The following is a 115,343-nucleotide window of genomic DNA, read 5'->3' on the forward strand; positions in this document are numbered from 1 at the left end:
TAGGACGAAAGAGGGGGACGTATTTGGTTTTTAATTATTTAATAATACATTCACTTAGAGTATCTATAATTGTACTTTTATCTATTTTTTTTCTAATTATGCTAATGGTTTTTTTATTAGATCGTAAGGTATATTTAGGTATGTGGGCTGGAGGATTAGGTTTATTTTTGGCAAATATCATACTGCTTGTGAGTGTTAATCATGGTTATGGAAATGAATTTGTAATATTATTCCAAAGAACTTTTAGTTCATTAGGAGCTTTTCTTATGGCAGAAGGATGCATGAAGCTCTTAAATAAAAAAATTAATCGTAGTACACTTGTCTTTTTATGCCTTAACATAATAGCTGCAACAAATTATGCACTAGGCTTAATGCCGATTAGATTCCTTTTGTTTATTCACTTCACTTTTTTAACCTCTATTAATATATACGTAGCTATTGAACTAATTAGATCTAAACAGGCTATTATGTTTAACAAATATGTATTAGGATTTGCCTTTTTAGCCTGGGGGATGTCATACGCTGTTAAGGGTATTGTCTTTATAATAAAGCCACAATTTAGATTATGGGGAGTTGTTACCACTCTTATAATAACCTTATTCTTTTTAATCTACTCTATTTTTGCTTTTTATAGGCACAAAACCAATCTATTATATGAAAAAGAAATGTGTTTTGATGATACTTTTAATTATTCAGCAATTGGTATGGCGGTGATTGGAATAGATGGCGGAATTATACGTGGTAATCAATCTTTTAGTAAAATATTAGGATATTCTTGTGACGAATTGAAAGGGCTATATTCTAAGGATGTTACATATAAAGAGGATATGGATATGACCTTGAAGGGAGTAGAGGAACTTTTATCAGGACAAAAGAATTCTTTTCAATTAGAAAAAAGATATTGTAATAAAGATAGACATATTGTATGGGGGATTGTAAACATTTCGTTAATTAGAAACAAGAAACGGAAGCCTCTTTATTTTGTTTTGCAAGTTCAAGATGTAACCAGTTATAAAACGCTGCAAAATGAGCTTATAAAAAGTAACGAAAAGTATAAGACATTACTAAACTCCTATGACAATTCGATAGCAGTATTTGACAAAGAGTACAGATATGTAGTAGCAAATCAGCATGTTGTAGATAAAATAAATTATCAAACAGGTAAATGCCTTACACTCAGCACTATTATTGGACAAAAGGTTAAAGATATATACCCTAATATATGTAATAGCGAGGTATTTAAAATATATAAGTATGTAATGAACACGAGAAAATCTAAACATGATATCATTGAATTTATTAATCCTAAGGGTTATACAGGATGGTATGAGCTCAATGTTACACCATCACCTGAGGGTATTCTTGTTATTGCAAATGATATTACTGATAGAGTTAAAGATCATCAAATAGTAAAGGAAACTATAGAGCTAGATAGATTGAGAACGGAATTTTTTGCAAATCTTTCACATGAATTTAGAACCCCTTTAAATATTATATTAAGCTCTAATAAAATGCTTTTAGATGCTGTAAATAATCAAGAAGGACTGACAAAAGAATATACAGCAAAATACTTACGAGCATCGAAACAGAATTGCTATAGATTGCTTCGCCTAATTAATAATATAATGGATATTTCAAAATTTGATTCTGGTTTTTTACATTCAAACCTTCAATGCTGGAATATTATAAACGTAGTTGAAGAGATAGCACAATCTATTGTAGAATATGCAAAAAATAAGAATATAGATATGATATTTGACACCGATGTTGAAGAAAAATATATTATGTGTGATGCGGATAAAATTGAAAGGGTAATGTTAAATCTACTTTCAAATGCAATTAAATTTACACATGATGGAGGAACTATTGAGGTTAAAATCTTTGATAAGAACGATTCTATAGAAATCATAGTAAAAGATAATGGAATTGGAATACCAGAAGATAAACTAAACTTGATATTTGATAGATTTAGACAAGTGGATAAGTCTCTTACAAGAAATCAAGAGGGAAGCGGGATAGGTCTATCACTTGCTAAGGTATTTGTGGAAATGCATAAAGGAACAATTGAAGTTTTCAGCACTAAAGACAAAGGAACGACTTTTTTAGTAAAACTGCCGACAAATAATTTCTGCAGCTTGGATGAGGTGGCTGCAACCAAACAAATATGTGATAGCAAAATAGAAAAAGTAAATGTGGAGTTTTCAGATATATATTTTTAGAATCTCAAGAGAATGAAAGTATTTTTCATTCTCTATTATTTTTATTATTTATCAATAATAACACTTTAGAATAAATGAATATCTATATGATTTGTGTTTCAAATAATTGTTTAAATTTAACAAAAATAAAGACTTTTACTACTGTTCTTATTGAAATGTTGATATTAAGCAATTTCTATAAGTCTTGTTTCTATGAATTCTAAATAGAAAACAAAATCTATATTTTGAGAATGTTGACTCAAAATGAAATTATAAATTTTTTATTAAATAGTGGAAAAAATCATTAAAGCCTATACCTTTTTCTATGGAAATAACTATAATATTCAGTGGGAGAGAAATCGTAAAATATAAGTTGTTTTACGCTCAAATATGTTAAAAAATGTTATTTGTTAAAGGAGAAAAGGTGTGTATGAGTTGGGAAAAGTTTACAACATATGTTTTAATGGGGTTAATATTAATTCCTATTATTGTTTGTCCATTTATAGTATTAAAGAATCCTAGTTTTAAATCGTATAATAGTTTTAACGTTCTGAAAAGTACAGTGGTACGCAATTATACGGATGCAGATATGAGATTTAATGATTTCAAAGGTATGGTTGAAAGCGGTAAAGTACAAAAGGTTTATTACAACGAAGTAGACTCTGTTCTTGAGGCAGAGGATAAGTCAGGAAAAACTTTTACTTTTGAGAATCCTAAGAACTCACAATTTAGACAGTATTTGTTGGAGCATAAAGTAATAATTAAAGAATCTTCTAGTGTTTATTCAACTATACTAAATTTTATATTATTCAGCATAATTATATCTTTTGTAATAAGATTAATAGCTAGATATAGAAAAAAAGAGGCTTTTCCAGCAGGAATAGGAGGAGCAAATTCAGAGAACTTCAGTGAGTCCAAAGATGTTAATGTTAGGTTTACTGATGTAGCCGGCAATTCAGAAGCTAAGGATAATATGCAGGATATAATTGAATTTTTAAAGGATCCAGATAGATTTAAAAAATTTGGAGTAAAGATTCCTAAAGGAATAATATTATATGGACCTCCAGGAACAGGAAAAACCCTTTTAGCAAAAGCTTTAGCAGGTGAAGCAGGTGCCTCCTTTATTGCAACAAGTGGATCTAACTTTGTAGAGAAATATGTAGGAGTAGGGGCATCTAGAATAAGAAAATTATTTACAGAAGCTAGAAAGAAGACTCCAGCTATAATATTTATTGATGAAATAGATGCAGTTGGTGGCAAAAGGGGATCAGAAGGCACAAGCACCAGTGAAGATGCTAAAACACTAAACCAACTTCTTGTAGAAATGGACGGCTTTAAAGATGATGAAAACATTATAGTTGTAGCTGCAACAAATAGGCTTGATATGTTAGATGATGCGTTAATTCGTGCAGGAAGATTTGATAGACACGTAATGGTAGGGCTTCCAGATTTAAATGCGAGACATGAAATTTTAAAAGTTCATTCAAAGAATAAGCCTTTATCAAAGGAAGTTGATTTATTGCAGATAGCTAAGCAAACAGTTTATATGAGTGGAGCTGATTTATCAGGAGTAATGAATGAAGCTGCTATATATGCTATTAAGGAAAATAGTGCAGAAATTACTCTAAGACATATTGACAGAGCAATAAACAAAATTGTTGCAGGAGATGAGAAGAAAGATAGATCAAATATATCTGATCTAGAAAAGAAAATAACGGCATACCATGAAGCCGGTCATGCTATAATAGCAAAACTATTAAATAAAGAAAGTGTACCAAAAGTTTCTATCATTCCAACAACAAAAGGAGCAGCTGGATATACTTTAATAAATCCAGGTGAAAAAATGTTCCAAACTAAAGAAGAAATATTAAATAAAATAAGTGGATTGTTAGGTGGAAGAGCAGCTGAAGAAATAATATTTGGAAAGCAAAATATAACAGGCGGCGCATCGAATGATCTACAAAGGGCTACAAAAATGGCTCTAACATTAATAACAAAATACGGGATGAGCGAAAAATTAGGCCTTGTAAGTTTTGATGACAGAGAAATTTCTCTTCAAAATGAATTATTATTAAGTGAAACTAAACAAATATTAGATAAAATCTATAAAAGAACCTTAGATTATATACTAGTAAATAAAGATAAACTAGAAGCTGTAGCACAGAGATTATTAAGCTATGAGATAATAGATGAAAATGACTTAGATATGCTGCTTGTAGGTTAGATATACATTGAACAAAATGTTTTTTAAAATTAAGAATTTTAAAAAACATTTTGTTTTTTTGTGAATAATTATGAAGTATTGTGAAGTATTTTGTAGTCAAGCTAGTATAGTCAAGTATATAAATACAACTAACTTTTAAAATAACTACCTTTTTATAAACCAACAAAAGGAGAATAGTGAATATGAATTGGGAAAAATTTACAACATATTTTTTAATGGGGTTAATATTACTTCCTATTATTGTTTGTCCATTTATAGTATTAAAGAATCCTAGTTATAAACCGTATAATAGCTTTAGCTTTATGAAAAGTACAGTGGCGCGCAATTATACGGATGCAGATATGAGATTTAATGATTTCAAAGGTATGGTTGAAAGCGGTAAAGTACAAAAGGTTTATTACAACGAAGTGGACTCTGTTCTTGAGGCAGAGGATAAGTCAGGAAAAACTTTTACTTTTGAAAATCCTAAGAACTCACAGTTCAGACAGTATTTGTTGGAGCATAAAGTAATAATTAAAGAATCTTCTAGTGTTTATTCAACTATACTAAATTTTATATTATTCAGCATAATTATATCTTTTATAATAAAATTAATAGCTGGATATAGAAAAAAAGAGGCTTTTCCAGCAGGAATAGGAGGAGCAAATTCAGAGGACTTCAGTGAGTCCAAAGATGTTAATGTTAGGTTTACTGATGTAGCCGGTAATTCAGAAGCTAAGGATAATATGCAGGATATAATTGAATTTTTAAAGGATCCAGATAGATTTAAAAAATTTGGAGTGAAGATTCCTAAAGGAATAATATTATATGGACCTCCAGGAACAGGAAAAACCCTTTTAGCAAAAGCTTTAGCAGGTGAAGCAGGTGCCTCCTTTATTGCAACAAGTGGATCTAACTTTGTGGAGAAATATGTAGGAGTAGGGGCATCTAGAATAAGAAAATTATTTACAGAAGCTAGAAAGAAGACTCCAGCTATAATATTTATTGATGAAATAGATGCAGTTGGTGGTAAAAGGGGATCAGAAGGCACAAGCACCAGTGAAGATGCTAAAACACTAAATCAACTTCTTGTAGAAATGGACGGCTTTAAAGATGATGAAAACATTATAGTTGTAGCTGCGACAAATAGACTTGATATGCTAGATGATGCGTTAATTCGTGCAGGAAGATTTGATAGACACGTAATGGTAGGCCTTCCAGATTTAAATGCGAGACATGAAATTTTAAAAGTTCATTCAAAAAACAAGCCTTTATCAAAGGAAGTTGATTTATTACAGATAGCTAAGCAAACGGTTTATATGAGCGGAGCTGATTTATCAGGAGTAATGAATGAAGCTGCTATATATGCTATTAAGGGAAATAGTGCAGAAATTACTCTAAGACATATTGATAGAGCAATAAACAAAATTGTTGCAGGAGATGAGAAGAAAGACAGATCAAATATATCTGATTTAGAAAAGAAAATAACGGCATATCATGAAGCCGGACATGCTATAATAGCAAAACTGTTAAATAAAGAAAGTGTACCAAAAGTTTCTATCATTCCAACAACAAAAGGAGCAGCTGGATATACTTTAATAAATCCAGGTGAAAAAATGTTTCAAACTAAAGAAGAAATATTAAATAAAATAAGCGGATTGTTAGGTGGAAGAGCAGCTGAAGAAATAATATTTGGAAAGCAAAATATAACAGGCGGTGCATCTAATGATCTACAAAGAGCTACAAAAATGGCTTTAACATTAATAACAAAATATGGGATGAGCGAAAAATTAGGCCTTGTAAGCTTCGATGACAGAGAAATTTCTCTTCAAAATGAATTATTATTAAGTGAAACTAAACAAATATTAGATAAAATCTATAAAAGAACCTTAGATTATATACTAGTAAATAAAGATAAATTAGAAGTTGTAGCACAAAGATTATTAAGCTATGAAATAATGGACGAAAATGATCTAGATATGCTTCTTGTAGGGTAAACCTATATAGGGTTTCTAGGCCAAAAGTTAACTTTCGGCCTAGAAACCCTATACTATTCCTCTACAAAGTTATTTTCCAAATGTTCATCACAGGTATGTGACTTTAAGCGCTTATATAAATCTATCAGATTCATGTGATTTGTACTTTGAGAATCGTATTTTCCCAATTTGAAGGCAAGTTGTACAGAAAAGCCTATGCAGCCAGCGAGGATTATTGTTCCAATTCCAGCAGGGCCACCTAAAAAATATCCAATAATTAAGACAGTAATTTCAATGATTCCTCTAATCATCCAGACAGGCTTATTTAGCCTTTTTACAAGACCCTCCATTAAACCATCTCTAGGACCAGCACCTAAGTTTACTCTAAGATAAAAAAAGGTTGCCCAACCTATTATAAAAATTCCTAAAATAAGCAATAGTATTTGTCCTAATAAACTACCTGGAGTGCTAAAAAAATTAAATTTTTCTATGATATCTATAAATAATCCTATAAATATCATATTAAATACACTTCCAAGACCAGGAACAACTCCAATAAAATAACATGCGATTAATATCAATAAGCCAGTCAATTCAGACACTTGTCCTAAGGTGAGAGAACTATGGTAAACAATTCCCATATGTAGAACATCCCATGGACTCATTCCAAGCTTAGAATATAAAGTACATAATATGCCTACAGAATATAAAAAAAGACCAAACATCAACGATGGCATTTTTTTTAGAAGCTCAATTAAAATTACCTTACATCTTTTTTTCAATTTTGGTTCTCCTCTCTTTAAATAAAGAAACTTTCTATCTAATTCTACAACTATAGGAGTGCAGAGGCAATAATTACCTTTAAGTAACTTAGAATATATATGGGTACTGTATAGCGAAACTAAGAATGCAGAACAGATAGTCGTCAAACATACTATATCCTTGTATTTAACAATCGTTATTGTTAAATATAAATTTTTTATTGATAACTTATTGACAAATAGAAAGAAAAGGTTTATATTAAAACTATACAAAACAAGTATACTTTATATAAATTTAGTAATATATTATTGGGCATTAGTATGCCTTAATTTTAAAAATAAAAGTATACCAATAAGGTAAACAATAAGGAGGAATTTATTGTGTCAATGTGTGGAAACTGTACAACTTGTCAATCAGCAGATAAGGTTTTAGAAGGATTTATAGGTTCTATGGATATGGAAACTTCTCACCATAGAGTTGAAAGCCAAAAGATAAAGTGTGGATTTGGACAACAGGGTGTGTGCTGTAAATTGTGTGCTAATGGACCATGTAGAATAACTCCAAAATCACCTAGAGGAATATGTGGAGCTAATGCAGACACAATAGTAGCTAGAAATTTCCTAAGAGCGGTGTCATCAGGAGCAGCTTGCTATTTACATGTAATTGAGAATACAGCAAGAAACTTAAAATCTATAGGAGAAACAAAGGGAACAATAAAAGGCATTAATGCTTTAAATAAAGTATCAGCAATATTTGGGATAGAAGAGGAAGATAACCATAAGAAAGCGATAATGATAGCTGATAAAGTTATTGCTGATTTATATAAGCCTAGATTTGAAAAGATGGAAATTGTAGAAAAAATGGCATATAAGCCTAGAGTGGAAAATTGGAAGAAGCTTAATATAATGCCTGGTGGAGCTAAATCAGAGGTTTTTGATGCTATAGTTAAGACTTCAACAAACTTAAATAGTGATCCAGTAGATATGCTATTAAACTGTTTAAATCTTGGAATATCTACAGGACTTTATGGATTAACTCTTACAAACTTATTAAACGATATCATGCTTGGAGAACCTGTTATAAGAGCAGCTAAGGTAGGCTTCAAGGTTGTAGATACAGATTATATAAATATTATGATTACTGGACACCAACATTCAACAATATCACATCTTCAAGATGCTCTAATAGATGATAAGGTAATAGAAAAGGCTAAGAAAGCTGGAGCTAAAGGCTTCAAACTTGTGGGATGTACTTGTGTAGGACAGGATCTACAGTTAAGAGGAGAACATTATAAAGAAGTATTCTCAGGGCATGCTGGTAATAACTTTACAAGTGAAGCATTAATAGCTACTGGAGGAGTGGATTTAATAGTCTCAGAGTTTAACTGTACACTTCCAGGTATTGAGCCTATTGCTGATAAATTTAAGGTTAAGATGATATGCTTAGATGATGTAGCAAAGAAAGCAAATGCTGAATATGTTGAATATTCCTTTGAAAATAGAGAAGAAATAAGCAATTATGTAATTGATGAAGCTATTAATAGCTATAGCGAAAGAAGAGGCAATGTTGTTACAGATGCAAAACAATTGTTGGACCGTATGATGCAAATGATAAGTGAAAACAGAGATGCTGTTCCTATAAATATACCAATGGATCATGGTCATGATGATGTAATAACTGGAGTTAGCGAAGAGTCTCTTAAAGCTTTCTTAGGTGGAACATGGAAACCATTAGTAGACTTAATTGCAGCTGGAAAAATTAAAGGGGTAGCTGGAGTTGTAGGATGTTCAAATCTTACTGCTAAAGGTCATGATGTATTTACAGTAGAACTTACTAAGGAACTTATAAAGAGAGATATAATTGTACTTTCAGCTGGATGTTCAAGCGGCGGACTTGAAAATGTAGGCTTAATGTCACCTGGTGCAGCAGAGCTTGCTGGGGAAAATTTAAAAGAAGTATGTAAGAGCCTAGGAATTCCTCCTGTATTAAACTTTGGACCATGTCTAGCTATAGGAAGATTAGAATTAGTTGCTACAGAGCTTGCAGAGTATTTGGGAATAGATATTCCACAGCTTCCATTAGTACTTTCTGCTCCACAATGGTTAGAAGAACAAGCTTTAGCTGACGGAGCTTTTGGGTTAGCGTTAGGACTTCCACTTCACCTTGCAATACCTCCATTCATAACGGGAAGTAAGGTAGTAACAAAGGTATTGACAGAGGACCTTGAAACTTTAACTGGTGGAAAACTTATACTTGAAGATGATGTAATAAAAGCAGCAGATAAGCTTGAAGAAATCGTACTTAATAGAAGACAAAAACTAGGCCTTAAATAATTTGATTGGTGGTGTGCTCCTATGAAAAGAATCATGATAAATAAGGATTTGTGCAGCGCATGTTTAAATTGTTATATGGCATGCATGGCAGAGCATAACGAAAAGGGTAAATCTATATTTGATGTAGATCTTGAAAATATTGAAAATGAAGGAAGAAACTATATAACTCTAGATAAAGAAGGTAAACCAATCCCTATATTCTGTCGTCATTGTGATGACCCAGAATGTGTTAACACTTGTATGAGTGGCGCTATGACTAAGGATAAGGAAAGTGGAATAGTATCTTATGATGAAGAAAAATGTGCTTCTTGCTTCATGTGTGTTATGTCCTGTCCTTATGGAGTATTAAAGCCCGATACAAAAACAAAAAAGGTTGTAGTTAAATGTGACTTATGTAATGGTAGAGAAATACCAAGATGTGTAGAAAACTGTCCAACTGGTGCAATATATCTTGAGGAGGTGGACTGCTAATGAGATATGTAATAATAGGAGCTAGTGCTGCAGGAATTAATGCTGCAAAAACTCTAAGAGAATTAGATAATTTAAGTGAAATTGTTATCATATCAAAGGACACCGATGTATATTCAAGATGTATGCTTCATCATGTTATTAGCGGCAATAGAGATTTGGAGAAAATTGCCTTTGTAGATAAGGACTTTTTCTCTAAGAATAATATAAAATGGGTAAAAGGTATTGAGGTTATAGATATAAATACTGATGAAAAGCAAGTTGTATTAGAAAATAATACAATAGAAAAGTATGATAAATTACTAATTGCGACCGGAGCCTCCTCATTTGTTCCACCTGTTAGGAATTTAAGAGAAGCTAAAGGTGTATATTCCTTAAGAAATTACGATGATGTGTTAAATATAGAAGAAGGAATAAAAAAATCAAAGAAAGCTGTAATACTAGGAGCTGGTCTTGTTGGCATAGACTCAGCTATAGGGCTTATGGAGAGAGGAATAAAGCTTTCTATTGTAGAGATGGGAAACAGAATACTTCCTCTTCAGCTAGATCAAAAAGGAGCTGATAGATATCAAAAGCTTTTTAAGGATAAGGACGTAGATATTTATACTTCAGTAAGCTTAGAAGAAGTAATTCTAAAAGAAGATGGATATGTGAGCAAGGCTAAATTAAGCGATGGGACGTTGATAGACTGTGATATGATAGTTGTAGCTGCAGGAGTTAGACCTAATATAGATTTTATAAAAAATACTACTATAAATGTGAATAAAGGAATTGTAATTGATAAAAACTGTAGAACTTCTGTAAAAGACGTATACGCTGCTGGAGATGTTACTTTTACTGCTCCAATTTGGCCAATTGCTGTGAAACAAGGTATAGCAACTGCATATAATATGTACGGAAAAGAAAAGGTTTTTGAGGATACCTTTGCATTAAGAAATTCTATGAATTTTTTAGGATTAGAAACTGTATCTTTAGGTATAGTAGAAGCCCCAGACAATAGCTATACTGTAGACATTATTGAAACAAAGAATGTCTATAAAAAAGTAATTCATAAAGATGGAATAATATATGGAGCAATTCTTTTAGGTGATATATCTTATTGTGGAGTACTGCATCAGCTTATAAAAAATAAAATAAATATATCTAATATAAATAAAAATATATTCAAAATTGATTACGCAGACTTTTTTAATGTACAGAAAGATGGTCAATATAAATATGAATTTGTATAAAGCTCATCTGATTCCTAGTTAGAAGGACAAAAAACTTGTGCCACTAATACTAACGCTCAAAGTAGCGGTAGTATTAGTGGTATTTTTAGTATAGGTTTTATTTACTTGTTATACTAAAAAATGTATAATGTATATTAAGGAAACTCCTGCTCTTCTTATTTCGCAGGAGTAAGCGACCATCTCAAAATCAGCACCCTGTGTAAGTGGCTATCACCAAATCAGCACTCTGTGTAAGTGATCATCTCAAAATCATAGATTTTGGATGCCTACTTAAGATTTGGGATATCTACTTAAGATTTTGGATGTATGCTTAAGGAGGGGGATAGGATATATGAAAGCTTTAAAAAACTTTAAAAGCTTGCTGAGCTTCTTGATTTGCTATATGTTACTTGTAACATTATTGCCAACAAGTGTCTTAGCAGCAGCTAATTCAGACAGCAAGGTAATAAACAACAATAGCTTACTGGTTAAAGAAGGTGAGTGGCTATATTATAGAAACTCAAGCGATGGAGGTGCTATATATAAAATAAAAACAGATGGCACAGAAAATACAAAAATAAATGATGTAAGTAGCTCAAATATAAGTATTTACGGGGACTGGATTTATTTCAAAGTTATTGACCCTAAGGATGACAGCAAAAACTATGAAATGTTTAGAATTAAGAAAAGTGATTCTCAAGGAGCTGCCCAAGACTTGAAATTTAGCAGCAATAATGAAGTTTTTATAGGTGACTATATTTATTATGTAAAAAATAATGATGGTATATATAAAGTAAGGGCTGATGGCAGTGAAAAATCCCAAAAGATAGTAGATTGTAAACATGGTGGAATAAGAAAAAACTATATTTTTTATAGTAAACCAGATGCTAATGGCGGAGCTGTAGAAACTTATTTTATATCAAATTTAGATGGTAAAAATCAAACCGAAGTTGGAAGTGCTAATGACATAGTTAAATTTACAGATAACTGGATTTACTATGGAATATATAAAGACGGTTTGTATAAAATGAAGACTGATGGAAGTGAAAAAAGCAAGGTCAGTAATGATTCCTTTGCTTATGTACTAAATGATCAATGGATCTACGACTATAATAATGGTACGTCTTTATTTAAAAATATAGATGGATCAAAAAATATAAAAGAGTCAGGTGCTGGGTCTTTTAAAATGTATACTGGAGATGTGTGGACAGGCATAAACATGGTAGACAACTGGATTTATTTCCATGATTCAAATTATAAATGCTTAAGTATGGTAAATACAGATAATAGTCAAAAGATCAAATTGTATAGTCCTATATCAAAAGATTCTTTTGGTTATGATTCAAATCTAATGTCTTGCTTAAAAGATGGGGATTATGTTTATTATATAAACGACTTTAGTGATAGTGAAAAGTTTTTATATAAGTATGATATAAATTCAGGCAATTCACAAAGACTATCTCCTTTGGAAGATATACAAAAGGTTTCCGAGAACAAGAAGTGGGAAGTGAAGTTTGGAAAAGAGATTGATGAAAGTACAATAAACAGTAAAAATATTGTAGTTACTGATGGTGATAATCAAATAGTAAAAGTGGCTATAGCTCTCAACCCAGATAAAAAATCGCTGACTATAAGCAAAGAGAATGAGGGAAATTCTAAGTCTAATAATTGGGAAAAACAGCGTACTTTAGAAGGAAGGCAAATTTACAATTTGAAAATAAGTAAAGATGTAAAAAGTAAAGACGGAAAAGAATTAAATAAAAATATTGTAAAAATGTTTGAAGTAAATTAAATCAATAAAGCAGAGCTCTCTCTGCTTTATTATTTTAACACTGATGAAAGGAAAACAATAGCTATGAGGTATTTACTACTTATTGCAGCAATATTACTTATTCCGTATAATTTACTGCCTGTTAGTGTATGCGGAGCAATACTGTTATTAATATGCAGCATATATTTATTAAAAATAGAAAAGAACTTAATAGTTAACCAATATATATTTTATTCAATATTATTCTTAAATGTTATAGCAATACTATCCTTAATATACAGCAAAAATATAAATCTATTTTTTGATGGCTTCATTACATATCTAGCTGTTCTGCTGTTCTATTTATTATTTACGAATCTACATATGCCTAAAGTATTAGATTATTTTGCCTATATTACATCAATATCAGCTTTTATATTTATAATATTTCAAGGGCTTATATTAAATAAAAGAATAGATGGTACTTTTGGATATGCCAATACATATGGACTATTGCTGTTAATTGGTTTATATATGAATGAAATAAGAACAGAACAAAAGTTTAAGTCATCAATTCAATGGGTACTAATACTAGGGATACTACTTACTGAGTCAAGAAATACATTTATATATTTATTTATTTTTGCATTAATATGCTATTTTGCAGAATATAAAGAAAAGAACTATAGAATAGCAATAAATTTTTTTACGACGATTATATTTTATGGATTAGTTAAATATTTTGGACTAGGAACAGCCTTTGTTATACCAGTTTTTTATATACCCTTATATCATTTTTACAACAAGTCTGGTGTTAAAATAAAAAAACAGATATCTTTATTTTTTGCGATTGCTATAGTTGTATCTCTTTCTTTGTTGGTATTTGGAAAATTTAATTTTAACACTAGAGTGAGCAATATCAGTTTAGATTCAGGATCTCTTCAAGAAAGATTTATATATTATGAAGACTGTTTTCAAAGTATAATAAAAAATCCTTTGGGTTCTGGTATTAACTCATTTGTGTATAAACAGTATAAAAATCAATCCGCCTTTTATGACATAAAATACATTCACAATTCACTTCTGCAAGTTTGTTATGATATGGGAATACTAGGGCTAGCAGCCTTTATGTTTATATTCATATATGGAGTATATATGATACTAAAATCTGAGAAGGATAGATTAAAAGTTTTAAAGTTGGCTATGTTTTTAACGATCTATTTTCATAGTTTGCTAGATTTTGATTTTTCTTTTACTTCAATTTTTATAATAGTAGTAATGATAATGAGTTTTTTAGATAAACGAAGCAGCTTTACTATAAGAAAATCAGTTAAAATGTCTATGATAATTTTAGGATTGATAATTTCAGTATATATTTTAATAATTAATTCTTTAGTTTTCCTAGGAAATATATATGCAAAAAATGATATAAACAAATCCGTTGCTTTTTATCGAGCTAATAAAGCAATAACTATTAGAAATCCAGATATATACGTGCTTATGGCTCAGGCTTATAGAGGCAATAATATGTATAAAGAATGTCTAGCAAACTTAAAATTAGCAGAACAAGTTAATAATGAAGATCCTAGAATAAAGATGAATATTGCTTTTACCTATGAAAGACTTGGAGATATAGAGAATACAATAAAGTATTTTGATATAGTTTTAAGTTATGAAAGATATTATCCTGAAATATATAAAAGTTACTATTTGTACCTAGATAGTATTTATAAAAATACAAAGAATCATAGTTATAAAGTAAAAATGGATAATTTAAGAGAGCTTTACTATAAAAATTATTGTTCATTAAATAAGAAATCTATATTTTTAAGAAATCAGCTAGAGAATAATCTTAATTATGATATAAAAAATTAAAGAAAATAGTATAGTCAACATATTAATAAATTTTTATTTTTGTTTTCTTTTTATTTAATATGTTTCCTTTACAATAAGGCTATGGAAATAAATTAGAATATTGAAAGGGGAACTAAAAAATGAAAAAAATATTCATGTCGGTTCTAACAGCATCTGTAATATTAGGAGCTTCAACAGTAGCCTTTGCTGCAGGGGATACAACGATAACTAGTTCGGATAACACACAGGTTACTCAAACTCAAACACAAGATCAAACCACACAAAGTACGACATCATCATCTATAACATCGGATCAATTCTATTCAACAGTATATATGGACAAGATGACTACAATAGTAGATTTAAGAGCTCAGACTAAGGTTGCCTTAGATGCAAACAAAGCTATTGAAGAACAAATTAAAAATGGCATTAAAGCCTATAATACTTCTGGAGATATAGGGGGACAAGTTAAAACAGAAAGAGAAAAAGTTAAAAATGATATTACACAAACAAGAATGTTGGTTCAACAAAGGAATACATTACGCAAACAATTTCAAGCTGCAATAAAAGCTAATGATTCTGCAACTATGAAGAGTATAGAGCCTCAAATTCAAGCATTAACCTCTCAAATAGATTCTGAGAAAAAACAAGTAGATGCAGATAAAGCAGCGCTACAACCTCTAGTAGACCAATTAAAAACTGCTAACAATGCAAGAAAACAAAAACTTCAGCAATTGCAGCCTTTAATACAACAGAACAAAGATTTACATCAAAAAATTGTTCAAGAGGAAACAGCTAAAAATCAATTATGGAAATCCTATAGTGATCAAATTAAAGCAAGGGACTTTACTTCAGCAGGAAACACTTTGCAAAGTATTATAGATGCTAAGACACAAATTATTAAAGATATCAAGGCTAATGGAGATATATTAAACCAGTTGCTTAATGCTATAAATTCTCTTAATGGAACACAGCAATCTACAAATACAACTCAGCAGTAATATAGAGTTATGATAACTGGAGGAAGAAAAAATATGATTAATAAGAAGAGTGCTATAATGTTTTCTGTTGTATCCTTAATGGTATTAGCCATGTCTAACATAAAAGTTTCAGCACAAGGGACATCAAATAGGTTATGGGGAACAGATAGATATGAAACATCATCTCAGATATGCAGTAATGGCTGGACAAAAAGTGAATATGCAGTTATAGCTTCTGGAGAAAACTTTCCTGATGCTTTAGGAGCAGCTAGTTTAGCGAAGAAATATAATGCGCCTATTCTTTTAACAGAAAAAAATGGTCTTAATGAAAATACATCTAATCAGTTAGCAAAATTAGGAGTTAAACATGCTTTTATAGTTGGGGGACCTGGGGTAGTTTCATCTACTGTTGAGAGTCAAATAAAAAGTAAGGGAATAGCTGTAGATAGGTTTTATGGTGCAGATCGTTATGAAACATCTATAAGCATTGCTAAACAAATGGGAAATACTAGTGAAGTAGCAGTAGTAACAGGAGAAGACTTCTCAGATGGATTAAGTATAGGACCTATAGCAGCTAAAAAAGGAATCCCTGTAATATTAGTACCTAAAACTAATTTGCCTGCTGTAATTAAAAACTATATATCAGATAAAAATATATCTAAGACCTATATCATAGGGGAAAATGATATGATAAGTGATGAGGTCGCAGCTCAGTTTCCTAATGTAGAAAGAATAACAGGCAGCAACAGATATGATAGAAACATTAATATAATAAATAGATTTGAAGATGACATTAATTTCGATAAAGTTTGTATAGCTTCTGGAGAAAACTTTCCTGATGCTTTATCTGGTACAGCTTATGCTGCACTAAATTCATCGCCTATATTTCTAGTATCTTCAAATTTAAATGCAAATGCAAAAACATTTATATCATCAAAACTTGCTAAAATAAATACAGTAAATATTTTAGGCGGAGAAGCTGTTGTTTCTCAATCAATTTTAAATAACATAACTAATTCATCAGTTAACATACCAAAGTCTCCAACAACGGAAGATGACTCTGCCAATATACAAGAAGATGGAATAGATTTAAATAATCCTACACTAAATAACAGCACAAACACTGATGGAACTGAATATAACTTAAATGATTCAGAATTGAAATAGGGTATAAAAATGGAGTTAGAAAGTTCATCTGACTCCATTTTTATGTTGTAGAATCAAGGAGTTAAATATTAGCACACAGATAACGATAATAGAGTGTAAATATATAAAGATAATAAATTTCTAAAAGAGGTGCTGATATGGATAAAGAAAAAATATTGATTGTTGATGATGATAAGGATATTGTTAACCTTATAAGTGATATATTAGAAGATGAAAAATATGAAATAGACAAGGCTTATAATGGAACAGAATCTATTAATAAGGTGTTAGACAAAAATTTTAATTTGATTATTTTAGATATAATGCTTCCAGATATAGATGGTATAGAAGTGTGTAGAAAAATAAGAGATAAGTTTTTTGGACCAATAATATTCTTAACTGCTAAGAACAGAAATATAGATAAAATAATAGGTTTGGAAATGGGAGCAGATGACTATATAACTAAGCCTTTTGATGATGGAGAACTATGTGCTAGAGTAAAAGCACATTTAAGAAGACAAAAAAGAATTGAAAACCCTCACTTAATTGAAAATGAAACAATTAAATATAATTACATAGAAGTTAACAAAAATTCCTTTGAAGCAGTTGTAGATGGAAGAAAGGTAGATTTATCTACTAGGGAATTTCAAATACTATGCTTCCTCATGGAAAACCCTAAAAGAGTACTAACTAGAGAACAAATATATAATGGAGTTTGGGGCTATGACGAATTTGGTGATATAAGCACTGTCACTGTACACATAAAAAAATTAAGAGAAAAAATTAATGATTGTGATAGATTCATAAAAACTATATGGGGGGCAGGATATAAGTTTATAGGTGAAAAAGAATAGTTTACTTAATAATTAAAAAGGTGAATCGAAATGAAAACTTTATATCAAAAAATAGGTGTAGTGTTGACACTAGGCTTTATACTACAAATTATAAGTTTCGGAGTTTTTTATAAACATGTAGTTACTAATAGAGTAATTTCCGAAATAAATTACCAGGAAAAAAAGAGACAAACTGTCATGCAAGAAGCAATAGCTGATGTACAGAAGGTTCATAAAAGGCAGGATAAGCTAGAAAAATCTGTTGAGGACATTTCTAAAAAATATAAGGTTTATTTTATTATTAAAGATGAGAATGGAGGCACCATTTATTCGACCAAGAGTTTAAAGAACCAAAGTGATAGTATACAGGAACAAGGCTATGTAAAAGTTTCAGGAAAGATTTCTTATGTGATTTATGGATATTTTCCGGAGACCGTTATAAATAATGGATTCCAGCTAAAAGGTCAAACTGGTAGGATTTTGATAGCTACTATTATAATAACTGTTTCTATAATAATACTTATTATAATATACAGATTTATAGCTGATCCATTAAAGAAGTTAAGTAAAGCAGTTAATGACATACAATACGGTAATACAGTAATTGAAATACCTTACTATGGGGATGATGAATTAGGGGTTCTGTGTAGAAATTTTGAAGAGATGGGGAAAAGATTGAAAAAATCTGAAGATAACCAGCAGGAGCTTATTCAGGCTATATCTCATGATATTAAAACACCTCTTACGTCTATTATAGGTTATTCTAAAAGGTTAGTAGAGGGCAAGGTAAAAGATGATAAGCAAATTCAGTATCATAATATTATTTATAACAAAGCTATTGAGTTAAAGCTTCTTTTAGAAGAGTTAGAAGACTATTCAAATATAAATTCTGTAAGCAAATATAGCAAAGAGCCTGTAAATTGTAGAAAGATGTTTGAGCAGTTAAATTTAGAGTTAGAAGAAGAAATTGAGGGAAAAGAAGCTCAATTACATTACTTAAATAGGATAGATGAAAATATAATTTTAAATTTTGATGTTAAAAAAATGAAAAGAGTATTTATTAATTTGATACATAACTCTCTAAAATATGCTGGTGATAACTGCATTATAAATATAACAGGTATTAGCAAAGATACAGTTTTAAGATTTGAAATAAGTGATAATGGAGAAGGAGTGCCAAAGGAACACTTAAATAAGATTTTTGATAGATTTTACAGGATAGATTCCTCAAGGTCTAGAGAAAAAGGAGGAACCGGCTTAGGACTTGCTATATGTAAAGATATTGTAGAAAACCATGGAGGACAAATAAGAGCAGAGAACCTTCCGACAAAAGGTTTTTCAATAATTATAGAATTTAAAATATAATAAGATATTACAAAATGTTAATAATTAATTTATTGAGTTTTAAAATATTAAGGGTATAATAAATTTATAAGCATATATAATGCTGAATAAAATATTAAGTGGTATTGAGAACTGTAAAATGAGAAAAGGTAGGTGAAGTTGTTACTAATTATTAAGATAAATTCTTATAATTTGGTAACATAAAGTCGATATGAATATAGCATTTTTTTTAACACCTAAAGAAGAAATAGTATATGAAAATGTCAATTCGACTATGAGGCAAGCATTAGAGAAAATGGAATACCATAGATATACGGCTATTCCTTTATTAGATGACCAAGGAAAGTATGTTGGAACACTTACAGAGGGTGATTTGCTTTGGAAACTAAAAAATACCTCAGGTTTAGATTTAAAAAGTACAAGCAAGATAAAATTAAATGATATACCTAGAAGAATGGTAAATAAGCCTATTCATATTAACTCAAACATAGAGGATTTACTTTATACTTCTGTAAGTCAAAACTTTATACCGGTAGTAGATGATAAGGAAATATTTATTGGAATAATAAAGAGAAGTGACATATTAAACTATTGTTATAAAAGTTTTGTTGAAGCACAATTAAAAGCATTAGTTGTAGATTAGAAATTGAATATATTTATTGCAAAGAAACTTAGTTTATAGATATTTATAATTATCATAACTAAGTTTCTTTCTTTTAAAAATAAGAAGGATTATTTTTATAATTTAAAGAAAAAATAAAGTATAGGAAAATCCTTAGATAATTAATATGTATTAAGGAGGAATTCAAGTGAAAAACGAAAATTGCGTAAGAGTTATCCCTTTGGGGGGACTTGGAGAAATTGGCAAAAACATAACTGCAATTGAATATAAAGACGAAATCATGGTAATAGACTGCGGAATATCTTTTCCTGAGGAAGACATGTATGGTGTAGATTTAGTAATACCTGATATATCATATCTGTTAGATAACAAAGAAAAAGTTAAAGGAATATTTTTAACTCATGGGCACGAAGATCACATAGGCTCAATACCATATTTTTTAAAACAGCTTAATGTACCTATTTATGGCACAAGATTGACTTTAGGAATAGTTGAAATAAAATTAAAAGAGCATGGTTTACTCAATAGCTCTGAGCTTCATGCGGTAGAACCTGGCGATACAGTGGAGCTAGAAAACTTTAAGGTTGAATTTATAAGAAACAATCACAGTATATCAGATTCCTGCTGTCTTGCTATCTTCACACCGGTGGGAGTTATACTACATACTGGAGATTTTAAAGTAGATTATACACCTATAGATGATAAAGTTATGGATTTAAAGCGCATATCTAATCTTGGAAGTAGCGGAGTATTATTGCTTATGGCGGATAGCACAAATGTTGAGCGTTCTGGTCATACAATTTCAGAAAGTTCTATAGGAGAAACATTGATTAAAATTTTCTCGAAAGCTGAAGGAAGGGTAATCGTGGCTACATTTGCCTCGAATATTCAAAGAATGCAGCAAATAGTCAATGCTTCTGTACAATATGGAAGAAAGATAGCCTTTAGTGGAAGAAGTATGGAAAACATATCTAAGGTTGCAATGGAACTAGGATACTTGCATATACCAGAACATTATATGATTTCTGTAGATGAGATTCGCAATTACCCGAATGAGCAGATAACTATCATAACTACAGGTAGTCAAGGAGAGCCTATGTCAGCTCTTGCCAGAATAGCCTTCTCTACTCATAAAATAATTAAACTTGAACCTAATGACTTAATTATTATATCTGCATCACCAATACCTGGCAATGGAAAGTTTATATCAAGAGTAATTAATGAACTATTTAAAAAAGGAGCAGAGGTTATTTATGAAGCATTAGAGGAAGTACACGTATCCGGCCATGCTTATAGAGAAGAGTTGAAATTAATTCATACACTAGTACATCCTAAGTATTTTATGCCAGTTCATGGTGAATATAGACATCTTAGACATCATTCAATATTAGCACAAAAGCTTGGTATGGAAAGTTCAAACACTTTTATTATGGAAACTGGTCAGGTTTTAGAGCTATCAGAAAATGAAGCTAAAATTTCTGGTAGAGTTCCGACTGGTATTGTTCTTGTAGACGGACTTGGAGTTGGAGATGTTGGGAATATAGTGCTTAGAGATAGAAGGCATTTAGCTGAAGACGGTATTTTAACAGTAGTTGTAACTATAGAAAAAGAAACCTACAATATCATTGCAGGACCAGATATAATCACCAGAGGCTTCATTTACGTAAAGGAATCAGAACCTCTAATTAATGAAGCAAAAGAAATCGTAAAAAAAGAATTGGATAATTGCTTAGAAAATAAAGTAATTGAATGGTACGTATTAAAATCTAACATGAAAAAATCTTTAGAAAAATTTTTATATGAAAAAACAAAAAGAAGACCGGTTATACTTCCAATAATAATGGAAATTTAACTTGTATTTCAAAACATAAAACTCCCCCAATGATATGAAGATAGCATTGGGGGAATTTTATAATGCAATTTTTTATAAATTCACTTAATATGATTACATATAATTACATTTATAGAGTGTAAAACAAGTGTTAATGATGTGAATTATAAATGAACATTAAATATAAATTATTTTATATAAAAATTTATTGCTATTTTTATCTATATATTTTAACATAAAAATGTTATAACAAAATAACTAAGGAGGCTAAAAAATGAGCATAACCGAAATATCAGTAAAAAGGCCTGCTGCTATCACCATGATAATAGCATTGCTGGTTGGTCTGGGTATATTAGGGTATACAAATCTAGGAGCGGATTTATTACCATCTATGACTATACCTGTTATTACCGTATCAACTCCATACAATGGTGCTAGCGCAGATGACGTAAAAAAAGATATTGTAAAACCTATGGAAGATGCCGTTTCTGGAGTAGCTGGAGTTGACACTATTAACTCTACCTCTAGAGAAGGTAGCGGAACCGTTATAATTCAATTTAAACAAAATGTTGACATGAACACAGCATTTTTAGATGTTCAAAAGTCAGTGTCTAAGGCTCAAGGGAAACTGCCTAACGATGCAGGAACTCCAGTAATCAATAAAATAGACATTAATGCTATGTCTGTAATGACACTTGCCGTTTCAGGAACTGCCTCTTTTGATGAAATATATAATCAGGCAGACAAAATAAAAACAGAGTTAGAAAAAGTGCCCGGTGTAGGACAAGTATCCCTTGGGGGGCAGACAAAAAACAATTAATTATAAAACTTGATAAAACTGCAGTTGAATACTATGGAATAACTATCAATTCAATATTAAGTAGGCTGAAGAGCGATAATGTCAGCATGCCTGCTGGGCAAATTAAGCAGGATAAGATAAGCCAATCAATAAGAGTTGTTGGAGAATTTCAAAACATTGATGAGGTAAAGAATGTACTTATACAAACCAATAATGGGGGAAAAGTACGTTTAGGGGAAATATCGGATATTAAACTAGAATATCCGGAGGCCACTTCCTTAACTAAATTAAATGGTAAAAAAACTATATCTATTGATATTCAAAAGCAGAGTGATGCAAATGTAGTCGAAGTTGTAAATAATATAAAAGATAAAATGACTGAAATACAAAAAACTACGCCTAAAAATATGAATATAATAACTGCTAGTGATACTACTGTATTCATAAAGGATTCATTAAATCAAATAAATCACAGCCTTATAGAAGGGGTTATAACAACCGCAATAGTACTATTATTCTTCCTTAAGAGCTGGAGATCTTCTTTAGTAGTTTTAGTAGCAATACCTACATCACTTATTTCTACATTCTTTATGATGTATGAATTAAAGTTTACGCTAAACATGATGAGTTTGATGGCGTTATCCTTATGTATAGGTATTCTAGTAGATGACTCTATAGTTGTATTGGAAAACATACAAAGACACTTAGCGCAGGGCAAAAACCCTATAAAAGCTGCTATCGAGGGAAGAAAAGAAATTGGAATGGCAGCAGTTGCAATTACTCTTTGTGATGTAGTTGTATTCTTGCCAATTGCATTTATGTCCGGTGTAATAGGCCAGTACTTTAAGCAGTTTGGACTAACTATAGTTTTTGCAACTTTATTCTCGCTGTTTGTATCCTTTACTATTACACCTATGCTTGCTTCTCGTCTTCTTAAAAGTAATGATAAAGACAAGAAAAATGCTGGCACAAAGCGTAAAAAACCTCTATTTGGAAAAGTATCTAGCGTAATTAATAGGTTTATGGATACTGCTACTGAGTCTTATAAAAAAATGCTTATTTGGTCTCTAAATAATAGACTTAAAGTATTAAGTGGTTTAATCATATGTATTATAGCAAGTATTGCACTAGTTCCATTAGGATTTATAGGTACAGAGTTTATGTCAAATTCTGACCAAAGTGCATTTTCAATTTCAATGACACTCACTCCAGGAACGAATTTAAAACAAACAGATGAAAAAGCTGCTCAGGTTGACAATTATTTAAAAACTATTAAAGAGGTTAAATATTACTATACACAAGTAAGTGATGCATCTGTAAAAATTAACGTTACATTATTTCCTAAAGCAGAACGTAAAAAAAGCCAGACCCAGCTTGCATCACAAGTACGTAGTTGGGGAAAGAAACAACTTACTGGAGTAAACTTTTTCGTATCTGAGTCTCAAATGGGAGGCGGCGGAGGTGGTGGTTCAAACTCTGCTATAAATATTAAAGTATCTGGTGATAATGCAGATACACTGAAAGACCTATCGAAAAAGGTTGAAGAGGAAGTTAAATCTGTTAAAGGTACTGTAGATGTAACTAATTCATTAGATGCAAATGATAGTGAACTTAGAGTGAAAATTGACAGACTTGCAGCAGCTCAGTATGGAGTTTCTGTTTCAGATGTAGCATCAGCCCTAAGAACAGGTATACAAGGTTCCTCAGCAGGTACATATAGAGGCGATGATGATGAATATGATATGACCTTAAAATTCATGGATGGACAAATTAAAAGTCCTTCAGATGTAGGGGCCATAAAAATACAAAATTCTTTATCCCAACAAATTTCCTTAGATCAAGTTGCGTCTATAGTGGAAGCGGATAGCCCTAAATCAATCAGGAGAGAAAATAGACAAGATGTAGTTACAGTATCAGCAAGTCTTGATGGTAGAGATTTAGGAAGTGTTAATAAAGATATTAGAAGCAAAATTGCAGCAATGTCTATACCAGTTGGATATTCAGTATCCTATGGAGGAAGCCAAAAGCAAATGGCAGATACCTTTGGTACCTTAGCAAAGGCAATAGTCGCATCCGTAGTTCTTGTATATATGATACTGGTAGTATTATATGAATCATTCTTAACTCCACTGGTAAGAATGTTGGCATTACCTTGTGCTGTAATAGGAGCTTTACTCATTTTAGCTGTAACCCACAATAGCATAAATATGATGTCTCTGATAGGCTTTATAATGTTGGACGGATTAGCATCTAAAAATGGTACATTGTTAATCGACTATACTAATACGCTGATGAAGCAGGGTATGAACTTAAAAGAAGCGCTTATTTCTGCGGGTACAACTAGACTAAGGCCAATTATTATGACTTCTTTAACAATGATTGTCGGAATGCTGCCATCGGCATTAGCTTTAGGTGAGGGAAGTGAAACTAGATCAGGTATGGCATGGGTTATAATAGGCGGAATGATAGCCTCTACAATATTATCACCTATTATTCTTCCTGTAGTTTACACATTAATGGACGATTTTAAAGATAAAATTTTAAAACATCGTAATAAGAAATCATATGTTACGGAGGCAAATTAATATGAAATTTAAAAAATTAAACAAAAAGTGGATTATTGTAGTGATTATTATTGTTGCCATTGTAGGAGTTGTTGTATCCAAACATGGAAAGAAACAAGTTCCTCAAGTAAAAAAAGAAATACCGAATGTTAAGGTGCAAAAGATAACTACACAGAATATATCCTCAGAAGTTCAATATGCAGGTAAGCTAGAAGCTGTGAAATCTGTTACTGTAAGCCCTAAAAATCCAGGAAAAGTTGTATCAGTAAATATTAATGTTGGTGATAAAGTGACTGCTGGACAAAGTCTCTTTACACTTGATACAGCATCAGTTTCTGCAACTCTTCAATCACAGCAGGCCGCCCTTAACTCAGCAAAAGCTGGTGTAAGTGATGCAATATTAAAATATCAACAGAGCATTGATAAATCACAAATTACATATAATGATGCCAGTAGTTATTATGAGAAAGAAAAACAGCTATATGATGCTGGAGCAATATCAAAACAGGAATTAGATAAAGCAAAACTAGCTGTTGATAACGCTTCTGTAGATTTAAAGAATGCTCAAGAGAACCTAAATCTTTTACAGCAGAATTCAGGATCTACTCAGGCTGTTGCGTCAGTTGCACAAGCAGAAGCTAATATTAATTCTACACAAGTTCAACTAAATGATTCCAATATAACAGCGCCTATATCTGGAGTTGTATCCGTTAAAAATGTTGAAGTTGGAACAATTGCTTCAGGAACAGCAGGAACTGTTACTATAATAGATACATCTTCACTTATTTCACAAATAACTGTTCCAGACAAAATTGTAGGCAAGCTTCAAGTTGGTGAGAATGTGCCAGTAGTAATTAACGCATTAGGTGATAAAGCTATCACAGCAGTTGTAGACAGTATAAGCCCTGATGTAGATAGTAAAAATAATTCTTATATAATAAAGGTAAAAATAGATAACTCTAATGGGGAACTAAAGGCTGGTATGTTTGCAAAGGTATCAATACCAGATCAGAATAGAGATAACGCTGTAATTGTTCCAAATGAGGCAATAAAAGTAGAGAATGGAGTTAAATATCTATATACCGTAGAAAACAGTAAGATTAAAAGAATAGTTGTGGAAACAGGTATAGCTAATGATAAAATCACTGAAATAACAACAGGAACAGTGAAGGCTGGAATTGAAATTATTACGGAAGGACAAAGTCTTCTAAGTGATGGTCAAAAAGTAAACATAGTTAAATAGTAATTTGAAACTTTATAAATACAGTCATAAGGTAATTCCTTATGACTGTATTTATTTTTATAGAAAAGGAATAATAAGTTAAGTAAAATTATATTCTACAAATGCTGGAGGGAAAAATATGAAAGATATAAATGATGTATTAAAAGATATAAAACAAATTGATGGTCAAGCGGATAGATTAAAGGATATGATATCAAATGCTTACGAAGGTTATGAATATAATGGAGCATCTGAAGTTATTATAAATAGAGATAAAGGATTAGATAGAATAAATTCAAGTGCTTATAGGGTACAGGTCAACAGTCCTAGTTCTCCTACAATAATAGCTATGGTTGATGAAGGAAAAGATCATTATGTGGCTACTGTTGTGGATGCCTACATAGAAAATCAGTAGAAATTAATACAACAAAGGTTATTTTTCTTGTATAAGAAAGGTAGCCTTTATTGTATTAATTGAAAAATACAACATGCTATGGTAGTATATAGTTAAAAATTTGGTTCTTGTAAACGTTGTAACTGAATTAAAAAAGTAATAAACGGAACAGGTCAAATAGATTATGTAATATATGAGGGGAAATAAGAAACATTGGCAAAATGGGAGGGTTTAAATATGTCAAAGTTAGATTTCACTAAAGAATATTTTACTATGAAAGAAAGTGATGTTGTAGAATATACTAAAACTGTTTTAAAGCTTTTTAAGGAGGATGCAGTTTTAACTTGCAAGGAAATTGGAGATGGAAACCTTAATTATGTCTTTAGAGTGGTTGATGAGAAAAATAATAAATCTATAATAATAAAACAAGCTGGTCCTGTAGCGAGAATATCTGATGAATTTAAACTTTCACCGGATCGCAATAGAATAGAAAGCGAAATACTAAAGCTTCAACATTCACTTGCTAAAGGGTTAGTTCCAGAGGTTTATCACTATGATCCTATTATGAATTGCTGTGTAATGGAGGATTTATCTGATCATACAATACTGCGTACAGCATTATTACAGCATAGAAAGTTTCCAATGCTAGTAGATCATATAACAACCTACATGGTAAATACTCTATTACTTACTTCAGATATTGTTATGTGTCATAAAGGGAAGAAAGCTCTTGTTAAGAGTTTTATAAATCCTGAGCTTTGTGAAATTAGTGAAGATTTAGTTTATACTGAGCCATTCTTTAATTGTCAAAGAAACGATATATTCGAGCCAACAAAGGCTGTAGCACAAGAGCTTTTGTGGAATGATAAAAAGTTTATATTAGAAACAGCAAAATTAAAATTTGAATTCATGACAAATTCTCAGTGTTTAATACATGGTGATCTTCACAGTGGTTCCATATTTGTTAAAGAAAATTCCACAAAAGTTATAGATCCTGAATTTGCATTCTATGGTCCAGCGGGGTATGATGTTGGTAATGTTGTAGCACACTTTATATTTGCACTCATAAATGCTGAAGCTACAATGGAAGAAGGAGCAGAAAAAGATAATTACATATCTTGGATTAAAGAAAGCATTTTAAATACAGTTGATATGTTTAAAGAGAAATTCAATAAAGCATATGATGAAAATGTAACTGAAAGAGTTGCTAAATATGAAGGTTTTAAAGAATATTACTTAAATAACATTTTAAGAGACACAGCAGCGGTTACTGGTTTAGAATTATGTAGAAGAATTTTAGGAATAGCCCATGTAAAGGATATAACAACAATTAAAGATATTGAAAAAAGAGCAGTAGCTGAAAAGTTCTGTTTAACTTTTGGTAAAGAAGTTGTTATGAATAGGGAAAATATGATAGATGGCAAGAACTATTTAGAACTAATAGAGCACTGCAAGAAGTTAGGAGGAACATTATGTTAGAAAATGGACAACTTAATAGTACTATAATTCAGTCGGTAGTACTAGATGACGATAGCAATGCTTTGATAGTATTAGATCAAACTTTGCTTCCTAATGAAAAGATATTTTTAAGATTAACTAGCCAAAATCAAATATGGGAGGCTATATATTCATTAAGAGTTAGGGGAGCACCGGCCATAGGTATCGCAGCTGGCTATGGTGCTTATCTTGGAACAAAGGAATCACAAGCAGAAAGCTATGATGAGCTATATGAGGATTTCAAAAAAGTAAAAGAGTATCTTGCATCTTCAAGGCCTACAGCAGTAAATCTGTTTTGGGCTCTTGATCGAATGGAAAATAGATTTAAGAGAGAAAAAGGAAAGTCTGTACAGGAAGTTAAAAGAGCTCTTAAAGAAGAATCAGAAAATATAAGAGCAGAAGACGAGGTAGTTTGTAAAAACATAGGAGAGAATGCACTATCTCTATTAAAGAGTGGAATGGGAATATTAACTCACTGTAATGCAGGAACAGTTGCCACTGCAAAGTATGGAACAGCACTAGCCCCTATATACCTTGGTAAAGAACGAGGTTATGATTTTAAAGTGTATGCAGATGAAACAAGACCTCTTCTTCAAGGAGCAAGGTTAACGACATGGGAGCTTAAGGAAGCTGGAATTGATGTTACATTAATATGTGACAATATGGCTTCAATAGTGATGAAAGAAGAGAAAATTCAAGCAGTTTTGGTTGGCTGTGATAGAGTTGCTGAAAATGGAGATACTGCTAATAAGATTGGAACTTCAGGGGTGGCGATTTTAGCTAAGCACTATGGAATACCTTTTTATGTTTGTGCACCATTATCTACTATTGATTTAAAATGTAGTACTGGTGAGGATATTCACATAGAACTAAGAGCTGATGAAGAAATAACATCAAAGTGGTATGAAAGACCAATGGCTCCAGCAGGAGTAAAAGCCTATAACCCATGTTTTGATGTTACAGATAACTCACTAATAACTGCTATAGTAACAGAAAATGGTATAGCATATCCACCATATAGTGAGAGTCTTCCAATACTTTTTAAGTAGATAGGAGTGGTCTTATGAAGGTTATCGTTATTGGCGGAGTTGCAGCAGGAATGTCTGCTGCTTCTAAAATGAAGAGAGTTGATAGTAGTGCTGAAATTGTAGTTTATGAGAAGGGTCCATTTGTATCTTATGGTGCTTGCGGACTTCCTTACTATGTATCTGGTATAAATGAAGACTATACTAAGATGATAGCAAGAACTAAAGAAGAGTTTGAAAAGACAGGAATGAAAATAAATCTTAAACATGAAGTTGTAAAAGTTGAACCAGAAAGTAAGCAGATTTTAGTTAAGGATTTGGAGAATGATAGGCTGTTTATGGATTCCTATGACAAACTTATGATAGCTACAGGTACTGTACCAGTAGTTCCCCCTCTAAAGGGAAAGGACTTAAAAGGAGTATATGTGCTTAAAACCTTGGAAGATGGAATGATACTTAAAAAGGCAGTAGAAGCTCCAGATGTGAAGAATGTAGTAATTGTTGGTGGAGGATACATAGGAATAGAATTGGCAGAAACCTTATTATATGCCGGCAAAAATATTAGGGTTGTAGAACTAGCCCCGAGGATATTACAACCTTTTGATTCTGAATTAACAGAAATGGCAACTAATATTATGATGGAAGCTGGAGTTAAATTTAATTTAAATGAAAAGGTTGAAGAACTTGTAGGCACAGATAAGGTTACAGGGATAAAAACTGATAAGGAAAGCTATGAAGCAGATTTGGTTATTTTAGCTATAGGTGTAAGACCTGCTACTAGTTTTTTAAAAGATTCAGGAATAGCCCTTGCTAGAAATGGTGCAGTAGTAATTGACAGAGAAATGAGAACTAATATTGCTGACATATACTCAGCGGGAGATTGTGCTGAAGTATACAATAAAGTAAAGGAAGAGAACTCCTTTATACCATTGGGAACCACTGCTAACAAGTGCGGAAGGCTGGCAGGTGAAAACATTATAGGTAAGCATAATAAGTATGTGGGGACCCTTGGAAGTTCTGCAATTAAAATTTTAGATTATGAATTAGGCAGAACTGGACTATCTGAAAGTGAAGCTAAGGCTTTAGCTATAAACTATAAAACAGTTTTTGTTAAGGCATATGACCACCCAGGATATTATCCAGATCCAACGCCTATATGGATTAAGCTTATATATGAAGAAAGAACCAATAGAATTTTAGGTGCTCAAGCTATGGGGAAAAAAGGGGCTGTATTAAGAGTTGATATGTTTGCTATAGCAATTCATAACAATATGACTACCATGGATTTAGGTATGACGGATTTATGTTATGCGCCTCCTTTTGCAGGAGTGTGGGATGCAGTTCATATAGCTTGTAATGCAGCTAAATAATGATAGAATTGATAAACTGGCAATAAAAGACGCAATCAAATATATATTGTGATGATGAATAAAATAAGTAATAAAAGGAGTATTTATAGTAATAAGATCTATGAATAGTCCTTTTTCTATTTCAAGGAAGTAATAAAAATACTCATTAGGGTAACAATGGGTAGTTGATTTAGTTGCATTAATTATAACAGTAAATTAATAGAGCTAGTTTAATTTAGTCTAGCTCTATTAACTTTACACTATAAATTCTAAACTATTTATGTTATGCAACCTAGATTACATTTTCCATAACTAAACTGATCTTACATAGGTGTATACATACTTAAAATATAATATTTTTAAATTAATCTTAATATCAATCTTTTTTATTTGTTTTTTTATTATGTTTAGTTCCAGAGTTATTTTCTTTCTTTTCCTTTTCTTGTTGGCTTGCACAAGAAGAACAATGTTTTTCACCCATAGTATTTATCCCTCCTAAATAAGAATTTAACCATAGTATTACTCTACTATTTTGTTCAATATACAAATTATAATTCTATGAAATTGATAGAAAAAAGAAGCACATCATAGTAAAAATTAATATGCGAAGTCTTCTTAAAAAGCGTACTACGTACAATTATAAAAGTATCGCAGATTTTATAGTTCATTAGGCTAATAATACGTAGTTAATGTATTTACTATAAGTGCAAATATTTTTACAATTAGTATCCTAGTAGTCTATATTGGCTAAATGTGATAAAATTGAATTGATATTAATTATTTAATAATATATATTTAAAAAGCCAATTTAGGAGGTCATACGAATGAAAACTGATTTATTAGAAAAAGGAGCAATATTACAAAGAGATAAAGAAACATATGCAATAGCACCACATTTAACTGCTGGAATTGTAACTCCAGATATTTTGAGAACTATTGCAGATGTAGCTGAAAAATATAATGCAGCAGCTATTAAAGTTACTGGAGCTCAAAGAATTGCATTAGTTGGATTACAAGAAGAGGATTTAGATAATGCTTGGAAAGACTTAGATATGGATCCAGGTGCAGCAATAGGTTTATGTGTAAGAAGTGTAAAAGTATGTCCAGGCACTACTTTTTGTAAAAGAGGTCTTCAAGATTCAGTAGCAGTTGGATCGAAAATAGATAGTTTATATCATGGTAAAAAGTTACCTAATAAATTAAAAATAGGTGTAAGTGGTTGTCCTAATAGCTGTTCAGATAGTGCATTTAAGGATATAGGATTAATAGGAGGCGGAAAAGGATGGATGTTCTATGTTGGCGGAAAAGGTGGAGCCAAGCCAAGAATAGCAGATAGAATAGCACTTTGTGTACCAGAAGAAAACATATATGACTTAACAGAAAAAATTATTCAAGTATATAATGAAAATGCAACTAATAGAGAAAGATTAGGAGATTATATAGACAGAGTAGGATTGGATTCTTTCAAAGAGCAAATAGATCTTAATAGTTATTTATAAAATAAAAATTAAATGTCATGGACATGCAAAAGTTTGCTATAAAAATTTAGCGATTTTGCATATAGCCCATGACATTTTTTAAATTATATAGATAAATAACCTTGATAATTGACTTATATAGAGAGATGTTTCCAAAGCTGAAGCTTGGAAACATAGACCGGAGTATAAGTTAACTTTCGACTTAGCCCTCTATACTATTTTGCTAAATTAATTCTTAAAGTTTCTCCAATTACTCCTGACCCACCAAAAATAATTTGATTTACAAAGCTTTTTCCGTCAATATAAGCTTTTTGATTTTTAATATCTCCATTTATAAGAATAACAGGAGAACCATATTTCGCAGCATACACACTGCCAGCTAAAGCATCTGGGAAATTCTCACCAGAGGCAAAGGTTACAGTATTACTAGCTAAATCAAAATATTTAGCTATATTTAAGGATGTCTCATATCTGTCGCTTCCCCAAATTCTAGCTATACTACCTTCAGAAAGATTAGCTATGCTTTTAATTTGTTCTTTTATACTATCAGATATAGCGCCAGTTCCTCCTATGATATATACCTTAGAAGGTTTAACCTTTTTAATAGTTTCTATAGCAGAATCTGATAAAGAATTACTGTCTGATAAAACAATTGGATATCCTTTTGAAGCAGCTACTGTTGAAATACTTAGACCATCTGCAAATACATTTCCACCAGCTATAACTAAAGGAGTATCTTCTTTTGCATTTATTTCATCATTTATAATTTTTATAGTTTCATATTTTGAGCTACCACTAAGTCTTTTTACGTTTGAGTAGCCTAAATTATTTAAGCTATTTACTATATCGTTATTTACTTCCTTTTCATCGCCTAAAATACATACTGTACCATCCTTAGTCAAATGATTCTTTATATATTCTATAGTTTTCGTATTTTCAGAAGCAGAGTTACCACTTAAAAGTATAGGAGCATCTAGTTTTTTAGCTAAAACACTTCCGCTTAGGGCATTTGGGAAGTTATAGCCTGAAGTGATAACTACACTGTTGACACTTCCGTTATTAACGCCTTCTGCAATTTTCATAGCTGTTTCAAATCTATCTTGTCCACTTAACCTTGTACTTGAATATTTTTTGCCACTAGCAGGTGTCCAGTTGTTTATCAAAGATTGGGCAACATTTTCATCATTAATAATTTGTCCACTGTATTCCTGTGAACAAGCTTTCCATTCGTTAAAAGTTAATGTCTTATCGTATCTGTTTGTTACTATTCCATTAACCTTATAGTAGGTATTATTATCAAAAGAGTTATCTATTGAGCTTTCATCAGATAACTGAATATTATAGTTGCTGTATCTGCTTAAAAATAGGTTATTTCTAAAGTAATTTTTAACGGCACCTTCTAACATGTATATGTCGTCAAAAGCATTTCCATAAAATACATTATTATATATGTAATTGTTAGTAGCATTGCTGCCGATGGCTATACCATAAGCATGATTATTATATAAAAAGTTATTTGTAATTGTGCAATCACTGCCGCCATTAGGGGCTCCGTACATTTGTATAGCAGCTCCTGCATTATCATGAATCTTGTTTCCGCTAAAAGTCCAGTTTGAAACGCCATAACCTATGTATATTCCATGATCCTTTGGCTTATTTATTTTTAAACCTACATTATATATTTCACAGTTCTTAACAGTACAATTATTTGAGTTATTCTCTCCATATATTCCAGAGGTTCCAACAGGTCTATATTCAGGATAATCTAAGTCATGTATTTTTAAGTTACTTAGTTCAATATTACTTGAGTTGTATACATATACTCCTGCACCTGTATAATCTTTCATTTCTATACCTTCAACTCTCCAATAAGAAACTCCGTTAAAAGTTATTGCATCTACACCATCTTTGCCAAACATAATCTTAGCATTGTTTCCACTCATTACAACAGTTTCACCAGGATAATTTTTTATTGTATACCAGGCGGTACTTGAACCAGGTTTCTTATTTTTACTTAATACATCTGTAGTTTCGACATAAGTTCCTTCTCTTATTAAAAGAGTGTCACCAGGTTCCATAGCATATATGCCTTCTTGAATACTTGGAAAAGGATTATCTATACTTCCCCAAGGCGCTTGTTTATTTCCCTTAGTTTGAGATACATAATAGGTTTTGCCAGTTCCTTCAGCATGAACATTAAAAGAAGTAACTTGTAAACATATAAAGAATAAAGTTACTGTAATAAAAGTAGAAAGTTTTCGCATAATTATTCCCCCTCATATAATGCAAAGTATTTAATGATAATATAATTTTACTAAGCTTTTCATAAATTCACAAGTTTTTACGAAAAAGGTGGTGAATATACTTATTTCACCACCTGAAATTTTATTTGATTTTAACAAGCATATAGAACTCGATTCCTTTAGCATCAACATTTCCAGTTGATGGGTTTTTATTGCCAGATATGTTTAAGAATATAAATTTAACTTTAATTTTTTCATTTTCCTCAATTAAAGTCATTTCTTCAGAAGACAGTGAATTTTCCTTTGAAAATAGTCCATGTTTATCAATGAGATTCTTTACAAAAGAATTTAAATTTTTGCTATAAGCCTCAATTCCTTTGTAATTAACTTTTACAACTGCGGTTTCATAATTATATGAAGCTGTCAAAGGATAACTTGATGCGTTAACGCGATTATTAAGAGTTCTTGTATCAAAGAGGTAATCATATCCACTTATATCTAGTGCATTTTCTGATTGATTTCTCATAAAAGTGAAGTATTCTCCAGTAGGACCGTAGCTTGGGGCTACAAAAGAAAATCCAAATACCTTATCCATATCATCTAATTTGAAATTTTGTGGAAGATATTTAACATCTTTAAAGCTGTGATTCCTATTAAAATAATCAAGTATACTACTTATTTCAGCTTTATCTTCCTTAGGAATATCAGGAGAACTTTGCAGTTTTCCATCTTTAAGTATGTTATCTTTTATAAGAATTTTTTCAAGTCTGTTATTTTGACTCATCTTTGAAATGGAATAGCTGCTAAGAGGACCAAATACAGAAATTAAAGTGACTATAGAAAGTGTAAGAGGAATTATTATATTCCTATGTTTTTTAGTAAAGGATAAATAAAGCATCATTGAAAATAACCATACTCCTAAAATAACAACAAAATATCTTCTTTCTGTTACGCCATAAGCATTTATTCTTATACCTATGGAATTAAACATCATTATAAGAAGTGGCAGAATGATTTTAGGAGAAAACTTTAAAAATTTGTTTTGCCATGGATTTTCATCCTTTATAGGGGTAATAGAGAATAATACTATTGTAACAATAACTGAATACCACAGAACCAGATGAGAAACTATGCCAATTGGCCAATGTGCTGTTATTATTATTTTTCCAAAGTATATATATAGTATTATTGTGTATGCTGTCAAAAGTGGCATTACAATATATAAAAGCAGTATCCTCAGAAGCTTTGGATAAGATTTTATAGTTAGTTCTTGATTCTTAAGTGGTATTCCAGAAAGAAAATATGATACTGCAAAGATAAAAACTACAAAAAGCCATGTATAGTAGTAGACTTTACCTAAAATTTTTATCCCAAGAAGTTTATCTATTGTAAATAAAATTGCAGAAAGCCCTAAGTATAATACAATTGAATAGATTATAGTGATAAAAAATCCTGTAAATACAGTTATAATGTACATTTCAAATTGTTCTTTTTTAAGAAGATGTGGTATAAAAAGAAACCATAGATATAGTGCAAGACTTACAGCAATGTATCTAGTAATAGGCACCATTTCTCTAGTTTTTAGAAATAAGAAGTAATAAAGAATTAGAAATAAAGAGCCACCTATATAAGCTAGAAGGAGCTTATAAATACTTTTTTCCTCTTTTTCTCAAAGAAAAGCTTTATACAAAGTGAAAGGGGAATTCCAAGAGCAAGGGTCATAGCTATTCTAGCTAAGGTGTCCTCTTTTAAATTAGTTTCTGATATTACTATAAGTACAGCAGCAACAGATGCTGAAAATAATATGGCAAATGGAAATCTCTTAATACTTAAATATAATCCAGATAAGATATTTCTGATATATTTTACAATCTTCATAAAGACCTCCTATTAAGTGATTTTTAGGCTCAGATGGTTTGCCTATAAGGATTACTTTCTTCATCTGAGCCTTAGAAGAACTTATCTAGAGATATATTATACGTTATTTCCCATCACAGGGTGTGATGGGAGTGTTACAGATGGTATCTATCGGACAATTATAGTTTTAGGTTAATTTTTATATTAGATTTAGCATTAATACAATATTATATGGAAATCACATTTACTGCAATATAATTTTATTCATCACTGTTTTCAGAATCTGTAGTAAGTTCACCACAGTCTTTAATAGTGCCCTGAGGAATATAAGCCCTGTAAAAATACCTGCTCTGTGTTTTTAACACCTTGTTTTTATCTTCTTTAGTATAGGTTCTTGTATAGGCTTTAACAGTTCCAGGTTTTTCAGTAGAATTATTTGATGAAACATAAACTATTTCGATCTCCTTTTCGGGCACATCTACGTTATTTGATTTTTCACCATTCTTTTCTGCTTGAAAAATATAGTGAACCTCGCCTTTTAGCACACCTTTCCCGAGATAAAAGCCTTCAACAGAAACTAAGTTGCAGCTGTCAACTAACTTCTCATTTTTTAGTGTGTAGCCTACAAGATTTTCGTCATCCTTTTTTTCTTTAGATTGCTTAACTGTATATATTCCTATAGCAATGAATATAGCTAAAAAAAATATTGCTACTTTTTTAATTGTCCTTATGGAACCATCTAGTTCAGCTGATTTTGATCTTGATAATGTAACATTACTTAAAGGTTTATCTTTTTTACTCATAAAAATCTCCTCATGCTATTCTAAAAATATTGGTGTATATATACAAGAATTTGTAGTAATTAATTCCCCAAGTCTAGTATACACTCCACAAAACTTATCGCCAGATATATAAGTTCCTATTATTGGATATAATAGCTTCTTATCTTCACCTGTAGTACAATAACTAACATAGTCTAGAGGTCTAATATCTTCTCTTTTTGAAATACAAAATCATATTCAGGTTCTTCAAAAACATCACAACCAAGCAGAACTCCATTACCTTCTCTATCCAGTAGAGGTTTTAGGCATATATCAACAGTGTTTAAGTTTTCTACATCAAAGGATGTTTGAGTTATATACTTATCAATTAAATTAGCATCTTCTTCGGAGAAGAAGCCTTGTGATTTTAGTTCGAAAATTAGTGCTAGAAATGCCTTAGACTGGGTTATTATAGTATGTGGAGGATTTATACTTAAGGTATTAAACTCCAGAGCTTTAAGTATTTGTTCATTTCCATCTTTTAAAAACCAATCTAAAGGGTAATATCTAAATACAGCATCCATAGGTTCACCATATAAATATAGTTTATCCGCATGGACTTTAACATCAAAAATGTTTCCCATCGTGATATTATAAGGCAGACTTTTAACTAAGTTATATATAACACTGGTATTATACCAATCCTCATAATAGGTACTGGATAGAATAGCTATATTGTTTATTTTCTTCACCTTTTCATAATCTTTTATTATTTTATGGAATTCATTCTTTAATAGATATTCCATATTTTCATTTGGATTTTCATATTTGATATTTAACTCTTCTTTTATAATTTTGCTTATGTTTATACTTTCTACCAGACCAGCTGGGGTTTCTGAATTAAACTCTAAAAGTTTCCACTGTCCTCTGCTGTTAAGGCACCAATCCATTCTTCCTAGAAAAGCAAGAGAGTCTGTATAGTTCTGAACAGCTAAGTTATCTAAACCGTAAATTCCTAATATAGGTGAAAAAGTATCAATATTATCAATAACTAATTTTTGAGCCTTTTTAAAAATATGACAAAGGGCTTCTGATGCATTTTTTAATTCTAAAAATTTATTTTTATCTATTAAAAGACTATCTAATCCAATATATTCCTTATCTCTAAAATACCTTCCTGTAAAGCCAGATTCCATCATAGACCTATCTGTTATTCTGTCCCATACTTTTTTTCTGCACAGAAGGTTTGGTTTAACAATTTTTAAAGGATTTTCGGCTAACCCTATAGGAGTTATCCAAGTACTTTCGTCGCAAGTGAGATAGCTTTCATTCCATCTTGTACAAAAGCCTTTAACCTTTCCTTCTATGAGGTAAACTCCAAAGTTTCCAAAGGCTTCTTTAGGTATAAGGCGATGTTTGGAAGCAGCAGTTATTGAATCTTTATGAATAGGACAGAATTCTTGTAATATAAAATTATTGCTTTTCTCCAGTACATAGTTTATAATCTCCAGCCATTCTTCTCCGCTATAAAGAACCCCTATAAATACATCTTCACTATATCTTCCGTATACTGGTTTTAATACGTATTTATCCTTATCATTTATAACTTCATTGACATACTCTTTTTTGAAAGGCACAGTATAAGGAATAGTTTTTTGTATTACTTCTTTTTCAATATTTGTTAACCTATTATCGTTAGTTGAAACAAGGTTCCATAAAAAAGAGAATAAATTTTTACATTGACCTACAATAATTCTTGGATCATTTAATATAAGTATTTTTTCTTTATCATATAAATCTAGTATAGCTTCTATATCTGTTACTTCATCTAAATGCTCTGTAGGGAATTGCCTTAGTATTATATCTATCTTTTCTTTGCCAAAGGCAAGAAGTTTGTCATTTACTACTTTCAAGTTTTTAGGCCCAACAGCTATGAAATGAAAATTACTATCCTCTAGCAGTTCATTGTATAAATAGGAAAGTCTAGATTCTTCTAGGTGGCAAGGGTCTATTAATATAGCAGTATTAAATGTTCTTTTTTCTTTAAAGAACTGAGAGGATATACTTTTATAGGAGTTGATAAAGCTTTCCTTAAAACCTTTATTAATATTATTTTCGGCATATAGATATTCGCTTGCTAGTATTTCTCTTTGAGCACAGGGTTTATCATAATTAAATTCGGAGAAAAAGATGCCACCATCTTCTCTTATAAAACCATCAAATCGAGTCCAAAATACAGGACTTAAAGGAACCTTTAGATTTAAAATATCTCTTCTATAATTGAAGTCAGGTATAAAATCTATAAAGTCACTAAAGCTAGTATTAATATTTGCAACTATCCTTTGTATTAAAATATCCAGTATTTCCGCTGAGTCTTTCATACTTTGTGCAATTTCCTTTTCTAAATAAAAGGGAGCAGGAGAAAATATACTATCTTTTCTTCTGCTATCTATCATATAATAATCAAATAATAATTTATCCGTTAAAGATTCATACATAATTCATCATCTCCTGTTATAATTAGCCTGCTACACTACCAGCATGTACTCCTGAATATCCTCCTGAAGAAGAGGGAGTTGTCCACGCATGCCAGCCGCTAGAAGATTCATTCGACACAGTAGAGTTTCCACTGCTGCTTTTGTTAGATGAATTAAATATAAAAGGAGAGGAACTGTGATAGTAACCGCCTCCACCACCGCCAGTATAACCACTTTGCTGCTCTTTTTCTTCATCCTTATCCTTATCCTTGTTAACATTCTGATTTTGATTTGTAGAGTTTTTTACTGTATTGTTAGAAGAACTGCAGCCTGATAAGGCTATAGGGTTAACCATAACCATAGATACAGCTAAGGTTAACGCAGCAGATTTCTGTTTCCATGAATTGTTCTTATCCATAATATTAACATTCTCCAATCTTACACTTGCTTACTTTAATATCAAAATGCTCCAGATAATCAAGATAACAATTTATATCTTCTTTTATTTTATCAGAGTAAATATAAACGGCCTTTGAATAACAAAGTTCTTTTAACAATTCTACATTTGGCATATCTTCTTCTGTAGTTTCGTATTGGTTGTTAAATGAATTTTTCTCAGTACCATCAGATTCCAATAAGTATCTTCCACTATCTAATATGAAGATATATCCCTTAGAATCAATACTATTTAATTTATCCCCGCAAAGAAGTAAATTACCTATAAGTTTCTTGCTGCCTATTAATCCATACGGATGAAAAAGCAGATTGAGCGTTAGTATAGGTTTAATATTTAAATTATTTTGAAGTAAATATCCTAATAATACACTTTGATGTCCTGGTATATCTAAAAGAAAAATGGTATCTGATGTATTATTTGAAGCTATTATTGCCTTAATCTTATCATACATTATATTTTCTTCTAGAGAAATAGAAGGATACTCTAATTCAAAATCTGGATAATTCTTCAAAGATACAAAGGTTGTTGATTTAAGGAAACATTCGAAGGCATTTGTACCTTCCCTCCATTTTAAATATACAGGATATAATTCTAAATCCTTTAAAAAACTCAATTTTAATTTGCCCTCCTAGTAAACTACCGCTACGAATTTATTTACATTTATTATATGAGTATAATTGTTAGAATCCTTTATTACTAAAAAACCTTCTCTCTGAGTTTCAATACTCACATCTTCAATTACTATATCTGGTTCAGAGTTGTTATAAGATTCTATGCTTGTATAAAGATTTAGTGTTTTCTTTTCATTAAACATTTTCTATGTCCCTCCAGTTATATTAAAGTATTACACAATGTTACTATCTTTTATTTATATTATCAATTCTAAATTAATGTTAAATTACTATGAAGAACTGCATAGTTCTATATTTAGAACAGTTTGTATAACACAAGCTAATAGTTGCTTCTATTATTTTAAACTCTCTTTAGTTTTATTTTATATTTTAACTCTATTTAACTAATATTTTAAAAGGCTTGGATAAAATTTGCTATTTACTTTGCATAACTTCTTTTGGTAAAATTAAGTATGATATTTGGTGAAATGTGTCGGTTTTTGAATAAAAGTTTTTGATTAGAATCATTAGCCAAAAGAAAAATAAACATATTATCACGATAATTAGTTGCATTAAACTATTGATAAGTTAGAAAATGGATAGGTGATAAATATAATGACTAAAACAATACTTATAGCTGATGATACAAAATTAAATTTAAGAATTCTCATAGATATATTATCAAAAGAGGGATATGCTGTATTTGCATGTACTAATGGGTTAAAAGCATTAGAGTTAACTAGTAAAATTAATCCAGACGTAATATTATTAGATATAGTTATGCCCGAGATTGATGGCTTTGAAGTCTGTAAATTATTAAAAGAAAAGGATGAAAGTAAGGATATACCTATAATAATGGTTACCTCAGAAACTAAAAGTCAAAATATAAAGAAAGCTTTGGAGCTTGGAGCTTTTGATTATATAAGAAAACCTATAGATGAAGTTGAGGTATTAGCTAGGGTAAACTCTGCATTACGTTTTAAAACTCATCAAGATAAATTGAAAGAATTAGCCACGAAGGATGGGCTTACTGAGGTTTATAATCATAGAGGACTAATAGAACTATTTGTAAAGGAATATGAGAAGCAATTGGAACTTAAAAAAGGAATTTGTTTTGCAATGCTTGATATTGATTTTTATAAAAAAATTAACGATAACTTTGGACATATATCTGGAGACATGGTTTTGAGGGAAATTTCATCTATTATAAAAAATTCTGTTAGGCGTTGTGATATAGTTGGTAGATATGGAGGAGAAGAATTTGGTATAGTTTTTCCGGATATAGAATTAGGTGAAGCTTTAAGGTTATGTGAAATGATAAGAAAAAATATTGAGAAATATGAATTTAATGTACGTAATAAATCTATTAGAGTCACAATAAGCATAGGAATATGTTACAAATCAGCAAAAGAGCATATAAAATATAATGAAATGATAGAAACAGCGGATAAAGCTCTTTATAAGGCCAAAAATAGCGGCCGCAATAAAGTTGAGATTGGAATGCATACAGAAATATAACAAGGCATAGAATTAAATTCTATGCCTTGTTAGTTATAATCCTAAAATTGAATCAATTTTATCTTTATCAAATCCAAGGATTTCTTCGCTATCAATTACAATTAAAGGAACGGATCTATAGCCTTTCTTCATAAGTTCTTTTCTAGCTTCAGAATTTGATGAGATGTTATGCTCAGTAAACTGAACATTATTCTGATTAAAATAGTCTTTGGCATCATGACAGTAGCCACAAGTATCGCTAGTGTATATCTCAACTTTTTTCATAAAAATCACCTCATTTATATAATTTAAGATTATAATGTAAGTTTTGCAATTATGTCTATATTATTATTATATAATATTTTCTCGTAAAGTAAAGTAATTATTCATAAATTAATGTTTTCCTTAAGCAAGCTTTTTGCTTAAGTGATTTTTAGTTCACTAAAGAGACCTATAGTTTAAATATTTTACCCAATTATGGTGTTAGCTTATTCTATGTATGATAAAATAATAAATATTGATGAACTACACAGGGGGATATACAATTGAGAAAAAAAGATTTTACATTATTCCTAGTTGCCGGTGCATTTATGGGGATTAGCCAAAGCATTGATTCTTCAGCTTTTAATAATTTTTTTAGTGATGTTTTTCATGTTACTGTTACACAAAGAACTTTAATGGAGCTGCCAAGAGAGTTCCCAGGGATTATGGTAGTGTTTGTTTTAGGAATGTTGTTATTCTTAGGTGATATAAGAATAGCATTTGTAGCCAATATACTTTCTGCATTGGGGATGCTTGCTATAGGCTGTTTATCAAAAAATTTTGAAATAACCATGTTGTGGATGATTGTATACAGTATGGGACAGCACCTTTTAATGCCAGTACAAAATAGTATAGGGATGAAACTGGCAGAGGAAGGAGATGTAGGGAAAATACTTGGAAAGATAAATGGGCTTAATACTGCCGCTTTTCTTGTAACAAGTATTATAACTGCCATTGTATTAAGATATGTAAAATTAGATTATAGAGTTGCCTTTTCAATAGGAGCAATAGCTTATATGGCTTCTGCAGTATTAATATTTAAAATGACACCCTATAAAAGCGAGAGTAAAGTAAAGAAGCTGTTTGTAAAAAGAGAATATAGTTTATTTTATTATCTTAGTATATTAAATGGTGCAAGAAAACAGATATTTATAACCTTTGGTCCATGGGTACTTATTAAGATATTTAATCAAGGAGTTAGTACTTTTGCATTATTAGGATTTTTAACTGCAGGGATTGGAATATTCTTTAAGCCCTATGTTGGTTATCTTATTGATAGTATGGGAGAAAAGTTTGTACTAACAGCTGAGGCACTGCTGCTTATTTTAGTATGTACAGGTTATGCTTTTGCGAAAAGTATTCCAGGAACCAGTTTGCTCACGAATATTGCTTTATATATAACTTGCGCTTGTTTTGTAGTAGACCAGCTTCTTACGGCAGCTACCATGGCTAGAGCTACTTATTTGAAAAAAATTGCTGTAAACAGTGAAGATATATCACCTACTTTATCCATGGGAATCAGTATGGATCATGTAGTGTCCATGTTTATTCCATGGTTAGGAAGTTTAATTTGGAATGCTTTTGGTTATGAGTATGTATTCATTGCGGGAGCATGTATAGCTATAATGAATTTTACATTAGCAATGAAAATTAAGATACCTATGCAAAAAAGTATATCAGTATAAGAAGGGGTTATATAAGTACGATATTTTTTATAGTAAAAGGAGAAATGGATGAAATGAAATATATAGAAAAAGCTTTAATTAGTATTGGAAAAGAGGATATGCTGACATCCCTTGAAGAAATAACAGCAAGTTGTTTTGAATTAATGCAGCCAACTTTACTAGAATATGTGCCAAATGAAAAGCTTAAAATAAAGTTTCCTGTATTACAGATGTATTTAAACCCGGTGAAGTCCATGCAGGGAGGGTTTATTTCCGCAGCCTTTGATAACGCTTTTGGCATGTTATGTTTTCTTTCTACAGAAAATAAGGCAGTTTCATTAGACTTGAATACTAATTATCATAAACCGATTTATGAAAATGACCAGCTTGTGATTAATGTGCATTTAAAATATAAGGGAAATACTTTAATAAATATGTATGCTGAGGCTTTTAATAGCAATGATGAACTTGTCGCTACAGCTGATAGTAAAATGATGTTTATAAAAAACCAATAATCTCTATAACAATAGCCTTAATTATATGACATTAGTGGTTCAGATAATTAAGGCTATTATTATAGTCAAAAAACATGTAATCTATTTGATTTTGTAATAGAGTTAAAACTGGTTATTTTAAAATTTAATATAGAGGTAGTATATATTTACTTATTAATTAAGTGATAGTAAACTCTATAATTAGGGACTATAAAGCTTATAAAAACTAAGGATATCTAGGAGGGAATAATCTTGAAAAAAAGTACTAAATTATTAGGTATACTTTTAACCTTGTCTCTTTCCATGACAGTATTAGCTGCATGTGGAAGTAAACAAGAAGTTAAAGAAGATGGAAAAGCTAAAACTATTACTGCTAAAGATCTTAAAGACAAAATTGGGAAAAGCGATTGGGTAGTAGTAGATACAAGGGAAAATGACGCTTTTAATGGATGGACACTAGATGGCGCAAAAGAGGAGGACACATTAAAGGGGCAACAGATTTCTCAGCTGCTTGGCTAAAAGCAGATAATAAGGATAAAGACAAGCGTTTAGATGATGCTCTAAAGACTAAGGGAATATCAGCAGAAAAAAATGTAGTTCTTTATGATGCCAATGGAAAAGATGCAAAAGAAGTTGGAGATTATTTATCTAAAAAGGGATATAAAAATATATATACATATGACGTAAAAGAGTGGGCTAAAGACGAAAGTATGCCAATGGAAGCATATACAAACTATCAAATGTTAGTGCCAGCGTCATGGGTAAAAGATTTAATCGATGGTAAAAAACCAGAAACTTATAAAGGTAAAGAATATAAGATTTTTGAAGTTTCCTGGGGAGATGAAACAAAGTCACCAGACTATTTAAAAGAAGGTCATATTAAGGGAGCAGTGCATATCAATACTGATGAAGTTGAAGAAGGACCACTTTGGAATCGCCTTTCTGATGATAGACTTCAAAAATTTGCAGAAAATAATGGAATAACAACAGATACTACAGTTGTATTATATGGAGCAGATTCAATGCCATCCTTCAGAGTTGCTGCAATACTAAAATATATGGGAGTAAAAGATGTTAGAGTATTAAATGGTGGAACTGCAAAATGGAAAAATGCAGGTTATGAGTTAGAGAAAACATCTAATAAGAAAACTGCTGTAGCTTCTTTTGGAACAACAGTTCCTGCAAACAAAGGCTACATTATTGATTTACCACAAGCTAAAGAAATAATAGCAGACAAGCAAGGAAGTAGATTAGTTGATATCAGAAGCTGGGATGAACATATTGGTAAAACATCAGGATATGATTATATAAAACCAAAGGGACGTCCAGCTGGCTCAGTATGGGGACATGCAGGTACAGATAATTCAAATTTAGATGACTATAGAAATGTAGATAATACAATGCGTAATAAAGATGAAATAATTGCTATGTGGAAAGAATGGGGTATTACTCCAGAGCAAAGATTATCTTTCTTCTGTGGAACAGGTTGGAGAGCAGCAGAAGTTTTAACTTATGCAGATGTTATGGGATTAAAAAACATATCACTTTATGATGGCGGTTGGAATGAATGGAGTGGAAACACTGGAAATCCAGCAAATCCTATAGAAACAGGCGAACCTAAGAAACAACAATAGAGACTAATACTAACGGAGTAAGTTTAATGAGGATAAAAAAATTTTTAAATTGGTTAGGTACTATTATTCAAGCCTGTTTAGCGATGTTTGCTCTGATTATTTACTATCTATCTGATAAAAAGATGGGATTAATGCGCTCTTTAACATATAGAAATGATGTGTATAATAAGTTATCTTTAAAAGTTTGGATAATTTATAGTTTACTCTTTATACTATTACTATTTATTATTACTATGGTTAGAGCATATAAAGAATCAGATAAGTTTAAATGCTGTTTAGCGTATATAGTAGTTAACCTACTGTCAATTATATTTGCAGTTAAACTAAATTCTGAAATAGTATTATCATATTACGTTTTAGTTATCTCCCTTTCGGTTTTATTGTGTATAGAGCTGATAAAATTTAATTTTCTTAAGATAAAAAAGTAGGCAGAATTTTTCTGCCTACTTTTTTTTATGTATTTGAATAATATAAATCGAAAATTCTATAATTTATAAATTATTTTAGTTATAATATTTAGTAGGTAATGTAATGAAGTGAATTCAAGGGGGTATAAAAAATGAATAATAAATTATGGGAAAAGTGTATAGAGTTTCACGGACACGAATGTCCTGGACTAGCTATAGGATACAAGGTAAGTGAAGCAGCAAAGGAAAAGATGGGATTGAGCTTTTCAAAGGATGAAGAAATAGTATGTGTAGTTGAGAATGATGCTTGTTGTGTAGATGCAGTACAGGTTTTAACAGGTTGCTCTATAGGGAAAGGAAATTTAATACATAAAGACTCAGGAAAAATGGCCTTTACATTTTTTAATAGAAAAAATGGTGATGGGATTAGGATTGTGCTTAAATCTCGAAAGAAAGGCGAAGACAGACAAAAGGAAATGGAGCGCATACTGAATGCTTCTTGTGACGAATTATTTGAATTTAAAAAACCTAATTTTCAGCTTCCAGAAAAAGCACGAATATTTACAAGTGTAGTTTGTGAAGAATGCGGAGAATCTGCTGCAGAACACAAAATAAGACTTATGAATGGAAAAAAGGTTTGCATTGATTGTTTTACAGATTACACAAGGCATATTTAATAAGTTCAAGATATTTCTGTAGGGAAAAAGTCCGAAAGTCAACTTATACGCCGTGATATGTTTCCAAGCTTCAGCACGTTAAGCAGAGAGCCAAAATCTATGATTTTGTGCGAGTCGCTTACTCCTCTGACGTAAGGAAGAGGAGTTTCATATAACATTAAGCCGCTATGCTCAAACAAATCTAAAGTTCTAAGGTTCTCTTAAAACCCTTTACTAAGACTGGCACAAAGTTTTTAAATCTACTTCAGCTTTGGAAACATATCCCTCTGTATAAGTCAAACACTCAGGTTGAATATCTATATTTACTTGCTATAAAGCATCATCAACTTATTATTCAGCATTGGGTCAGTATTAAATCTTCCTCTTAGTGTAACTGATACTGTTTTAGTACCAGGCTTTTTTACACCTCTGGTAGTCATACATCCATGTTCGCCTTCTATAATAACAGCTACATCATTTGAATCAGTTATTTTTTCAATAATTTCAGCTATATCTGTACCTATTCTTTCTTGTAATTGAAGTCTTCGTCCTACCATTTCAGCTATTCTGGCAATTTTACTTAAGCCAATAACCTTTTTATTAGGTATGTAAGCTACTGCGACCTTCATGTTATACATTAATGCTAGGTGATGCTCACAATGGCTGAATATTTCTATGTCTTTCATAATAACTATGTCATTAGTATCAGCACTTTCTTTTAAAGATAAATCATCTTCAAAGGTTTTGTTAAACATTTCCGCAATTTCATCATTAGTATATCGCATTCCTTCAAATATTTCTTCGTACATTTTAGCTACACGCTTAGGAGTATCCTTAAGACCTTCTCTGTCAGGATTATCGCCTAATGCTATAAAAATGCCTCTAATATGTTTCTCAATTGCATCTGTATCGATTGGCATTAGATTATACACCTCTCTTGTCTGGGGACCATATAACCTTATGAAGCTGCATTTGCAAGTTTACCCCATTCATTTTATTATCTTTCATAAATTCTACAATTTCGCTCATATCAATTTTTCCGTATACCGGACTAATATATACATTAGTTTTATCTACAAGTTTATATTTATCTATTATATATTTAACTTTTTGTAAATCTTCAATACTTCCGGATACAAACTTAACTGTATCTTTAGAACTTAAGTATTTGAAGTTATCTAATAGCATTTTATCCTCCATTCCACTTGAAGGAAGCTTATAATCCATAGTAAAGGTTGGTGGATTTTCTATATGAAAAAATTTACTTAGCAACACGCTGCCATTAGTCTCTATTTCAATATTGAGCGTTTCATCACTGCAGAGTTTCTCTAATAATTCTATTATGTCTTTCTGAAGAAGAGGCTCGCCTCCAGTTAGAGTTATATTTCTGATTTCAGTGGATTTTATATATTCATATATAGCATCACTAGTCATTAGGTCATAAGTTACATCATCTTTATTTGCCCATTCTGTATCGCAGTAACTGCATTTTAGGTTACAGCCTGCAAATCTTATAAATACTGCTAGCTGGCCGGATAAAGCCCCCTCGCCATTTATACTAATAAATTTTTCAACTACTTTAAAACTCATTAGATTTCATCTCACTTTCTTCATATATAGCACTATTAGTAGGAGTTTCGTAAACAATAGATCTTTTTACATTATAGCCCTTATTTTTTATTGCTTTGAAGAAAAAAGCTGAAAAATTCTCTGCTGTAGGTCTAAAGTTAACTGTTATTACCTTAAATCCATCTTGAAGAATACAGTTCAGTGTTTCTTGTCGCATAGTTCCTTCTTGTATAATTAATGCATGATCATAATAATCTATCATATCTTTGACATCTTTTTTTAGGTCACCAAAATCCACTACCATACCGTCAAGCTGGCCACCTTTTACTAATGTTTCAGATTGTACCTCAATTTCCACTCGCCATCTATGCCCATGAATATTCCCACATTTACCTACATATTGAGCAAGAAAATGGGCACTATCAAAACTGTGTTCTGTTTTTAAAATATACATGTAAATTCCTCCTAAAATAAAAAAGGGCAGAAACTGCCCTTAAACAAAAAACTACCTAAGCCGGTAGTTACGTCCTAGTTTTGTTTATAGACAGGATGGTTACGAACTGTCTTTTGTATGTTTTTGTACTTATATATTTTAATATATGTTGAAAAGTAAGTCAAATCAATGTTTCTGGAAATTGACGCCAGGTCTCAGAGGAATTATTTAAGTTTTATATTTACATCAGCTATCTTCTGTGGAATTTAATAAATATAGAATAATCTTTAGAATTTTTTGTTTTAGTTTTCTAAGTTATCCATTTTCGATGAAAATACAAATAATTTTGGCCTTTGATAAATAAATATATAAATTATTGCAGCAAGAATAACTCCACCAACAACATCTATAATTGAATGTTGTTTTATAAGTACTGTAGAGGCACATATTGATAGTGACGCTACAAATGATAAACTTTTGAGTAATGTTTTATTCTTTAATTTATAGCAATTGATTAGTGCTATATGAACTCCAATGGCATTGCAAACATGAATGCTTGGAAATACATTATTTGTTCCATCATGATCATAAATAAAATTAACTAACCAAGAAAAAACATCATTGCCTGGTACATTTGGTCTGGGGAATTGAGCGTTTGGATATAGCATAAATATTATAAAGGAAATAATCATGCCTAATGAAAGAAAAAGCTCCATTTTATAAAAATCTATTTTTGATACAAACCCAAGATATACAAATCCAATAGCCATATACGCAAACCAAAAGTAATAGGCTAAAACAAACTCTTTAACAAAAGGTATTTGAGAATCAAGATAAGAATACATAATATGCCTAGGAATTATAGTTTTCTTTAGATAAGCAAACCATAAGGTTAAAAATAGAAATATAGTTAAGGATAAAAAGTGCTTATATTTTTTATAAGTGTTTCTTATTAATAACATTATTTTCTCCGTTTCTGCGATAAACATTTTTTAAACTATTTTTACTTTATTACAATTATTATGTACCCTTGAAGTTTTTATTATAATTTTTGACAGAAAGATTATATGTTATTCACAAGTATGAATAATATAAGTTTATTCTGGATAGCTTAACATTAGAAGAGGTGAAAGCTATGGGTGAAAAAATAAGAGACTTAGATAATTTCGAGAATGCTTTTCAAAATGCTGTTGCACAAGCAGCTAATATAGGAGTGTTCAATTTTGCAACAACAACAGTAACGGATTTTACTCAGATTAATCCAAATGGAATAGAATTAAATAATAATCTTGCTGAGAAAAGAGAGTCAATAAAAAATAAATAAGAATAAATATAAAGTATAAAAGGCAGTGATGCCTTTTTTTATTCGTATAATTTAAGATATTAAGCTAGTATTTTGGAAAATTGAGCAAAATATTAGATATATTTAGATATTGAGAGCTTAAGCTTAATAATAAAGGATAAATAGTCGAAAGTAAATGAAAATGAGTTTTAATTAATGTTGTTAAATAGTATATATAACTATATAATAGGATTATAGTTTTTGAACAAGAAATTAAAAAATAATCTTTAGGAGGATATTTTTATGGGAATGATTAAAAGAATATCAAATATTTTTAGGGCAAAGGTTAACAACGCTTTAGATGAGGTAGAAAATCCAATAGAGCTTTTAGATCAAAAGATAAGAGATATGGAAGAAAGCTTAAATCAAGCAAAACTTTCATCTGCACAAATCTTAGGTAATGTTCGTGAGAATGAAAAGAAAATGAATACTGCTAAAAAAGAATCTGAAGAATATGATGAAAAAGTAAAGCTTGCAATGAGCAAAGGTAATGAAGAGTTAGCTAAAAAAGCCTTAGCTAAAAAGCTTGAGGCAGATAAGAGCTACAATTCATTAAAAACAAGTTATGAGGATGCAGTAAAAAAAGGCGAGGCTATTAAGAAAAAACTAAGAGATTTAGAAGAAGAAGTTAATAAAACAAGAACCTATAGAGATGAAGCTGCTGCAAGATATAACAATGCTGAGGCAAGTAAAAAGGTTAATGAAATCTTAGCAAATGTAGACGATGGAAACAATAGGATAAACTTAGATGATATAGAAAGAAAAATCCAGAAAAAAGAAGCCTTTGCAGAGGGATTACAAGATCTAAAACAAGAAGATACTTTAGATAAAGAACTTGCAAAGCTACAAGAAGTTGATTTGGATTCAGAATTACAAAAATATAAACAAAGCTAAAGTATATAATATTAACAAATAGTTTGTTATGGTGTAATATTATGTTAGTGGATAATTTTACACCTAACTATTCTTTAAAACTATTAATAAAAAGATAAATTTTATTTGGTCCAAATTTCAATTTATCCGATGACTACATGCTCTAATACTTATTTCTAAATGGAAGTAAAGAGTGGTTACGTCCTTGGATGACGAGTTCTAAGCATCAAATGGATTCAAGACTCCATAGAATGCCAAAAACTCTGTTTATGGGTAAAAGGTATATTTTGAGAGGTTATGGTCAGTGTTCATTAATATTATATAAGGGGGAATGTAGAAATGTTTTTAAGTGAATTTAATAAAAAAGAAGCCGTTGCATTTGTTAATCTAGTTGAAGTTTTAGCTAATATAGACCAAGTATTTGCTGAAAATGAAAAGGAATTATTAGAAGAATATATCGAAGAACTTTCTTTATCTAAAGAGGAGATAAAAAAGCTGGATTTTGAATCAGCTATTAAGGAATTAGAGGGATCTACAGATAGAATTAAAAATATAATATACTTTGAATTGCTTGGGTTGGCTTTATCAGATGGATCATATGATGAAAAAGAGATACAGTTTTTAATGGGACTTGCAGCAAGATTTAATATAACTATAGAGAAGCAGCAGGAATTTATAAACTATTTTAAAATGGTTAAAGAAGCATATGACTCTACTTTTATTAACTATGAAAGTAAATTAGAGCATTTAAAAAAAATAGCTTTAGATATAATATAGGGTTATTAGACAGTCAGTTAACTTATACCCCGGGCTATGTTTCCAAATATGAATATCTAACTATAGAGTAAGCTAAGGAGGAGTTAAAATGCCATACATAAATTCAACGTTAACTATTAAGCTGTCCGATGAAAAGAAGGAATTAATAAAAGCAAAGCTTGGTGAGATAATATGTGAAGTACCAGGGAAAAGTGAACAATGGCTTATGGTAGGTTTCAATGATAACTATCCATTGTATTTTAGAGGTGAGAGAAAAGAAAAAGCTGCTTTTGTTGAAGTAAAAATAATGGGAGAAACAGATAAAAAATATAAAGAGGTAATTACGTCAAGAATATGTAATTTATTTGAGAATGAACTTTCAATACCTTCAACTGAAATCTTTATAACTTTTCAGGATATAAATGACTGGGGTTGGAATGGAAGTATGTTTTAAATATAGTAAAGATAAAACAGTTTGCTTATATGTAAACTGTTTTTTTATACAATAATAAAAAAGATTATTTCAATATTACTATTGAAATAGTATTTTGTCTATTTTTTGCTCAATAAATGAAGAAGAATGTTATAATTAGTAGAATAATGGCCGAAATTTTGGTAAAATATCTTTAGAAGTTATAAATATGAATTATGAGGAGATTTTTATGCGGAAGTTAAAGCCTGCTATTGTTAGAGTAGTTTTAATATGTACAGCTCTAGCTATATGTTTAATATTACTTTTAATGTTTATTAATAAAAACACTGGAACTTTTAAAGCACAGCCAATAGCTAAGGATGGAGTTTTAGATTTAAAAAATTGGAGTTTTAAAAATCAAGGTATTGTTAAATTAGACGGGCAATGGCAATTTTATTATAATCAACTTTTAACTCCAGAGGATTTTAAAAAGAAAAGTGATTTAATGAAAACAGGAGTAATTAATGTTCCAGGAAATTTTTCTAAATATGAATATTTAGGAAAACAATTAAAAGGCCAAGGGTATGCTACTTACCATTTAAAAGTTCTTACTAATAAAGCAGAGGACTTGTATGCTATAAAAACAGAATTTATTCAAACAGCACATAAAATATGGATTAATGGTAAACTTGTAGCGGGGTCTGGAGTTGTAGGAGCATCTAAAGCAGAAATGATCCCAAAGGTTGCTACAAGCACTGGTGCTTTTTATAACAATACTGGAGAATTTGATATAGTCCTTCAAACAAGTAATTTTTATTATGGCACAGGACAAATTGACAGTATTTTATTGGGAACGGAATCACAAATTAGCAGATATAATGCTAAAAAATTAGGATTCGATTTATTCCTTTTTGGCAGCACTATAGTAGCTGTTATATATCATTTTGCCATGTTTCTAAGAAGAAAAAAGAACAAGGCTCCTTTGTATTTTGCTATAGTATGTGCCTTAGTAGGACTAAGAACTATTTTAGTTGGAGAAAGATTAATCTATAGTATATTTCCTAATATGAACTATGTTTTAAATACAAAACTTCTTCTGTGGACATTCTTTCTTTATATACCTATGCTTGTACTTTTTATAGATAGCTTTTACCCTAAAATCATATCTAAAGCAATAGTTAAATTTTCAAATACTGTAGGAATAGCTTACTTTCTTATAATATTGCTTTTACCTGTTGTAAACTATAACAATTTATTATTTCCTTTTGAAATAATAGCACTCTTTCTATTATTATACATTTTGTGTAACTTATCTTATAGATATTTTACACAAGGTGAAGGGTATCCAATGGTCATAGTTGCTGTATTTATATTGTTTATAACAAGACTTAATGATATTTTATATGAATATTCAATAATTCAGACTGATTCCTATGCGCCACTAGGAATGCTTATTTTTATTTTAGCTCAATCTTATGTATTAGCAGATAGATTTTCAACGGCATTTTCTAGTGTTGAAGAAATGACAGAAAAACTAAAATCTGTGGATAGACTAAAGGATGATTTTTTAGCTAATACATCCCATGAATTGAAGACGCCGTTAAATGGCATTATTGGATTATCTCAAAGCTTGTCTTCAGAATTGCCAGGGTCTCTAAGTAAGAGGAATAAAGAAACTTTAAATTTAATAGAGGCTAGTGCTAAGCGATTATCTAATTTAGTAAATGATATTTTGGATTTCTCAAAGCTTAAAAATAATGATATAAACCTTGAAATGAAAGCTGTGGATATTAGACAGCTTACTAATGTTGTCATAAAGTTTTGTGAACCGTTTATTGGCAATAAGGATTTAAAAATCATTAATAACATAGATTGCAACACTCCTCCTATCTACGGAGATGAGAATAGAATTGAACAAGTTCTGTATAATTTAATAGGAAATGCGGTAAAGTTTACTGAGGCCGGAGAGATAGTAGTATCAACGGAGGAAAGTGGAGATTACATAGAAATTACTGTATCCGATACAGGTATAGGAATACCATCGGAACAGATTAATAAAATTTTTGATCCCTATGAACAATGTGAAGGAATAAATAGAAGATACGGAGGAACAGGTTTAGGCCTGAATATAGCAAGAAAGCTAGTGAGGCTTCACAGTGGAGAAATAAAGGTTAAATCTGTGGTAGGCCAAGGTTCAAAATTTACTTTTATATTACCAAAACATAATTCCTGCGGCCATGAGATAGGTAACTTATCAATAGATACAGATAAAGAAGAGTTAAATGAAATATGGGACCACAAAGAAAATACTGAATGTAGTAAAGAAGTACCTAAAAACGGTAAAAGAATATTAATTGTAGATGATGAGCCGATAAACATAAGGGTTTTAAAACATTCTTTAGAGCAACGAGAATATACAGTTGTTACAGCTGCTAATGGCAGAGAGGCAATAGAAAAGGTGGCTAATGATAAGGATTTAGATCTTGTCATCCTAGATATAATGCTTCCTGATATGCTTGGGTTTGAAGTATGTACTCTATTAAGAGAAAAATACTCTTTACTTGAACTACCAGTTTTAATAATGACAGCAGATAATCGTGCTGAAAGTTTAGTTGTTTCCTTTGAATGTGGTGCCAATGATTATTTAAAAAAGCCTTTTGAGCGTTCTGAGCTTTTAACTAGAGTAAAAACTCTTATAGATTTAAAGCATTCAGTTAAAGAAGCTATAAAATTGCAGTTCCAGGTTGAAAATACAACAAAACAGGTAGAAGAGCTAAGTGAAAACTTTGAAGAAAACAAAAGAATGCTTACTGAAGTATTAGAGTATGATAAACTTAAAACTGAGTTTTTTGCCAATGTCTCTCATGAACTCCGAACTCCATTAAATGTAATATGGAGTACAACTCAGTTACTTCAATCAATAAAATTAACTAGCTATGGAGAAGGGTACGACATAAATAGATATTTAAAGATCATGAATCAAAATACCTTGAGGCTTTTAAGATTAATAAATAATTTAATAGATACCACTAAAATAGATGGAGGATATCTAGCACTTAATTTAGCTAATGACAATATAGTATATGCTGTAGAAGAGATAGTTTTCTCAGCTGCCAGCTACACTGAATCTCAAGATATAAATTTAATTTTTGATACAGAAGTAGAAGAAAAATATATGGCCTTTGATTCGGATAAAATCGAAAGAATAGTATTAAATATACTATCAAATGCAATTAAGTTTACTGAGAGAGGCGGCAGTATATTCGTTAATATTTATGATTTAGGAGATAGAATTAAATTATCCATCAAGGATACTGGAATAGGAATTCCTGAAGATAAATTAGAAAGTGTTTTTGGAAGATTTGCTCAGGTGAATAGGCCTATTTCAAGAAGAGGTGAAGGAAGTGGAATTGGTCTGGCACTGGTAAAATCACTTGTAGAACTCCATGGTGGGAAGGTATATGTTAAAAGTAAGGTTGGAGAAGGTAGTGAATTTATAATTGAATTACCAGTGACTCTTGTAGAAGAGAAGAAGGATTCAGAACTTGAATCATCTTATAAAGATATGAATTCCAAGTATATTGAGAGTGTTCAAATTGAGTTTTCGGACATATATGAATAATTAAAAGGTGCGGTTGTATTGCCGCGCCTTTTAATTATTTCTTTTCATATGACTAAAATATTTTTGAATTAATAATTAGTTTTTTTCAAATAATAATATAGATTACGATAGACATATAAAAACATAATAAACAGGAAATAGTTTTTTTATACATCATTTAAAGGAATTTGACTGGATGATATACAATATATTATGATGTTGTAAGTTATATTTCCATATAAGATTATATGTGGAAAATTTGTTTGAAAGAGAGAGATTATAATGAATAAGAAAACAAAGCTTTTAATAGCAATTACATTGTCAACGATGCTTATATCACAAGCATTGATAATGCAGACACCAAATAGTGTTAAAGCGGCAGGAGTTAGTGTACAAGCATCTTATGCAGCAGCAGAAAGTAATTCATTAGGTGGATTTAAATTAGAGTCCAAGAAATGGATAGAAGATTTAAAGTGTAATTCATATACATATGTTCACCCAAAAAGTGGAGCACATCTTATATATTTAGAGAGTAATAGCGATGATAAAATGATGTGTGTAAACTTTAGGACTCCAACTAAAGATAATACAGGAGTAAACCATGTAATAGAACATTCTGTACTTTGCGGGTCAAAAAATTATCCTGTTAAAGACCTTTTTAATCAAATGGGTAAGCAATCAATGAGCACATTCTTAAATGCTATGACTACAAATGACAGTACTATTTATCCTGTATCAAGTAAAAATGATAAGGATTTTCAAAATTTAATGAGCGTTTACTTAGATGCAGTTTTTTATCCTAATGTATTAAAGGATAAAAGAATTTTTCAGCAGGAAGGCATAAGATATGAATTAGACTCTAAAGATGGTGAGTTAAAATATAATGGCGTAGTATACAATGAAATGAAGGGAAACTACTCAATGCCCGATAGAATACTAAATAAAAGTATAGAACAATCACTTTTTCCTGATACCTCATATAAATTCGAATCTGGTGGATTGCCAGAAGATATGCCAACTTTAACTTATGAGGAACTTGTAAAGACCTATAACGATAACTATAATCCAGCAAATAGTTATTTCTATTTATATGGAAAGATGGATATTGAAAAAACTTTAAAATTTATTGGAGAAAAATATTTAAATAATTTTGATAAAAAAGAAGTTAAGACAGAGCTTCAACTTCAAAAACCTTTTACACAAAGAGTAGAAAAAACAGTAGAATACTCATTGCCTAAAGGAGCGCCTACTGATAATAAAACATATTTAAGCTTAAATTATGTAATTGATAAGTCTACCAATAAAGAGATGGTAGAGGCTTTTGCATTTATTCAAACATTACTTGGAGGTATACCGTCATCACCTATTAAAAAAGCATTAAAGGATAACGGATTTGGGGAAGATGTAAGTGTTAGATTTGACAATTCAAATATTCAGCCAGTACTAAGCATAGTAGCAGGAAATGTTAATGAAAATCAAAAGGAAAAATTTAGAAAGGTTGTTGATGATACATTACAAAACATAGTTGAAAAAGGATTTAATGATGAGTTATTAAATTCAATTTCTAAGGTATATGATTTATCACAGCGAATGTTAAAAGGAGATTTTGCTCTATCATATAATATGCTAATTATGAGAAGTTGGCTTTATGGTGGAGATCCTACAGCTTATTTAAATATGAATTCTGATATGGCAGATATTAAAAACAAATTTAAGACAGGATATATGGAAGATCTGATAAAAAAATATCTTGTAGACAATAAACATAGTTCATTAGTAGTCTTAAAGCCAGTTCCAGGCCTTGAGGAGAAAAAAGAAAGTGAATTAAAAGCAAAATTAGCTAATTATAAAGCTTCTCTTTCAAAAGATAAGATAGATGAATTAGTTAAAAATACAGGAGAGCTTAAAAATTGGCAGGCAGCGACCTCTACGCAAGAGGAAATAAATACTTTGCCTACCCTTACACGTGAAGATATAAATAAAAATGTTAAAGAATATAAAACTATCGAAAAGAGTGAAAATGGTGTGAAGGTACTTCAACACCCTATAAATACAAATGGTGTGGACTATGTAGGTTTGTACTTTGATACTACGAAGGTTCCACAAGACAAATTAGGTTATGTTTATTTATTAAGTCAAATCCTTGGGAATATAGATACAAAAAACTATTCTAAAGAAGAATTAGCAGAGCAGACGTTGATTAATTCTGGTGGTATTGGTTTTTCAACTAATTGCTTAGTTAAATACGGAGACAATGATACCTATTCTCCTAAAATGTGTGTTAACTTAATAGGATTAAACGAAAATATACCTAAAGGATTTGAGCTTCTACAAGAAATTATATTTAACAGTAATTTAAATGACAAAACTCGTATAAAAGAAATAGTGAATAATATAAAAATGCAAAAAGAGCAGGGCTTGGCATATAACGGATATGGTATGGCTGCAGAAAGAGTTGCATCCTATATGTCTGAATCAGGAAAATATAAGGCTTACGAAAATGAAGGATTCTACTCTTTTCTATGTGATTTAGATAAGAATTTTGATAGCAAGAGTGATGAAATTGTTGAAAATCTACAGCAGGTTAGAGATGCTATATTCAATAAGCAAGATATGATTGCGAGTATTACAGGTAATGATGAAAACTATAAAAGCTTTACTGATAGCTTAAATAAATTAGCGAGTTCACTAAAGAATGATAAGTTAACAAGTTACAAATACACTTTTGATAGCTCAAAAATAAATGAAGGTCTAATCATACCTTCAAAGGTTCAGTATGTAGTTAAAGGTGGAGATCTTAAAAAAGCAGGATACGCACAAAACGGGAAGCTGATAGTACTACAAAACATATTACAAAGTGATTATTTATGGAATAATATAAGAGTGAAGGGTGGAGCTTACGGCGCTAATATAGGAATAGAGAATGGCAGTGTTATATTATCCTCCTACAGAGACCCTAATTTAAAAGAGACTATTGATACCTTTGATAAAATTCCTGAATATCTAAGAAATTTTAAAGCGGATGAGAAACAAATGGACAATTATATAATTGGTGCAGCAGGAAGAGTTGATAATTCTACTAATATGTTAAGCTCGTTAATAGGGCCTGCAGCAGATGGTATGATTGCAGATGGATTGTACTTAACAGGAGTTAAACAATCTGATATGCAAAAGGAAAGAGAAGAACTTGTATCAACCACTGCAGAAGATATAAGGAACTTTGCTCCTGTTATGGATGCTGTTTTAAAGCAGAATTACCTTTGTGTAGTAGGTGGAGAAACTCAAATAGAACAAAATAAAAAGAATTTTATGGTAATAAAAAATGTGTTAACCTCAAAGGAAGAAAAAGGTAAGTTTATAGAACTACAGAAAAAAGATAAAGTAGTTGACAATAAGACCTGGACGGTGAAATTCTCTAACGACTTAGATCCTTTGACAGTAAATACAGCCAATATATATGTTTTAGATGAGGAAAATCATCAATTTAAAATAAAAGTTAGTTATGATAAGAACTCTAAGGCTATAAAAATAGAACCGGATACATCCTACGGAAAAGGGAAAAAGTATACATTATTTATAAAAGATATTAAATCTGTAGAGAAAGATGGAAAATCATCTAACCTTATAGCACCAGTAAAAATGGACTTTACAATTAATTAAAAATAAAGGAGATATGTTAATTTACTTTTGATATATCTCCTTTTGTCCGAATTGCCAAGTGATTGTAGACAAACTCCACCTGAAGCCAAGAATTCTGTTTATTTACTGATATAATAGCACATTATGCGCATAATAAAAGGGTACTAACGAAGTTGAAGGAGAGAGCCTTATGTGCAAAAATGCTAAAGTTCTATTGATGGTAAGTATGCTGTTCTCATTTGCTACTGGATTATCAGGTGTTTTTATAAATGTGTTCTTCTGGAGACAAACCAATGATTTTGTTGTAATAGTAATTTATAACTTAATTCATTACATAGCTACACCAATAACATTCCTTTTGGCCGGAATAATTGCTAAAAGGAAAAATGGTATATTGCCCTTAAGATTGGGATTATTAACCTATGCATTATTTTATGGGTTGATATTGTTTGTAGGAAATAAAGGAGTACCATATATATATGGTCTTGGAATTGTGTTTGGAGTGGCGGTAGGCTTTTACTGGTTGGCTTTTAATACTTTAAGTTTTGATCTCACCGATGTTAACAATAGGGATACTTTTAATGGTTTTAATGGAAGCTGTTGTGGAATTTCTGCAGCAATAGCCCCGATAACTTCTGCTTATATAATTAATAGATTTACTGGTATAAGAGGGTATAATATAGTTTTTACTGCTACTCTTACTATATTTTTAATACTTATTTTAATTAGCATGATTTTGAAGTGTAATAATTATTCTAGTAAGCTTAATTATAAAAAAATATTTTCAAGTAATTGTGATGAGTGGAAAGTTATTCAGAAGGCTACAGTTTTCTGGGGAATCAGAGATGTCATAATCATTTTTTTAGTAAATATATTAATCATTGAGATTACTAAAAGTGAACTTTCTCTGGGAAAATTTACACTAGCTGCATCCTTGATATCTTCAGCATCTTATATATTGGTACAAAAAATAATTAAGCCAGATCGTAGAAAAATTTCCATACTTATTGGAACAATAGGTTCTTTTGCAGCTGTTTTTGGGTTAGCTATGAATATAGAATATAAAACATTGTTAATTTATACCGTAGCGGATGCATTTTTTCTTCCATTTTTTATTATACAATTATCTTCATCTACTTTTAATGTCATAAATGAAGCTCATGAAGAAGATATGAGAATAGAATATATGATTAATAAAGATATAGCTCTCAATCTAGGAAGGGTTATAAGTGGAGTTATATTAATATTGCTACTAACTATATTTAAAAATACTTCAATACTAAGGTTTTACTTAATATTTATTGCTTTTGCTCCTATGGTATCAGGTTATTTCCTTAGAAAGCTAAATAGGGTATTAGAAGGCACATATATACCAACGCCTAAGGTTAAAAATAACCTCCAGAAAAAAGTGCGGTAACATTTACCGCACTATTAATATTAATGTCTAAAAATCTCCATTTAATAGCTGCTTATTATCTATAGATATTGTAAATTGTGAATCCATATTAGGGTTAAGGAAGAGGTTTTCAGGACCATCTTTTGTCCAGAAAAGTATTCCCATAGCCTTTTTTTCATCCTTAGGGTTTTTTGTTACTAAAAATCCACTTATATTTTCGTTATTTATAGTGAAGCCGCTAGAAGATAATCCACTTTTGTTTATAGACACAGGAAGACTTTGAGACAGAGAATTAAACAACTTATTATTCTGTGGATTACCTATAAGCATAACATTACTATCAATAAGGTCTTTCTCAGTGACATCCTTGTCTGTTTTAATTAATATCTTTCCATATAAGTCTCTAAAATAATTTTTTAAATTGTCATCAATTGATGATTGTTCTGTTTTATTAAGAGATGAAGGGGTAACAATTATAACTTTTTCTCCTTTTGCGGCTCTAAGAAATAAACTTCCTAATACCAAACCTTTGCTGCTTTCTGAAGCCGTTATTCTACTCTTTAAGCTCTCTACTGATATTTTTTCCAAATCTGCATCAGTTACTTTTAAATTTTCTGGATTATATTTATCTGAATATATAGCATTTTTTATAGCTTCTTTAACAGCACTTCCACACTTTTGTTCTATTATAGATAAGAGTCCATCAATAGATGAATTTTTAAATTTATATTCTTTGAAATAGGATTGCATTACTTCTTTAAACTTTGCGTCTCCAACTCTATTTCTTAAATCCTCAAATATTAAAGCACCTTTTCCGTATATTGAAATGTTATAGGACATCATGTTGTTGTACTTATCCACACTTGAGCCAGCAGGTGGAATTTTCATTTCACCATAAGCTCCTTCGCGAGATGTTGTAAATGGAGCCCTTAGCCTACTTAAAATGCCTTCTTCAGAGTACGGTCCCTCAGTTTTATCAAAAAAGTATGCAGTAGAAAAGGAAGTTAAAGATTCATCTAAGAATGGCTCCTTAAATTCATTATTGCCTACGGTTACATACCACCATTGATGTCCAACTTCATGAACAGCAGCTTGCTTTATAAAAGGTGTCATATCATAGAACTTATTCATTGAAGGAGTTTTTATGCTTGAAGGATACTTTGGCATTTGAACTAGTTGTGGATATTCCATAGCCCCACCTTGAAAATACGTTTCAACCATATCTAAATCATCATAAGGGTATTTTCCGAATTGCTGGCTGAAAAATTTAACTGCGTCTACAGAAGAGTCCAAAACTTTTTCAGCAGTATTTAGTGTTGAATCACTTTCTCTATCCAAATAATAGCTATTTACTTTTATACCATCAATTTCTTTAGATACAGATTTAAAATATGGACTCATAATCATTACAAAGTCTCTTACATCTTTTGCCTTTAGATTCATTACTTTAGCATTATTTTCTGAAGATGTTTCTGCTTCTTTTCCTGTGGACACTACAGTAAAGTTTTTAGGTACTTTAATATTTACATTGTATTCTGATATATCACTATAATTTGATTCCCCTATAGTATTGAATGAGTTTTCATCCCACTTGTTCTCCTTTGAGTCATACATTGAAAGTATAGGGTACCAGTTTGTAAATGAATACACATCATTTGAATATCCAAGTCTGGAAACACCATTAGGCAGCTTTAGATTAAATTGTATAGATATACTTAAATTTTCACCTTTCTTAAGTTCTTTATCTAGAGATATTTTAAGAAGTTCATTGTCTTGGGTATAGCTTAGCTCTTTTCCGTTTACGATAACCTTTTCTATTGAGATATCACCTTTTTCTTGTTCTGAAAGAGGCTTGTCCCCCATAGAACTATTGTAAAAAGGCATGGTTTCTCTTTTGTTGTATGAGTCTGCATATAGATGGAATTCCAGAGTTTTGAGGTCAGAACCACTGTTGTTACTAATATATACATCTTCTTTTCCGGTCAAGTTCTTTTTCTCTGAATTAAATTCTAAATTCATATCATATTTTGTAGGAAGAGAAGAAGCTTGTACAGTTGTTCCTTTAAATAGACATACCATGGATAATCCTGCTATAAAGGCAGTAACAGCTGTTTTCATGTGGCTTTTTTTCAATTTTGAACACATCCTTTTCGTTAATGTTAAATTTACATTTGTATAAATTATATCATTTTATGGTTATTTGTGGAATAAAATAAAGATTACAAAATAGTTACAAAATAACTATAAATCATAAGTTGAATAATAAAGTTGGATATTTATAGTATTTACAATAGTGCACTTATAATGTAAAATTACACTATAAGTGTAGTGGGGTGAGTATTATGATTACAGATTTTTTTCGTAGAGTGATATTAGGAAAAAGGGACAAATTTAAATTCGTGAGATATAAGAATAAAATGATTGATTTTAACAGTATTGATGAGGAATGTGGAATATATATACATGTTCCTTTTTGTAAAAATATATGCCCATATTGTCCTTACAATAAAGAAATATATGAAAAAAATAAAGCAAAGGAATATTCCAAGGCGCTGCTTAAGGAGCTAACTATTTATAAGAATAGTTTAATGGATAAAAAGATTACATCCATATACATAGGTGGCGGAAGTCCAGCCCTTTTAAGCCTAGAGCTTAAAGAAATCATTGATTTTATAAGAAGTAATTTTAATTTTGTAGGAGACATAGGAATAGAGATATATCCTTCGCAAGTGGATAAAAATCTTCTTCAAAACCTAAAAGAAATGGGAATTAATATGATTAGTCTAGGTGTACAAACTTTTAATAATGATAAGTTGAAATTTCTAGGAAGATGTTATAGTAATGAAGATGTACAGAAAGCTATAACTCTAATTAAAAGCTTTAATTTTAAGTGTTTAGATATTGATATCATGACTAATATACCTGGACAAACTATTAATGACATAGTATATGATTTAAAAACTGCTTACTCGTATGATATAGACCAAATTTCCATATATCCTCTTATTGTTTTTCCTATGACAAGTATGGATAAGATAATAAAAGAAAAGGGATTAAACAGATTCAGCGAACTAGGAGAAAAAAGAATTCTTCAAATTATTGATGAGATATCCATGCAGCATAATTATAAAAGAAGTTCCATATGGACTTATGGAAAAGACATGGACAACAGATATACATCCGTTACTAGAGAAAGCTTTATTGGGATAGGAGCAGGAGCTAGTTCCCTTTTTAGCAACTATTTTTACCTTAATACTTTTAATGTGAATGAATATATTAATTCACTCAATAAAGGTAGTTTGCCTATAAATATTGTAAATATAATGACAGAAAGGGAGAAGATGATATTTTGGCTATTTTGGAGATGCTACGATGGAGTAATAGATGAAAATAGATTTTATGAATTATTTAACAAGGATATGAAAAATGAATTTAGAATACTTTTTACAGCTTTAAAAATTTTGAAGATGATAAAATCAGAAGGAAATAAAGTGATTTTAACGGACCTTGGCAGATTTGCGTACCACTATGTAGAAAAACAGTACTCCATACATTATCTAGACAAGTTATGGCAGAGTTCTATGCAGCAGCCTTGGATAAAAGAACTTAATTTATAAGGAGATATGAGATGAAGAAAAAAGATTTCTTATATTTAGCTTATTTCGGTATCAAAAGTATAGTATTTAAAGAAAAAAAGCCAATACTAGGAACTATAATATTAACAGATTACTGTAATTTAAGCTGCAAGCATTGTGCAGTAAATAATATAAATAAGAAAATGCACTCCTATGAAAATATTATAAAGGAAATGAAAAAATTTTATAGCATTGGTATAAGAATTTTATTTTTCTGTGGTGGAGAAACCTTACTTTGGCAGGATAAAGAGAAAAATTTAAGAGATTTAATCAAAGAGGCAAGGAAAATAGGCTTTTATATAGTGAATGTTGTAACTAATGGAACTGTTACTTTAGATATTCCTGAAGCAGATGTAATATTTCTAAGCCTTGATGGTATGAAAGACACTCATAATTTGATAAGAGGAGATACTTATGACACTATCATGAAGAATATTGATGATGCATCAAACACTAACATATGTATTTATATGGCAGTAAATAAGTTGAATTTTAAAGAGGTGCAGGAAGTTGTTGAATTTGCAGATAAAAATCCTAATATAAATTCCATATCTTTTAATTTTCACACTCCATATAAAGGAACAGAATATCTTACTCTCAGCAGAGAAGAAAAGTTAGAAGTAGTAAGTAAAATCAAAGAGCTTATTAAGAAAAAGATGCCCATATTTAATTTGTATAGCGCCCTTGATGTTTATCTGAAAAATTCGTGGAATAGGCCCTGTTATCAATGTATAGTATCTGAAGAAGGTAAAATATACAATTGCGGGAGATGTGTAGAGGTAGAAGGACTATGCGCAGAATGTGGATATCTATTTGCAGTGGAGTTTTCGCTTTTATTTAATGGAAATGTCAGAGCTATAATTGACATGATAAGAACTTATTTAAAGTATGTATAGAGGAAAATTTTATATTAAAAAAGACCTTCAAATTTACTTGAAGGTCTTTTATGTACGTTTTTGAGAAATTGTATAAGAGCATGTGATGTTATTTTAAAAACATTACATGTGATATTTACAATAAAAGGTTTTTAATGTATAATTGAAATTTAGGCACAATTATAACTATTATATCATATAAACTTTAAATTACACAATTATTGTAGCATAAAGATAATGTATGTGTCAAGAGTTTTTTTAAAAAATATGGGAGCGTGATAAAATGAATGATTTTAATCAAAACCATCAGGATGAATTAATGTATCTTAAGAAAACACTAAATGTAATTGAAAATGAACTTCAAAAGGAAAAATCAGAGTTAAACAATAAACTAGGTAGTGTTATAGCATCTAGAAAAGAAATGTGGGAAGAAAGTGTTCACTTTTCAGAAGACTTTGATAGAATACCAGAAATGAATCATTATCTTTCAGAGGTTAACAGAGAAACTAGAGATTACACTTCTACACAAAAGCGTATAGAAAAGCTTAATAAAATGCTGAAATCACCTTACTTTGGAAGATTTGATTTTATAGAAGAGGGGTATGATGATTTAGAAAAGATTTATATTGGATTATATAATTTAATGGAATCTGATACAAATGAAATTTATGTATATGATTGGCGAGCTCCTATCTCAAGTATATTTTATCGCTGCGAACTTGGAAAAGGCACTTATAAATCACCTGTTGGATTAATTTCTGGAGACGTACTACTAAAAAGACAATATAAAATTCAAAACTCAGATTTGAAATATTTTTTGACAGCAGTATTGTTATAAACGATGAAATACTGCAAGAAGTATTAAGTCGTAATTCCTCTGATAAGATGAAAAGTATAGTAGAAACCATTCAAAAAGAACAGGATATTATTATCAGAGATACTGAAAATGAGCTGCTAATAGTACAGGGAGTAGCAGGAAGCGGTAAAACATCTATAGCATTGCATAGAATTGCATTTTTACTTTATGAAGGATTAAACTCTAAAATAAGTGCCAATAATGCTATTATTATTTCACCAAATCTTATTTTTAGTAAATATATATCTAATGTTCTTCCGGAACTTGGAGAAGAAAATGTGGAGCAAATAACTTTTGATGATATTATTATAAAGTCTTTGGGAAAAAGATTTTTAGTAGAGAGCAGACAAAATCAGCTAGAAAACTTAATTTTATTACAGCAACAAGAAGGTTGTTTTATAAAAACTCAGAGTATTAAGTTTAAGGGATCAGAAGTTTTTGTGAAGATTATAGATAGATTAATTGAGTATTTTGAGAAAAACTTGATTGACTTTAAAGATATATACTATGATGGAGAAATAATTGAAACAAGGCAGCAGATAAAGAATTTTTTCTTAAATAATAGAATAAATATGGTAATAACTAAAAGGTTAAAGAGAATTGAAAATATGATATTAAATAAGATTCATCCATTACGAAAGAAAAGGTTGAATAAAATAGAAAAAGTTGTTGAAAAGTGTAATAATCATGTACTCGAAATAAAGTCTTTTGCTCGGCTAATGGCTATTAAAGAAGCTAACGTGTTTATGGAAAACTTACACAGTTTTACGGAAGTAGATTATATGAAATTATATAAATTATTGTTTCATAAAAAGGGACTTTTATTAAAGCTTTCTGAAGGACTTCAACTTCCAGAAAATATAAGTGAAATAATAGAACAGACCCAAAAGAACTTTCAGCAAGAATACATTGAATACGAAGATTGCTTACCACTTTTGTATATTAAGCTAAAGCTGGAAGGTAGTGATGAGTTTCCAGAAATCAAACAGGTAGTCATAGATGAGGCTCAGGATTATTATCCTATACAGTATCAAATATTTAAGCTTTTATTTAAAAATTCAAGATATACGGTATTAGGTGATTTTAATCAAAGCCTTGAAAAGGAAGAAGATAAGAATATATATGACATTATTGAAGAAATACTTGATAAGAAAAAATCAGTAAAAGTTTTTATGAATAAGGGTTACAGATCTTCTTTTGAAATAAATTCCTTTACTCAAAAGCTTTTAAATGATAAGCATCAGCTTGTATCTTTTGAAAGGCATGAAGATGAACCTATGGTCATATATAAAGAGAATAAAGATAAACTGGATGAAGCAATAGCTTTGGACATTAATAAATATTACAGCAAAGGATATGAGTCCATTGCTATTATATGTAAAACTGAAAAGGAAGCAAGTGAAATACAACAAAGATTAAAAAGTTTTATTGATGTAAAAGTATTAAGTGATAAAAATAGTGAACTTAAAGAATGTCCATTAGTTATGCCAGCTTATCTCGCAAAAGGATTAGAATTTGATGTGGTAATCGTATATAATGTTTCAGCTGAAAACTATAAAAGTGAGTTTGATAAAAGGCTTTTATATGTGGCTTGCACAAGATCCCTTCACCAATTATCAATATATTACACCGATGAGAGAAGCAAGTTTATCTAAGTATAACAAAAAGTTGCTTACTGATTTAATTAGAGTTACTATATAACTTTTAAGGTATCATGAGTATTAAATTTCAGCAAAATTTTAAAAGAATTAAAAAAATCCCTGTATCTTAAAGGAAATATAATGTTTGTATAGAATATATTGTATTAAATACCTATATTATTTAAGTCCATCAAGTAGAACTTACAAAATGCATTAATTTAAGAATATTAAAAATATATAAGAGGTGTTTCTATGTTTTATAAGGAAATTAACCCAAAAGAGGAGAATGTGGATAATAGCAAAGAATTTAACTCATTATTTAATGCATTAGATGAGTATGTTTTAGTTGTAGACGAAAAGGGTACTATTTTAAATGCAAATAAGTCTGCATTATTAAGGTTGGGGTATACTTCTGAGGAGATTTATGGAATGAGTCTATCTCATCTATATTTATCCAAAAGCATAGATGAGATAAGAGAAATTATAAAGAATATGTTAGAAGGGAGGATATCTAAATTTAAAATGCAGCTTTGCACAAAATCAAGAATACAAATAGCTATAGAGGCATGCGTTTTTATAGGGAAATGGAATGAAAAAATAGCAATATATGCTATATGTAAGGAGTTTTCTGAGGCATCGGAAATAAATGTTCCATTAAAAATTGCAAACTATAATTGAACTGAAATTAGCTTAATATATGTTAAAGGTCAGCAGAAGCTGGCCTTTATTGTACTTATAATATATTAAAAATATAAAATCTATGCTAGAATATGATAAAAAATAATGTTACTTTAAGGAGAATTGGACAGATGAACATTCAAATATTTGGTATAAAAAAATGTTTTGATACTCAGAAAGCTGAACGATATTTCAAAGAAAGAAAAATTAAGTATCAGCTTGTAGATTTAAATCAAAAAGGACTGAGCAAAGGTGAATTAGAAAGTGTAAAGGCAGCAGTAGGGTTAAATAATCTAATTAATACTAAAGCAAAGGAATATAAAACGTTAAATCTTGAGCATATAAGAACTAGCAGTGTAAAGGAAGAGCTGCTTTTGAATAATCCTAAACTGTATAAAACTCCAATAGTTCGTAATGGAAAACAGGCCACTGTAGGATATTGCCCAGATGTATGGGAAGAATGGGAAAGTGAAGAATAGAATATAGATATCCAACTTGGATGCTTGACTTATTAGCGATATTCATAGGGGTAACTCTTAGCTCAGCCGGACCAACTTATCAATTAGCATTGATAAGTTGGTCGTTAGAAGCCATTTAGGCTTTTAATCAGTATTTAAGATTGCAAATATTCCAAAGCAGCTTCGTCAAGAGCTAAAATAAAATCATTAAATGTACTGTCAGATGTACCTCTATGAATACCTTAGTTAAGTCATATATCAGAGTTGAATATTTTCAACATAGTTTCTTAAAATATTTATAAATATAAAAATTAGAAAAGTCGTTCCTAAATAGTAAATAAAAAACTAATGGGATGACTTTCTTATTGATTAAGTTTTATTTCTATGTTAAGAAGCTAGTATAGAGAAATTAACTTTCGGCCAATTAGCCCTATAATTATTTAAACTAAGACAAGCTTTTTTTATATTTAACATAATCCATATCAGTAGCTAGTATATGTCCAGATATCCATTCCATGAAGAACTCTAGAACTTCCATTAAATACCCATCTTGATTGTGGTCTATTCTTTCTATGTCGGCATTTTTTATTTTTTTAATAAAATCATCATGCTGCACTTTATGGCTAAGAAATTTTTGTAACCTATATTCAGCAGATATTCTTCTTCCGTAGAAAAGTGATATTCGCAATAATCCAATAATTTATTTAAAATTACAACCACTTTATCATACTTGTCCAGTATTAAATCATTCTTTAAAAGATCATAGGATTCATTTCCTATTTTAAATAGTTCCTTATGTTGCTCATCTATAATTGTTATCCCGGTTTCATATTCTTTTTTCCATCTAAACATTTTTAATACCTCCGCACAAATTATGTTAAATACTATATGTAGATATTCTATAGTTTAACTTTTAGCCTTATTGATATCTATGTATAAGTATAGCAGTATGGGAAAATAATTCAATATCAATTGTTACATAATTATTAATTTTATATAATTGAAATTTACTTGATATTTTTAAGATAGTATAAATAAAAATAATAGCTACTTCATTGTAAATATTTATCCGATGACTTACTCACTCTAAATTGCCAAGTAGTCGTAGACAAATTCTACCGGAAGTCAAGAATTCTGTTTATAAGAATCTTATTGAAAAAAGTTTATTGAGTTATATTTATTAATGCAATTGACAACAATAAATGATAATGTTATTATGTCTATGAAATTAATAGATGAGAGGGAAAAATGGAAGAATTAATTCGTAATGCAAGTGTGAAAGATTTTAAAAGGGGGTATGTTTGGAATTGCAAGAACGCACAATTTGTTTGCCTGATATGTGGTCAAAATATTGGTGACAACGATACTGATGCAAGTGCTCACATTATAAAACATGGTAGTCCAATTGAAAGACTTCTTTTATTAGACAAGAAGTATACTGGATTGACTGAAATTCAAAAAGAATTTTTGACAATGATGTCAAGCAAATACACTGACAAAGAGATCGCCAGTAAGCTTGCTTGCGCAGAATCAACAGTAAGAAATATGAGATTTGCATTAAGAGAACGGGCAAGACAAGCAAGAGCTTTTTTAGCAATCATGGAGTTAGTAGAGGAAGAAAAGCCAACAGCAGTACAGCCTCCTAAGCTTCGGGTTTTTCCTGCTAGAGAAGGAAAAAGAAAAGCCTTATTACCGAGGTTTGCAGCTCTATTTGAACCAAACAGAGAATATACAGAAATAGAAGTAAAAAAAATTATTAAGACTATTTATGAGGATGATGCAACAATACGACGCTATCTAGTAGACTATGGGTATCTAAAGAGAAATACTAATGGAAGTAAGTATTATAAGAATTGTGAGGGCAATATTATGGATAATTTAGAGAGAAAAGAGTTAATTAACAAGTATAAACAACAGGAAATAGAAATGGGTATAATTAAAATACATAATAAGATAACAGGATATTCTTTTGTAGATATATGTAAGAATTTATATAAGCCATTTGAGGGAATAAAGTTTAGATTAGGCACAGGAAGCTGTAAGCCAAAAAAAATGCAAGAGGATTGGAACACTTATGGGAAAGATTCCTTTACTTTTGAAGTTGTGGAAAAGCTTAAGCCGAAGGAAGGCGCTACAGAGAAGGAAAAAGTTGATGAATTAAATGAACTAATGAAGATGTGGATTGATAGTCAAGGGGGAAATTTAAAGTTGTATTAAAAGATCTAACAGAGAATCAAACATGAAAAAGAATAGAATTAAATTAGAACCTTATCTTCTAAATATATTAGTAGATAAGGTTCTAACTTATATTTCTCATTCCCTAAGCAACAACTACATGCTCAGATCCTCAGCAATAATATATCTATATAATTACAAAGTGATATTTCGAAAGACAGAATTAAAAGAATATAGTAAAATACAATTATAAAAATATAAAAATATTGGGAGGAAAATATGAGTAATGCATTTTACTATGAGACGAAAATTGGCAAAATAGGAATTGTTGAGAATGGAAGAGCGATTACTCATCTTTATTTTGGAGAAATTATTCCTAAAGATATAAATATTGTGGAAACACCTTTGTTAAAAAAAGCAAATCAGGAACTTCAAGAATATCTCGATGGAAAAAGAAAAGTATTTGATTTGCCACTTGCGCCAGAAGGTACAGAATTTATGGAGAAGGTGTGGAAAGCATTAAAAAAAATTCCTTATGGTGAAACCTTCAGCTATAAAGATATAGCTAAAAATATTGGTAATATAAAAGCTTCTCGTGCGGTAGGCATGGCGAATAATAGAAATCCAATCCTTATTTTTATCCCTTGCCATCGTGTAATTGGTGCTAATGGTAATTTAGTTGGCTATGCTGGTGGTTTGGATGTAAAAGAAAAGCTTTTAGAAATGGAAAAGCAAAATGCAAACAGTTAAAACTAAATTTTTTCGATATGGTGCAACAGAAATTACCTATTTAAAGCAAGTGGATAAAATATTAGGAGAAGCTATAGAGAGGCTTGGTAAAGTAGAACGTATTATTATACCTGACTTATTTTCGGCATTGATTCATGCAATTATAGGGCAGCAAATATCTGTAAAAGCTGTTCATACTATTTGGAGTAGGATGCAAGAACGTTTTGGTGAAATCACGGCACAAAATATATCAAGGATCTCTACACATGAAATACAACAATGTGGAATAACAATTAGAAAAGCAGGATATATCAAAAGCATTGCGGATATGATAATACAAGGTGATTTGAATTTGGATGAACTTTATAATTTATCAGATGAAGAAGTTATCAAAAAGTTGTCCTCATTACATGGAATTGGTGTATGGACAGCGGAAATGCTTCTGCTTAATTCAATGGAACGGCCTGATGTTGTAAGCTGGGGTGACATCGCAATTAGGCGAGGCATGATGAAGTTATATGGTCTTTCAGAACTTACTAAAGAGCAATTTAATGAATACAGAAATCGATATTCCCCTTATGGGTCTGTGGCTTCTATTTATCTTTGGAAACTAGCTTTTGAAAAATTATAATACAAAATGAGGAGAAAAAAGTTGGAGAAGAGAATAATAGAACAAACTTTTAAATTAGAAGAAGAAGAAAAATGGAATGCAGTAGTACGGTGTAAAAGCAATTATGATGGCGTTTTTTCTATGGTGTAAAAACTACTGGGATTGTTTGCAAACCATCTTGTAAATCCAAAGAACCGAAAAGAAGTAATGTTATATTCTTTGATAATATAGAAGATGCCTATGCCCATGGTTTACGTCCTTGTAAAAGATGTAGACCAGATCTAATAAGATTTAATCCTAAAAAGGATTTAATTAAAAAATCAAAGCATATTTTTGATAAATATTATGCTAATCGTGAGGAGTTAGAGGTAGAGGTAAAGAAATTAGGAATTAGTCAAAATTACTTGATACAATTATTTCGTGAAAAATATGGACTTACTCCAGTAAAATATTTAAATCAGCTTAGAATAAAGAAATCTCTAGATTTATTGTCTAACACAAGTATCAATATTACAGATATTGCATTATGTTCTGGTTTCGAAAGTCTCTCAACCTTTTATGATTTTTTCAAAAAGCAGATTGGAATGACGCCAAAAGAATATAGAAAAAAATAAAAATATCGTTAACTTAAAGCCCGCTATACTAAATTATTTAATTTTAGCGGGCTTTGTTGTTAATTGTCATTGTGATTATACTTCAAAAATATTTACCTGGAATAATCTATAAATATAAATTATAATAAAATAAAGATGTATAACTAAATGTAATAGTTGAATATCTATCAAGATATACAAATTTCTTAATTAAGAATAATGGAGGAATAAAAATGAAGAAAATAGTTGTTTTTGGAAGTAAGCATTGACCAGATTGTCAACCTGTGAAAGAGTTTCTTTCTGAAAATGATATTAAGTTTGCATTTGTCGATATTACTGAAAGTATGTTTAATTTAAAGATGTATCTTAAGTACAGAGATAACAGACCTGAGTTTGAGGAAGTTAAGAAGAGTGGAAAGGTTGGAATACCATTTATATCAATTAACAATGGAGAAAAGCTGATTTTCGATGAACAACCTGACTTAAATGAACTTAGAGATTAAAATAAAGGGAGCATATGTAAGGAGAGGTTACATATGCTCTTTGTTATGTATTTTTATTTCTTTCTGCTTCATCAAAATACTAAATATCAACTGAAAATATTGTTGCTATATCAGCAAAAAAGAGTATTATTTTTTAGCTTTAATTGTAATAATAAATTTATAATTTAGATAATTGATCATATTTTTGTGGGAAATATGTTTATTGAAAGTTTATATAGACATTATTAGAAAATATTATCTTAAATAATTTTAAAAAAGCACTTTAGCCTGTTGAATTATTTAGAATTTTATAATATAATTTCTAATGTTGTGCAAATTTGTAAGTGTGGGGATGAAGTAAGTAATGGAAGAAAAAATTGAAATACTTAGAAGAGAATTAAATAAACTAACTGAAGAAGCAAATTGTTTATGTTCTGATAAAGTAGTTAAACTAAGCCAACAATTGGACAAACTTATTTATAAATACTACGAAAACACTATGATAGCTTAAGGGTGATTTATTTTTGGAATTTCACTATATGCAGTTTGGCTAGGAGAGATCATTCTACTTTTACATATTATTTTTATGATAAGAATTTTTATAATTACAATATATAATTGAATATACAATATTTCAATTTACATTAGCTATATAGTTACAAATAAATTTTAACTATATAGCTAATTTATTATGTTATCATGATATACATAACTTTTGCTTAAGCAATGCTGCTAATAAGGCTTGAAAAATCAGAGTAATTGTAAAATTAGTCCTATTTTACAGTTACATAGAATTGGAAAAATTATAATCTTTAGATTGGTAATGTTTTGAAAGAGTGATATATTGAAAAGTTAATCTTTCATATTTCTGAAAAATCTCTTTTTTCATATTGAAAAAAACTTGTTTTTTAGTTACAATTTAATAAGAATGAAATGCCTTTATAGGTTAATTTATCAAAAATATTTCAAGTTTTTTTATAAAAAAGGAGGGGGAAATTGGTGAGGATTAAATTTATTAGGATTAGTACCATTCTTATTTCTGTTATGATAACTATGACAGCTTTAACAGGCTGTGCGGGGAAAAATAGTGATGATTCAAAAAAGGATCAAATCATACGATATAACCTTGGCGCAGAACCGAAAACTCTAGATCCAGGGTTAACTAATACTACTGAAGGAATAACAGTAGCAGCTAACTCCTTTGAAGGATTATTAAGACTAGATGAAAAGGAAAATCCTGTGCCTGGAGTTGCAGATAAGTGGGAAGTTTCACCAGATGGATTAAAATACACTTTTAATTTAAGAAAAGATGCTAAATGGTCTGATGGAAAAACTGTTAAAGCAGAAGATTTTAAATATGCTTGGCAAAGAGCCTTAGATCCTAACATTGCTTCTGAATATGCCTATCAACTTTTCTACATAAAAAATGGTGAGGCTTTCAATAAAGGAAAGGTCAAGGCAGAAGATTTAGGGATAAAGGTTATAAATGATAGTAAATTAGAGGTCACGCTTGAATACCCTACAAGCTATTTTTTATCACTTACAGCTTTTCCGACTTATTCACCTGTAAGAAAGGATATTGTTGAAAAAGATCCAAAAGCATGGTCAAATAAAGCAGATACTTTTGTATGCAATGGACCTTTTAAAATGAAGGAATGGAAGTTAAAGGATTCGATAAACTTTGTTAAGAATGATAACTACTGGAATGCAAAGTCCATAAAACTAGATTCATTGCAGTTTAAATTACTTGAACAAGCCTCAAGTGCTCTTTCAGCCTTTAGAGCTGGACAAATAGATTTTATGGAGGCACCACCGCTTCAAGAAACTCCAAATCTTTTAAAAGAAGGTATTGCTAAAGTTTATCCATACCTTGGAACTTGTTATGTTTCATTAAATGTATCCCCTAAAGCAAAAGAAGTAAGTGCTGAGGCTGCTAAGGCCTTAAGTAATCCAAAGGTAAGAAAGGCTTTAGCGCTAGCTATTGATAGAACGCAAATAGTACAGAATGTAACAAAGGGTGGACAAAAGCTTGCTACTGCCTTTGTAAGTACTGGAATTAATGAAGATAAATCTGGTAAAGACTTTAGAAACAAAGATTACTATAAACCAGAAGCAGATGTGGTGGAAGCAAAAAAATTGTTAGCTGAAGCTGGATATCCTGATGGAAAAGGCTTTCCAAAATTAAGCTACTTATATAATACTGCAGAGGATAACAAGAATATAGCTGAAACTCTTCAAGACATGTGGAGAAAAAATTTAGGAATAACTGTTGATCTAATAAACCAAGAAAAGAAAGTATTTATGAATACAAGAAAAAATAAGGAGTATCTAACTGCAAGAGGCAGTTGGATTGCTGATTATAGCGATCCTATGACTTTCCTTGATATATGGGTAACAAATGGGGGAAACAACAATACTGGTTATAGCAATCCTGAATATGATAAAAAAGTAAGTGCTGCTAAGGTAGAAAAAGATAGCGCAAAGAGAATGCAGCTGCTTCATGAAGCTGAAGATATACTTATGAATGATATGCCTGTAATACCAATTTACTTTTATGTAAGCATTGGATGCTCTAAGGATTATGTAAAAGGTGTTCACAAATCACCACTAGGTATGACTTTATTTGATACTGCTTATATTCAAAAATAGTATTAAGTTGTGTAATAAGTTTACTTTAAAGTTTTAAAGCAGCGAAATCAATTAAAAATACACGCTGATGTATAAGTTTCAGCGTGTATTTTATGTTGACTGATTAAACTATTAATTATTCTTTTCGAGAATAATTAATAGTTTATTGCTATCTACAGATTAATCCTTCTATACCTGTAATGCCAAGTCCTGGTTTATCAAGCAGCTTAATCTTGTAGTCTTCATTCTTTTGATATTCATATCAGAGTCTACACCAACTTTTATTTTTAAGGTTTTATAACCATGCTTTATAACATCTATTTTTTCTTTATCTACATTGTCAATATAAAATCTTCTTTTAAATTCACCATAACTTCTCTCTCGTCTTACATAGTTATTGTTATCCTTATTTTCTATAGTTTCTTCTCTTTTAGCACTAATAGTTAAATAATTATTTTCGTATTCAACATCAATAGCTTCTTTGTTAATTCCAGGTAAATCTGCCTCAACCATATATTCGTTTTCTGTTTCCTTTAAATCCACTCTAAAACTATTTCTAAAGTTAGTCATTGGGGCAAAGAAATCACGATTTTTATGGAATTTTACCAATTAATTTTATTTAAATTATGAGAAAAAAATATAGGAGATAATAAAAAAATACATTTTTTAACTTGACAATCATTGTTTACAAATGTAGACTGTGATTGTAGATCTACATTTGTAAACTTAAAATGGAGGAATAAGCTATGAAAGAAATGCCAAAAATCTCAGCAGCTGAGTGGGAAGTAATGAAACTTCTTTGGAAAAATAAGAATTTAACATCTGAAAAAATAATTAATTCATTAACAAGTAAAATGAATTGGTCAACACAGACAGTAAAAACATTTATAACTAGGCTTTTAAAAAAAGAAGCAATAGGATTTGAAAAAGTAGGTAGAACCTATAATTATTATCCGCTAATATCTGAAGATGAATGCATAAAAGCTGAAAACCAATCTTTTCTTCAAAAAGTATATGATGGAGCTGTAGGTATGTTATTTACAAAATTTTTAGAGGAAGAGTCCTTATCAGAAAAAGAAATTGAAGAATTGGAACAGCTTCTTAAAAACAAGAAGGAAGGTAAGTGAAATTAGGTTTTTATAGTTAAAATTAGGGGGATATTAATATGGATACTTTAATCAGAACTTTTTTATGGGTTCTTCATGTTTCCATGACAGCAAGTATTGCAGCATTATTAGTAATTTTAATTTTAAAATTATTTAATAAGCATATTGGGGTAAGATTTCAGCATGCTTTATGGATTATAGTTATTATAAGACTCATAGTACCTTTAGAGCTTCAAAGTAATCTAAGCTTATTTAATTTATTACATGAAAAGCATCAAAGTATTTCAGACATCAAAAACAAAAGCGTAATAGAGGATATGGCTTATGTTACATCTGATTTCTTAAGGGAAGGAAAAGCTTATTGGGATTATAAACAAAAAAGTCAAATAGCATCAATAGGTTCATCTTCAGAAAAAATAAGTTATAAGGAAGAAAAAGCAACAAAAGAAAATATGAGCACTCATGTTTTGAACATAGCTTCTTGTATATGGTTAGTTGGAGTTTTTAGTACAACTTTACTTTTATTAATAGTTAAGTGGAGATTTAAAAGAAAAATTTTAAATTTAAAGGAGCTTACGGATTTAAAAATTGTAGCGCTACTGGATGAATGTAAAGAGAAAATAAATATAAACAAAGATATACCTGTTTATATTTGTGATAGTTTTAGAAGTCCATGCATATTAGGAATTTTTAGACCCAAGGTTTACATTCCTCAATGCGTATGCAGTACAAATAACTATACGCAACTATATCATATACTTTTACATGAATTAATTCATTATAAAAGAAGAGATTTGATTTATAATTCCCTTGCTATATTTGCTGTTATGTTGCATTGGTTCAATCCTGTTATATGGTTTTGTATAAAGAGAATGAAACTTTATAGAGAATGTGCCTGTGATGCTTATGTCCTTGAAATTATCGGAGAAGAACAAGCTGAAGAGTATGGTATGACACTGATTAATTTTTCAAAATTGATTTCGAATACTAATAAAGCATCACAATTAGCGATTTTTTTTGAAACAAAAAACCAAATTAAAAGGAGAATAAAAATGATAAAGAATTTTAAAAAAGGTTCATATAGAATGTCAGCAGCTGCAGTGGCATGCTGCATAGTAGCCTCTGGTATTGTACTTACTAATGCTGTAAATGCTAAAGGTATGAAAGCAGACAATATTGCTGCAGTGTCTAGTAATAAGGATTCGGTAAAAAAGCAGGAAAGTAAGTTTATAATTGATTCAACACTTAAAAGCTATCATGACATGAAAAAAGTACAGGAAGTTCTTGGGTTTAAATTTAAGGTGCCGGATTTTCTTCCAGAAAGTTGCACTCCAACAGATAGTTTTCATGTAGTAAAAGTTTCTGACAAAGATAATGCATTACAAATGTTTTTTAGTAGCAAGGAAAGTAAAAAAGCTGGCAATTCATTTGAATTTTATGTTTCAAAAGTAAATATGGAAGAATTTTTAAAGCAAGATGCAGAGAATAGAAATAAACAGATGCAAGATGTAGAAATTCCAAATACAAGTAAAGATAATAAAGCTGGAAAAGTTGAAATTAGTAAAGAAGCGATGAATTTAGCTGGAATAAATGGATCTAGCATCACTATAAAAAGTACATTACCTGGAAATTACAATGAAATATGCAAGTTTTTTGTATGGCAAAATGAAGGAATGTACTATAGCATAAAATACAGTCAAGCATTAGGAGAAGGAGAAAACTTAAAAAAATTTGTAGATATATCTACAGATGATGTAGGAAAAGTTGCAACTTCAATAAAATATATTGAAGCTGTGAAAAATGTGAATTACTCTATAGAAAGAGAGGTTTCAACAGAGCTTGCAACTTTAATGATATATGATAAAGAGGATTTAAATAAAGCTAAAGAACTTTTAGGCTTTAATCCCAAACTACCATTGACTATAAATGATGATATAAAAATAAACAGTTCCGCAGTAGGTATTTCAGGAGATTCTGATATAGAAAATAAAAAGATTAACTATGAGTTAAATACATTCTATAGTTTAAAAGGTGGATACTTAACATTTACACAAGGAAAAAATCTACATGATTATGAAAGTATAAAGAAAAATGGGTATATCGAAGTTAACAAAAAAGAAATTAAAGTTCAGCCTTTAAAGATTGGTGACAAGGAAGTCTTTAAATATGAAGATTCCTTTGAATCAGAATTAAATAAACAATCAAAGTCTGAAGAGTATATTTGGCAAGAAAGTGGATTCTATTGTAAAGTTTCAATGTGTGGACAAGCAACAGATCCAGATGAAATAGCTAAAGGATTTGTTAACTCAAAGTCAATAGACTAAATTATTGGAACAAGGCAAATATATATTCTAACTTGATAATTTTAGTTTACAAATGTAGCCTTAAATTGAAAGTCTACATTTGTAAACTGAAGATGGAGGAATAAGAGTATGAAAGAAATGCCAAAAATCTCAGCAGCTGAGTGGGAAGTAATGAAACTTCTATGGAAAAGTAAGACTTTAACATCTGAAAAAATAATTAATTCATTAAGCGGTAAAATGAATTGGTCAACACAAACAATAAAAACTTTTATAACAAGGCTTGTAAAAAAAGAAGCAATAGGATTTGAAAAGGTAGGAAGAACCTATAATTATTATCCATTAATATCCGAAGATGAATGCGTAAAAGCTGAAAATGAATCTTTTCTTGAAAAGGTATATGACGGTGCTATAGGTATGCTTTTTACAAAATTTTTAGAAGCAGAGTCTTTATCAGAAAAAGAAATTGAAGAGCTGGAACAGATTCTTAAGAGTAAGAAAAAAGAAAAGTAAAGTTTTTGTAGCTAGAAATAGGAGGATATAAAAGATGGGTATTTTAGTCACAAGTTTTTTATGGGTTCTTCATGCCTCTATAACAGCAAGCATTGCAGCATTACTTATAATTTTAATTTCAAAATTATTTAGTAAATATATTGGAGTAAGACTTCAACATGCTTTGTGGATTATAATTGTCATAAAACTAATAATACCTTTACAATTTCAGAGCAATTTAAGCTTGTTTAATTTATTACATGAAAAATATCAAAGTAGTTATGAGATTCAAAACAAAAGTACACTACAGAATATGGCTTACAATACATCTGATTTCTTAAGAGAAGGTAAAGACTACTGGAACTATAAATCTAAGAATCAAATAGTACCACTAGGAAAATCTTCAGAAAGAATAGAAGGTAATCAAGAAAAATTAACCAAAGAATATGTAGTTAATAATACTTTGAACATAGCATCCTGCATATGGTTAGCTGGAGTTATTAGTGCAGCGATATTTTTATTTATAATTGATAAGAGATTTAAAAGAAAAATTTTAAACTTAGAAGAACTCAAAGATTTAAAGTTTATGCAGTTATTAGAACAGTGTAAAAAGAAAGTAAATATAAATGTAAACATACCTGTTTATGTTTGTGACAGCTTTAAAAGTCCATGTATATTAGGGGTTTTTAAACCTAAAATTTATATACCACGATGCATATGTGGTAAAAGTGAATATAAGCAACTATATCATGTGCTTTTACATGAATTAATTCACTATAAAAGAAAAGATTTGGTTTATAATTCTCTTGCTGTACTTGCTGTTATAATGCACTGGTTCAATCCTATAATATGGTTTTGTATGAGGAAAATGAAGCTTCAGAGAGAATGTGCCTGTGATGCTTATGTACTTGAAACTATTGGGGAAGAAGAGGCTGAAGAATATGGAATGGCATTAATTAATTTTTCAAAGATGGTTTCAAATAATAATAAAGTTCCACAATTAGCAATTTTCTTTGAAACAAAAAATCAAATTATAAGGAGGATTGAGATGATAAAGAATTTTAAAAAAGGTTCATATAGAATGTCAGCTGCTGCCATAGCATGTTGCGTAGTAGCTTCTGGAGTTGTACTTACCGGTGCTGTGAATGCTAAAAGTATGAAAACAGATAATATTGCTGCGGCAGTTAGTAATAATAACTTAGCAAAAAAGCAGGAAAGCAAAGTTCTTATTGATTCACAAGTAAAAATGTATCTTGGTTTAAAGAGGGCTGAGGAAAGTGCAGGGTTTAAGCTCAAAGTACCGGACTTTATTCCCCAAAATTACATGGAGGGCATTGGTTTTGATGTTATAAAAGTTTCAGATAAAGATAATGTTTTCAAGATAGAGTTTTATGAAATGGTACATGAAGGAGAGGGTAAGTTATTTCAATTCCAAGTTTCAAAAGAAAATATGGAAGAAGTTTTAAAGAAAGAAATGGAACAGAAAAATAAAGATAGATATGGAAAAAAATGTGAAATCACCAAAGAACCAATGAATTTGGCAGGAATAAATGGATCCAATATAACTATAAAAAGTACATTTTCTAAAGGTTATCAGGAAACAAGTAAGTTTTTTGCATGGCAAGATGAAGGATTATGGTATAGCATAGAATATAAGGAAGATTTACAAGACAGCAAAGGCTCCACGAATACTATGAATATTTCTACAGATGATGTAGCAAAAGTTGCAGCCTCAATAAAATACGTTCAAGATGTAAAAAATGTAAAGTATTGTATGGATATACCTGGTGGTGGATTTGATATTTATGACAAGGAAGATTTAAGAATAGCTAAGGAACGTTTGGGATTTAATCCTAAGATACTATTAAAGGTTAATAAATCTATAAATATAGAGCATTTATCAGCAATAACTTTGGAAGGTTCTGATAATGCAAATAAAGAGGATAAACATGAAATCGGTGCAAATTATAATTACCACAACGGTTACTTTATAACATTTGTGCAAGCTAAAAAGTTAAAAGATTATGAAGACATAAAGAAAAATGGATATGTTGAAGTTAAAGATGAGAATGGCAAAATACTACAAGATGGTAAAATTAAGCAAGAAAAAGCGAAGATATTAAATATTAGTAACAAGGAAGTTTTTAAATATGAATATTCTTATGGAGAAACAAAAAATGAACCAGTAAAATTACAAAATTATGTTTGGAAAGAAGATGGATTTTATTGTAAAGTTGTAATAAAAATGTATGATGAAAAACTAACTGGGAATTTAGATGAATTAGCTAAAGAATTTGTTAATTCAAAACCAATAGACTAGATTATAAATAAAGAGCCATTTTAGCAGTAAGTTTACTACTAAAATGGCTCTAAAAATCTATTTTAAGCCACGAATGTTTTTTATTCCAAGGCCTGGTTCATCAAGCAAACTTATTTTATAATCCTCAAAAATAGCACCGCCATCTACAGGATCTTCGCTGCATAAAACAGGTCCGTCTAAATCTATTTTAGTTATAATACTTTTAGCTGCTGCTAAATGTACTGCTGCAGTAACGCTAACTTTTGCTTCAAGCATACAGCCTATCATACACTCCATTCCATATACTTCTGCCATAGAGCATATCTTTAGAGCATTATGTAGCCCACCAGTTTTCATAAGTTTAATGTTAACAAGATCTGCAGCTCTCAGCTGCATTATTTTTACTGCATCTTTTGGTGAAAATACGCTTTCATCTGCCATAACGGGAATAGATACATTGTCTGTTACAAATTTTAGTCCATCAATATCGTGAGCTTCTACAGGCTGTTCTACAAATTCTATATTAAGTCCTGCATCTTCCATCATTCTTAAGGTATAAACTGCTTCTTTGGGCTTCCAACCTTGATTAGCATCTATTCTAAGATCTACATCATAGCCTATCGCTTCTCTTATAGCTTTCATTCTTTTTATGTCCATATCAGAGTCTACACCAACTTTTATTTTTAAGGTTTTATAACCATGCTTTATAGCATCTATACTGTCTAAAGCCATTTCTTCAGGAGAGTTAACACTTATGGTTATGTCTGTTATAATTTCTTTTCTATAACCACCTAAAAGTTTATATAAAGGAGCCTTGTATAATTGCCCATATAAATCATATAGTGCTATGTCCACTGCAGCCTTAGCACTAGTATTTTTCACTATACATTTATCAAGTTTAATCATTATTTCTTCAAAATTTTCAATATCCATACCAATTATTGATTTTTTTATATGGTCTTCAATAGCTGCTATTATAGCACCTTTAGTATCCCCAGTTATAACACCTGTTGGAGGTGCTTCACCATAACCTATATTACCAGTATCGGTAATTATTTTAACTATTACATCCTCTACACTGTGCACAGTTCTAAGGGCAGTTTTAAAAGGTCTGGCTAGTGGAACAGATATGTGTCCAATCTGTATATCTTTTATTTTCATATTTTTTAATCCCCCTTTTCATATAGATAAAATAACTTTTGGTTTAATATCCCTATATTAATTACTTATTAAAAAAGTTATCGATATCACTTTTCATTAAAAAGTATTCATAAACAGCCCTAGAAGTATTAGCTATAAGTCCTCGTGCATAACTGTCACTTTCAGCTTCATATGTAAGCATGACAAAAATATAATCTCCAATTTTATCATTATATACAATACCGGTATCATGTTTTACACAACTTATATCGCCTGTTTTATGAGCTATCTCAAGTTCATCTGGCAAGTACATTCTCATCATAGCATTGTCTAATTGAAGTTTTAATATTTGAAGTATAATATTGTCATACTCTTTATTTACAAGTTCACTATGATAAAGCTTATCGAAAAGCAAAGCAACATCCTCAGCACAAGTATAATTTTCTTTTCCTCTTTTAGCAGATTCAAAATCCATCATTTTTCTTTCAAGTACTGTGTTCTTATATCCATGTTCTTTTATGAAATTATTTATATTTTCTATTCCAAGCTTATCTATGAGCACATTTGTAGCTGTGTTGTCGCTTTGAATTGTCATTAAGGTTAGCAAGTCTTTAATACTATAAGATTTTATAGATTGGAGTACAGATACTATGCTGAAAGGAACTTTTTCCTCGTCATTTATGATAATCTTTTCCTCTAAGTCTAACTCTTTCTTTGCTGCCAAGTGAAAGGTCATTTCAAGTATAAATAACTTTATTATAGAAGCGGAGGGTACCTTTGCACTAGAGTTTACATTATAAATTTCACCAGTTTTATAGTTTTTTATTACTAAACTATATTTAGAGTTAACTTCTCTTAAAAGATTGTTTAATTGACTATTTAGCATTACAATCACTCCTCTTATATAAATTTATCTAGCTGTACATCTAAAATGGCATACTTTCTCCATTCTGCATCTATATAATGCCACCATTCAGAATCTATATAGTCGAAGCCAAATTTGCACATTGTTTCTGTTAAATAATTTAAATTTTTTCTTGCTTCTTCCTCCATATTAGGATTGTCTCTTCTTGCCTTTATAGAAAAATCATCAAAGGAGGAAGGCATTATAAGTTCTTTACCTTCATTTGTTATTAAAGTTACATCTACTGCAGCACCATAACTATGCTTAGAACCAGACTTTGCAGGATTAGCTACAAACCTATTGTCTGGCAGTATGTCCCAAAATATATGTTGTACATAAACAGGCCTATAGGCATCCCATACTTTTATCCTATAGCCATCCTTCTTTAGTTCTTTATTTACCTTAATTAACTTTTCTGCGGTTTGCTTTCTAAGTACGCATATGTCTATAGGATATATTTTTTTACCAGTGAAATTGTTTTCGCTAGCATATCTAAGTTCTATAGAAATAGTGTCATCTAAATCGCTCAAGCAAACTAGTCCGTCTATCTCTTCTATTTTCCCCATGTTTTCACATCCTTAGAAATCTCTATTTGGTGTTGTATTGATTTTTATTATATCATTTTTATTAAAATAACTACATAGTTTGGAACTTATCAGACTTATTTAGTGAATTTAGGGTATTATTGAACTTAGTTATATAGAATTTTTATGTTGAAAAAAAATTTCTTTATTAGGCATATTGATAAAATTATTTTCATATGATATTATATACGCATAATGAAATATTTTTTTAATTTATTAAAAATAATGAAAATAAATTTCGCACACAAAGGGGGATGGAAATGTTTAAAAATCTACAAAAAATCGGGAAATCCTTTATGCTGCCTATAGCAATACTACCTGCTGCAGGTTTGTTATTAGGGATAGGCGGAGCCTTATCTAATCCAAATACTATTAGAGCATATCCACTTTTAAATGTTGCTTGGCTGCAGGGGCTATTTGCGATTATGGCGGAAGCTGGAAGTGTTGTTTTTGGTAATTTAGCACTTATTATGTGTATTGGTTTAGCTGTTGGATTGGCAAGAAAAGACAAAGGTACCGCTGGTCTGGCTGCTGCTGTTGCTTTTTTAGTAATGAATGCATCTATAAAAGCTATGATTGGGGTTTTTCATTTACAAGTTAAATCAATTGATACTGGAGTTGTCGGAGCGATTGCTATTGGATGTGTTGTTTCATACTTGCATAATAAGTATCATAACATTCAATTACCAGCAGTTTTGGGGTTCTTTGGCGGTTCAAGATTTGTACCTATAGTATCTTCTTTTGCCGCAATTGGAGTTGGTGCAATTTTCTTTTTAACATGGCCTACATTCCAGGGATGGCTAACAAGTGCAGGAAAAGCAATTGCTGATCTAGGGGTTTTTGGAACATTCCTATATGGGTTCTTATTAAGATTAACTGGTGCAGTTGGGTTACACCACATGATTTATCCATTGTTTTGGATGACTGAATTAGGTGGAGTTGCAACTGTAGCTGGAAAAACTGTAGTTGGAGCTCAGAATATCTTTTTTGCTCAATTAGCAGATCCTAATCATGTTGGGTTATTCCATCACGGAACTCGTTTCTTCGCAGGACGTTTTGATACAATGATGTTTGGGTTACCAGCTGCATGCTTAGCAATGTATCACTGTGTGCCAAAAGAAAAGAGACATTTAGTTAGTGGACTATTCTTAAGTGCTGCATTAACTTCATTTATTACTGGTATAACTGAACCAATTGAATTTATGTTTTTATTCGTTGCACCGTGGTTATATGTAGTACATGCTGTATTTGATGGGCTATCATTCTTAATAGCTGATTTACTGCACATTTCTATAGGAAATACATTCTCCGGTGGAGTCATAGATTTTACTCTATTTGGTATTTTACAAGGAAATGCAAAAACAAATTGGATATATGTGATACCAGTTGGTTTGGTATGGGCTTGTTTATATTATTTTTCATTTAGATTCTTAATAACTAAATTTAATGTTATGACCCCAGGGCGTGAAATTGAGGGTGAAGAAGTAAAGGTTATTACAAAAGATTCCTTAAAAGAAACTGCTGTACAAGTATTAGCTGCTTTAGGCGGGCAAGAAAATATCAATGATGTAGATGCTTGTATTACTAGATTAAGAGTTTCTGTTAAAGATGTAAGTAAAGTTGATAAGAGTACTATAAAAGCCTTAGGAGCTACAGCAGTTTTGGAGGTCCAGGGCGGAGTACAGGCGATTTTTGGTGCTATGGCTGATCCAATTAAGCAAAGCATTAATGATATAATTGGAGCTGAATAAAAAATATTATGAAGTAACACCAAAGTGACAAAATTTAGATTAACAATATGGAGGATTTTATGGAGAGAGGATTAGTAGTATCATGCCAAGCATTAGAGAATGAACCATTGCATAGTTCATTTATAATGAGTAAGATGGCTTTAGCAGCAAAGCAAGGTGGAGCTGTTGCTATCCGTGCTAATACTGTTGAAGATATAGAGGCAATTAAGAAAGAGGTTGATTTACCTATTATAGGTATTATAAAAAAGAGTTACCCAGATATGGTTTCATATATTACACCAACTATGGTAGAAGTTCAAGCTTTAGTTGAAGCAGGAGTAGAAATTTTGGCGGTAGATGCTACATTTGACCAAGATATAGAATTTTTAAGATCTTTAAAAAAATTATATCCTAATCAAAAGTTTATGGCTGATATTTCTACAGTAGAAGAAGGAGTAAGAGCTGAAAAATTAGGGTTTGACTATATTGGGACTACTTTAGTGGGATACACCGATCAATCAAAGGGAAAGAATAATTTTGAAGTACTTGAAGGTTTAATTAAAGCATGCCAAAAGCCAATAATAGCAGAAGGAAATTTTGATTTGCCAGAAAAAGCTAGAAAAGCAATGGAAATGGGTGCTTATGCTGTGGTAGTTGGTGGAGCTATAACGAGACCTCAATTAATTACTAAAAAATTTGCAGAAGAAGTTCAAAAAGCGTTATAATCAAGAAGATACTCTAAGATTTAAAATTTTAGAGTATCTTTTTTTATTATGGTATTATAGATAAAGGATAACATTTAGTATAAGGTGGGATATAAGTGGATGTTTTACTAGAAATTCAGAAGAAATACAATACCTTTTCTGATAAAGAGAAGAATATAGCTGACTATGTGCTGCAGCAAAGCAACACAATTAATAATATAAATATTTCCGATTTGGCTAAGTTAACGAATACTTCAGGTGCAACGATTACTAGATTCTGCAAAAAAATAGAGTGTGATAGCTTTGTAGATATGAAAATAAAACTTAGCTCCCTTAAAAGAGATGAACAAGAGGACAAAGAAGAGGGGATACTATCTGAGGTGTACTCATATTATAATAAAGTTATAGAGGGAACTAAACAATCAATTAGCAAGGAGCAAATACTAAAAGTAGTAGAGGAAATAAAAAAGGCAAAAAAGATATATATATATGGAGTAGGAAGTTCCGGCTTGACTGCCATAGAAAGTATGCAGAGATTGCTTCGTATGGGATTCAACGTACACAGTATTTCAGATCCTCACATGATGATAATAAATAGTTCCATAGTGTCAGAGGAGGATCTAGTTATAGGAATATCTATTTCAGGAGAGACTGAAGAAGTTGTAAATTCATTAAGAATATCTAAAAATAATGGAGCGAGAATAGTATCTATAACTAGTTTCGAGGATAGTCCAATAGCCAAATTTGGAGATATAAATTTTATAGTTTATAATACATTGTTTGTAGATAAAAAAAGGTTTATAAATAGTCAATTTTCTGCTATGTATCTAATGGATGTAATATCAATGGTGTTATTAGAGGATGAAAAGTTAAGCAGTAAAATGCAAAGAACGATAGATGCTATAACAAGTGAGTAGTAACTTTATAAAGAACAGGGAAAGAATCTAATTTTTATTAATTCTTTGCCTGTTCTTTATTTTTTTCTTTAACATTTATTGTGATGTTATAGATGGATTAATGCAAGTTGGGCTCTATTACTTGTTATGTATTTAATATATATAATCTTAAAAGATAAAAATATCCTAATAACTTTCTTGAAAAATAATCAATGAAGGATATATTTAACTGGAATAATCTATAAATATAAATTATAATATAGACAAGATTCATAATTAATCCGAATATTCAAAATTTTTTCTGTATTCTGTAATGCAAAGATACAATGTATTTTTGTAAGATTTATATATAGAGAGACTTAATTGCTGCATAGTACATTTTTATAAATATAAGGAGGAGGAAGAAATGAGATTATCCATTCAAAAGAAGATTTTAATTTTTATTACAGTACTTATAGTAACAGCAGTATTTATATTAAGCTTTGTTAATTACAGAAGGACTAATTTGATTATGGATAAGTCCTTGCAGGATCAAAGCTATAAAGTCATTCAAACTGTAGACTTTACATTAAATAAGTTCATGACCAACATGGAAGGAACTGTGAATTTAATAGACAATAGTGGAATTTTAAATTATAATCCTACCCCTGAAGAGGGTCAAAATATGGTGAAATATTTTACTTCTATAACAAAATCAAATTCTGATATATCAGCTGCTTATTTTGGAACTAAAGATAAGAAGACCTTTATTAACGCAACTACAAAGCTGCCTGATGGCTATGATCCTACTTCAAGAGCATGGTATAAGAAAGCGGCAGAAGCAAAATCACTTGTATGGACAGATCCATATTTAGATGCCTTTACTGGAAAGATGGCAATTACTGTGGCAAAACCAGTAATTGTCAATAATGAAGTAGTAGGAGTATATGGCTTAGATATACTGTTAGATACTATTTCAAACTTTCTTTCAAGTGTAAAGCTTGGAGACACTGGGTATTTCACCATACTGGATTCTAATAATATGGTTGTAGCTCACCCAGAAAAGGATTTAATAGGTAAGGAAATTCCTATTAAAGAAATAAAGGATGAGGTATCGAAAAATAAGAAAGGTACATTAATTTACACTTATAATAATATTAAAAACTATGCAATTTATAATACTTTAAGTAAAATAAATTGGGAAATTATAGGTGTAATTAATTATAAAGAGAGCAAGGCTAATTCTAATGCAATGCTTATTAATACTATAGCATATGGTGCAGCTATTTTATTGATATTAATAGTGGTCGGAGGATTTATCACTGGAAGGATAACTAAAGATATAAAAATACTTTTAAAAGATATTGAAAAAATGGGACAAGGAGACTTATCTGTAAGAACAAATATAAAATCAAATGATGAAATAGGAGTTTTAGCAAAAGAATTTAATAAAATGATAGAAGAGTTGAGTAGCTTAATTTATAGTGCTCAAAATATAACTAAAAAGGTTAAAGATAAATCACAAAGCCTAGAAGATACAAATAAGGAAACAGTAAGATCATCAGAAGAGATTTCTAAGACTATAGAACAAATAGCACATGTTACTACTGAGCAAGCAGAAAATTCATCAATAGGAGCAGAAAAAGCAGCAAAATTATCTGAAGCTGTGGAAACAGTTACTGCTTCAGTTGGCAAGGTGGTAGACTTATGTAATAATACTCAAAGTGTAAATGAATATGGTACTACAGTAGTTAAAAATCTTATAACTATAACTCAGGAAAGCAATGAATCATCAGCTAACGTAAAGAAAGCAATTGATGAGATAGACAGTAGTTCAAGAGAAATAGATACAATTATAGAAACGATAAATAGTATAGCAAGCCAAACTAACCTATTAGCACTAAATGCATCAATAGAAGCGGCAAGAGCTGGTGAAGCAGGAAGAGGTTTTGCAGTTGTAGCAGAAGAAATAAGAAAGCTTGCAGAGCAATCAACTGATTCTACTAGCAGTATTAGAGAATTAATTGTTAAAGTACAGAGTCAAACTCAAAATGCTGTTGAGGAAATGAACAAATCAAAAATGATTATTGATAAGCAAACAGAATCAGTAAGAATTACAGAAAGGTCCTTTAATGAAATTAATAACTCAATTAATGGACTATTAAATAGTATCTATCAAATAGAAGAAATGAATGAAGCTGTAGGTAATAGAAAAAATGAAATTCTAGATGTGATTGAGGGAATTGCAGCTGGAGCAGAGCAAACTTCAGCTTCTACAGAAGAAATATCGGCCTCAACAGAAGAACAGCTTGCTGTAATGATAGAAGTAAGTAATATTACAAAAGAGTTAATGAAAATTTCTGATGAATTGGATAGTGAGATTTCAAAGTTTAAGATTTAAACATATAAAGTTGTTATAAATTAAATATTGAAGATCTAAGTATCAAATTATTTTAATTTGAGCTTAGGTCTTTTTTTAGTAAGAATAAAAAAGTCCTCTGTGAAGGATTTAAAATAGGAAGCTATTATTTATGTATCAGTATTATTTTTGTAACTATATATTTTAAAAGTGCGTACTTGCATTTGATAGGTATAATAGTATAATTGTAACTAAAATGGATAATGAAAAAAGCAATAACAGGAGGATTTTAACATGAATGAAACTCTAAAAAGTATAAGAAATAGAAGAAGCACAAGAGGTTATCTACCAGAACAGATTAAAGATGAGGAATTAAAGGCTATAATAGATGCAGGTATTTATGCACCAAGTGCTACAAATAAGCAGCCATGGCATTTTACTGTAGTGCAAAATAAGGATCTTATTGATAGACTAAGTGACGGATTTAAAGAAATTGCAAAAAAATCAGATAATGAATATGTTAAAAAATATGGTGAAAATGAAAAATTTCATGTGTTTTATAATGCACCAACAGTAATATTAGTATCTGGTGATGAAAGTAATAACTATGCTTCAGTTGATTGTGCAGCAGCAGTAGAAAATATGCTTATAGCAGCAGAATCCTTAGATATTGGAACTTGTTGGGTTGGATTTATTGCTTATCTGTTAAATAGTGAAGAAGGTAAGGAATTTGTTAAGGAACTTGGAATACCAGAGGGCTTTAAACAAATACACTCAGTAGCTCTTGGATATAAAAAGTTCCGTTCGGCTAATGCACCTGCAAGAAAAGAAAATACAGTAAATTATATAAAATAGAATAATATAAAAATCAGCCTAAGAATTTAACTTTTAGGCTGATTTTTATTATAAGGAAACTAACGAATAAGAAATTCTTTTATGAGGTAATAGCAATTAATTTATAAGTTTTGATATAATAAGCTAAAGAGCAGCAATATCAAATTAATTGATTCATAGCAACTGTTAAATTTATAAATAAAAGGCTGAGGTGCAAGATGAGAGCGTATAAAATAAAGATATCTCTAAAAGATACTGAACTATTAATATGGAGAAGAATAATTGTTCCGGCAGAAATAACCTTTAAAAGATTGCACGATATAATTCAAATTTCTATGGGTTGGAGAGACAATTACTTATATGATTTTAATATTATTGAAGAAAAACTCAGAGTTACGGGAGATGAAAAGACCATTGTTGAATATGAGTTCTATTCTAAAAAGAAATTGACAAAGAAAAATGACCCTTATGGGTATGTTGCAAAAATGCTAGAGATTACTCCTAAATTAAGTAGCGATATAAAAATAGATAAGTATTTAAGTAATTACAAAAACATTGAATACGTATATGACTTTGGTGACTACTGGAAACACAATATAATCTTAGAAGAGGTACTAGAGGATTATGAAAATAATTATCCTGTTTGTATAGAAGGAGAAGGAGCATGTCCGCCTGAAGATATAGGTGGAATATTTGCATATGAACAGTTCTTAGAGTCTGTTAATGATAAAAGTCACCCAGAGCATCAAAAATTAAAAGAATGGGCAGATAAACAACATTATGAATATATATTTGATATTGAAAGTATAAATAGACAGATGAAGGATGTTTTTCATAAAGTACGAGGTTAAATTCAGGAACTTATTTAAATGTAATAAATTAGAAACAGTTACTTAACAAACAAGACATGATTTCGTAATATTTGCAGTTTACAATAATTTTATCCTAAGTTATTAAGAATTAGAAAAGTTATTCTTAATAATTCCTTTAAAAGTTAAATTTATTGATTTAAGCACTGGTGAAATACTGGTGCTATTTTTTTATTAAGAAAGCAAGCAAGAATTGTTAAATATCTATACAAGCTATATTAAGAATATATAAATTAAAATTTGTATTGCTAATAAATGATTAATTTAGACCACAGACGGTAAAGCTATTGTTTGGAGGTGTTTTAAATGTCAGAGTTAGAAGATTTACTAAAAGACGTAAATACATTAAGAGAAAGCTTAGAACAATTAATAGAACTAAAAGAAGGTAACTTAGTGGATTCAGAAGTAGTTACAGCTAGTAAAATACTAAATGCAGCACTAAACCAATATAATAAATTTATAAGTGATAAGATGAAAAAATAAAGTTGCATAAATTGGATACCCTTTTAATAGCAGGAGAGTTAATCATTAGGTTAGCTCTAATTTTTTCTAAGTATATAAATTATCATCAAATAAGTAAAGGTTGAAATAAATAGGAAATAAGTGTATATTTATATATAGATATTCAATGCATAGATTTACTATGCATTGTAATTGGAGGTGACAATATGACAATAAATAAAGAACTTATGAAAGGGAGTACTGTGATTTTAATTCTAACACTTCTGGACAGAAAAACTATGTATGGCTACGAAATGATAAAAGAAATAGAATTAAAATCTGAGGGAGTATTTACTTTTAAGGAAGGAACCTTATATCCCATACTCCATTCTCTAGAGGGAGAGGGAATGGTGGAGAGTTACTGGACAGAAACTGATGGTAGCAGAAAAAGAAAGTACTACAGAATCACTAAAGCTGGAAGAGAGTACATGAAAGAAAAACAGGAAGAATGGAAAGTGTTTCGCTCTGCGGTAGATAAAGTAATTTGGGAGGGATTTGTATGGGGATAAATAACTCTAAAATAGATGCATATATCAATGAAATTTGCAGTCATGTTAGATATAAACAGGCACATAATGAGATAAAGGCAGAATTATTAGATCACTTTGAAGAAAAATTGGAAGAGCAACGAAAAGAGGGAATAGAAGAGAGTGAGTTGGTGGAAAGAGTTCTTCTAGAGATGGGAGATGCAGAATTTATAGGAAGACAGCTAAACGAGAGCCATAAAGCAGCTCCAGAGAGGGGAATTATTCTCTTAACAGTTGCACTTTCATTTATAGGAATGTTTTCGATTTATTTTATTGTGGCTAATGGAATATCTCCGAATATGACCATTTTTTACAAAAATACAGTATTTAATATATTGGGTTACTGCATAATTTCTGCATTGTACTTTTTCGACTATAGAATATTAGAGAAGTATTCCAAGAAAATTTACATTGTAGTCACAGCAATATTGGTTTTACAAATGTTTATGGGGGATTACGTTAATGGCAGAAAAAACTGGATTCATATAGGAGTTATCGGCATTGATATCATAGAGGTAAGTCTATTTTTTTATGCTGTTGCTCTTTCTAAAATATTAAAGGAGCTAGATTGGAACAATACAAAGCAAGTTATACAGGGATTTGCTATGGCCTTTGTACCACTTGTATTATATTCAGCCTTAAGAGTAAGAATAGCTGAAGTGATTTATATGATGTTATTTTTAACACTTATGATTGCAACAAAATCAAAGTTGAGATACATTATTTCTGCAATAGGAATACTTATTACAGGTGGAATTTATTATCTTGTTTCAGAGCCATACCGTACACAGGCTATTTTTAGTTTTTTACATCCAGAACAAGATCCTTTAGGGGCAGGATATGTTAATTTTCAAATTGCAAAGCTTTTAAAATCAGTAACCTGGTTTGGGCATGGATTTACCTTTCCACAGAAAACTATTCCAGAGGTTCAAAATGATTTTATACTTACATATATAATTTATACCTTTGGATGGATAGCAGGAATCATTGTCATAATGCTGGCTTTTATATTTATAGTACGTATGTTTATAGCAGCGAAAAAAGTTAAAGATAAGTTCGGAAGCCTTATTATACAGGGGTTTATGTGCATTTTTGCATTAGAATTTGTATGGAATATACTCATGATATTAGGACTTGCACCTATAATATCAGTGAGTCTGCCTTTTATAAGCTATGGAGGAACACGTGCAATAACACAGATGGCGGCAATAGGTCTAATACTTAGTATCTACAGGAGAAAAAATCTATCTAATATTACAACAGTAAGCATAAAAAGCGAGAATACTGTATAATGGGAGAGCAGTTATTGTATTAAGAAAGCATATTAACTCTACAAAAGTGGAAAACTTTGATAGATTTTGTTTATAATCTATCTGGGGGGAGATTTAAGTATGAAAGATAATATAAATATATTAATTGTGGAAGATGATTCGGATATAAACAATCTACTGCATAAAATACTAAGTAAAAATGGTTACAATATTAGATGTGCTTATTCAGGTTCAGAAGCTAAGATGTGTCTTGAGAACTATAATTTTCAGTTGGTTTTACTAGACTTAATGCTGCCTGGAGCAACAGGGGAAGAACTTATAGAGTATATAAGAAAAATTAATACAGTGCCAATTATAGTTATATCTGCAAAACCTGGACAGGAAATAAAGATAGATGTGTTAAAACTAGGAGCAGATGATTTTGTATCAAAGCCTTTTGATGCCTATGAGGTTTTAGCGAGGGTTGAAGCACAATTAAGACGTTATATGGTATTTTCAAATAATAATGGAAAAGCTAATGTTTTAGTACATAAAAATTTAACTTTAGATACAGAAACTCTGGAAGTCTCAGTTGATGGTCAGCCTATTTCACTAACTGCGAGAGAATTTTCCATACTTCAAATTCTAATGTCTTATCCAAGCAAGGTCTTTACAAAGGCAAATTTATTCGAGCATGCTTGGAACGCCGATTTTTTAGGTGATGATAATACAGTTAATGTTCATGTAAGTAACATTCGATCAAAAATAGCTAAAGTTGATCCAGAGACAGAGTACATACATACAGTATGGGGCATTGGATTTAAGATGAGTGATAAAACTTAATACTTTCTTAAGTGTTTATTTAGGCTTTCTTGTATATTTTATTCTAATATGTAAGTATACAAAGAAGGAGGGGATACTAGTTGAACGCAACTGTACTGAAAACTAAAAATTTAACTAAAAAATATCGCAGTTATGCTGCAGTAAATAATGTAAATATGGAGATAAAGCAGGGAGAGATATATGGCCTTGTTGGTAAAAATGGTGCAGGAAAAACTACTTTACTCAGAATGATAACTGGACTTACAATGCCAACGAAAGGAGAAATTCAAATCTTTGACGAAACATCAGAGGCGGGGTTAAGCAAAGCTAGAATGAGAACGGGATGTATTATTGAGACACCAGACTTTTTCCCGTATTTATCTGCAAGAAAAAACCTTGAGTATTATGGAATCCAAAGAGGAATTGTAGAAAATGAAGCTGCTAATCATGCACTGGAAATTGTCGGGCTTTTGAACACTGAAAAGAAAAAGTTTAAAAACTTTTCCCTTGGAATGAAACAGCGCCTTGGTTTGGCTCTAGCTATCATGGCAAGTCCCGATTTGCTAATTTTAGATGAACCTATAAATGGACTTGACCCTACAGGAATAGTAGAAGTAAGAGATATTTTACTAAAGTTAAACAGAGAAAGAAATACCACAATTATAATATCAAGCCATATATTAAGTGAGCTAAGTCAACTGGCAACTACCTATGGATTTATTCATAAAGGTGAATTTATAGAGCAAATATCAGCAGCAGATTTAAAAGAGAAATGCAAAAACTATTTATCAATTAAAGTAAACAACACTGAAAAAGCAGTAGCTTTGATAGAAAACCAGCTTAAATGCAGCAATTATGAAGTGCTTGGTGATAACGAAATAAGATTATATGAGAAAGTAGATAAACCTGAACTTATATCAATGGCCATTGTTAATAATGGAATTATGTTATACTCCATATGCCAAATGGGTTCACAATTGGAGGACTATTTTATCAATTTGGTTGGGGGTAATAAACATGATTAATTATATAAAAGCTGAACTTTACAGAAACTTTAACAGAGCATACTTCTGGGTTTACACAGGAATAATATCAGCTTTGTTATTAACCATTGTTATTATACTTAATGTAAACCATATACCTAGTATAAATTTAAGTACGATAATACAGATTAGTAATCATATGGTTTTTATACCTGTATTTTTGGTGGCAGGTACTATTGAGATGGTTATAGCTGAAGAGTATAAAAATAAAACTTTGAAAAACGTTATAACTTTTGGGCTTCCAAGGAACAAATTGATTCTATCAAAGTTTATTGTTACAGTTATTCTCTCTTTTATAGCAGCCATTATTATGTTAACTATATTTTATGGAAGTGCAGCAGTATTATTAGGTCTTGGAAATGGGTTCCACGGGATATTTTTAGATCACATTGCAAGATTAGCAGCAGCACTACCACTTTGGATAGCAGCTATAGCAGTAGGAGTTTTTCTCAATGTTATTATTAGTAACAGCACCATATGTGCCTTTGTATATGCTGGAGTATTTTTAATGACATCACAAATTGTAAAATTATTGGCATTTCTTGTTTCGCATAAATTCAAGTATGTATATGATCACTTAATTACAGTCCAATTAAGCAAATTAGGTGGAAGTATAGTATCAAAGCAAGATCTCACTTCTGCAGCTATTATAGGATGTATATATACTATTGTATTCTTAATTTTTAGTATAGCATACTTTAGAAAGAAGGAAGTCAAGTAGAAAGAAAGGGGTGATAAATATAGAAGTATTAACATTTATTTTTCTTACAGGAATGATAATCATAATTGTCACCCTTTATGTGCTATTGCATAAAGAAATTAGAAATATAACATGTCAGCTAAATAAAATTAACAGCATCAAAACTAATTCAAAGGTACTTCTTTCATTAAGAGATAAGAATCTGGAAAGGTTAGTTTTAGAGATAAATAAATCTTTAGAGGAAAAAAGAAAAACAGAAACTGAATATAAAAAAATAGACTTAGAGCTTAGGCAGGCTATTGCAAATATGTCGCATGATCTTAGAACTCCACTTACATCAATAATGGGATACATTCAACTTATTGAGGATGACAGTTTGACGATTGATGAGAAAAAAGAATATATGAATATAATAAAGAATAGAACAAAGTCTCTTCAAACTTTAATAACCAGCTTTTATGATCTATCTAGACTTGAGGCGAAAGAATATAAATTTGAGTTTAAATCACTGAGCTTACCCAACATACTTTGCGATATAATAGCTTCCTTTTACAATGATTTCATAAATAAAGGAATAGAGCCAGCTATTGACATAGATCAAAAAGTGGCAATGGTTATTGCAGACGAAAATGCAATAAGACGAGTGTTTTCAAATCTAATACAAAATATGATAAAGTATGGAGAAAAAAGTGTATTTATATCTCTAAAGCAGCAAGATAACTTTATTATTATAGTCTTTAAAAATGATGCATCCAATTTAAGTGTAGAAGATGCGTCACATCTATTTGAACGATTTTTTACAGTGGATCGTACAAGAAACGGAAATAATACTGGTCTTGGACTTGCTATATCAAAGCAGTTACTTGAACAAATGGGACATAAAATTTCTGCAGAGCTCTTTGATGGGAATCTTAACATAACAATAAAATTTAAGTTATAAATAACTGACGGATGCCAGATGAATGACCATTTGGTGTCCGTCAGTTTATGCTTTCTACATATTTTATGCAAATACACAAAAAAAATCGTTACATAATCAATATAAAACTTAGTATAAATACACTATTATTATATTAAGAAAACGTTAACGTTAATTATTAGATTAAAAGTTTAATTTACTAAGGAGGAAACATAATGGCAGTTATTCATTGGAGTGGAGCAATATTGGGATTAGCAATTGCTATACTATTAATTTTCAGAAAGGTAAACCCTGTATATGCTCTTTTTGGTGGAGCTATTATAGGTGGAGTAGTAGGTGGAGCTAGCTTAGCTCAAACAACGCAAATAGTTATTGACGGTACTAATAGTGTAATGGGAGCAGTAGTACGTGTATTAGCGGCAGGTATATTAGCAGGAATTCTAATTGAGTCTGGTGCAGCAGAAAAAATTGCAGAAACTATAGTAGAAAAACTAGGTGAACAAAAGGCACTTTTAGCAATAGCTTTAGCAACTATGGTTATTACTGCCGTAGGAGTATTCATTGCGGTTTCAGTTATTATAGTTGCTCCGATAGCACTATCTGTAGCAAGAAGAGTTGGACTTACAAAATCATCAATACTTTTAGCTATGATAGGCGGCGGTAAGGCTGGAAACATAATTTCACCTAATCCAAATACGATTGCAGTAGCAAAAGGATTCGACTTAGATTTAGCGCAAGTAATGATAAATGGGCTTTTACCAGCAATAGTAGGATTAATAGTTACGTATTTTGTTGCTACATTGATAAGCAAAAAGGGGAACTAATTAAAGAATCGGAAGTTGCTGTAACAACTACTAAGATAAAGCCAAGCTTTGCTAGAGCAATGGTGGCACCGATTGTAGCAATTATATTGTTATCACTTAACCCTATTGGAAGTATACTGCATATAAAATTTTTAGCATCAATTAAAATTGACTCTATGATTATACTGCCTGTTGCAGGATTAATAGGATTATTGGCAATGGGACAATTTAATAAAGTTATTGATTATACAACTTCAGGCTTAAATAAAATGACAGGGACTGCAATAATATTAATAGGAGCAGGAGCAATAGCAGGTATTATTTCTAAATCTAACTTGAGCCAAGTAGTAGTACAATGTATTCAATCAGCAGGTATTTCAGGAGTATTCTTAGCACCAATATCAGGTATATTAATGGCAGGAGCTACTGCATCAACATCAACAGGATCAATCGTAGCAGCAGGTACTTTTGGAAAAGCAATATTATCTATGGGAGTAGCGCCATTGAGTGCAGCAATAATGGTTCACACTGGAGCAACAGTTATAGATCACTTGCCGCACGGTAATTTCTTCCACGCGACGGCAGATTCTGTAAAGATGAATATTAATGAGCGTATGAAGTTAATTCCATATGAATCTATTGTCGGTGGATCTATGGCTATTGTAGCAACAATTATATATGGATTTTTAAGATAACTGAATTTAGAGCTTTATGACTAGAAATCCAATAAATATACAAATGAAGAGCAGATGTATAAAAGAAGGTAGGAGAGTTTGATATGAAAAAAGATTTAGTTATAGTATTAGCACCAGATTCCTTTAAGGAAAGTATGACGGCAAAAGAAGCCTGTGAAGCAATGGAAAGAGGAATTAAAAAAGTAAATGCTAATATTAATTGCATACATGTTCCCATGGCTGATGGAGGAGAAGGAACAATGCAATCTTTAGTAGATGCTACAGGTGGAGAAATATATTCTTTAAATGTAATTGGACCTCTAGGAAATGAAGTAAAAGCAATGTATGGAATCTTGGGGGATGGAGAAACCGGAGTGCTGGAAATGGCTAGTTCCAGCGGAATCCACTTAGTAGCATCGGAAAAAAGAAATCCACTAGTGACAACAACCTTTGGTACTGGTCAATTAATTAAAGCATGCTTAGATCATGGAGTAAAGAAATTGTTAATAGGCATAGGTGGAAGTGCAACCAACGATGGTGGTGCTGGTGTAATTCAAGCTTTAGGAGGAAAACTTCTAGATAAAGAAGGAAAAGAGCTAGGTTTTGGTGGAGGAGAATTAGGAAAATTAGCTACTATAGATTTAACAAATTTTGATGAGCGCTTGAAGGATGTTGAAATAGAAGTAGCCTGCGATGTTAATAATCCACTTTGCGGAGAAAGAGGAGCTTCCAATGTCTTTGGACCACAAAAAGGAGCAACTCCTGAAATGATATCAGTATTAGATTTTAATTTGAGACATTATTCTAGTGTGATTAAAGAACAAATAAATAAAGATGTGCTAGATATACCAGGAGCTGGAGCAGCAGGGGGACTAGGAGCGGGACTTATGGCATTTTTAAACGGCAAATTAAAAAAAGGTATTGATATGGTAATTGAGTACTCTGGGCTTGAGGAAAAAGTTAAGAGTGCAGATATGGTTTGGACAGGTGAGGGAAGCATTGACTTCCAAACCCAATATGGGAAAACACCTCTTGGAGTGGCTACAATTGCTAAAAACTATAACAAACCAGTAGTTGCGCTAGCTGGTAAAATTGGAGAAGATATAGATATATTATATAGTAAAGGTATTGATTCAATTTTCGGCATTATGAAAGGTGTAACTACAATTGAAGAAGCACTGGAAAAAGGGCAAGAAAATATAGAAAGAACTGCTGAGAATATAATAAGAATGATTAATATAATATAAAAATTAATTTTTAAACAGAATTTCTCTAGCTTTTAGATGACTTTTAAGTATAATCTAAAGGAGAGAAGATTCTGTTTTTGCTATATAGATATTGTATGATAAAATAGTCAAGATAATTATTTACTAAGGAAATTCCTGCTCTTTACTTTGCAGGAGCAAGCGACTATCTCCAAATCATGGATTTGAGATATCTGCTTATAGATGGAGGATGTGAGTTAATGAAGTTATCCAAGAATATGGCGCAAAAAATTGTTGAAGAAATGATGAATGTAATTCCTTATAATATAAATGTTATGGATGAAGATGGAATAATTGTAGGGAGTGGAGACATCAATCGTATTGATACTATTCATGAGGGAGCTAAAAAGGCCATTAATGATCAGTCTATAAATGAGGTATACTTTGAAGGTGGAGGTATGAAGCCGGGGGTAAATGAACCAATATTTTTTGATGGAAAAGTAATTGGTGTAGTAGGTATTACAGGGCATCCAGATGAAGTTAGGAGATTCAGTAAGTTAGTTAGAGTAACTGCAAAGCTATTGATAGAACAGGAAAAAATCAATAAAGAAGTTCAAAATAAAAGATTAAATACGGAGAAATTTTACCATGAATTAGCTTATAGAAAAGCGGAATATGATAATGAGTTTCTTCAAAGAGCGAGAAACTATGAATTAGATCTAAGAAAAAAGTGTAAAGTTATATTAGTAGATGGTGATGTTAATTCAAAAGCCTTTAAAGCAATAAAGCAAAAATATGTTCATTATACTGATCTAGAGAATGACAAAGCAGCTTTTTTTATTATAGATAACTATAGATATAATGAACTTTTAAGAGAATTACAAGAAAGTAAAGATGTAAACAAAATAAGTATTGGAAGGGAGAAAGACATAGCGGCTATCTCTTTAGAAGAGGCGGCAATGGCAGCAGAGATTGGTGCTAAAATTAAACCATCAAGCAAGATATATATTTATGATGACTTTAAGTTTTTTATACATTTAACCTATGAGTATAAAGAATCTCTTGTTTCTTTATTTTCAAATCTAAATAAATCAGGAAATAAATTGGAGCTCATAGAAACATTGAAGGCCTATATTGAGGAAAACGGGGATATTAATAACGTAGCTAATAAATTAAATATTCATCGAAATACGTTAAATTATAGGTTAGATAGAATTCAGCAGCTAACAGGTAAAAATCCGAAAAAAATACTAGATTTGTTTGAGCTGCTCTGCGGATTAATTTGGAGATAAAAAGTAAATAGCATAAAGAGAACCATCGGTATTATATAACTGATGGTTTTTTAGCTTGTAATTTTAGTGTTTAAAGCTCTCAGCTCTTTAATCTAAGAAAGGAATTTACTATAAGAAGGTTTGTTAAAAATATGTAAATATTTAAATAAAATAAAGAGAATATAATAAAAAAAATTTTCATATTTTGTAATAGCAATATATTAAGAATAAGATTGACACTATGATTACTAGTTAGTTTTAAGGCTTTTTATAGATAAATAATGTATACTGGCGAAGAAGTCAAGCACCAAGGCTTATTATCCATATAAGTGAAATGAGGTGAATTAATGGATGTTCTAATGAAGGCTGAAAGTATATGCAAAACCTTTCCAGGTGTAAAGGCTCTTAACAATGTAAATTTTGAACTAAGAAAAGGGGAAGTTCATGCACTGCTTGGAGAAAATGGTGCAGGCAAGTCTACTTTAATGAAAATTTTATCTGGAGTTTATCAGAAAGATAGTGGAACTATATTTTTAAATGGAAAGGAAGTAAATATTGCCTCTACCAGGATTGCCCAGGATATGGGAATAAGTATTATTCACCAAGAATTAAATTTATGTCCTCATCTTACAGTAGCCCAAAACATATTTATAGGAAGAGAATTTTCAAAAAGAGGAATAATTAATGAAAAAAAGCAAAAAGAAGAGGCAAAAAAGATACTTGATAGACTGCATGTAGATATTGATCCTAATGAAAAGGTTAATAAATTACCTGTATCTAAACAGCAAATGGTGGAAATTGCAAAAGCTCTTTCAACAAAAGCTCAGGTAATAATTATGGATGAGCCTTCCTCTGCACTTACTGAAAAAGAAATTGAAGACTTATTTTCTATAATTAAAGAGTTAAAGAATCAAGGTACTGGAATCGTCTACATTTCACATAGATTAGAGGAGCTGGAAGAAATAGTTGACAGAGTTACAGTTCTGAGAGATGGAGAGTATATACAGACCTTAAATTTCAAAGATACTGATTTAGAGGCTTTAATAGGTTTAATGGTTGGAAGAAAACTAGATGAAAAGTTTCCTAAATTAGTTATGAAAAGAGGAGAAAAAATTTTAGAGATAAAAGGTTTTAACAAAGGGAAAAGAGTAAAAAATGTGTTTTTTCACTTATATAAGGGAGAGATTCTAGGCTTTGCAGGGCTTATGGGAGCAGGAAGAACGGATTTAGCAAGAGCTATCTTTGGCGCGGATAAAATTGATTCTGGAGAAATATATTTAAATGGGAAAAAGCTAAATATTAAGTCGCCGGCAGATGCCATAGCAAATGGTTTGGCTTATATTCCAGAGGATAGAAAGCATGAGGGGCTATCTTTAAGTATGAATGTAGCTTTTAACTTAACACTATCTAATATAGACTCCATTGCTTCACTAGCGGGAATAATAGAAAGGTCAAAGGAAAAGCAAATATCAAATAAGATTGTATCGGACTTAAAAATAAAAACACCTTCATTAGAGCAAATAGTTAAAAATCTAAGTGGTGGTAATCAGCAAAAAGTTGTTGTAGGAAAGTGGCTAACCAGAAATCCTAAAGTATTTATATTTGATGAGCCAACTAGAGGAGTAGATGTAGGAGCTAAGATTGAGATATATAATATACTAAATCAGCTGAAAAAGTCAGGTATAGGGGTAATTATGATATCTTCTGAACTATCGGAGATTTTGGGAATATGTGACAGAGTTTTAGTTATGTGTGAAGGTGAAATAAAGGCAGAACTTAATTGTGAAAATACAAATCAAGAGGAAATAATGCATTATGCAACGCTATATACAAGTAGTGAAAAGGAGGAGGCAAATGGAGAAAGTAAGTAGCAGGCTTAAAATGTCTAGAGAAACATCTCAATTGTTATCAGTATTAAGTGGTTTAATATTGTTATCATTGATATTTGGATTTATGTCAGATAAGTTTTTTTCAGTAGACAATTTGCTGACTGTTGCGCTGCAATCTGCAATTATAGCTATAATTGCCATTGGACAAACTTATGTAATTATAACTACAGGTATTGATTTATCTATAGGTTCTAATATTGCCTTAGCAGGTATAGTTGCAGCAATACTGATGACAAGCGGCGTTGCAGTACCTATTGCTGTAATTGGCGGTTTACTTTCTGGTTGTTTAGTAGGATTAATTAATGGATTAATAGTGGTTTATGGAAATATACCTCCTTTTATAGTGACACTAGGAACTATGAGTATAGTTAGAGGAGTTTCATTAGTTATTACAAAAGGTATCCCTGTCACCGATTTGCCTGAGGCTTTTACAACTATAGGAACAGGCTCTATAGCTAGTATACCTATCCCTGCTGTGATTATGTTTATATTAGTAGCAATTTTTGGTTTTGTTTTAGCTAAGACAAAGCTTGGCAGGTATACCTATGCAATAGGTAGTAATTTTGAAGCAGCAAGGTTGTCTGGAATTAATACAAAAAGAACATTGATATCAATATATATAATAAGTGGCTTTTTAGCAGCTTGTGCAGGATTAATCTTAGCGGCTAGAGTAGTATCAGCACAACCAACGGCTGGTACAGGTTATGAATTAGATGCAGTTGCAGCATCCGTTATTGGTGGTGCCAGTTTGTTAGGCGGAGAAGGTATGATACTTGGAACCTTCATTGGTGCCTTAGTAATTGGAGTATTAAGAAATGGACTTAACCTTATAAATGTATCTGCATTTTGGCAGCAAATCGTTATTGGTGCAGTAATTATAGCAGCAGTTTATATTGACAGGGTTAAAAGAAAATAGTCTTCAATTAAATTTACTTATATAAAAAATTATATTAATAGGAGGAATCATTCATGAAAAAACGCCCAAGGCTTTTAGCCAAAGTTTCAGCAGTGTTAATGAGTCTGTCGTTAGTCTTAGTTGGTTGTGGAAACAGCAATTCAAGCTCAACTAGCTCATCAAGTTCATCAGGCAGCAGTGATAAAAAACAGTACAAAATGGTACTGATAACTATGGACTCCATAGACGAACACTGGTTATCGGTTAAAGCAGGGGCAGAAGCAAAGGCTAAAGAATTAGGGAATGTACAGTTAACCTTTAGAGCACCAGCAGGAAAGACGGATCCTGGTGAACAGGTAAGAATGGTAGAGGACGCAATAAATCAAAAAGCAGATGCTATTTTATTGGCTCCATCAGATCAGAGTGCACTTACTCCAGTAGTAGAAAAGGCAGCTGCAGCAAATATACCGGTGATCATAATAGATTCACCTGTAAAAACAGATAAAATATCTGCATTCTTTGCTACAGATAATGCAAAAGCAGCATCAATGGCAGCAGATAAAATGGCAGAACTAATAGGACAAAAGGGAAAGATAGCAATAATAAGCGCACAACCAGGTGCTGGAACTACAATGATTAGAGAAAAAGGTTTCAAGGACAGAGTGGCAGAAAAATATCCAGATATCAAAATTGTTACAACTCAATATTGTAATGGAGACAAAGCTACAGCATTAAATCAAACAATGGATATACTCACAGCTAATCCTGACATAGTAGGCTTTTATGCAACAAATGAAGGTTCTACTGTAGGCGTTGCAAGAGGAATAAAACAAAAGAATGTAGTTGGAAAGGTTAATGTTGTAGGTTTTGATAAGTCAAAAGATATAATCAATGCTCTAGACGAAGGATTAATTCAAGCAACTATGGTTCAAAACCCTTATGATATGGGCGCAAAAGGAATTCAATCAGCTGTTGATGTTATCGGAAAGAAGACAGTTGAAAAGAAAGTAGATACTGGTGTAAAGGTAGTTACAAAAGACAATATAAGCGAAATAAAGAAATAGTTGTAAATCTACCCATACCCCGAGATATGCTTATAATTTCTAGGGGTGTGGGCAAAACCCCATTTGAAGTAAGTTTCACTTTAACGGGTAACTTGTGAGCGAAAGCGAAAATCTTAAGTTACCCAGTGCCCGAAGGGAAACAAGCAAAATTACTCAGTGTTTCGACTAAAAGGAGGAATATATGAATAATGACAATTTGATAGGCGTTGATATTGGCGGAACAAAGTGTGCTGTGGTTTTAGGAAATCCTTATAGCAAGATAATTGATAGGATTTCTTTTCCCACAAAGATCACTAGAGAAGCCAACTATACTATAAATAAAATTTTTCATTCTATTACTGAAATGCTAAGTAAAAATAAAGTCAGCATTGAAGAGATCGGAGCTATTGGGATTAGTTGCGGTGGTCCCTTAGATAGTGAAAAAGGTATAATCATGTCTCCACCTAACCTGCCAAATTGGGATAACATACCTATAAAAGACATTTTTAAAAATAGATTTAATAAGAATGTATATCTACAAAATGATGCTAATGCTTGTGCTATAGCAGAATGGAAATTTGGTGCGGGAAAGAATTGCAACAACATGGTTTTTTTAACCTTTGGTACCGGTTTAGGAGCAGGTTTAATATTAAATGGGAAGCTCTATACTGGAGCTAATGATATGGCAGGAGAGGTAGGCCATATAAGGCTTAGCAGAGAAGGCCCTTTAGGCTATGGAAAGTTTGGTTCCTTTGAAGGCTATTGCAGTGGTGGAGGCATTGCTAAGTTGGCCTATGAGGAAATAACTAGGAGAATAAAAAGAGGCGATAGAGTAGAGTTTTGCGAAACATTAGAGGAAGCAAAAAACATCACGGCAAAAGAAGTTGGTATTGCTGCTCAAAATGGCGATAAGGTAGCAATAGATATTTTAAAAACAAGTGGAAGATATTTAGGCATGGGTTTATCTATTATTATTGATATATTAAATCCTGAAAAAATTATAATAGGAAGTATATTCGCTAGGTGCAGAGAGTTTTTACAGCCTGCAGCAGAAGAAATTATAAAAAAGGAAGCATTAGGGTTATCTTATAAAAACTGCAGTATTTTGCCTTCAAGTCTAGGTGAAAGTATTGGAGATTATGCCTGTTTGTCAGTGGCATTAGGCGAAAATTATTAGAGGAGCTTTAAGTATGAGAAGCGTGAAAAAAGTTTTGGATAATCTGATGAAAAACTATCCCCTATTAGAAGTGTGTTCAGAGGATATATGGAAAGCATATAAAGAGATGTATGAATGTTATAGTAAAGAAGGAAAAATTCTTGTTTGCGGTAATGGCGGCAGTGCTGCAGATTCAGGACACATAGTAGGAGAACTAATGAAAGGTTTTATGCTAAAGAGAGAACTTCCTAAAGATATTAAAGAAAGACTGATAAATACAGAGAATGAAGCAGGAATAATTTTGGCAAATAGACTGCAGTGTGCACTTCCAGCCATTGATTTAACAACACAATCAGCCTTGTGTACTGCTTTTTCAAATGATGTGCACCCAGACTTAATATATGCCCAACAAGTATTAGCCTATGGAAAAGGTTCTGATTTAGCTATAGGGTTAAGCACTTCTGGAAACTCAAAAAATGTTATATATGCTATTTGCACAGCAAAAGCTTTAGGTATAAAAACTCTAGGCTTCACTGGAAAGTTAGGAGGAAAAATAGCGGAGCTTTGTGATGTTACAATAAAAGCGCCTAAGGAGCTTACCTTTGAAGTTCAGGAACTTCATCTTCCAATTTATCATGCACTTTGCCAAATGGTTGAAATATCATTCTTTTAAAAATAGATTTCACAGTATTATGTAAAAATCTCTTAGTAAAAATACTAGGAGGTTTTTGCTTTACAATAAGGTCAGCCATATTATTAAATAAAGCATCTGCAAAGTTTATAAGAATAAGAACTAGATTAAAAAGCATAGATATAGTTTCTTAAAGGGTAGTATATATCGTGAAAGTACGTACTATTATTGTGAATTATTTATAATTATAATAATAGTATATAATCTATCAAGGGGGATGGTAAAATGAAGATTTTTTCAGTTTTAGGAAGTCCGAATAGAAACGGGAATACAGCAACTCTATTGGCCCAATTTTTGAAGGGTGTGCAAGAAAGTCACAGCAGCGCAGAATACTCTAACGTATTTCTTCAGGAGAAAAACATTAGTGGCTGCAGTGCGTGCAATAGCTGTAGGAAGGCATTAGATACTTGTGTTATAAAGGATGACATGCATCCACTATATGAAGAAGTAAAAAGTTCAAACATAATTGTTTTAGCTACACCAGTGTATTGGTGGAATATGACAGCACAGCTAAAAACTTTTATAGATAGGTTATATGCCCTTAAATCAGAAGACTTTAAGGATAAAGAAATAGTATTATTAATGACTCATGAAGGAACAGAAGAAGATTCAGGTGCTAAGGTTGTTGAAAGTAGTTTGGAACAGATGTCAGAGTACTTAGGGCTAAAATTCACTCGAAAGTATGGAGTATCTACAGGAGAATTGGCTGTAGCTGATAACAAAGAAGCCTTAGATAAAGCCTATTATATGGGGAAAAATCTAAGATAACTAAAATAGAACTTATAGTTTTATCCGATGTCTACCGCCACTAACATCGCAACGCACTCTGTAAAAGCGATTCGCACCAAATCAGCACTCTGTACTCTGTGTAAGCGATCATCTCAAAATCATAGATTTTGGATGCCTGCTTAAGGTTTGGGCTCTCTGCTTGCACTCTGTGAAAGCGATTCACACCAAATCAAAGATTTGGGTTCTCTGCTTTTCTTAAAGTTGGGGATAAGTGGCGCTACGACTATGGATAACGGCTTCTAAGTGCTAAAGACACTAAGAAGCCTGTTAATAAGCTTCAGATGGAGTTTGTCTACGACCACTGGACAAGCCTGCCAGTTAAATGCCATTTGGGCATTTAACCTCCACCTGAGGCCAAGAATTCTGTTTATAATGCGATTACTCTTGGTTCATCTGATAAGGAATACAATGTAGCCTTACCTTCTGCTATGTAGAATACCTCGAAAATAGGATTGTCCGGGGACTTGTACATATTTGCAAGCATTGGTTCAACCTCAAAGGCCTTAGATTTTGCAGCCATATTTGAATCAAAAACAGCCTTACCCTCCAGTCTGATCCACTCACCATTTGCGGACATAGTACTGATTTCAAAATGAGGATTAGTGATTAACTGCTTGTACACATCCTTTTTATTGTTAGTGCAAAGATAGAGTTTACCTTCATGCTCCATAACAAATCCAAATGGACGTACTTTTGGTATGTTACCGTCAACAGTTGCAATATAAAATGTTTTGGCTTCGCTAATGAACTTTAAAATTTCATTCATAATTATAACTCCCTTCAATTTTCATATGTGATTTTTAGTATCATTATGTATTATTTTACAGTAGTCTTTAAGTTTTTTCTATATTAATAAAATATCATAAAAATACTTTTTATCTGCAAATAAATTGTAAGAGTGCAGAATAAATTATTTAATGGAGCTTATATTAACCTTGATACTATTTGATTAAACTATGCTAAATTTAAAAATGAGGATACTAGTACAGCGCATATGTATTTTGACAAAGAAGTAAAAATAAGCTATAATATATGTAATGTAATTTAATAGTTTATATATGCGGGTGTAACTCAATGGCAGAGTGCTAGCTTCCCAAGCTAGTTACGAGGGTTCGATTCCCTTCACCCGCTCCATTAAAAACTTCCCCAAAGTGTTTATATAAAGCTGCAAATAAGAATTCTGAAGCATTTATAATAAATGCTTTTTTTTATTTTTAATGCAAGTTCATATATAATAACTAGCTTTATGTAACATAATATATTTAATTAAATAAGTAATTTTATTTGAAATGTACAGTAATTATAGTGTATTTCCATAATTAAGTTCAAAATTCAATTCGCAATGTCACTTAATGGGGAGGTAAAATGGATACTAAATTTTTAAACAAAGATAACATTATAGACTTTTTATATATTATATTTGGAAGTTTTTTAGCTTCTATTGGTGTAAATATGTTTTTAATTCACGCTAAACTTTTAAGTGGAGGAGTTACTGGGGTGGCACTCATAGTTCAATATTTATTCAAAATTGAGGCAGGATATGTAATTCTTTTATCAAACATTCCATTATTTGTATTAAGCTTAAAGAAACTAGATAAAGAGTTTACTATATACTCTTTAGTAGGAACGTTATCCTTTTCTTTATCACTAGTATTAACACATTCTATATCTAATATTTTAAATATAAATGATATACTGCTTTATTGCTTATATGGAGGCGTTATTAATGGAATTGGTTTTGGTCTAGTTTTTACCCATAGGGGCTCTACAGGTGGATTTGATGTAATAACTATGATAATTAGAAAAAAACACTCTAACCTTAATATAGGCACAATATCCTTTGGTATAAATTTAATAATTGTTAGTATTAGTGCCTTTATATTTGGACTCCCTAATGCCTTATATACACTAATAGCAATGTACACAACATCTTTTGTTATGGATAATGTAGTTAAAGGATTACGCCAAACTAAATCAGTATTCATTATTACAGAAAGGGAGGAAGAGATATCTAAATTTATAATGATGAATTTACATAGGGGAGTTACCTATCTTTATGGCGAAGGAGCTTATACAAAAGAACATAAGAGGATACTTTACTGTATTATACCCTTATCTCAATTGCCCGAACTTAAAAATATTGTTACTAAAGTAGATAGTAAAGCCTTTATATCTATTTTAGATGCCTCTGAGGTTCAAGGAAAAGGTTTTAAAACTAGTTTATAAATTTATTTAACTGTGTAATCGATCATCTCAAAATCAGCACTCTGTGTAAGTGATCATCTCAAAATCAGAGATTTTAGATGCCTACTTAAGATTTGGGATATCTACTTAAGATTTGAGGTGCCTGTTTATACTAAAGCCAATTCTTAAGAATAAGCATTGGCTTTAAAATTATTTGCCATAGATTTATACTTAAGTTATCAACAAGTGTACAAGGTATTGATAGCTAGCAACAGTGGTATTACAATGATTTATAAGAATAAAATTATTAAAGTATGAGGTGAAAAATATGAGTAAAATAAAATGGGCAATATTAGGACCTGGAACAATTGCAGCAGACTTTGCAAAGGCTATTGTTGAGGTTAACGGAAGTATATATGCTGTGGGGTCACGAACTCTTGAAAAGGCAAAAAAATTTGCAGGCAATTATAATGTGCAAAAGATTTACGATAACTACGAGGAAATGTTAAGAGATGATGAAATTGACATAGTCTATATATCAACTCCTCATTGTAATCATTATGAGTATATAATGGAAAGTCTTAAAAACAATAAGCATGTATTTTGTGAAAAAGCAATAACCGTAAATGGTAAGCAATTAAGAGAAATAGCTAATTTAGCAGAAAGTAAAGGTTTAGTGGTTGCAGAGGCTATGACTATTTATCATATGCCATTATATAAAAAATTACGTGAAATTGTTGACTCAGGAAAACTTGGGAAGATTAAAATGATTCAAGTATCCTTTGGAAGTCTTAAAGAATATGACGTTAATAATAGGTTTTTTAGTAAAGATTTAGCTGGCGGTGCACTTCTTGATATTGGTACATATGCTCTATCCTTTACTAGATATTTTCTATCAAGTCAACCACAGGAAGTTTTAACAACAGTAAAGAAATTTGAAACTGGTGTAGATGAACAATCCGGTATAATACTTAAGAATTCTAATGACGAAATGGCAGTAATTTCTTTGACAATGAGAGCTAAACAACCAAAGAAGGGCGTTGTAGCAGGGGAGTTAGGATACATAACCGTAGAGAATTTCCCAAGAGCAGATAAGGCTACGATAACTTATCCAGATGGAAAAGTGGAAGTTATAGAGGCTGGTGAAACCTCAAAGGCATTAATTTATGAGGTTGAAGATATTAATAACTATGTGTTAAATAAAAATAATAAGGATACCTTAGAATTATCTATTGATGTGATGAACATAATGGATGAAGTTAGAAGTCAATGGGGGATAAAATATTCTTTTGAGTAAATTGGGTTCAACTTTAAGATAAAAATAGAGCTTACCAAGAGGTGAGTTCTATTTTTTTATACTTAACTAACCATTTGAGTCGATTTGCTCAAATAGTATCAAAATGAAATTAATTTATATATTTTTATCTAATTGAGACTAAATGTATTTTCAAATTGATAAAATTCACGAGTTTTAATACAGATATCAAGGATTGAGATACTGGCATGTAAATTGCTTTATAAATAAATGTAGTTTTGAAATAAATTTTAATATTAAAGCCTAAACCCTAAAATAAAAATACTTAAGAGCAGCCCTTCTGCACTTGAGTATTTTTAAATGAAAATTATATAAGAAAACAGAGATATTAAACTCAACACTTGTTATGTATGATTATGATATGGACTAGCTGATTTGGAGGCGTAAAACAAAAAAATAAGGGGGAATTAGAAAATGAAAAAATTAGTTGTTACTGATAGTTCTTTATGTATGGCTTGTTTAACATGTGAAACGGATTGTTCTGAAGCATTTTACAAAACTTATGGTAGTCCATGCATTAAAATTGATCAGAAGAAAGATAGTTCTGTAAATGTAAAAGTGTGTAATCAATGTGGCTTATGTGCTATGAAATGTCCTGAAGGAGCTATTAAACAAAATGCTAAAGGAATATACATGATAGATAAAAAAGCATGTACTGGTTGTCTTAAATGTGTTGAAGTATGTCCAAAAGATATCGTAGTAAAAGCGGAAGACAAGCCTAATCCAACTAAGTGTATCGCATGTGGTATATGTGTTAAAGCTTGTCCGATGGGAATTCTTGAAGTTCAGGAAAAATAGATTAATAGAAAAGCAAAAATAAACTTAAATAATTACTGAATATGTCCTCTATGGACTATTTGGTTTTACAATTAAAAAAAATAGAGAGATGAGGGATATTTATGATTTACAATGAAAAAAATGAATACAAATATCATCATGGCAATGATGGACACTCACACGAACATACTCATGGCGGACATAGTCATGCTCATGAAGTATCAGCTGATTGTGATTGTAAATTAAATTTGAATAAGGAAGAAGAAACCCTAAAGGTTTTATTAGTACATTGGGTTGAACATAATGAATCTCATGAAGAGGGATTTAAAGAGTGGGTCGAAAAAGCAAAATTAATGGGAAAATTACAAACTGCAGAATTTATACAAAAAGCTGTAGGATTTATGGAAGAGGCAGATGAAATGCTTAGGAAAGCAAAGGAAAATATGTAGCATAATAAATAATAACCCACAAATAAGCAGTTTGTAGGTTAGAAATGTGTCCTTTTGAGTATTATTTGTTGAATAACAAAGTGAGTATAAAATGGCTAAAAGAAAGGGGTATTTTTTATGGGAAAAATATCAGTAAGGGAAATCGTATTGTCAGGTCTATTTATCGCTTTAGGCATTATTTTGCCAATGGTATTTCATGTGTTTGGGTCAGGCCCAACATTTTTACCTATGCATATACCTGTTTTAATTGCAGGCTTTGTAGTTAGTGCACCCTTTGCAATTGCAGTAGGTGCAATTACTCCAATTTTAAGTTCTCTTCTCACAGGTATGCCTCCTGTGTTTCCGGTTTTGCCCTTTATGATATTTGAATTGGCTACATATGGCGGGATAGCAAGTCTTCTCTATAGAAAATTAAATCTTAATGTGTATGTGTCTCTTGTCTACAGTATGATAGCAGGCAGAATTGCATCCTCTATTGTTGTATGGGTACTTGCTACTTTCTTTATGGCAAAGCTGCCTAATCCTATTGTTTTCATAACAGGGGCCATTGCTCAAGGTATTCCTGGCATAATTATACAAATAATATTTATTCCTGCTATTATTCTTTCATTAAACAAAAGTAGATTAATTGCGAGAGAAGGTAATTAAATGATGCAAAAAGAATTTTTTAATTCAATGGCGTATAAATGGGATACAGTTTGTAAACATGATACTGAAAAAATTATATATATTTTAAATTTGTTAGGTATCAAAGAAGGTTCAAAATTAATTGACGTTGGTACGGGTACTGGAGTTTTAATTCCTTATCTTTCTAAGTATGTAGGTAAGGACGGCAAAGTTATAGCAGTTGATATTGCTGATAAAATGCTGGAAGTAGCGCAAAGTAAATATAAATTTGAAAATGTTTCATTTGTATGTGATGACATTTTAAAAGCGGATTTACCAAAAGAGAGTTTTGATTATATTATATGTTACTCTGCTTTTCCACACTTTGAAGATAAGTTGACAATGATTAAGACCATAAGCAGACTTTTAAAAACTGGAGGTAAGTTTATTATATGCCATTCCCAAAGCAGAAAAGTAATAAATAACCTTCATAAGAATGTGTCAGAAGCAGTGGCGGAAGATAATCTGCCGGATATAGAGACAATAAAAAGTTACTTTCAACAGGTTGGGATAACAACAATCAACCAAATTGATAACAATGAAATGTTTGTTATCATTGGACAAAGATAAGTATAACAGAGTAATATAATAAACCAGGTAGTACATGACTACCTGGCAAAAGTTTTACTAGATTACTGTGCAAAGAGGACTTCTTACTAATACTAATCTTTCCCTAGCATTTTCTATTTCAAAAACTATAAAAGCTTCGTCATCAACTATAAAGGTGCATTGAAGTTCTACAGTTGTTCCAGCTACAGCAGTAGGAACAGCATTTAATATAGGACAAACAGGTACTCCTGCAGCTCTTAGTGCAGCAAATTGAGCAGCTGTAATTTCTATAACAATAACACGTTCAATTGGTGTTTCTAGTTCTACAAGTAGAAAGAAACGTGTGCCAATCTGAACTATACATTGTGCACCTAGGGTAACAGCTGGGTTATGATTACATGACATAGTATATTTCTCCTTTGTAATTATTTTTTATTATTGAATCAAATCAGTATATATTATACTTATTCAATTTTCAGTTAACTGATTCTCATCGCTATATACTATGGAGAATATGAAGAAGTGTTACTAAAAGCATAAATTCTATTATGAAAAAACTTTTGTTGAGGAACCTTATATAGACATACAACTTTTTGCAGGTGTTCATATTAAAAATAGCTCCAATTTGTAGCTTTTATTAGTATATTTAAAATTATTTGTAAAAAGTATTATAAGAATATGGTAATATAAAAAATGATATGATATAATAAATAATGTAATAAAAGGAAAATTTAATATAAAGTTTTAGGTACTTTTATAATGTTTAAAAGGGAAAGTGGTGAAAATCCACTGCAGCCCCCGCTACTGTATACGGAGACGAATTCTATATCCACTGGATTTATCTGGGAAGGAAGAAGGAGAATGACCCGTGAGTCAGGAGACCTGCCTTTTACTTTTAATTGCAATCTTTCGGAGGGAAAGAAAATGCATAGTGATTATGTTATATTTATAATGCTATTATTTTGAATATAACGTCGTATGTGTTTTTATAACTTGTTTATTAGGAACTT

General features: G+C 30.8%; 98 protein-coding genes, 1 tRNA gene, 4 pseudogenes and 1 riboswitch. Of the genes and pseudogenes, 80 read left to right on the forward strand and 23 right to left on the reverse strand.

All coding sequences use genetic code 11. The features are described from left to right. Positions 1–23 precede the first annotated feature (23 nt). From RCG18_RS17210 to RCG18_RS17220, 3 genes are all read left to right on the forward strand, one after another. Entirely contained in the window at positions 24–2,219 is a 2,196-nt protein-coding gene (locus RCG18_RS17210) for an ATP-binding protein (protein ID WP_308037256.1), read from the forward strand. A 409-nt stretch (positions 2,220–2,628) separates the two neighbouring features. Continuing rightward, a complete protein-coding gene (locus RCG18_RS17215; protein ID WP_308037257.1) occupies positions 2,629–4,422 on the forward strand; it encodes an AAA family ATPase in 1,794 nt (597 codons plus the stop codon). A gap of 182 nt (positions 4,423–4,604) precedes the next feature. Further along, positions 4,605–6,398: an AAA family ATPase gene (locus tag RCG18_RS17220; RefSeq protein ID WP_308037258.1), complete on the forward strand. Its 1,794-nt coding sequence runs from the start codon at positions 4,605–4,607 to the stop codon at positions 6,396–6,398. 53 nt (positions 6,399–6,451) lie between these two features. Here the strand turns inward: RCG18_RS17220 and RCG18_RS17225 are convergent, their stop codons facing one another. Continuing rightward, positions 6,452–7,159: a membrane protein gene (locus tag RCG18_RS17225; protein WP_308037259.1), complete on the reverse strand. Its 708-nt coding sequence runs from the start codon at positions 7,157–7,159 to the stop codon at positions 6,452–6,454. 360 nt (positions 7,160–7,519) lie between these two features. Between RCG18_RS17225 and cooS the strand changes: the two genes are divergently transcribed. The 18 genes and pseudogenes from cooS to RCG18_RS17315 all read left to right on the forward strand — a co-directional run bounded on the left by cooS (position 7,520) and on the right by RCG18_RS17315 (position 31,860). Further along, the gene (gene cooS, locus RCG18_RS17230) at positions 7,520–9,472 is read left to right on the forward strand and encodes an anaerobic carbon-monoxide dehydrogenase catalytic subunit (protein ID WP_308037260.1); all 1,953 of its coding nucleotides are present in this window, start codon (positions 7,520–7,522) and stop codon (positions 9,470–9,472) included. Between the two features lie 21 nt (positions 9,473–9,493). Then, on the forward strand, positions 9,494–9,943 hold the full coding sequence (locus RCG18_RS17235; protein WP_308037261.1) for a 4Fe-4S dicluster domain-containing protein: 450 nt from the start codon (positions 9,494–9,496) through the stop codon (positions 9,941–9,943). Next, the gene (locus RCG18_RS17240) at positions 9,943–11,172 is read left to right on the forward strand and encodes an FAD-dependent oxidoreductase (RefSeq protein ID WP_308037262.1); all 1,230 of its coding nucleotides are present in this window, start codon (positions 9,943–9,945) and stop codon (positions 11,170–11,172) included. The genes RCG18_RS17235 and RCG18_RS17240 overlap by 1 nt, the downstream gene beginning before the upstream one ends. A 331-nt stretch (positions 11,173–11,503) precedes the next feature. Continuing rightward, positions 11,504–12,943 (forward strand): DUF5050 domain-containing protein, encoded by a 1,440-nt coding sequence (locus RCG18_RS17245; protein WP_308037263.1) that lies wholly within the window; start codon positions 11,504–11,506, stop codon positions 12,941–12,943. 63 nt (positions 12,944–13,006) lie between these two features. Then, a complete protein-coding gene (locus RCG18_RS17250; protein ID WP_308037264.1) occupies positions 13,007–14,776 on the forward strand; it encodes an O-antigen ligase family protein in 1,770 nt (589 codons plus the stop codon). Positions 14,777–14,895: 119 nt separating this feature from the next. Further along, positions 14,896–15,756: a hypothetical protein gene (locus RCG18_RS17255; protein ID WP_308037265.1), complete on the forward strand. Its 861-nt coding sequence runs from the start codon at positions 14,896–14,898 to the stop codon at positions 15,754–15,756. A 33-nt stretch (positions 15,757–15,789) separates the two neighbouring features. Then, positions 15,790–16,902, forward strand: coding sequence for a cell wall-binding repeat-containing protein (locus RCG18_RS17260; RefSeq protein WP_308037266.1), 1,113 nt, complete (start codon positions 15,790–15,792; stop codon positions 16,900–16,902). A 137-nt stretch (positions 16,903–17,039) separates the two neighbouring features. After that, positions 17,040–17,735 carry a response regulator transcription factor gene (locus tag RCG18_RS17265; protein ID WP_308037267.1) on the forward strand — a complete coding sequence of 232 codons (696 nt, stop codon included), beginning with the start codon at positions 17,040–17,042 and terminating at the stop codon, positions 17,733–17,735. A gap of 30 nt (positions 17,736–17,765) precedes the next feature. Further along, complete coding sequence (locus RCG18_RS17270; RefSeq protein WP_308037268.1) at positions 17,766–19,079, forward strand: HAMP domain-containing sensor histidine kinase; 1,314 nt, start codon at positions 17,766–17,768, stop codon at positions 19,077–19,079. Positions 19,080–19,269: 190 nt separating this feature from the next. Beyond that, entirely contained in the window at positions 19,270–19,701 is a 432-nt protein-coding gene (locus tag RCG18_RS17275) for a CBS domain-containing protein (protein ID WP_308037269.1), read from the forward strand. Positions 19,702–19,867: 166 nt separating this feature from the next. Further along, positions 19,868–21,532, forward strand: coding sequence for a ribonuclease J (locus tag RCG18_RS17280; RefSeq protein ID WP_308037270.1), 1,665 nt, complete (start codon positions 19,868–19,870; stop codon positions 21,530–21,532). A gap of 253 nt (positions 21,533–21,785) precedes the next feature. Next, positions 21,786–24,895 (forward strand): annotated as a pseudogene (locus RCG18_RS17285) (efflux RND transporter permease subunit). A 1-nt stretch (position 24,896) separates the two neighbouring features. Then, positions 24,897–26,117: an efflux RND transporter periplasmic adaptor subunit gene (locus tag RCG18_RS17290; RefSeq protein WP_308037271.1), complete on the forward strand. Its 1,221-nt coding sequence runs from the start codon at positions 24,897–24,899 to the stop codon at positions 26,115–26,117. Positions 26,118–26,235: 118 nt separating this feature from the next. Further along, positions 26,236–26,511, forward strand: a complete 276-nt coding sequence (locus tag RCG18_RS17295) for a hypothetical protein (protein WP_308037272.1) — start codon at positions 26,236–26,238, stop codon at positions 26,509–26,511. A gap of 216 nt (positions 26,512–26,727) precedes the next feature. Next, positions 26,728–27,969 carry an S-methyl-5-thioribose kinase gene (mtnK, locus tag RCG18_RS17300; RefSeq protein WP_308037273.1) on the forward strand — a complete coding sequence of 414 codons (1,242 nt, stop codon included), beginning with the start codon at positions 26,728–26,730 and terminating at the stop codon, positions 27,967–27,969. Beyond that, positions 27,963–29,036, forward strand: a complete 1,074-nt coding sequence (gene mtnA / locus RCG18_RS17305) for an S-methyl-5-thioribose-1-phosphate isomerase (RefSeq protein WP_308037274.1) — start codon at positions 27,963–27,965, stop codon at positions 29,034–29,036. The genes mtnK and mtnA overlap by 7 nt, the downstream gene beginning before the upstream one ends. A gap of 14 nt (positions 29,037–29,050) precedes the next feature. Further along, on the forward strand, positions 29,051–30,382 hold the full coding sequence (locus RCG18_RS17310) for a CoA-disulfide reductase (protein WP_308037275.1): 1,332 nt from the start codon (positions 29,051–29,053) through the stop codon (positions 30,380–30,382). Between the two features lie 803 nt (positions 30,383–31,185). Beyond that, positions 31,186–31,860 carry an NAD(P)/FAD-dependent oxidoreductase gene (locus tag RCG18_RS17315; protein ID WP_308037276.1) on the forward strand — a complete coding sequence of 225 codons (675 nt, stop codon included), beginning with the start codon at positions 31,186–31,188 and terminating at the stop codon, positions 31,858–31,860. Between the two features lie 194 nt (positions 31,861–32,054). Here the strand turns inward: RCG18_RS17315 and RCG18_RS17320 are convergent, their stop codons facing one another. The 8 genes from RCG18_RS17320 to RCG18_RS17355 form a co-directional block, all read right to left on the reverse strand. Continuing rightward, positions 32,055–34,103 carry a cell wall-binding repeat-containing protein gene (locus tag RCG18_RS17320; RefSeq protein ID WP_308037277.1) on the reverse strand — a complete coding sequence of 683 codons (2,049 nt, stop codon included), beginning with the start codon at positions 34,101–34,103 and terminating at the stop codon, positions 32,055–32,057. Positions 34,104–34,224: 121 nt separating this feature from the next. Further along, positions 34,225–35,652, reverse strand: a complete 1,428-nt coding sequence (locus RCG18_RS17325) for a DUF4153 domain-containing protein (protein WP_308037278.1) — start codon at positions 35,650–35,652, stop codon at positions 34,225–34,227. Positions 35,653–35,714: 62 nt separating this feature from the next. Continuing rightward, positions 35,715–35,960: a hypothetical protein gene (locus tag RCG18_RS17330; protein WP_308037279.1), complete on the reverse strand. Its 246-nt coding sequence runs from the start codon at positions 35,958–35,960 to the stop codon at positions 35,715–35,717. 239 nt (positions 35,961–36,199) lie between these two features. Beyond that, a complete protein-coding gene (locus RCG18_RS17335; RefSeq protein ID WP_308037280.1) occupies positions 36,200–36,742 on the reverse strand; it encodes a hypothetical protein in 543 nt (180 codons plus the stop codon). Positions 36,743–36,915: 173 nt separating this feature from the next. Continuing rightward, positions 36,916–39,198, reverse strand: coding sequence for a glutathionylspermidine synthase family protein (locus RCG18_RS17340; RefSeq protein ID WP_308037281.1), 2,283 nt, complete (start codon positions 39,196–39,198; stop codon positions 36,916–36,918). Positions 39,199–39,220: 22 nt separating this feature from the next. Further along, a complete protein-coding gene (locus RCG18_RS17345) occupies positions 39,221–39,595 on the reverse strand; it encodes a hypothetical protein (RefSeq protein ID WP_308037282.1) in 375 nt (124 codons plus the stop codon). A gap of 4 nt (positions 39,596–39,599) precedes the next feature. Continuing rightward, positions 39,600–40,247, reverse strand: coding sequence for a hypothetical protein (locus RCG18_RS17350; protein ID WP_308037283.1), 648 nt, complete (start codon positions 40,245–40,247; stop codon positions 39,600–39,602). A 15-nt stretch (positions 40,248–40,262) separates the two neighbouring features. Next, on the reverse strand, positions 40,263–40,448 hold the full coding sequence (locus tag RCG18_RS17355; RefSeq protein ID WP_308037284.1) for a hypothetical protein: 186 nt from the start codon (positions 40,446–40,448) through the stop codon (positions 40,263–40,265). Positions 40,449–40,860: 412 nt separating this feature from the next. On the opposite strand from RCG18_RS17355, the gene RCG18_RS17360 reads away from it, so the two are divergent. Continuing rightward, positions 40,861–41,763, forward strand: a complete 903-nt coding sequence (locus RCG18_RS17360) for a diguanylate cyclase (RefSeq protein ID WP_308037285.1) — start codon at positions 40,861–40,863, stop codon at positions 41,761–41,763. A gap of 33 nt (positions 41,764–41,796) precedes the next feature. Here RCG18_RS17360 and RCG18_RS17365 read toward each other — a convergent pair whose 3' ends face one another. Then, positions 41,797–42,027: a glutaredoxin domain-containing protein gene (locus RCG18_RS17365; protein WP_308037286.1), complete on the reverse strand. Its 231-nt coding sequence runs from the start codon at positions 42,025–42,027 to the stop codon at positions 41,797–41,799. A gap of 260 nt (positions 42,028–42,287) precedes the next feature. On the opposite strand from RCG18_RS17365, the gene RCG18_RS17370 reads away from it, so the two are divergent. The 4 genes and pseudogenes from RCG18_RS17370 to RCG18_RS17385 all read left to right on the forward strand — a co-directional run bounded on the left by RCG18_RS17370 (position 42,288) and on the right by RCG18_RS17385 (position 46,660). Then, the gene (locus tag RCG18_RS17370) at positions 42,288–43,469 is read left to right on the forward strand and encodes an MFS transporter (RefSeq protein ID WP_308037287.1); all 1,182 of its coding nucleotides are present in this window, start codon (positions 42,288–42,290) and stop codon (positions 43,467–43,469) included. Positions 43,470–43,513: 44 nt separating this feature from the next. Then, on the forward strand, positions 43,514–43,963 hold the full coding sequence (locus RCG18_RS17375) for a PaaI family thioesterase (RefSeq protein WP_308037288.1): 450 nt from the start codon (positions 43,514–43,516) through the stop codon (positions 43,961–43,963). Positions 43,964–44,194: 231 nt separating this feature from the next. Beyond that, positions 44,195–45,576: pseudogene (locus RCG18_RS17380) on the forward strand (rhodanese-like domain-containing protein). 559 nt (positions 45,577–46,135) lie between these two features. Further along, complete coding sequence (locus RCG18_RS17385) at positions 46,136–46,660, forward strand: FmdE family protein (RefSeq protein ID WP_308037289.1); 525 nt, start codon at positions 46,136–46,138, stop codon at positions 46,658–46,660. Positions 46,661–46,962: 302 nt separating this feature from the next. On the opposite strand, the gene folE is transcribed toward RCG18_RS17385, so the two are convergent. From folE to RCG18_RS17405, 4 genes are all read right to left on the reverse strand, one after another. After that, positions 46,963–47,559 (reverse strand): GTP cyclohydrolase I FolE, encoded by a 597-nt coding sequence (folE, locus tag RCG18_RS17390; RefSeq protein WP_308037290.1) that lies wholly within the window; start codon positions 47,557–47,559, stop codon positions 46,963–46,965. A 4-nt stretch (positions 47,560–47,563) separates the two neighbouring features. Next, positions 47,564–48,229: a putative 7-carboxy-7-deazaguanine synthase QueE gene (gene queE, locus RCG18_RS17395; RefSeq protein WP_308037291.1), complete on the reverse strand. Its 666-nt coding sequence runs from the start codon at positions 48,227–48,229 to the stop codon at positions 47,564–47,566. Next, positions 48,219–48,662 carry a 6-carboxytetrahydropterin synthase QueD gene (gene queD, locus RCG18_RS17400; protein ID WP_308037292.1) on the reverse strand — a complete coding sequence of 148 codons (444 nt, stop codon included), beginning with the start codon at positions 48,660–48,662 and terminating at the stop codon, positions 48,219–48,221. The genes queE and queD overlap by 11 nt, the downstream gene beginning before the upstream one ends. A 281-nt stretch (positions 48,663–48,943) precedes the next feature. Continuing rightward, on the reverse strand, positions 48,944–49,603 hold the full coding sequence (locus RCG18_RS17405; protein WP_308037293.1) for a phosphatase PAP2 family protein: 660 nt from the start codon (positions 49,601–49,603) through the stop codon (positions 48,944–48,946). Between the two features lie 173 nt (positions 49,604–49,776). On the opposite strand from RCG18_RS17405, the gene RCG18_RS17410 reads away from it, so the two are divergent. From RCG18_RS17410 to RCG18_RS17440, 7 genes are all read left to right on the forward strand, one after another. Further along, positions 49,777–49,965, forward strand: coding sequence for a hypothetical protein (locus RCG18_RS17410; RefSeq protein ID WP_308037294.1), 189 nt, complete (start codon positions 49,777–49,779; stop codon positions 49,963–49,965). Between the two features lie 261 nt (positions 49,966–50,226). Beyond that, on the forward strand, positions 50,227–50,877 hold the full coding sequence (locus RCG18_RS17415) for a PspA/IM30 family protein (RefSeq protein WP_308037295.1): 651 nt from the start codon (positions 50,227–50,229) through the stop codon (positions 50,875–50,877). 318 nt (positions 50,878–51,195) lie between these two features. Beyond that, positions 51,196–51,633, forward strand: a complete 438-nt coding sequence (locus tag RCG18_RS17420) for a hypothetical protein (protein ID WP_308037296.1) — start codon at positions 51,196–51,198, stop codon at positions 51,631–51,633. Between the two features lie 88 nt (positions 51,634–51,721). Beyond that, complete coding sequence (locus RCG18_RS17425) at positions 51,722–52,066, forward strand: phenylpyruvate tautomerase MIF-related protein (protein WP_308037297.1); 345 nt, start codon at positions 51,722–51,724, stop codon at positions 52,064–52,066. A 208-nt stretch (positions 52,067–52,274) separates the two neighbouring features. Next, positions 52,275–55,646, forward strand: coding sequence for an ATP-binding protein (locus tag RCG18_RS17430; RefSeq protein WP_308037298.1), 3,372 nt, complete (start codon positions 52,275–52,277; stop codon positions 55,644–55,646). A 261-nt stretch (positions 55,647–55,907) separates the two neighbouring features. Beyond that, positions 55,908–59,285 carry an insulinase family protein gene (locus RCG18_RS17435; protein ID WP_308037299.1) on the forward strand — a complete coding sequence of 1,126 codons (3,378 nt, stop codon included), beginning with the start codon at positions 55,908–55,910 and terminating at the stop codon, positions 59,283–59,285. Between the two features lie 169 nt (positions 59,286–59,454). Next, positions 59,455–60,681 carry an MFS transporter gene (locus tag RCG18_RS17440; protein WP_308037300.1) on the forward strand — a complete coding sequence of 409 codons (1,227 nt, stop codon included), beginning with the start codon at positions 59,455–59,457 and terminating at the stop codon, positions 60,679–60,681. Positions 60,682–60,708: 27 nt separating this feature from the next. Here RCG18_RS17440 and RCG18_RS17445 read toward each other — a convergent pair whose 3' ends face one another. Beyond that, positions 60,709–62,793 carry a M1 family metallopeptidase gene (locus tag RCG18_RS17445; RefSeq protein ID WP_308037301.1) on the reverse strand — a complete coding sequence of 695 codons (2,085 nt, stop codon included), beginning with the start codon at positions 62,791–62,793 and terminating at the stop codon, positions 60,709–60,711. 209 nt (positions 62,794–63,002) lie between these two features. On the opposite strand from RCG18_RS17445, the gene RCG18_RS17450 reads away from it, so the two are divergent. From RCG18_RS17450 to RCG18_RS17475, 6 genes are all read left to right on the forward strand, one after another. Continuing rightward, on the forward strand, positions 63,003–64,277 hold the full coding sequence (locus RCG18_RS17450; protein ID WP_308037302.1) for a coproporphyrinogen-III oxidase family protein: 1,275 nt from the start codon (positions 63,003–63,005) through the stop codon (positions 64,275–64,277). Positions 64,278–64,288: 11 nt separating this feature from the next. Beyond that, positions 64,289–65,191, forward strand: coding sequence for a radical SAM protein (locus RCG18_RS17455; protein ID WP_308037303.1), 903 nt, complete (start codon positions 64,289–64,291; stop codon positions 65,189–65,191). Between the two features lie 262 nt (positions 65,192–65,453). Beyond that, the gene (locus tag RCG18_RS17460) at positions 65,454–66,008 is read left to right on the forward strand and encodes a hypothetical protein (protein ID WP_308037304.1); all 555 of its coding nucleotides are present in this window, start codon (positions 65,454–65,456) and stop codon (positions 66,006–66,008) included. Between the two features lie 47 nt (positions 66,009–66,055). Then, positions 66,056–67,681 carry a 3'-5' exonuclease gene (locus tag RCG18_RS17465; RefSeq protein WP_308037305.1) on the forward strand — a complete coding sequence of 542 codons (1,626 nt, stop codon included), beginning with the start codon at positions 66,056–66,058 and terminating at the stop codon, positions 67,679–67,681. Positions 67,682–67,918: 237 nt separating this feature from the next. Further along, entirely contained in the window at positions 67,919–68,344 is a 426-nt protein-coding gene (locus RCG18_RS17470) for a PAS domain-containing protein (RefSeq protein ID WP_308037306.1), read from the forward strand. Positions 68,345–68,475: 131 nt separating this feature from the next. Further along, a complete protein-coding gene (locus RCG18_RS17475; RefSeq protein WP_308037307.1) occupies positions 68,476–68,823 on the forward strand; it encodes an arsenate reductase family protein in 348 nt (115 codons plus the stop codon). 424 nt (positions 68,824–69,247) lie between these two features. Here the strand turns inward: RCG18_RS17475 and RCG18_RS17480 are convergent, their stop codons facing one another. Beyond that, positions 69,248–69,418: a hypothetical protein gene (locus RCG18_RS17480; RefSeq protein ID WP_308037308.1), complete on the reverse strand. Its 171-nt coding sequence runs from the start codon at positions 69,416–69,418 to the stop codon at positions 69,248–69,250. Next, positions 69,388–69,654: a hemerythrin domain-containing protein gene (locus RCG18_RS17485; protein WP_308037309.1), complete on the reverse strand. Its 267-nt coding sequence runs from the start codon at positions 69,652–69,654 to the stop codon at positions 69,388–69,390. Before RCG18_RS17485 ends, RCG18_RS17480 begins: the two co-directional genes overlap by 31 nt. 396 nt (positions 69,655–70,050) lie before the next feature. Here RCG18_RS17485 and RCG18_RS17490 point away from each other — a divergent pair, with 396 nt between their 5' ends. The 8 genes and pseudogenes from RCG18_RS17490 to RCG18_RS17525 all read left to right on the forward strand — a co-directional run bounded on the left by RCG18_RS17490 (position 70,051) and on the right by RCG18_RS17525 (position 76,040). Continuing rightward, positions 70,051–71,019: a DUF2087 domain-containing protein gene (locus RCG18_RS17490; RefSeq protein ID WP_308037310.1), complete on the forward strand. Its 969-nt coding sequence runs from the start codon at positions 70,051–70,053 to the stop codon at positions 71,017–71,019. 237 nt (positions 71,020–71,256) lie between these two features. After that, complete coding sequence (locus RCG18_RS17495; protein ID WP_308037311.1) at positions 71,257–71,727, forward strand: methylated-DNA--[protein]-cysteine S-methyltransferase; 471 nt, start codon at positions 71,257–71,259, stop codon at positions 71,725–71,727. Continuing rightward, entirely contained in the window at positions 71,714–72,337 is a 624-nt protein-coding gene (locus RCG18_RS17500; RefSeq protein WP_308037312.1) for a DNA-3-methyladenine glycosylase, read from the forward strand. Before RCG18_RS17495 ends, RCG18_RS17500 begins: the two co-directional genes overlap by 14 nt. Positions 72,338–72,477: 140 nt before the next feature. Continuing rightward, positions 72,478–72,537, forward strand: a pseudogene (locus RCG18_RS17505) (Ada metal-binding domain-containing protein); the annotation flags it as partial. A 183-nt stretch (positions 72,538–72,720) separates the two neighbouring features. Continuing rightward, positions 72,721–72,930 carry a helix-turn-helix transcriptional regulator gene (locus tag RCG18_RS17510; RefSeq protein WP_308037313.1) on the forward strand — a complete coding sequence of 70 codons (210 nt, stop codon included), beginning with the start codon at positions 72,721–72,723 and terminating at the stop codon, positions 72,928–72,930. A 263-nt stretch (positions 72,931–73,193) separates the two neighbouring features. Next, positions 73,194–73,412: a hypothetical protein gene (locus RCG18_RS17515; protein ID WP_308037314.1), complete on the forward strand. Its 219-nt coding sequence runs from the start codon at positions 73,194–73,196 to the stop codon at positions 73,410–73,412. Between the two features lie 343 nt (positions 73,413–73,755). After that, positions 73,756–73,902: an aspartyl-phosphate phosphatase Spo0E family protein gene (locus RCG18_RS17520; RefSeq protein WP_308037315.1), complete on the forward strand. Its 147-nt coding sequence runs from the start codon at positions 73,756–73,758 to the stop codon at positions 73,900–73,902. Positions 73,903–74,390: 488 nt separating this feature from the next. Next, entirely contained in the window at positions 74,391–76,040 is a 1,650-nt protein-coding gene (locus tag RCG18_RS17525; RefSeq protein ID WP_374118919.1) for a peptide ABC transporter substrate-binding protein, read from the forward strand. Between the two features lie 168 nt (positions 76,041–76,208). Here RCG18_RS17525 and RCG18_RS17530 read toward each other — a convergent pair whose 3' ends face one another. Next, positions 76,209–76,589, reverse strand: coding sequence for an Hsp20 family protein (locus tag RCG18_RS17530; protein WP_308037317.1), 381 nt, complete (start codon positions 76,587–76,589; stop codon positions 76,209–76,211). A gap of 176 nt (positions 76,590–76,765) precedes the next feature. Between RCG18_RS17530 and RCG18_RS17535 the strand changes: the two genes are divergently transcribed. The 4 genes from RCG18_RS17535 (at position 76,766) to RCG18_RS17550 (ending at position 82,237) form a co-directional block, all read left to right on the forward strand. Beyond that, positions 76,766–77,146 carry a BlaI/MecI/CopY family transcriptional regulator gene (locus RCG18_RS17535; protein ID WP_308037318.1) on the forward strand — a complete coding sequence of 127 codons (381 nt, stop codon included), beginning with the start codon at positions 76,766–76,768 and terminating at the stop codon, positions 77,144–77,146. Positions 77,147–77,184: 38 nt separating this feature from the next. Next, a complete protein-coding gene (locus RCG18_RS17540) occupies positions 77,185–79,449 on the forward strand; it encodes a M56 family metallopeptidase (protein ID WP_308037319.1) in 2,265 nt (754 codons plus the stop codon). A 108-nt stretch (positions 79,450–79,557) separates the two neighbouring features. Next, a complete protein-coding gene (locus RCG18_RS17545) occupies positions 79,558–79,938 on the forward strand; it encodes a BlaI/MecI/CopY family transcriptional regulator (RefSeq protein ID WP_308037320.1) in 381 nt (126 codons plus the stop codon). Positions 79,939–79,972: 34 nt separating this feature from the next. After that, the gene (locus RCG18_RS17550; protein ID WP_308037321.1) at positions 79,973–82,237 is read left to right on the forward strand and encodes a M56 family metallopeptidase; all 2,265 of its coding nucleotides are present in this window, start codon (positions 79,973–79,975) and stop codon (positions 82,235–82,237) included. A gap of 57 nt (positions 82,238–82,294) precedes the next feature. Here RCG18_RS17550 and RCG18_RS17555 read toward each other — a convergent pair whose 3' ends face one another. From RCG18_RS17555 to RCG18_RS17565, 3 genes are all read right to left on the reverse strand, one after another. Continuing rightward, a complete protein-coding gene (locus tag RCG18_RS17555) occupies positions 82,295–83,377 on the reverse strand; it encodes a dipeptide epimerase (protein ID WP_308037322.1) in 1,083 nt (360 codons plus the stop codon). Positions 83,378–83,438: 61 nt separating this feature from the next. Then, entirely contained in the window at positions 83,439–84,242 is an 804-nt protein-coding gene (locus RCG18_RS17560) for a serine hydrolase (RefSeq protein WP_308037323.1), read from the reverse strand. A gap of 14 nt (positions 84,243–84,256) precedes the next feature. After that, entirely contained in the window at positions 84,257–84,826 is a 570-nt protein-coding gene (locus RCG18_RS17565) for a M15 family metallopeptidase (RefSeq protein ID WP_308037324.1), read from the reverse strand. A gap of 278 nt (positions 84,827–85,104) precedes the next feature. On the opposite strand from RCG18_RS17565, the gene RCG18_RS17570 reads away from it, so the two are divergent. The 22 genes and pseudogenes from RCG18_RS17570 (at position 85,105) to RCG18_RS17675 (ending at position 108,372) form a co-directional block, all read left to right on the forward strand. Next, positions 85,105–86,595: a PTS transporter subunit EIIC gene (locus RCG18_RS17570; RefSeq protein ID WP_308037325.1), complete on the forward strand. Its 1,491-nt coding sequence runs from the start codon at positions 85,105–85,107 to the stop codon at positions 86,593–86,595. Between the two features lie 47 nt (positions 86,596–86,642). Then, on the forward strand, positions 86,643–87,299 hold the full coding sequence (locus RCG18_RS17575) for an N-acetylmannosamine-6-phosphate 2-epimerase (RefSeq protein ID WP_308037326.1): 657 nt from the start codon (positions 86,643–86,645) through the stop codon (positions 87,297–87,299). Positions 87,300–87,394: 95 nt separating this feature from the next. After that, complete coding sequence (locus RCG18_RS17580; RefSeq protein WP_308037327.1) at positions 87,395–88,195, forward strand: MurR/RpiR family transcriptional regulator; 801 nt, start codon at positions 87,395–87,397, stop codon at positions 88,193–88,195. Between the two features lie 385 nt (positions 88,196–88,580). After that, a complete protein-coding gene (locus RCG18_RS17585) occupies positions 88,581–90,554 on the forward strand; it encodes a methyl-accepting chemotaxis protein (RefSeq protein ID WP_308037328.1) in 1,974 nt (657 codons plus the stop codon). Between the two features lie 252 nt (positions 90,555–90,806). Next, positions 90,807–91,367 carry a nitroreductase family protein gene (locus RCG18_RS17590; protein ID WP_308037329.1) on the forward strand — a complete coding sequence of 187 codons (561 nt, stop codon included), beginning with the start codon at positions 90,807–90,809 and terminating at the stop codon, positions 91,365–91,367. Positions 91,368–91,564: 197 nt separating this feature from the next. Continuing rightward, the gene (locus RCG18_RS17595; RefSeq protein WP_308037330.1) at positions 91,565–92,197 is read left to right on the forward strand and encodes a plasmid pRiA4b ORF-3 family protein; all 633 of its coding nucleotides are present in this window, start codon (positions 91,565–91,567) and stop codon (positions 92,195–92,197) included. A gap of 324 nt (positions 92,198–92,521) precedes the next feature. Continuing rightward, positions 92,522–92,698, forward strand: a complete 177-nt coding sequence (locus RCG18_RS17600) for an aspartyl-phosphate phosphatase Spo0E family protein (protein ID WP_308037331.1) — start codon at positions 92,522–92,524, stop codon at positions 92,696–92,698. Between the two features lie 185 nt (positions 92,699–92,883). Beyond that, a complete protein-coding gene (locus RCG18_RS17605) occupies positions 92,884–93,225 on the forward strand; it encodes a helix-turn-helix transcriptional regulator (protein WP_308037332.1) in 342 nt (113 codons plus the stop codon). Beyond that, complete coding sequence (locus RCG18_RS17610; protein ID WP_308037333.1) at positions 93,216–94,535, forward strand: FtsW/RodA/SpoVE family cell cycle protein; 1,320 nt, start codon at positions 93,216–93,218, stop codon at positions 94,533–94,535. The genes RCG18_RS17605 and RCG18_RS17610 overlap by 10 nt, the downstream gene beginning before the upstream one ends. A 99-nt stretch (positions 94,536–94,634) precedes the next feature. Further along, positions 94,635–95,336, forward strand: coding sequence for a response regulator transcription factor (locus RCG18_RS17615; RefSeq protein WP_308037334.1), 702 nt, complete (start codon positions 94,635–94,637; stop codon positions 95,334–95,336). Between the two features lie 80 nt (positions 95,337–95,416). Next, complete coding sequence (locus RCG18_RS17620; protein WP_308037335.1) at positions 95,417–96,340, forward strand: ABC transporter ATP-binding protein; 924 nt, start codon at positions 95,417–95,419, stop codon at positions 96,338–96,340. Beyond that, a complete protein-coding gene (locus tag RCG18_RS17625; RefSeq protein ID WP_308037336.1) occupies positions 96,333–97,079 on the forward strand; it encodes an ABC transporter permease subunit in 747 nt (248 codons plus the stop codon). Before RCG18_RS17620 ends, RCG18_RS17625 begins: the two co-directional genes overlap by 8 nt. Before the next feature lie 10 nt (positions 97,080–97,089). Beyond that, entirely contained in the window at positions 97,090–97,998 is a 909-nt protein-coding gene (locus RCG18_RS17630; RefSeq protein WP_308037337.1) for a HAMP domain-containing sensor histidine kinase, read from the forward strand. Positions 97,999–98,192: 194 nt separating this feature from the next. Continuing rightward, positions 98,193–99,475: pseudogene (locus RCG18_RS17635) on the forward strand (GntP family permease). Positions 99,476–99,558: 83 nt separating this feature from the next. Further along, positions 99,559–100,701, forward strand: coding sequence for a glycerate kinase (locus tag RCG18_RS17640; RefSeq protein ID WP_308037338.1), 1,143 nt, complete (start codon positions 99,559–99,561; stop codon positions 100,699–100,701). Between the two features lie 176 nt (positions 100,702–100,877). Then, a complete protein-coding gene (locus tag RCG18_RS17645; RefSeq protein ID WP_308037339.1) occupies positions 100,878–101,951 on the forward strand; it encodes a sugar diacid recognition domain-containing protein in 1,074 nt (357 codons plus the stop codon). A 326-nt stretch (positions 101,952–102,277) separates the two neighbouring features. Continuing rightward, a complete protein-coding gene (locus RCG18_RS17650; protein WP_308037340.1) occupies positions 102,278–103,801 on the forward strand; it encodes an ATP-binding cassette domain-containing protein in 1,524 nt (507 codons plus the stop codon). After that, positions 103,785–104,735, forward strand: coding sequence for an ABC transporter permease (locus RCG18_RS17655; protein ID WP_308037341.1), 951 nt, complete (start codon positions 103,785–103,787; stop codon positions 104,733–104,735). Before RCG18_RS17650 ends, RCG18_RS17655 begins: the two co-directional genes overlap by 17 nt. Before the next feature lie 53 nt (positions 104,736–104,788). Beyond that, a complete protein-coding gene (locus tag RCG18_RS17660) occupies positions 104,789–105,778 on the forward strand; it encodes an ABC transporter substrate-binding protein (RefSeq protein ID WP_308037342.1) in 990 nt (329 codons plus the stop codon). A gap of 181 nt (positions 105,779–105,959) precedes the next feature. After that, a complete protein-coding gene (locus RCG18_RS17665) occupies positions 105,960–106,934 on the forward strand; it encodes an ROK family protein (protein WP_308037343.1) in 975 nt (324 codons plus the stop codon). 13 nt (positions 106,935–106,947) lie between these two features. Next, on the forward strand, positions 106,948–107,586 hold the full coding sequence (locus tag RCG18_RS17670; protein WP_308037344.1) for an SIS domain-containing protein: 639 nt from the start codon (positions 106,948–106,950) through the stop codon (positions 107,584–107,586). A 243-nt stretch (positions 107,587–107,829) separates the two neighbouring features. After that, the gene (locus RCG18_RS17675; RefSeq protein ID WP_308037345.1) at positions 107,830–108,372 is read left to right on the forward strand and encodes an NAD(P)H-dependent oxidoreductase; all 543 of its coding nucleotides are present in this window, start codon (positions 107,830–107,832) and stop codon (positions 108,370–108,372) included. 388 nt (positions 108,373–108,760) lie between these two features. On the opposite strand, the gene RCG18_RS17680 is transcribed toward RCG18_RS17675, so the two are convergent. Beyond that, on the reverse strand, positions 108,761–109,159 hold the full coding sequence (locus RCG18_RS17680) for a pyridoxamine 5'-phosphate oxidase family protein (protein WP_308037346.1): 399 nt from the start codon (positions 109,157–109,159) through the stop codon (positions 108,761–108,763). Between the two features lie 294 nt (positions 109,160–109,453). On the opposite strand from RCG18_RS17680, the gene RCG18_RS17685 reads away from it, so the two are divergent. From RCG18_RS17685 to RCG18_RS17715, 7 genes are all read left to right on the forward strand, one after another. Beyond that, positions 109,454–109,527, forward strand: a tRNA-Gly gene (locus RCG18_RS17685). 231 nt (positions 109,528–109,758) lie between these two features. Next, positions 109,759–110,619, forward strand: a complete 861-nt coding sequence (locus tag RCG18_RS17690) for a YitT family protein (protein ID WP_308037347.1) — start codon at positions 109,759–109,761, stop codon at positions 110,617–110,619. A gap of 286 nt (positions 110,620–110,905) precedes the next feature. Then, positions 110,906–111,874: a Gfo/Idh/MocA family oxidoreductase gene (locus tag RCG18_RS17695; RefSeq protein ID WP_308037348.1), complete on the forward strand. Its 969-nt coding sequence runs from the start codon at positions 110,906–110,908 to the stop codon at positions 111,872–111,874. Positions 111,875–112,306: 432 nt separating this feature from the next. Further along, positions 112,307–112,690 carry a 4Fe-4S binding protein gene (locus RCG18_RS17700; RefSeq protein WP_308037349.1) on the forward strand — a complete coding sequence of 128 codons (384 nt, stop codon included), beginning with the start codon at positions 112,307–112,309 and terminating at the stop codon, positions 112,688–112,690. A 101-nt stretch (positions 112,691–112,791) separates the two neighbouring features. Continuing rightward, positions 112,792–113,118, forward strand: coding sequence for a hypothetical protein (locus RCG18_RS17705; RefSeq protein ID WP_308037350.1), 327 nt, complete (start codon positions 112,792–112,794; stop codon positions 113,116–113,118). Between the two features lie 117 nt (positions 113,119–113,235). Further along, on the forward strand, positions 113,236–113,766 hold the full coding sequence (locus tag RCG18_RS17710; protein ID WP_308037351.1) for an ECF transporter S component: 531 nt from the start codon (positions 113,236–113,238) through the stop codon (positions 113,764–113,766). Next, positions 113,767–114,354, forward strand: coding sequence for a class I SAM-dependent methyltransferase (locus RCG18_RS17715; RefSeq protein ID WP_308037352.1), 588 nt, complete (start codon positions 113,767–113,769; stop codon positions 114,352–114,354). Between the two features lie 57 nt (positions 114,355–114,411). Here the strand turns inward: RCG18_RS17715 and RCG18_RS17720 are convergent, their stop codons facing one another. Beyond that, complete coding sequence (locus tag RCG18_RS17720) at positions 114,412–114,738, reverse strand: hypothetical protein (RefSeq protein ID WP_308037353.1); 327 nt, start codon at positions 114,736–114,738, stop codon at positions 114,412–114,414. A gap of 324 nt (positions 114,739–115,062) precedes the next feature. After that, positions 115,063–115,238: riboswitch (cobalamin riboswitch) on the forward strand. Positions 115,239–115,343: the final 105 nt, after the last annotated feature.

Origin of the sequence: Clostridium sp. OS1-26 (assembly GCF_030915445.1) — a bacterium.
GTDB lineage: Bacteria > Bacillota > Clostridia > Clostridiales > Clostridiaceae > Clostridium_AM.

Bases quoted from the DNA above. Each gene is read 5' to 3' on its own strand.
- RCG18_RS17215 (WP_308037257.1), top strand. From the start codon at position 2,629: ATGAGTTGGGAAAAGTTTACAACATATGTTTTAATGGGGTTAATATTA.
- RCG18_RS17220 (WP_308037258.1), top strand. From the start codon at position 4,605: ATGAATTGGGAAAAATTTACAACATATTTTTTAATGGGGTTAATATTA.
- RCG18_RS17235 (WP_308037261.1), top strand. From the start codon at position 9,494: ATGAAAAGAATCATGATAAATAAGGATTTGTGCAGCGCATGTTTAAAT.
- RCG18_RS17240 (WP_308037262.1), top strand. From the start codon at position 9,943: ATGAGATATGTAATAATAGGAGCTAGTGCTGCAGGAATTAATGCTGCA.
- RCG18_RS17245 (WP_308037263.1), top strand. From the start codon at position 11,504: ATGAAAGCTTTAAAAAACTTTAAAAGCTTGCTGAGCTTCTTGATTTGC.
- RCG18_RS17250 (WP_308037264.1), top strand. From the start codon at position 13,007: ATGAGGTATTTACTACTTATTGCAGCAATATTACTTATTCCGTATAAT.
- RCG18_RS17255 (WP_308037265.1), top strand. From the start codon at position 14,896: ATGAAAAAAATATTCATGTCGGTTCTAACAGCATCTGTAATATTAGGA.
- RCG18_RS17260 (WP_308037266.1), top strand. From the start codon at position 15,790: ATGATTAATAAGAAGAGTGCTATAATGTTTTCTGTTGTATCCTTAATG.
- RCG18_RS17265 (WP_308037267.1), top strand. From the start codon at position 17,040: ATGGATAAAGAAAAAATATTGATTGTTGATGATGATAAGGATATTGTT.
- RCG18_RS17270 (WP_308037268.1), top strand. From the start codon at position 17,766: ATGAAAACTTTATATCAAAAAATAGGTGTAGTGTTGACACTAGGCTTT.
- RCG18_RS17275 (WP_308037269.1), top strand. From the start codon at position 19,270: ATGAATATAGCATTTTTTTTAACACCTAAAGAAGAAATAGTATATGAA.
- RCG18_RS17290 (WP_308037271.1), top strand. From the start codon at position 24,897: ATGAAATTTAAAAAATTAAACAAAAAGTGGATTATTGTAGTGATTATT.
- RCG18_RS17295 (WP_308037272.1), top strand. From the start codon at position 26,236: ATGAAAGATATAAATGATGTATTAAAAGATATAAAACAAATTGATGGT.
- mtnK (WP_308037273.1), top strand. From the start codon at position 26,728: ATGTCAAAGTTAGATTTCACTAAAGAATATTTTACTATGAAAGAAAGT.
- mtnA (WP_308037274.1), top strand. From the start codon at position 27,963: ATGTTAGAAAATGGACAACTTAATAGTACTATAATTCAGTCGGTAGTA.
- RCG18_RS17310 (WP_308037275.1), top strand. From the start codon at position 29,051: ATGAAGGTTATCGTTATTGGCGGAGTTGCAGCAGGAATGTCTGCTGCT.
- RCG18_RS17315 (WP_308037276.1), top strand. From the start codon at position 31,186: ATGAAAACTGATTTATTAGAAAAAGGAGCAATATTACAAAGAGATAAA.
- RCG18_RS17320 (WP_308037277.1), bottom strand. From the start codon at position 34,103: ATGCGAAAACTTTCTACTTTTATTACAGTAACTTTATTCTTTATATGT.
- RCG18_RS17325 (WP_308037278.1), bottom strand. From the start codon at position 35,652: ATGGTGCCTATTACTAGATACATTGCTGTAAGTCTTGCACTATATCTA.
- RCG18_RS17330 (WP_308037279.1), bottom strand. From the start codon at position 35,960: ATGAAGATTGTAAAATATATCAGAAATATCTTATCTGGATTATATTTA.
- RCG18_RS17335 (WP_308037280.1), bottom strand. From the start codon at position 36,742: ATGAGTAAAAAAGATAAACCTTTAAGTAATGTTACATTATCAAGATCA.
- RCG18_RS17340 (WP_308037281.1), bottom strand. From the start codon at position 39,198: ATGTATGAATCTTTAACGGATAAATTATTATTTGATTATTATATGATA.
- RCG18_RS17345 (WP_308037282.1), bottom strand. From the start codon at position 39,595: ATGGATAAGAACAATTCATGGAAACAGAAATCTGCTGCGTTAACCTTA.
- RCG18_RS17355 (WP_308037284.1), bottom strand. From the start codon at position 40,448: ATGTTTAATGAAAAGAAAACACTAAATCTTTATACAAGCATAGAATCT.
- RCG18_RS17360 (WP_308037285.1), top strand. From the start codon at position 40,861: ATGACTAAAACAATACTTATAGCTGATGATACAAAATTAAATTTAAGA.
- RCG18_RS17365 (WP_308037286.1), bottom strand. From the start codon at position 42,027: ATGAAAAAAGTTGAGATATACACTAGCGATACTTGTGGCTACTGTCAT.
- RCG18_RS17375 (WP_308037288.1), top strand. From the start codon at position 43,514: ATGGATGAAATGAAATATATAGAAAAAGCTTTAATTAGTATTGGAAAA.
- RCG18_RS17385 (WP_308037289.1), top strand. From the start codon at position 46,136: ATGAATAATAAATTATGGGAAAAGTGTATAGAGTTTCACGGACACGAA.
- folE (WP_308037290.1), bottom strand. From the start codon at position 47,559: ATGCCAATCGATACAGATGCAATTGAGAAACATATTAGAGGCATTTTT.
- queE (WP_308037291.1), bottom strand. From the start codon at position 48,229: ATGAGTTTTAAAGTAGTTGAAAAATTTATTAGTATAAATGGCGAGGGG.
- queD (WP_308037292.1), bottom strand. From the start codon at position 48,662: ATGTATATTTTAAAAACAGAACACAGTTTTGATAGTGCCCATTTTCTT.
- RCG18_RS17405 (WP_308037293.1), bottom strand. From the start codon at position 49,603: ATGTTATTAATAAGAAACACTTATAAAAAATATAAGCACTTTTTATCC.
- RCG18_RS17410 (WP_308037294.1), top strand. From the start codon at position 49,777: ATGGGTGAAAAAATAAGAGACTTAGATAATTTCGAGAATGCTTTTCAA.
- RCG18_RS17415 (WP_308037295.1), top strand. From the start codon at position 50,227: ATGGGAATGATTAAAAGAATATCAAATATTTTTAGGGCAAAGGTTAAC.
- RCG18_RS17420 (WP_308037296.1), top strand. From the start codon at position 51,196: ATGTTTTTAAGTGAATTTAATAAAAAAGAAGCCGTTGCATTTGTTAAT.
- RCG18_RS17425 (WP_308037297.1), top strand. From the start codon at position 51,722: ATGCCATACATAAATTCAACGTTAACTATTAAGCTGTCCGATGAAAAG.
- RCG18_RS17430 (WP_308037298.1), top strand. From the start codon at position 52,275: ATGCGGAAGTTAAAGCCTGCTATTGTTAGAGTAGTTTTAATATGTACA.
- RCG18_RS17435 (WP_308037299.1), top strand. From the start codon at position 55,908: ATGAATAAGAAAACAAAGCTTTTAATAGCAATTACATTGTCAACGATG.
- RCG18_RS17440 (WP_308037300.1), top strand. From the start codon at position 59,455: ATGTGCAAAAATGCTAAAGTTCTATTGATGGTAAGTATGCTGTTCTCA.
- RCG18_RS17450 (WP_308037302.1), top strand. From the start codon at position 63,003: ATGATTACAGATTTTTTTCGTAGAGTGATATTAGGAAAAAGGGACAAA.
- RCG18_RS17455 (WP_308037303.1), top strand. From the start codon at position 64,289: ATGAAGAAAAAAGATTTCTTATATTTAGCTTATTTCGGTATCAAAAGT.
- RCG18_RS17460 (WP_308037304.1), top strand. From the start codon at position 65,454: ATGAATGATTTTAATCAAAACCATCAGGATGAATTAATGTATCTTAAG.
- RCG18_RS17465 (WP_308037305.1), top strand. From the start codon at position 66,056: ATGAAAAGTATAGTAGAAACCATTCAAAAAGAACAGGATATTATTATC.
- RCG18_RS17470 (WP_308037306.1), top strand. From the start codon at position 67,919: ATGTTTTATAAGGAAATTAACCCAAAAGAGGAGAATGTGGATAATAGC.
- RCG18_RS17475 (WP_308037307.1), top strand. From the start codon at position 68,476: ATGAACATTCAAATATTTGGTATAAAAAAATGTTTTGATACTCAGAAA.
- RCG18_RS17485 (WP_308037309.1), bottom strand. From the start codon at position 69,654: ATGTTTAGATGGAAAAAAGAATATGAAACCGGGATAACAATTATAGAT.
- RCG18_RS17490 (WP_308037310.1), top strand. From the start codon at position 70,051: ATGGAAGAATTAATTCGTAATGCAAGTGTGAAAGATTTTAAAAGGGGG.
- RCG18_RS17495 (WP_308037311.1), top strand. From the start codon at position 71,257: ATGAGTAATGCATTTTACTATGAGACGAAAATTGGCAAAATAGGAATT.
- RCG18_RS17500 (WP_308037312.1), top strand. From the start codon at position 71,714: ATGCAAACAGTTAAAACTAAATTTTTTCGATATGGTGCAACAGAAATT.
- RCG18_RS17520 (WP_308037315.1), top strand. From the start codon at position 73,756: ATGGAAGAAAAAATTGAAATACTTAGAAGAGAATTAAATAAACTAACT.
- RCG18_RS17530 (WP_308037317.1), bottom strand. From the start codon at position 76,589: ATGACTAACTTTAGAAATAGTTTTAGAGTGGATTTAAAGGAAACAGAA.
- RCG18_RS17535 (WP_308037318.1), top strand. From the start codon at position 76,766: ATGAAAGAAATGCCAAAAATCTCAGCAGCTGAGTGGGAAGTAATGAAA.
- RCG18_RS17540 (WP_308037319.1), top strand. From the start codon at position 77,185: ATGGATACTTTAATCAGAACTTTTTTATGGGTTCTTCATGTTTCCATG.
- RCG18_RS17545 (WP_308037320.1), top strand. From the start codon at position 79,558: ATGAAAGAAATGCCAAAAATCTCAGCAGCTGAGTGGGAAGTAATGAAA.
- RCG18_RS17550 (WP_308037321.1), top strand. From the start codon at position 79,973: ATGGGTATTTTAGTCACAAGTTTTTTATGGGTTCTTCATGCCTCTATA.
- RCG18_RS17555 (WP_308037322.1), bottom strand. From the start codon at position 83,377: ATGAAAATAAAAGATATACAGATTGGACACATATCTGTTCCACTAGCC.
- RCG18_RS17560 (WP_308037323.1), bottom strand. From the start codon at position 84,242: ATGCTAAATAGTCAATTAAACAATCTTTTAAGAGAAGTTAACTCTAAA.
- RCG18_RS17565 (WP_308037324.1), bottom strand. From the start codon at position 84,826: ATGGGGAAAATAGAAGAGATAGACGGACTAGTTTGCTTGAGCGATTTA.
- RCG18_RS17570 (WP_308037325.1), top strand. From the start codon at position 85,105: ATGTTTAAAAATCTACAAAAAATCGGGAAATCCTTTATGCTGCCTATA.
- RCG18_RS17575 (WP_308037326.1), top strand. From the start codon at position 86,643: ATGGAGGATTTTATGGAGAGAGGATTAGTAGTATCATGCCAAGCATTA.
- RCG18_RS17585 (WP_308037328.1), top strand. From the start codon at position 88,581: ATGAGATTATCCATTCAAAAGAAGATTTTAATTTTTATTACAGTACTT.
- RCG18_RS17590 (WP_308037329.1), top strand. From the start codon at position 90,807: ATGAATGAAACTCTAAAAAGTATAAGAAATAGAAGAAGCACAAGAGGT.
- RCG18_RS17595 (WP_308037330.1), top strand. From the start codon at position 91,565: ATGAGAGCGTATAAAATAAAGATATCTCTAAAAGATACTGAACTATTA.
- RCG18_RS17600 (WP_308037331.1), top strand. From the start codon at position 92,522: ATGTCAGAGTTAGAAGATTTACTAAAAGACGTAAATACATTAAGAGAA.
- RCG18_RS17605 (WP_308037332.1), top strand. From the start codon at position 92,884: ATGACAATAAATAAAGAACTTATGAAAGGGAGTACTGTGATTTTAATT.
- RCG18_RS17610 (WP_308037333.1), top strand. From the start codon at position 93,216: ATGGGGATAAATAACTCTAAAATAGATGCATATATCAATGAAATTTGC.
- RCG18_RS17615 (WP_308037334.1), top strand. From the start codon at position 94,635: ATGAAAGATAATATAAATATATTAATTGTGGAAGATGATTCGGATATA.
- RCG18_RS17625 (WP_308037336.1), top strand. From the start codon at position 96,333: ATGATTAATTATATAAAAGCTGAACTTTACAGAAACTTTAACAGAGCA.
- RCG18_RS17640 (WP_308037338.1), top strand. From the start codon at position 99,559: ATGAAAAAAGATTTAGTTATAGTATTAGCACCAGATTCCTTTAAGGAA.
- RCG18_RS17645 (WP_308037339.1), top strand. From the start codon at position 100,878: ATGGATTTGAGATATCTGCTTATAGATGGAGGATGTGAGTTAATGAAG.
- RCG18_RS17650 (WP_308037340.1), top strand. From the start codon at position 102,278: ATGGATGTTCTAATGAAGGCTGAAAGTATATGCAAAACCTTTCCAGGT.
- RCG18_RS17655 (WP_308037341.1), top strand. From the start codon at position 103,785: ATGGAGAAAGTAAGTAGCAGGCTTAAAATGTCTAGAGAAACATCTCAA.
- RCG18_RS17660 (WP_308037342.1), top strand. From the start codon at position 104,789: ATGAAAAAACGCCCAAGGCTTTTAGCCAAAGTTTCAGCAGTGTTAATG.
- RCG18_RS17665 (WP_308037343.1), top strand. From the start codon at position 105,960: ATGAATAATGACAATTTGATAGGCGTTGATATTGGCGGAACAAAGTGT.
- RCG18_RS17670 (WP_308037344.1), top strand. From the start codon at position 106,948: ATGAGAAGCGTGAAAAAAGTTTTGGATAATCTGATGAAAAACTATCCC.
- RCG18_RS17675 (WP_308037345.1), top strand. From the start codon at position 107,830: ATGAAGATTTTTTCAGTTTTAGGAAGTCCGAATAGAAACGGGAATACA.
- RCG18_RS17680 (WP_308037346.1), bottom strand. From the start codon at position 109,159: ATGAATGAAATTTTAAAGTTCATTAGCGAAGCCAAAACATTTTATATT.
- RCG18_RS17690 (WP_308037347.1), top strand. From the start codon at position 109,759: ATGGATACTAAATTTTTAAACAAAGATAACATTATAGACTTTTTATAT.
- RCG18_RS17695 (WP_308037348.1), top strand. From the start codon at position 110,906: ATGAGTAAAATAAAATGGGCAATATTAGGACCTGGAACAATTGCAGCA.
- RCG18_RS17700 (WP_308037349.1), top strand. From the start codon at position 112,307: ATGAAAAAATTAGTTGTTACTGATAGTTCTTTATGTATGGCTTGTTTA.
- RCG18_RS17705 (WP_308037350.1), top strand. From the start codon at position 112,792: ATGATTTACAATGAAAAAAATGAATACAAATATCATCATGGCAATGAT.
- RCG18_RS17710 (WP_308037351.1), top strand. From the start codon at position 113,236: ATGGGAAAAATATCAGTAAGGGAAATCGTATTGTCAGGTCTATTTATC.
- RCG18_RS17715 (WP_308037352.1), top strand. From the start codon at position 113,767: ATGATGCAAAAAGAATTTTTTAATTCAATGGCGTATAAATGGGATACA.
- RCG18_RS17720 (WP_308037353.1), bottom strand. From the start codon at position 114,738: ATGTCATGTAATCATAACCCAGCTGTTACCCTAGGTGCACAATGTATA.